The sequence below is a fragment of the Halobacillus kuroshimensis DSM 18393 genome, from assembly GCF_000425705.1.
GTDB classification, from domain to species: Bacteria; Bacillota; Bacilli; order Bacillales; family Halobacillaceae; genus Halobacillus; species Halobacillus kuroshimensis.
This window is the reverse complement of record NZ_AUDY01000009.1, coordinates 115,344-230,686: the sequence shown is the minus strand read 5'-3', so window position 1 is coordinate 230,686 and position 115,343 is coordinate 115,344. Positions and strand designations below refer to the sequence as shown.

Genomic DNA, 115,343 nt, shown 5'->3' with positions numbered 1-115,343 from the left:
CAACCACTTCTTCTTCGGTGATTTAGGTTTCTTCTGCTTGGCTAATGTTAACTTGGATTTCTTTTGTTTTTTCTCCCCTTGCTGCTCAGGGAAGTGATCCTTCGGTTTTAAGTTATCGCTCATATCAGCCACACACTTTCTTCTCTATTGGTTTTCGTAAAATTCATCCAATACTTTCTGAACTTCCTCGTCTGCGTTTTCCAGCGCTTCCTCTACACTCGTTTCATTAAGAAAGGCTCGGTTGATGTTGTCACCGAACTTCTTCACCCATTCCGACCAAACCGCATTGACGTCCAACGTACCCGCATGCTCAAAGCTGTCCAGGAATGCCTGCTTATTGGCTGGTTTGTCCCCGGATCCTAAGAACAGGTCAGAGTTCGCGACAGATTTCTTCACAGGCACCGCTTCACCTAAAGCCGCCCATTCTTTTTGCACTTCATCTTCCTGGACCCAATACTTCACCCATTCCCATGCCGCTTTCGCTTTTTCATCGGACGCACTATCACTGATAACCCATGAGTTAGCGATGGTCGGTGAGAACCTCTCTCCATCAGGACCCTTCGGAAGCACCGTTACATCATAATTCACACCTGTTTCATTAGCGGCGAGCGTCCTTGCATAAATCCCGATCCGCATCGCTGCTGTTTCACTAGGGAATGGAGACATCGGACTTTGAAATGCCTGAAGGTCGGAAGGGTCTGTGAAAATTCCACGTTCCATTCCATCGACGATATAGTTGACCGCTTCCTTGTTCTCTTCCGAATCAACAATCGAGTTCCGTAAATCTTCCCCGAGTACGCCTCCACCATAAGACTTCATCACAGGCATCCAGCCTTCTGTAATATTGAAGAACGTTAAACCATACTGCTTCACACTATCCGGTTTGAACGAAGCATCATCTGCTTTTTTACCCTCCGTATCCATCGTCAACTTGGCACCGGCTTCTTTCAGGTCTTCCCACGTCCAGTTTTCGTCTGGATAATCAACACCCGCTTGATCGAACATGTCTTTGTTGTAGAAAAGGGCACCGATCTGTATTCCTTGAGGGACGCCCCAATACTTTCCATCTGAGTCTTTATTGAAATCCAAACCATAGTATTCATCTTTGTTTAAATCTTCATTGATCCACTCCGTCAGGTCCTTCGCTGCTCCACGTTCTGCATATTTCTGTACGAACACCCCGTCAGACAACCAGACATCAGGTGCGGTTCCTCCTGCAATTTGAGTATCCAGCTTTTGAAAGAACTGTTGATACGGAGCATTCTGCGTGTTGACCTTGATGTCGGGGTGTTCCGCCTCAAACTTCTCGATTAGTTCATTCATTTTCTCATCCGCACTGCCTGAGGAATAAAATCCTAACGTGATTTCCGTTTGATCAGAATTCGCACCGGCTTCACCACCTGATTCATCCGAGCATCCTGTTAGAATGAACACAAAAGCCATAATAAGGACAGAAATCTTCAACCACTTGCCTGCCATCTTGTTTCCCCCTTTACTCTTGTTATCGCTTACAACCACTATTCTAAAGCGATTGATAAAAAATAAAAATGTCATTCCATTTGAAAGTTTGTGTTTTTTTCAATAAAATTATAAATATTCAGAATATTAACCAGGAGGAGGTGAAGCATGAATTTTTCACTGTTGAAAAAGAACTCGATTCACACGAAGCTTTTTATGATCATTCTTGTGTTTGTATGTATTCCCCTGCTGATCCTCGGTTTCTTCTGGTATGGAAAATCAACGAAAACGATTGAAAATAACGCGGTCCAAAACAGCCAGCACCTTCTGGCTCAAACGAATGAATACTTGGACTTTTACTTGAATGACTTAGAACAGTCCACCGCACCAATCGTTTCCATGTCACCAATTCAAAGATACTTGGATTTATCCCCCGGTTCCACCAGCCGTTATGAACGGTTTACATTGGATAAGGACATTAAAGAAGAGGCCTTTTCCAGTATTTTAGAAGGAAGGTCGGATATTTTTGGTATTTCCCTCATCAACAAATTCGGAATGCAGATCAACAATTACAGCCAAGTCAATCACTTCCTGAATATGGACCGGATCCGAAATAGAAATCAGGAACTTCTGGAACAAACCGAACAGTTGGACGCTTATCAGATCATGAATATCGACTTCATCCATGATACACCTGTATTAACCGTCGTCCGCAAAGTCTACGATGTTCAAACCTTCGAGACTTCCGGTTTACTCATCATCAATCTGCGCCTCAATCAAATCGATAACATTATCAATGAAGTCACCGAAAGCCACTTCAACCGTGTCTGGATTGTCAATGAAAATCATAAAATCATTTTCCATCCTGATCAGACAGAACTTAACCAAACCTTTGATTATGAAGAGAATCAGACGGAAAGCCAGAATTTCCTGATCAACCAAATCGAAGACAAACGGACCCTCATGGTCATGAATCGATCCGATCAGTCCAACTGGACGATGATTGCCAATGTCCCGATGCAGGCTGTCATGACCAATTTGATGAGTTTCAGGAACCTTACCATATGGATCGGCCTTGCGCTCATCGGTGTAGCCTTACTGTTTGTCGGAGGCTTCTCCTTCTCTTTGACCTATTCATTGATCAACCTGCAGAAGCTTATGAAAAAAGCGCAATCCGGGCGATTGAAATTTAATAAAATCAAACCTCTCCGTTTTTATCGTAATGACGAAGTCAGTGACCTGTATGACAGCTTTTACAACATGACAGACGAGCTTAATCGACTGATTGAAGAGGTCCACCACTCGAAGTTGAAGGAAAAGGAACTGGAAATCAAAAACAGGGAATCGGAGCTGAGAGCGATGCAATCACAGATCAACCCGCACTTTCTTTACAACACACTTGAACTCATCAACTCCCATGCCATTATTGAAAATCAGTGGATGATCAGTCGGATGACGACCTCTTTAGCAGACATGTTCAGATATAATGTCAGCAATTCCAAGAAAGTCGTCACCCTGAAGGAGGAAATCCAGCAGATTCAGTCGTATCTTGATATTCAACAAGAGCGCTTCGAAGACTTAAACGTCGTGTATGATTTCAAAGAGGAGGACATGAAAGAGGTCCTGGCTGCACGCATCACTTTACAGCCAATTGTGGAGAATGCTTTCATCCATGGGTATGAAGATCACGGATCAGCTCCCTCTTTCATTGGCATTTACGGGAAAAGAAATGAACACGGTTACTCCTTGTATATTGTAGATCATGGGAGTGGAATGGACCGGTCAACGAAAGACACCTACAATCAGGCTTTCCTTACCAATGAAACCTTGGATGAGAAGAAGACGACGAAGAGAATCGGTATGAATAATGTCCACAGACGTCTGCACGCGACGTTTGGACAACCGTATGGTTTAACTATTGAGCGATCCAATGAGAAAGGGACGGTTATCGTCATCACCCTGCCCTATCTGACTCATGAAACGAAGAAGGAGGCTTGACCATGTATCAAGCGATTACTGTAGATGATGAGAAGTTGATTAAAAGAAGCATCGCTGCGTTGATCCGTGCGAATGACACAGGATTTGAAATCGTTGGAGAAGCGAAGGATGGGTGCGAAGCGCTGCAATTGCAGGAGGAAGCCAATCCAGACCTGGTTATTACGGATATTCGTATGCCGAAGATGAATGGGTTGAATTTTATCAAAAAGGTGAAGGAAAGAAACCCGCATACGAAATTCATCATCATCTCCGGATATGACGAATTCGAATATGCGCAGACAGCGATTCGTTATGGGGTGGTCGATTTCCTGCTTAAACCGATCAAGCCGGATCAATTTTTATCTTCGTTAAGGAAGGTTTACCGGCAGCTGGAAAATGATCACACGTCTTCCAAACAGCGAAGCGAATGCTTGCTTATGATCAAATCGTACGCAGAAAGTCTTGGTGAACACCTTTGGTTGCTGGAGGAGGATCAAGTCTTCCAGGCAACAGAGGAGCTATCAGAGAAGTTGAATCACTTACAGGTCCATCCAGACGTGATGCGGGGGATGTACTCAGATTTAACGGTGTACTTACAGGGGGAACTGGAGGTTCATCATTCACCTTTTCATTCTCATCCGTTGTTCACTGATGTCGATTTTTCACGGGAAAGGATAGAAATGACGGCCGAACTGAATCGTTTGTGCCACGCTGTTCTAGAGGAAATCAAATCCTTCCGGAACATCGGCCATCGAAACAGCATTCGGACGGCTGTTCGATATATTGAAGCGAATTTCACAGAAAAGAACCTCACGTTAAGTGAAGTGGCGGATACGATCCATATGTCTTCCTCGTATTTCAGTATGGAATTCAAATCAGAAGTCGGTGTGAGCTTCAAGCAGTACCTGACGAATTTAAAAATAGAGAAAGCAAAAGAACTGCTCAATAATCCTTTATATAAAACCTATGAAATCGCTGAAGATCTAGGTTATAGCGACTATCCTCACTTCACGAAGACTTTCAAAAAACAGTTGGGAATGACACCGACCCAATACAGAAAAAGAAAAGGAATCAGTTGAAAATCCTGTTTCGCAGCGGGAAAATCCAAGCTTTTCAAACCGTTCAGCTACCCCTCAAGCGGTCCGGAAATGAAACGCCTCCTGTGGTAAAGATGTAGATGATCTGCAAGTTCCTGAAAGTTTACACGAAACCCTGCAGGAGGCGAAAGGATTCCTTTTTATAAGAACGTAAAGAAGAGAAGTTTTCTAGACTTTAACGATCAATTGATCCTCGGCATCACTACTGCGCTTAACCAAGAGCACATCTCCAGTCATTTGTGTACCGGCAAATTGAAAGCTCTTCGGCCCATCATGGGAGAATAACAGGACCTCGCTTTCTTCTCCCCTTTTTACTTCAAAGGCTGTCACCTCATCCTTCGACATCTTCTCTGAACGAGTGTTATAAACGTCCAATTCAAGGATCTCCATGTCTGGGTTTTCCTCATCACGATAGGGGTTCAGGATGGCTGCGAACGTCGTCTGTCCGCTCCCTTTCTGCCGATTCACCATTTTCATAGACTTCGATTTTTGGTTGTAGTCTCTGGAAATCCAGCAGTCTTCTTGAGTCATCGAGACACCCTGAAGATAGGTCATGTCCAAATGCCCTCCCTCTCCCCCATGGATTTGAATCCTACGTTTGGAAGAGTCATAGTGAAGGCTGGTATGTTCAGCGAAATGGAAGTGCTGTGCAAATTCATGGACATGCTTGGACTTGAACGTATCGACCAGCACCCAATAATGAGGCTTGACGAACAGTATCTGCCGCTTGACCTGAACAGGGTCTTCGAGCCTCAAATATCCATTGTGACCACTCTGGACGTAATCGAATTCCTTATTCCCTCTCCAAAAGCTGTCCACAGGCTGGGCGACATCTTCCCAGTGCCATGAATCTAGATAAGTGGAAATCGAGCGTCCATCCACACTGCACGTGTTGTGCTGGAAAGACTCCTTGAAATACTGCCGATATTCATCCTCCTTGTACGTGTACCGCCCTGGATCAATGATCATATCCAATCCATGAACAATTAAATCGAAATGGAGAAAATCATCGTGGCCGTGGGCTCTGATAATGTCCATATGACCACCATCAAAAAGGAGGTAATGGTTGTCCGGAGACCATCCGCTCCGCATGATACTGTATCCACTTTGCTCCAGATGGGTCGACTGGAAATCGGGTTCAGCTGCTTCCAGTCTCTCATACACATCAAAGCCTTTTTTCCCGTAATACCAAATGCCTTCATAATCCAGGACATCATACCCCTGATGCTTTAAATCCACCCTTTCATACAACAGGGAACCGCGGCTCAAAACATCTCTGATGTCCGTATGATCACTGTCACTCGTCATCGGCTGATAACCACTCGGCTTCACAAAAGAAAGCGAAGCTGTGAACATTCGGTTCAACGCATCCTCCATGATGTCCGGAATGGACCGTTGATTCTTTCCGGCCAACAGGACCGTTTCAAATAAACAGTGCAGGACTTCATGATGATACATCGGACTTTGTTCATTGTGCATCCCATCTTCAAAAACTTGAAGATGACACATCGCAGCCATTCTCTCCACAGCCAGCTGCATCCATTGATCTGAACCTTCTAGCTGTGGAAATAACAAAGCGATTTGAAACAAGCCATTCGTCTCTAAAAATCCCCAGTTGCTCTGTTGATCATGAGCCGTATAGGCGATACTCAAATATTTCCCATGAAGAGCAAGCGCCTCCTCAAACAGCTTTTCTTGCGCTCCCCCCCACTCCTCAGACTCCCTGACACAGAAATACCCTTTGATCCAGTTACAGATCCGGATGCCGCTATCGAGCTTCCTCCAAGTATCCTTGACATTATAATGACGGGGCCGACTTTCGAGTATTTCTTCTTCTGTCAATGGGTTCTGACGGATCCAGTCTTTCATCAGCCGGATGTAATGACTCGCAAAGCCCTCCTCTCCGGTTAACCAGTAGGCCTGCCCGAGTTCTGCCATGAAGCGCGCGCGGTTCAAGTTCACCGTCCACTCAAAATCATCCTGAAACTGGAACGTCCAATCGATTTCATTCGGGAAAGTGACCGGTGTTTCACAGCGCTCCATGTCCCAACGGTGAGTAAATACAAACGTGTTTTCACTGGCAAGACGAGCCCGTTCGATTACTTCATCTGCTTCTCCTTTCCAGTATTGGAGAGTCAGATCCCTGATTTCATTGCGGTCTTCACGCGAATAAAAAAATCGTCGTACATCTGTGGATGGATGGTTTCGTTTTTCATCTGTCGGCATTATAAAACCCCTGATTGAATGTGATTTCTTACAAATGCATCATCATGTAAATGTGGGTAGTTTTCATAAATCCGATCAATTTCTTTTTCCTGCCCCGGACTGAGCTGCTCGTGTTCCATCAGACAAATGCGTTCCCGCAATAAGCCTTGACGCCTCAAAATTTCATTGATCCCTGCGATACTTCCTTTGAAGCCATTCGCCGCATCAAAAATAGCTGCATTCGCATCCGTCAGTTCCACACCTGCCGTTAACAACTCAGCAGGAACGAGCCCTTGCTGTTTCGCTTCTTTTGCTTGCTCAAGCAGCGTGACCGCTTTAGAGGTCCACACCGCCCACTGCCCAAGCAGCCCGCCGACAATCGATTTTGCTACCACTTTTCCATCGACTGAAAATCGAAAAGTCGTCAGAAGATCATCCACAATATGGTCATCATTCCCTGTGTACAAAGCAATGTCATCCCTTCTTTTCGAATGGCACACGGCCCTTACTACATCAATGGTTTGATATCGGTCAAAGGGAGCAAGTTTAATGGCACACACCCCCGGAATATCGGCAAAAGCACACCAGAATTTATAAGAGAAGACACGTCCACCGACGGCGGGCTGCAGGTAAAAACCAAAGACCGGCATGATTTCTGCAACGGCCTTGACTCTTTCTAAATGCTCTTCTTCATTTAAATGGGAAAGCCCTCCCATGCTTACAAGCGCAAGGTCATACCCCAAACCTTTAGCTGTTTCCGCTTCCTCCCGTGCTTGTTCCACCTCTCCTACAACGCCTGCCACTTTAATGAACGAGCGGGACAAATTTGCTTGGTCGATTTCTTCAACGGCCAACCGCAGCACCGTTTCGTACAAATCAATGCTTTCGTCCCTGATTTCGAATTGAGTCGTATGAACACCGACCGCGACTCCACCTGCCCCGCATGAGATATAATAATTCGTCAAAGCCCGCTGTCTTTCTTCGTCCAGCGTACGATCCTTGCGCAAAGCAAGCGGGTGGGCCGGGATGACCGTCCCTTCATGCAGCAACGTACGAATGGAGGATGATAAGGTCTGCTCCATTAGTATTGCCCCTTTCGTTCTTGAAAGTGAGTCGGTTTATCCAGCATCTGCCCCTGTCCTTTCACCCAATCTGCTGTCCAATCCAGCATTTGACGGATGCCGATGTTCGGGTATCCGAAAATCTCATGAGCTCGAGAAGCATTGCTCAACAGGGCCGTTTCCTGCTCCTCTCCAACAAAAACCGGGTGTCTGTGGAGCTTCTCACCAAGTCTCTCCGCGAGCCAACGGACAGATAGTGTCTCCGGCCCCGTAAGATTCAAGGTGACGGGAGGAGAATCACAATGTAAAAGGGAACGAATAGCTGCCTCGTTCGCATCCCCCTGCCAAATGACATTCACATGGCCCATATTTAAATCGATTGGAGTGCCTTCATTCACCGCCTTTGCGACTTCCAATAAAACACCGTAACGCAGATCAATGGCATAATTCAGACGCAGGTGTAACAAAGGTGTTCCATATTTATGGGAAAAATGAGTGAACACACGCTCCCGTCCCAGAGCGGATTGGCCATACTCGCCGACCGGTCCCGCAGCATGCTCCTCCGACGCCCCGCCATGACCGACCGAAGTCTGAGGGTACACATTCCCCGTAGAAAAAGACACGATCCTGGAATTCTTGAACTTTTCCGCCACTCTCCCAGGTAAATAAGCATTCATCGCCCACGTGAAATGTTCATTCCCAGTGGTCCCGAATTTGTTCCCTGCCATATATATGACATTTTCTGTCTCAGGTAAGGCCTGAAGTTCTTCCTCTTTCAATAAATCCGCAGCGATGGTCTCAATCCCATGTTCATGCAGCTCTGCTTGCAATGTTTCATTAGAAAACCTGGAAACTCCTATCACCTTTTTCTGCACTTGGGCCTGGTCCATTGCATTTTTAGCAAGTTTCGCTAACGTCGGTCCCATTTTTCCGCCTACCCCTAAAATCAACACATCTCCCTCAATTTTCGTTATATCTCCCACTAACGCTTCTGATGGCGTACACAGGACTGATTCGAGTTCTTCTATCGTTTCCACATTGAAACCTCCTCATAATAGTTACTCCTCTTATAAGAAAGTTTAGATAACCGCATGTGTTAAAACAACGACTTAAATATGTCCCTTTTTATTCAATGAAGAAGCCCTGGGGCGTCATAAAAATCCCCCTCATTCAAAATGAGGGGGATTACTTCATTACTTAACCGTTATCTTTTTTTCATAGTATTTAACATACCAATCAGCGAATCGCTGCAAGCCAGCTTGGATGGTAGTCTCTGGCTTAAAACCTACAGCTTTTTGGAGTTGTTCGGTTGATGCGTAGGTCGCTGGGACATCACCTGGTTTTATAGGTTCATATTCTTTAATAAACTCTATCTTTTGACCAAGTGCATTACTTAAAGCAGTTTCCAAAGAGTGGATGAACGTCATTAACTTTTCAGGGCTGTTGTTACCAATGTTGAAGACTTTATGTGGAGCTCCCTCTTCCTTACCAGGTTCATTGCTTAATAGACGCTCAATACCAATAACGATATCGTCAATATAGGTGAAGTCACGATATAAATCATTTTCAAAGTCGCCATTGTTGAAAATCTTAATTGGTTCTCCGGCGAAGAATTTATCCGTAAAGCCGAAATAAGCCATGTCCGGTCGTCCCATAGGGCCGTAAACGGTAAAGAAACGAAGACCTGTTGCAGGTATATCATACAAATGGCTGTATGTATGAGCCATTAGTTCATTAGACTTTTTCGTTGATGCATATAGAGATACAGGATTATCAACAAAATCTGATTCTTCAAAAGGCACTTTCTTATTGGCACCATACACAGAACTCGAAGATGCATACACTAAGTGATCGACCGGATAATGACGGCAGGCTTCTAAGATATTGTAGAAACCAATCATATTACTTTGGATATAAGCATCTGGATTTTCAATAGAATACCGTACCCCTGCTTGGGCTGCTAAGTTCACTACAATCTGCGGTTTGTGCTCTATGAAAATATTCTCTAATGCGTCTTTATTAGAAATATCCTCTTTAATGAACGTAAACTTTTCAAAAGGGTCTAATGACTCAAGACGAGTGTGTTTAAGGTTAACATCATAGTAATCGTTAATGTTATCCACGCCAATTACTCTACAGCCTTGCTCCAGCAATTGCTTAGAAAGGTAATAGCCAACGAATCCCGCTGCACCGGTAACTAAATAGGTTTTATTCGTATCAAGTGGTTTGTAGCTCATGATTACGCTCCTTTGCAGACAACTCTCTTTGCCCTGGTTCACGTCCGATGGAGTGATACTCTACTCCAGCACCCTTCATTTCTTTCACATCATAGACGTTACGTCCATCATATACTAAAGAAGTTCTCATTAGATTCTTATATTGTTCTGGAGTTAACGCTTTTACGTCTCCCCACTCTGTAAAGACAAAGCAAACATTCGCATCCTTCAGAGCTTCCTCCACGTTTTCTACATAAGTGATTGTACCTTTTCCGTTTTTACCTTCTGGGAACACTTTTGCAAAGTTTTCTGCTCCTACTGGGTCGAAAGCAAAAATGTCGGCTCCTTGTTCCAATAGAAGAGGAACATTTTCAAGTGAAGGTGCTTCGCGCAAATCATCCGTGCCTGGTTTGAAGGTCAATCCCAGCACCGCAACTTTCAATCCATTAAATGTAATAAGGCGATTGCTCGCTTTCTTGTAAAGCACCGTTTTTTGTTCTTTATTAATATCAATAGCAGCTTTTACCGTTTTGAGCTCATAACCATTCTGTTGAGCCAAATAGTCAAGGGCTTGTGTATCTTTAGGGAAACAGGAACCTCCAAAACCAATTCCAGCGTTTAAGAACTTAGAACCTATACGTTCATCATAGCTCATCCCTTTTGCTACATCTTGAATGTCTGCTCCCACTAGTTCACAAAGGTTAGCTATATCATTCATATAAGAGATTTTCAAAGCTAAGAAATCATTCGATGCATACTTGATCATCTCTGCCGATCTTCGATTAACAGATACAATTGGAAGATTGAAAGGCTTATAGATTTCTTTAAGAACGTTCTCAGCCCATTCTGTTTCCGTGCCTAGGATAATTCTCTCTGCATGAAGTGTATCATGAACAGCAGAGCCTTGAGCTAGGAATTCAGGGTTGGATGCAACCTCTACATTTACATCGTTAACCAGAAAATCTTGAATGAATTGTTCAACTTTGTCGTTCGTTCCTACCGGTACCGTGGATTTAACAACAACCAAGCAATCTTTTTCTACGGATTCAGCGACTTGTCTAGCGACTGTAGCTATGTATGATAAATCTGCAGATCCATCAGGCTTTTCTGGTGTCCCTACTCCAAGAAAGACTGCATCTGCATCTTTGTATGCAGATTTATAATCGGTCGTATACTGGATGCGACCTTCCGCATAATTTTTTTGCATTAGTTCTTGCAATCCTTCTTCATAGATCGGAGACACTCCAGACTCCATTAATTTCACTTTATCTTTGTCAATGTCTACACATGTTACCTGATGACCCATTTCTGCGAAACAAACTCCTGCGACTAAACCAACGTACCCTGTTCCTGCTACTGCTATCTTATGCATTTTACTGCCTCCTAAATTTTCCTATTTACATATATACCACTTATAACCAATGGTGTGAACGGTAAGCAACTAAAGATTTCAATACTTATACGTGTGAAGCGTAACACTACAAATATCTTATAAATGTAAAAAGACAACATTAGTTTATTAATTGAATTTTGTATTAGAAAATCTATTATGGAACATTTAACCCATTGCCCAATATTCAATTAGAAATTTTCAATACTGAAATCGTTGAATTTTCCTAAAACCTTTTTATAGCTGAGTCTAATATTTTTTGAGCTAATAAATATTGAGTAAAGTATACTAGAGACATCGATGCACTATATAAACCAATTGCCCAATAAGGGTTTAAAGCCATATATTTTGTTATTCCGAAAACAATTAAAACACTAACTAGTCTAAATATATTTAATAAAAGCGCTATTCTTTGCTTTTCAAAAACATCAAAGATGTTACTAATTGGTTTAAATACTAATCTTGAAAAAACTGAAAGTGATAATAAACTTGCGTAAACTCCTGCCTCACTCCATTGGTTTCCAAATACAAAAGAAAATAGATAGGGGCCAAAAAGAACGAGCAAAATTAGTGGAATTATTCCGATGAAAATTAGATTTCTCAATAGCTTGTGTGAAAGTTTTTTTAGTTTAGCTGGGTTAGTTCCCCTTAACTTTGCAGACTCTGCATAATACACATCACTAACAGAGGCCCCAATTAAAGTCATCGGTATTTGAACCACACTATTTGCCAAACCAAATAGACCAACTTCTTCTGATCCATATATAGAAGTAATAAATAATACAGGGAGTACAATTGTTATATCTCCCAGATATCTTCTAGGTGTTGTATATAGGGGGAATTTATTATAACGCTTAGCAGCCCATAATAAATACCTTTTTTTAATTTTATTAAATAACTCTTTTTCTCTTCTTAATAATGGACTCATTAAGGTGGATATACCTGAACTTTGTCCAACCATTTTTCCTAATAAAAGGCCAATCCCTCCTACGCCAAGGGTTCCTAACCCTATTGTAGTAATATTTTGTAATATAGCCTGAATATATTTGGTTTTTGTAATTCCTTTAAATGCTTTTCTTCTAATAGCCCATTGTTTTAAAATATTATATACTCCTAGTAAAAAAAATCCTATTGGTATTAGGAGTTTATAATCTATAAGAGTTTCGTTATTTAACATTATTAAGATAGGATCACCAACAAAAATAACCAATACAACTAATAAAACAAAGGATATAGATAAAATAATTAAACTTAATCCCAGTACATTTATAGCTTTTTTTTCATTCTCTGCTATAGGAATTGCTAATTCGTAGTTCATTGAACCCAATATACTTATTAAACCCAAAACTGAAACGTAAACAGCGAGTATTCCATATTCTTCAGGGGAGTAAATTCTTGTTATTATTGGTATTAGAAGAAAACTCAAAACTTGTGCAAAGGCTGTACCGCCTGCAAGCATGAAAATATTTTTTCCAAATTCACCTAACTTCATTTCGTTATTAATCCACCCATAATTATATTTTTAACTCGAAATATTCTTTTATCTAACTGAATTCTAATCTATTCAGTCTTTCTAAATTTATCCCTTAATCTTATTATTGTTATTGTCAATCATGAGTAACTTATAAATTATATTCAAACTCCGTTTTTACAATATGCTTTAAACTTTCAAGATAATTATTAAACCCGCAGTTATCTTGAATGTGTTTAATGGCATTCCCCCCATAAAATCTTATTGATTCAGGGTTGTTCACTAAATATGTCAATTTATTCGCAAGGTCTTGAGCACTATTATTATCAAAAGTTAGACCTGCATTTCCCTCTGACACATAAAATGCTGTTCCGTTATTGTCTGTGCTAATAGTGCATAGACCATTCGCCATGGCCTCAAGAACAGATATACTAGCAACTTCTTTTTTACTCGGTAGAACAAAAATATCATGTTCTTTGTATAATGGTACCATTTGTCGATATGGTATATTTTTCAATAGTGTAAAAGTATCTTGTAAATTCTTATCTTTAATCATACTAGCAAGGTTATCGAAATAATCTTGTTCATCCTTATTTGATACTTGCCCAATAATAGTTACGTGAAAGTTCTCTTTTTCTTTCATTAAAGAAACTGCCTCTACTAAAATTTTATGATTTTTATAATTACGATATTTTCCCACATCTAAAACACGAATAATTCCACCTGTACCATATTGTTTCTCTCCTTCTAAAACATTTGCTTCTTGTACAAATGGCGCGAAATATGCGTGGTGATTCTCATGAGATGGATATGATTGGGTTGAGTCGCTCAGTAAATTAATATATTTTACTGGAGAATATCTGACTTGAGGAAATGCAAATTTAGATAACAGTTCCTTAAACCTTTTCCCCTTCCATTCGTAAACATTTATTGGTTTTTGGTTATATAAAATCACTTTATTTATCCCCAATAATTTACAACACATATACACAATTCTTGATTGCCTAGACCTTTCACGAATTATCACAATATCCGGCTTGAGGTTTATCAAATATCTTAAAACTTGAATATATCCTGGCTTATAATTACGAAGCATCCAATTTTCAGCATATACCTTCCCCTTGCGTTTGAGAATCATATAATATAAAGCTTTAATCTTAAAAGTGGGTTTTAATATATCAGGTTTTAATGCTTCATAATTTTCAGTTACTCCTTTATACATAACAAGAAAACGAACATAATATCCATTATTTATTAATCCTTCTGCAATTGGGATTTGATTAGTGTGATATCTTGGGGCAACATATAAAATTCTCAACATGGATTCCTCCTATACTCAATTGGTATTTGCATTGACTTTTCAGAAGTTCTAACACTCTGTACATATATCAAAATCAAGACCCACACCATCATAAATTTTCTAGTATAGTAAGTTACTTGCCAATATTCTAATACGATCATGACTATTGTTAATAATAGTAAAATATTAATCCGATTTTTAGCTTGATTGTCTGCATATCTTCGGCAAAACCATAGAGAGAACATTACATATAGATATTTCATATAATAAATAACAAAACCAATCCATCCACCGCTAACAAGGATTTCAAAAAAGTTACTATGTGAATAATATCCACCACTGTTAAAAATATAACGGAAATTATCTAGTCCCCATCCAGCAAATGGTCTTTCTGACAAAGCAAACTTTGCTGTTTCAATTAAAGATAACCTTGTTAGCATTGAAGCGTCATCAATATTACCTTTATCACTAGTTATATATATCACAACACTCTCAAAACGATAACCCACAATTGAATATAGAGTTGGATTACTAATAGTTATGTAGTAGCCGATAATACATAATATTGTTACAATAATTATATAAGAGAATAATTTTAAAATATTTTTAGAACGTTTATTAAAATAAAACCAACCTAACATGGCTATTGGAACAAATAGAAAAGCTTTTCTAGTACCAGCCGATAAAAGCGCAAGTAACAACAAAACAAATACTAGCCAAAACTTTTTTTTATCTTTCTTATATACAATAGTTGCCAACACCATACAAATACCTGCCATCCATCCAACGCTGATTGGTGTAACTCCTCCTATTTGGACTCCACCTATTTCTATTCCGGTACCACTCCTACTTTCAAACAGAGTTCCTGCATCAATAATCAAATTAATAACAATTGCCCCAAAATAAGACAAGAAAAATAGTTTTAACATATGTTTAAAATTGTTTTTTAAAATCGCATAATTATATAACATAATGTATACTAATGTACATATAGATAGCGTATAAATCATATCTATGGAGGCACTTTGATCTACTGATATATCACTTAGAACCTGAAATATGCAATACCCAATAAAAATTATTTCTAACACAAAATAAAAAGGAAGTTTGGCTATGCTACCTCTTAAAACGATTAAGAATAAACATATACCGATAAATAAAAACATCGTAGAGCGTCCAAGGATTGAACGTTCTGAAAGAAAAGACATCACCAAAAACAGACAAAATAATACATCCGCTATGTTTTCTACACTTATTTTGTTACCTAGAGATCTCATAAGTTATCGATCCTTATTATTTTAAAATTTGAAAAATGTTATCAATTTGGATCCATTATTTGAACTTACCTGTCACTTGTTTAATTTCACACCTTATTTGACTTCACAAACTTGATATATTCTATCCACTTCTCTGAAACAACATTTGTGTCCAAGCGATCTCTAATTTTCAGAGCATTCAATCCTAAATTTCTAGCTAAACTCTTGGATTTTGCTATTTTACTCATAGCTTGTGTCATAGAATCTAAATCTCCTACGGGTACTAATAAACCGTTTACACCATCATCTATTAACTCTGCAGGTCCTCCAGTTGGACAATCTGTAGAAATGACCGGTATTCCCATAGCCATTGCCTCTATTACTACATTAGGCATTCCTTCATAATCCGAGCTAAGAACAAACATAGAGCCACCACTAATATGCTCTAATAAATCTGCTTTTCTCCCCGGAAATTGAAAGGAATCTTGTGGTAGTAGCGACGAAGCAAGGTCCTCTAGCTCATTTTTCAGTGCACCATCTCCATAAATTGTTAGCACATAATCGTTATTATTTTTATAAAATTTTGCAAAAGCCCTAATTAATAGTGGAAAGTTTTTTTGCTTATCTAACCTCCCAGCCCCAATTATTTCTTTTCTTTTTTCTTGGTTAATAGAAGGAATTTGTTTTAAGTCTAATGGGTTTGGTAAGATTATACTTTTTTCTTTAATCTTATCAGGAAAGTAGTTAGCCGCATCTTTTGTTTGAAATATGAAACCATTAGCAAACGGGTAAAATAATTTTCTTAAGAAACGGGTTTCTTTTTTCCAAGGCATAACCCAAGGGTTATTTCGTTCAGATATTATAACAGGTACATTAATACCTAATAGAGAAGGGATGACATATATACCTATATCTTCCGGAAGAGCCAACACTACATCCGGCTTTGAATCTTTAACAAGCTTTCTAACTTTCTTATACCTGAGAAATTTGTCTAGTAATTTATTCTTTGTGACCTCTCCTATAGGATATATTTTTGCTTCCTTAGGAATATCATACAATATATTCTCATCATCAATAGTCAATATTTCACATTTTATCTTCATTTTAGTGAAGTGTTTAACCAGCTCTGCAATTACACGCTCTGCTCCACCAGCCCACATACTCCTAGTAACAAATAAAACTTTCAATAAATTTACCTACCTTCTTGCAAAAATAAAAGTATAAGATTTACCTACCTTTAATTGTGTTTATTAGCTTAGTTACATCTAAGTATCTTGACTTACCGAATGGTTCTTGAGAGGCTCGTACAAACTTTTGTTTTTTTGCAGCTTCTATAAATATCATTGACTTTAAACTAGGATAATCATTAGAAATAAAACAAACTTTATTCTTATATGTAAGGTTGTCGAATTTTTCTAAATGTTCCTTTGTGCACTCATTTTGATCATTAAACTTGACTAATAGCTTATCCCAATTAATTCGGTTACATCTTTTATTCCACTTTTCATAAGCTTCTTCCTCACTAGTATAATGAAGAAAAATGATTTCAATATCCTTTAATAAACCAATAGGGTACTCTCCAAAATTTTCACTATTCTTAAGAGTCTTTAGATGACGCGATTCATTCGGATTAATAAAAGTCAACTCTGAATTTATATAATCTCTCAAATTTGATATAAATTTAATATAATCTTCTGCCATAAAGTACAATCCAATCGTTGGAGAATTGTATGCTAGTCCATAGCTTTGATAGATAAACCCTCCCCAGCAATTATTTGAAATGATCGTAAAGTCAGCACTAGTCAAAAATTTTTTTCGTATATTTGCAGTTTTTTTCATATATTTTCTTCTAAACCTTAATTTGATACCCTCAAAACTCACCACACTTTCACTCCTTTAATTGATTAGTCAGAAAGAGGTTATATAAATTTTGTAGATCCTGTGCATTTTCTTTAATGTTATATCCTGCTTCGGTAATTTCGTATAAGCTTTTATCATTTGTTAATCTACTGTTCATTATCTCAGTATCATTAATAATTTTTGCCCATGTATCAGCTTTCTTTTCCAATGGAATAAATTTAATTAAATCAGTTACCCCTATTTCTTGTGTTATAACATCAGAGACAAAACACGGTAGGCTTGCTGATTGAGCTTCTATTAAACTTAATGGTAATCCTTCATATCGAGATGGCATTACTATTGCATCCATCACTTGTAAAAGTTGGGGTACTTCTCTAGATTTCCCAGCAAAAATAACAGCATTATTTAATCCTAAACTATCTACCTTTTTTTCAATCTCTGTTCGAAGCCCACCATCACCAATCAATAAGAGTCTATATGATTTATCTAACTTGTATAACTCGAAGAAGACATCAGTTAGAAACTCATGATTTTTTTGATAATTGAATGCACCAACATTTCCAATCACCTTACATCCGACTAACCCATATTTTTTTCTATAATTCTTACGATCCTCTTCATTAAACTTAAATCTATTAACATCAATACCATTATTAATAACCGTAAAAGGTTTTCCTTTATATAACCATTCCCCTGCTTTGACACCACAAGCAAACCCATTTGTATAGTTTTTATCAAAAGTCCTTCTCAAGAGCTTGTGGACCACTCTATGGTTTGTTGTTGTATTATGACTATGAGGGATACGAACTTTTGAACCACCTCTTTTTGCTGCAACCATCTCCATAGCTAATGTACTACTATTACCATGAGCGTGTACTATATCGTAATTATTTCTTTTTATTAAATTTGTCAACTTTCTCATATATGATAAGGGATTTTTGTTACGCCCCTGAATTATAAAGATATTACTTCCTTGATTTTCAATTTCTTTCCTTAACTCAATTTTTAATATGTTGGGGACTGCAAAATCAAATTGCATATCACTTTTATCCATTGCCCTATAGTAATTTAAAATTACATTAGTGATTCCGTCTAGTTCAAATTTCGTTGTAGCAATTATTAAAACCTTTCTTTTATCTGTTTGCACTATTAACACCTACTAATCAGGTAATTTAATCCATTGGCCCATCTTTTCATTAAATGATTTTGGTGATATGTTACCAAACCCAGCATCACTCATAAACGTTATCTCACCAAAGTATAACCTCTCATTCATTATATAAAAATCAACTCTAGCATGTGGAAATGGTTCGGATAGTATTTTTGCATAATTCAGCATCTCTTCGTATTGATCTGGCTTTTTAAATTCCTTTTCTTCATCAAGTGGAAAGTTAATTCTAATATTACGTAATTCCTGCCAAGTATCATCATATACTTTTCTTTTATGTGTGGTGAATCGGTCAGTGTCAATAACAGTAACTGGCGCCCCATTTATACCCTCTACACTATTAAAACAAAACACTTTATAATCAACAGGTATATTTAAATGATCATCTGATATAAATTCCTCAACAATGATCCGTGGTTTGATAATTCCATAAAACCATTCCCCATAGCACGGTAAGTACTTTTGTTTGAGCCATTGGTTTAATCTTTTTATAGTTCTATTTTTATCTAATTCATTTTTATTTTTACATATTATATTATTTCCTGAACCATGTGTAACTTTTATAACGAATTTTTGAGGTAGGTTCTCAAAAGGAATATCTTCGGCGTTAAACCCTTCCCATAATAGTTTAGTTAAAATTTCGCCACATCCTTTTTCTTTTACATACTGCCTAACAGTATATTTATCAGCGCAGAGTGGCATTAATTCATTTCTATAGTTTATCTTCATCCAATTTAGCTTTTCATTATATGTTTTAGGATTGTCTATATTTAATTTTGAGAAATATTTCATAAAATATAATGTTTTTAACCCGATTTTAGGATTAATTTTGTACAGAAAATTCATAGGTGTTAATACTATATTCTTAAGAGTTTTATCCATATAAATGTCCCCCCCTTTTTAATTACCAAATTAATCCTGTAGAGCTTTTAAGTTTTCAACTTCAGTATCCATTGTTTCATTTTCATAGATTTTTGTATCGACCAGGAACCTATACCAATAACACTCAAAGTAATGATAAATGTACCCTTCTCTTCCATCTAAGAATCCTAATCTTAGATAATAATTATATATAAACCATAACTTTGCTCTTAAAAATCTAGGTGCTTTATAATAGATACCAAACTTCTTTTTCCTAGTATTTTCAATTTTTTTATCAGATTTAATATTTTCTGTGCTACCGTTCTTAAAGGCTAAATAATCATGCATCTCTCTGGTAGCATACCAGTTATATTTATTAATGAAACTTTTAATATCCTTAAAATCATAGTGTAAAAACCTTTCATTTACGGATATTGATTCACCTTTATCAAGTACAGTATGAGCGTCTCTTTTCCGATCCTCAATCCTTCCAATACCTCTTTTAAAAATCATTAGTTTTCTTTTTTTACTAGCTCCATATTTTAAACGTTTTCCTAAAAAGTATAACCATGCTTCCATTGTAATACCGTTAACGTTATCCTCAGCATGTTTAACCATGATTCTCTCACAAACTTTACAAAGTTCAGGAGTAAATCTCTCGTCAGCATCCAGACGAAGTATCCACTTAGATTCAATATTCGTATTATTAATTCCCCAATTAAATTGTTGTGCATAATATTGAAATTCATTAGTAAAAACTTCTGCCCCTTTAGATTTGGCTAGTTCTACAGTATTATCTGTACTACCACTATCAACAACAACAATTCTATGAGCAAAACCTTTTATTGAATCTAAACAAGCTTCTATATTCTTACTTTCGTTTTTTGTTAATATAATTGCAGTTAAATCGGCCATTTTTTCACAGTCCTTACTTAATGAGTTTAAGTGTTCTCAGTTAACTTTAGAGATTCCTTGAAATTCCTAATTCTATATTCGGAAGAGTAAAAGCTCATATTCTTATCATATACTAAATCCCCAAACAATTTATTGCATAATTTACTTTTATTACATGAGAACCTTATTAAAGGATTAAATAGTTTAGTTAAATGAACCTTTCTCCCATGAAGCTTTGAAATTTCCAAAACTAATTCACTAGTATTAACATATTCACTGTTTTGAGGGAAATATAGCCCCTCTTCTTTATTTTCTATAATTAATCTTATAAACTCACAAAGGCTATCAATATGAAGCATACTACGTTGATTATTTATATTAGGAAAAATGGGGGTTTTTTTAGCTAATCTTGCTAGTCTTGGATAATTACCTTTTGAACCTCTTCCATAAATCATAGGAGGCCTTATAACGGCTATATTAAAAGCGCTATTACTTAAAGTAACAATACTTTTTTCTGCTTGTAGCTTACTATCTCCGTAATAATCACTGGGATTTGGCACAGTATCCCTGTCAATAACAGTATTCCTCTGAACATCACCATAAACAATAATACTACTCATAAAGATAAATTGGCTAACACCTTCATCCTTAGCTTTCTTAGCAACTTCAATAGTTAAATCACGGTTTATCTGATAATACTTTTCTTTCATTCTAGGATCGGCAGATACATGGGCTATACCTGCTAGGTGGAGGACCACATCATATTTGGAAAAATCCCTTCTCTTCCAGTAATCATCTCTTACACTAATTGTTTGTGTAACATATTCTCCTTGACTATCTTCTAACCATTTCACTACATTTTCGCCTATGTAACTAGTAGACCCAGTTATAAGTATTTTTTTCATTTAGATATATTCCTCTTAGTATTATTTGTGTCAGTTTCTTCGTTGGTATCTTTCTTACCTTCTATTACACCCTTACTTCTTAAAACAGTAAGTATAGTCCCAAAGAAACATTTAATATCAAACCAAAAATTTAATTTTCGAACATAATCACCATCTAATTTAGCTTTTTCTTCAATAGAAAGTTCATCTCTACCTTTAATTTGCGCCCATCCAGTAAGCCCTGGTGGCACCTCGTTTGCGCCATACTTCTCTCGTTCAGAAATCAAATCATATTGATTCCATAACGCCGGACGAGGACCGATTACACTCATATCGCCTATAAAAATATTCCAAATCTGGGGTAGTTCATCAAGAGAGGTCTTTCTCAAAAACTTCCCTACTTTTGTAATGTAATTTTCTGGATTTTTCAGTAAGTGCGTCGGAGTATTATTAGGGGTATCTACTCTCATTGTACGAAATTTTAATATATAGAAATACCTGCAGTTGATTCCAACTCTTTTTTGCTTGAACAATACCGGTCCTGGTGAGTCAACTTTAATAGCAATAAATAGAATCAAGAAAAACGGAAAAAGAAAAGCAAGACCTATAATGGATAGCGTAATATCAATTAACCTCTTAACAGCTAGATACAATCCTAAGACACTCCTTGAAAGTTTTTAGTGAACTAGAACTTAGTTGGCAATTATTAACCTTCCACTTAACTCCTAATTCACTAAACATCATTATGATAAAAAAATTCACTTTTATAAATGGTCACTTTATTCTCGTATGAATATTTATATTATTCATTTAAACAATGTCTTTAAAGTTTGCCACCGATAAAGGGCCAAAACTTTATCGGATGGCAAAGTTTAGTACATGTTTTTACTCAATCAACTAAAAAATGCATAAAGATAGCTTTTTAATTTTTCACTACTGAATTCTCTAATAAATCTTTCATAAACGTTAATACATCATCTTTAAGTTCATCCCTTGAAATAGCTAATTCCAACGTTGTTTTTACAAAGCCAAGTTTCTCTCCTACATCATACCTTTGACCTTCAAAATCATAAGCAAATACTCGTTGAATTTCATTTAATTTTTGGATTGCATCTGTTAATTGCACTTCTCCACCAGCACCTTTTTCTTGCTTATCTAAAAACATGAAAATTTCTGGATTCAAAACATAGCGACCCATTATAGCCAAATTTGATGGTGAAGTGCCTTGCTTAGGCTTTTCCACAAAAGTATTTACTTGATAACGGCGACCTTCTTGTTCTTGAGGATCAATAATACCATAGCGATGTGTTTCTTCATCCATAACTGTTTGAACACCAATTACAGAAGAAAGTGTATTCTCATACTCATTTATCAACTGACGTAGACAGGGTTTTTCTGAACGTACTATATCATCTCCAAGAAGAACTGCAAAAGGTTCATTCCCAATAAACTTCCGAGCGCACCAAACAGCATGACCAAGGCCTTTAGGCTCTTTTTGACGAATAAAATGAATTTCCACGTTAGAAGTAGCATTAACTTTTTCTAAAAGATCATATTTCTCTTTTTGCATCAAATTATCTTCAAGTTCAAAATTTTTATCAAAATGGTCTTCAATTGCACGCTTCCCTTTTCCTGTGACAATAATAATATCTTCAATACCAGATTCTATTGCTTCTTCGACTATATACTGTATTGTAGGTTTATCTACTATCGGAAGCATCTCCTTTGGCATCGCTTTAGTCGCTGGTAAAAATCGTGTCCCAAGACCCGCCGCTGGAATTATTGCTTTTTTTACTGTTTTCATAACATATTCCCCCTTAAAATATTATAAGACCTGCTCAAAACTTTCTTTTTTTACTGGATTCTTGTTATTTGCTAAATCAATTGCGTATTTTTTCAAACTTTCACTACTACTTTTACTATGATTATTCACTAGATACTCTACTAATTGATAATCAAACTCCACTGTCTTCCCAATAAAAATTTTCGGAAACACCGGCTTCTTATTTACTTCCTCATCACTTAGAAGCTCTTCATACATCTTCTCTCCAGGGCGAATCCCATTAAACTGTATGGGGATCTGATCCTCAGTGAAACCGGAGAGATGAATTAAATTTTTTGCAAGGTCAACAATTTTCACAGGTTCACCCATATCAAGTACAAACACTTCTCCACCGCGAGCAAGAGCGCCTGCTTGCAGAACTAATCTAGACGCTTCTGGAATAGTCATAAAATATCTGGTCATATCAGGGTGAGTGACAGTGACGGGTCCCCCAGTAGCAATTTGCTTTTTAAAGAGAGGAATAACACTTCCACGACTTCCAAGCACATTCCCAAAACGTACAGCAACAAATTTTGTCTGACTATATCGACCAAGATTCTGCACTACCATTTCTGCAATACGTTTTGTTGAACCCATCACGTTAGGCGGGTTGACTGCTTTATCTGTAGAAACGAGTACAAAAGCTTTCACCCCTGTATGGTGAGCAGCTTCAGCAACGTTTTTCGTACCAATGACATTGTTTTTCACCGCTTCTTTAGGATTCGCTTCCATTAATGGAACGTGCTTGTGAGCAGCTGCATGATAAATATAGGATGGCGCATAATCTTGTACAACTTGAAAAATACGTTCCCGATCCTGCACATCGGCAATGACGGTCACAAGTTCCGTTTCAATATCGTACTGTTTTAACTCCATATGAATCGTATAAATACTGTTTTCGCCGTGACCAAGTAAAATGAGGCGTTCCGGTCCGAACTTGACAAGCTGACGGCAGATTTCAGACCCTATACTTCCTCCAGCACCTGTTACCAAGACGGTCTGCCCCTTGATTTCTGATTCGATGGAATTGATATCCAGTTCAACAGGCTCACGACCTAGAAGGTCTTCGATCTGTACGTCTCGAATTTGATTAACAGACACATTCCCCATAGCGATATCTTCAATCATTGGCAAAGTCTGCACATTATTCACTACTTGTTTGGACTCCGTAATGATTTCCTTAATTCTTTCATTATCAACAGAAGGCATAGCAAGGACAATGTGATTCACATGATAATCACTTGCGATTGCTTTGATTTCGTTCGTACTCCCTAATACAGGAAGAGCAGCAACTGTTAAGTGGTGCATCGTGAAGTCATCGTCGACAAACCCTACAAGTTCATTTTCCACTTCATTGGAATTCATCATCTGCCTGGCAAGCATTCTTCCCGCAGAGCCTGCTCCAATAATTAAAGTTCGCTGATGGTTAGGGTCCTTTTTTATAATTCTGGCCTTTTTAAATTTAGGATTGATTGTAAACCCATAGGTCTTATAATACTGCCACGCGAACCGGACTCCACCAATAAGTAAAATATGTAACATCCAAGTAACAACAAGGGCCCTCTCATATATAGCACCGAAAGAAATCAACTGAATGAGAGCAGCAGCAATAATTGATAAAGTGACAACAGATATGATTCCTAACAGTTCCTCTGTGCTTGCGTAACGCCACTTCTTCTTATACATCCCAAAAAGACTTGAAAACAAATGATGACTGACTAACAGCGATAATGATAAAACCAGCATAATTCCATCGAAAACAGCAACATATGGGTTAAGGAAAAAATGGGACATATAGATGGAGAAGGAAACAATAAGTGAATCTATCAGTATTAATAATAGAAGCCTTCTTCTATATGCAGTGGTCAATGAACTTCCTCCTTTTTTAAATATTTAAATCTGGGCATTTTCTATTACTCTATGTTTGGTGATTAACTTTTCTTCTAGAGATTCGTATTTAATATGTCTAGGGTTTCTGATAACTAATTATGGAAGTTTTTAAAATTGCCACCTTTCTTATAATTGTGATATAACCCTGATAATTCCCACAAATGTAACTCTTTTGTAACAAATATGATTGTACCATTTTCCCCCAACCAATAGAAGACTTACTATGTAGATTTTTACATAACTCTTATATAAAATGTAAAAGTTTGTTATGAATACGCTTACTTATATAACAAAAAGAAGAAAAAGGACACAGGTGAGATAGTTCAATGTGCCCTTTTCGCATTAGATCATCGGTTAAATACACCTAAAAATTTAGACTTCTTAATATGTTTGGGAGGCTCGGCTGCCAACACTTTACCATCCAGCACATCTTCTGCATTTTCCATCAATAAATAAACCATATCGTTCCCAAACTTCTTACGAATCCCTTCATACGCCTCATTCATACAGAACCCGCGAGTCTTTGTATTATGAGCATCAGAGGCAATTAAGTGAGCCAGGTTCGCTTCCAATAGCTGCTCGGAGAACTTCTTGATTTTCTTCCCAAAATGCCCACAGAGACTGCCGGCGGTGACCTGAGTGTGGGCTCCCTTTTTAACGAAGGAATATAAAAGGTCGGGATTTTCTATGATCTGTTTATTACGCTCCGGATGCACGATGACAGGGCTGTACCCGGCTACCTGCAGGTCAAAGAAGAGCTGTTCGGCATAACGTGGAACGGAACTGGATGGAAATTCCACCAGGACGTACTTTGTCTTATCATCTATTGCTAGGATTTCATTAGCTTCAATTCCTTGAACCATTTCGCCGTAGATACGGTTTTCCTGCCCGGGAAGTACTTCTAAATCTATTCCACGCTCCTGAAAGGTCCGATTCAGTTCAGCCACTTGAATCAAAATGTCATGTTTATAATTATCATACACACCATTTTTATGGTGCGGCGTCGCTACAATCGTTGTAATCCCATCGGCGACCGCTGCTTTGGCCATCTGTATACTTTCTTCTATCGTTTGAGCACCATCATCTACACCAGGCAGAATATGACTGTGAATATCAATCATGGTAAACTCCCCTTTCTTATTCCAACCTATCAAACTAGTTTTATAAACTAACGCCGATTATATCAAGAATAAGCATGGATATGAAGAATAAGACAATGACATTTGTTATAATTTTGTAGATTATGTGACTGAAGTTTTATCTGGTGAGACTAATAAAAAAAGAAGGTCTTAGACCCTCCCTTTTTTATTGCCCATAATAATAGTAGTAGTTGCTCGACTTAATATCCTGGTCGTTCAATACAACACCGAGGATATTGGCCTGGGACTGTTCCAATTGTTCTTTTGCCTTCACCGCAGAATCTTTCTCTGTCTGTTTACTGCGTACAACGAGAAGGACTCCATCAACAAAGTTTCCAAGCACCTGGGAATCGGTTACGGCATGAACCGGTGGTGTATCAAAAATGATCATGTCATACGTATGTTTGGCTTCTTCAATGAATTCCTTCATTTTGTTGGAACCAAGCAGTTCAGATGGGTTTGGTGGAATCGGGCCGCATGTAATGACATCAAGCTTATTTAAGTCTGTATGACTCGCAATTTCAGATACTTTCTGAGCACCAATCAAATAGTTGCTCAAACCAATCGTATTCGGTACACGGAACGTATAGTGAATGGTAGGTTTTCGTAAATCTGCATCTACCAATAGCACCCTTTTCCCCTGCTGGGCAAAGACAACAGCCACGTTGGCTGTTGTGACTGACTTCCCTTCTGAAGGGTTGGCTGATGTGACAACAATCGTTTCCAAGTCTTTATCGACAGAAGTGAACTGAAGGTTCGTTCGGATTGTCCGGAACTGTTCGGCAATTGGAGATTTCGGATTGTTCTTTGTAACTAGATTCTTCGCTCTTGTATTTGTCGCTGTTGCTGCTTTCTTCTTACGTGCCAACAGATTCACCCCTCATTTCAGATACGCGGTTCTTTGACTTCCGTGCTTTCCCTAAATCCACCGTATCATCGGATGTGATCGTGGATACGACACCCATAACTGGAAGGCCGAGAGCGTCTTCGATATCCGTTTCAGACTTGATCGAGTTATCGAGGTACTCAAGTAGGAAAGCAAGACCGACACCAAGCATTAATCCAACCACTAAAGCGATCGCAATGTTCAAAGCCGTATTCGGGCTTACCGGCGTTGGATTCGGTTCCACATCAGCTGTAGACAGGACATTAATATTATCGACTCCGTTCATCAACTGTGGAATCTCCTGTTTGAATACTTCCACCGTCGTATTGGCAATATCAGCGGCCAGCATAGCATTTTCGTCTGTTGCAGTAACGTTCACAACCTGGGACTGTTCCGCATTTGAAACAGAAATCTTGTTAGATAGAGTTGATGCTGTCATATCAAGGTTTAATTCATCCGCCACCTGATCTAAAATCTTAGGACTTTGTATAATAACGTTGTATGTATTGATAAGTTCAACGTTCGTTCGTATTTCATCATAATTATACTGTGCACTCTGTTCTTGATTGTTGGACTGGTTCACAATAAACTGGGACGATGATTCATACGTTGGTGTCAGAACAAACAATGTAATTAAGGCACTAATGACCGCTGCTCCAGCTGCTAAGCCGACAATCAGCCACACTCTTTTTTTGATCACCTCGAAAATTTCTTTCAAGGAAATGGTCTCTTCCATTAATAAACCTCCAATATTTGTCGAATTTACAGATAGGAACATTATAGCACACTCTTATTCTTTCAAAGAGGGAGGATTGCGTATTTTTTCAAAATGTTAACAAACCTCTTGTACTACATCTTGTTAAAGTATCGGCATGACGCTATCCATTATTTAGAATTTTGTCGAAATTAGTTCAAATCGCTTAATTTGATTGTTTATCATTCTACTTCATTAGACAAATTAACGGGACATTTACCAAATCTTTCATCTATTCCTGTATAATGAAGAGACATTTAACCTATGTGTGAAGGAAAGGCGGGGAACCATTTGAACAAGAAAGTGCTCATCATTGCTGTCATCGCAGTGCTCGCTGTTGGTGCGGGTATCTTTTTTACTATGAACGGCGTTGGCGCAAACTCTGTGGACAGTACATATGAGAAAGCCCAGGCGGCATTGGAAGAGGAAAACTATGAAGAAGCCATTGACTTATATCAATCTGTATTAGAGAAAGATCCAGCATTTGTAGATGCAAGGCTGGGTCTTGCGGATGCTTTTGTCGCTGTAAAAGAATCTTCAAAAGCCGTAAAAACTTTGTCGGACGGGATCTATGAAACACCGGAAGAAGGAAAGTTGTATACAAAATCCTCCGACATCCAGCTGCAGCTGCAGGATGTAGAAAAAGCATACAGCGCTTTAGAGAAAGGCATCAAATACAGTGAAAACGATGCTGATGCTGTAAAACAGGCCATGGAAACATTGGAATCTCAGATTTCCATACAATCGGAACGACCCCGTGTGCAGAAAGGCTATGAACGTGATCTGCAGTTAGCGTGGGAGAGTGAAGAAGGAAAGTTCATTCCTCTTGAGGCGAAGTGGACGAAGGAAGAGGACAGCCTTGGTGAACTGGTCACTGTTGAAGGCGTCACAGGGACGACTTTTTCTGCAGAGGAAGTCGGTAAAGTGGTGGTTACTGCTGAATGGGAATCCTACACAGAAGATATGGAAGTGGAAGTCGTAGATCAGCTGCTGGACCAGATTGAAGTGACACCAGAAGAAATCGAACCGCTTGCGGTTGGAGAAACCCTCGACTTATCAGTGACCGGGTATGATGCGGACGGAGAAGAAATGAGCATCCAACCCGAATGGTCGATTGAAAAGCAGCTGTTTGAACTGGATGTGAACCAGGACCAGACAGCCACGTTGACCGCAGTAGAAGAAGGTCAGGATGTACTGAACGTCCGCTTCGAAGATTTTGAAGAACAAATCGACATTTTCGTTGAAGGGTCATCTAAAATCATTCAAACAAAATCCCAGGGGCAGGGAACCGTTACGGTCTATCCTGATCAGGATAGCTATAGTGTCGGTGAAGAAGTTACGATAGAGGCTCACCCGGCGCTGGGATATGAATTCGTCCGCTGGGAAAATGATCTGGATGGTGCCGTGAATCCAGTGAACCTGACAGTGGAAGATCATATGAATGTGACGGCTGTCTTTGAGCCTGTCAAACACACCTTGACGCTGGCTAAGACCGGGGAAGGCGAAGTCGTCCGGGACACGTTGGAAACAGACTTTGAACACCTCGCTAAAGTGCCGCTTCGTGCCCGTGCCGCTGACGGCTGGGAATTCGATCACTGGGAAGGATCACTCACTTCAGAAACCTCCGATATCGTAGTATCGATGAATGAAGACAAAACGCTTCGTGCTGTTTTTACACAAGTGGATGAAGAAACGGACGAAGAGGAACCCGAGGAAGATGAAGAAGAACAGACAGAAGCTGTAGAAACCTATTCCTTGAACGTGGCGATTAATGGCCAAGGGCGAATCCAGAAAAGTGCGTCTGGCAGCCAGTTCAACGACGGAACGAACGTAAGCTTATCTGCAATTCCTGCAGATGGCTGGCGTTTTACCGGATGGAGCGGGGATGCCAGTTCCTCCTCATCATCCATCACGTTGAAGATGAACCGCAACAAGGTTGTGGCTGCGAACTTTGAAAGAAAAGCCGCGCCTCAGCCCGAACCTGAGCCAGAACCAACACCTGAACCTAAGCCGAAGCCAAAACCGGAACCTGAGCCAGAGAGATATTCTTTGACAATGTCGGTCATCGGTGAAGGAACGATACAGGCGTCCAATAAAACGGTGAAGGCGGGACAGTCCATTTCTGTCACGGCCGTACCAGATGAAGGCTACACCTTCGTCCGCTGGGAAGGGGACGTCTCAGGATCGAGTGCCAGCACGTCCGTAACGATGACACGGAACAAACAGGTCAGTGCCGTGTTCGCGAAAAAAGCAGAAGAACCTGAAAGTACAGAATCGCAATAACAAGGAGACGGCGTGACGCCGTCTCCTCTTTTTATTTTCAGATGTACGAGCTTTCAACCGCCTGACCTGCACTTGATGTTTCCGGTTCACGATGCGTCACATACGTGCCACCGATGAGGTCGTGGATGGCGCGCTTGTCTTCGCGCATTCCAACCATGAACGCACTGACAATGGCTCCAATGCCGAGAGTCACGGCGTAGACAATTCCACCGACAACCTCTCTCAAAATCATCCGTCCAAATCCTACATCTGTGCCATCCTTTTTCACAATCCGTACCCCAACGGCCTTTTTGCCTACAGTGTATCCGGCCCATAGCGCAGGCAGAACGACGTAGTAGACGGTTGCAATGGAGTTAAAAGCAGAATTGTCCTGACTGAAGCCTTGGAAAATGATAAAGGTCAGGGCAACGATAAAAATACCTATTAAAAGTCCATCAATGGCCCTTGCTCCCAACCTCACCCAGAACCCTGCCGGCATCTTTTCATTCATATTCTCATCTCCCATCGTTTGTATAGTTCTTCTATACCACAAAATGGAATTTTTACACTTTCTATATAAAAAACCCAGGCGCATGGCCTGGGTTTTCGTCTATTAAATATTCATCCAATCCGTATGGAACGTTCCTTCTTTGTCAACACGCTTGTACGTGTGGGCACCGAAGTAGTCACGCTGCGCCTGAAGCAGGTTCGCAGGAAGCTTCTCTGTGCGGTAGCTGTCGTAGTAGGCAAGCGCACTGGAGAACGCTGGAACTGGAACACCGTTCTGGATCGCAATCGCAATCGTTTCGCGAAGCTCTTTTTGATACGTTGTTGCGATGTCTGTGAAGTACGGGTCCAACAGCAGGTTGGACAGGTGGTCTTCACGGTCATACGCTTCTTTGATCTTCTGCAGGAACTGCGCGCGGATGATGCAGCCGCCGCGGAAGTTCATGGCGATATCGCCGTACTGAAGATCCCAGCCTTTTTCTTCACTCATGGACTGCATCTGAGCGAATCCTTGCGCATAGGAGCAGATTTTACTCATGTACAACGCTTTACGGATCGATTCGATCGCTTCTTCCTTGTTGCCGGTGAAGTTCACTTCAGGACCGGTCAAGTACTTGCTTGCCTTCGCACGCTCTTCCTTCATCGCAGAGATGAAACGGGCGAATACGGACTCGGTAATGATCGGAAGTGGGACACCTAAATCAAGGGCACTCTTACTCGTCCATTTTCCGGTTCCTTTTTGGCCGGCTGTATCAAGGATCACTTCAACCAACGGCTTGCCTGTTTCTTCGTCCACTTTCGTGAAGATGTCGGCCGTGATTTCGATCAGGTAGCTGTCCAGCTCGCCTTCGTTCCACTCCTTGAATACTTCGTGAAGCTCCTGAGCAGACAGGCCGAGGACGTTTTTCATAATGAAGTACGCTTCACAGATCAGTTGCATATCGCCGTACTCGATACCGTTGTGGACCATTTTCACGTAGTGACCGGCACCGCCGAGTCCCATGTAGGCCGCACATGCTGTACCTTCAACATTCGCCGCGATCGCATCAAAGATCGGCTGCACTTCTTTGTACGCTTCGATTGGCCCACCAGGCATAATGGAAGGACCACGGCGCGCGCCTTCCTCCCCGCCGGAGAAGCCGGTACCGATGAAGTGGATGCCTTTTTCTTCTAAGTAGGCGGCACGGCGCTCGGTATCTTCGTAATACGTGTTTCCGCCGTCGATCAGCATGTCGCCTTGATCAAGGTGAGGGACAAGGCTTTCGATCACTTTGTCCGTCGTTTCGCCGGCTTTGACCATCATAAGGATTTTGCGTGGGGATTCCAAAGAAGCCACGAATTCCTCGGCACTGTAGGCACCGCTGACGTTGCCGGTGTTTTCTTTGTTTTGGACGAGCTCATCCACACGGTCTGTCCAGTAGTCGTACACAGATACTTTATATCCGTTATCTTGAATGTTCAGGGCCAGGTTCGCACCCATGACTCCTAAACCAATGACACCGATGTTCTGTTTCTCCATGTTTCAATCAGTCCCCTTCTCTATCCGTAATTTATACTTCCCACCAGGTGAAGCCGTCTTCGTTCAGCAGCTTCTCCGCTGCTTCGGGTCCCTGGGATCCTGCATGATACGTGTGAAGCGGAAGCTCGTCGGCTTCGAAGGCCTCAAGAATCGGCTGAATCCACTGCCAGGAAAGCTCAACTTCGTTCCAGTGCGCAAAGTACGTGGCGTTTCCTGCCATGGCGTCATTCAACAGGTTCTCATACGCTTCCGGCTGCTCATCCAGATTTTTCGTGAAATTGACGTAAGCCGGTTCGAATTTCTCGTTGCCGTCATCCTTCAGGTTGACCCGCAGACCGATGCTTTCGTTCGGGTTGATTTCAATAAGAAGCAGGTTGGATGTAGCGCCTTCGGAATCCGGCTCATCCTCTACTTCGTTTTTGAATTCAATGATGATGCGCGTCGATTTCTGGGCAAGACGTTTTCCGGTACGAATGTAGAACGGAATGCCTTTCCAGTATTCGTTATCGATGTACAGACGGGCAGCGAAATACGTATCGTTGTTGGATCCTTCTTCGACACCGTCTTCTTCCTGATAGCCGACAACGGACTGAGCGTCCACTTCTCCTGCTTCATACTGACCGCGGACGACATCCTGCTGGATATTCCCCTCATCGACCGGGCGCAGTGCCTCCATGATGGCCGATTTTTTCTCTTCGATCTGCTTGGCGGACAGCTTTTCCGGGTGGTGAAGTGCGGTCATCATGACCAATTGTAACAAATGGTTCTGCACCATATCGCGGATCGCTCCGGATTTATCGTAATAACCGGCACGTGTACCGACACCGACCGTTTCACTGGCAGTAATCTGTACGTTGGCAATCTGGTCATGGTTCCACAAGGATTTCAAAATCGGGTTCGGACGGATCAACGATTCCAGATTCTGCACCATCGGCTTGCCTAAATAGTGGTCGATGCGGAAGATTTCTTCTTCATCGAACGCTTTTCTCAATTCAGCGTTCAGGTGACGGGCGGTATGCAGGTCACTGCCGAACGGCTTCTCCACGATCAGCTTTTTCCAGCCGTCGGTTTCTGTGATGCCGCTCTTCTGAAGCGATGCCGTAATCGGCTCGACGAGACTCGGCGCCACAGATAAGTAGAAGAGACGGTTTTGTGGAATGGATTTCTCTGTTTCACGCTCTTCTATGAAGGCCTTCAAGTCGGCGTACGACTGCGGCTCCATCGCGTCAAAAATGAAGTAGCGGAAGCTTTCCAAAAACTCTTCCATATGGGATGGGTCTGCTTCTCTACGGGAGAACGTAGACAGCGACTCCTTGATGATTTCACGGAAGTCCTCCTGGGAATACGGCCGGCGGCCTAAGCCTACGACAGATAGAGAGGACGGCATTTTTCCTTCGACATATAAATTGTATAAAGCCGGATAGATTTTACGTTTCGCAAGATCGCCGCTGGCTCCGAATAATACGAAAGTCATATCATCCATAAGCTGAGCGGAATCGATTCCAAGCTGACTTTGGTTGCTTTGTTCGTCCATTTTCCTGTTACCTCCTGTTTCTCTGTACGATTCATTTACACCGCCTTTAGTATAAAACATGTCAGAGGATTATGTAAGTAATCCACCTTAAACGAGGTGGAGGAAAAGGGAAGCAGTTCCCCGCTTCCCTTCCTTATGGTTCATCTAAAACGGCAGGCTATGCACGGTTGTAAAGATCAATGATTTCATTCAGCAGCCGCTCCGTATCGCTTTCCTCGGCTGCCTGTTCACCGTTCTCGATCAGCCGCTTACGTAAGAGCTCATCCTCCATCACCCGCTGCAGACCGGTCTGCAAGGAAGACACACTCTTCGGCTCGACGAGCACGCCGTGGTCATCCGCAAGCAGATAGGAAAGACCACCGACATCCGAACCGACCACAGGGGTGTGGCATGACATCGCCTCAAGGGCGACAAGACCGAAGCCTTCGATGTAAGACGGCAGAGTGAACACATCAGCGGCAGCCATCCATGTGGCGACCGTCTTCTGGTCTTTCGGTCCGTGAAAATGAACGAGGGTGCTGTTCTCCTGTTGGACGCTTTCTTTTAATTCCTGGAGGTATCCTTCGTCTTTGACGCTTCCAAGAAGATGGAGCTCGACGTTTCTATGGTTTTTCTGGATGTTCTTTACTGCTTCCAGAAGCTCGGTGAGCCCTTTCGCCTTGATATGGTTGCCGACGAACAGGATGTGAAAATGATCAGGATTCAGCCCGAGTTCTTTTTTCGCATCGGTACTGTCGACCGGCTGGAAGACGCGGCGGTCGACCCCCATATTAATGACAGATACCTTGTTTTCCGCGACTCCAAACCCGTCAATCACTTCCGATTTCAAAGCCTCGCCGACAACGATGACGTGATCGGCTTCATGAAGGATCTTTTTCGTCAGCTTCTTGATCAGTCCGCTCTTTTTTGCCATCTGATCAAGATCTCCGCCGTGAGAGGTGACGATCAGCTTCGTTTTGAACAGCTTTTTGAATAACAGCCCGGGCAGGCCGCTCGGGAAGATATAGTGCGCATGCACAACATCATACGACCGCCCCTTCGTGATGAAGCGGGCAAGGATTTTCAAGATCCAGATCATATACTTGCGGATCAGGTTGCCTTTCCCGCCGCGGTTATCACGGTTGACGGCGGTATCAACGGAGACCCCTTTTTCCTTCAGGGCCTCCACTTGATTTTTGACAAAAATGCCGTACGTCGGTGTGCGGTGGCTCGGATACATGTTGCTGATGACGAGTACACGTTTACTCATAAGCGCCCTCCTCTATTAGAGGTCATATTCATGCTCCGGCCGCATATTCAAGAGATAGCCGAGCATGGCGAAGTAGAAGATCGTGAACGAATCGCCTTCCCAAATGTTGTACACCATCCCGGCGGCATAGGCCGCAAGCAGAACAGCGAGGAGCACCGGTCCGAGCAGCGTTTCGTTCCGCTTTTTCCAAATGTGGTACAGCATGTTCAGCAGGAAGATGGCGAATAGAATGACACCGACCGCCCCTGTCTGGGTGATGATCTGGATGTACTGGTTGTCGGAGAAGAATTCACGCTCAATGCCGTAGTCATCGTAAATCGGTGAATCATAGCTCAATGTCGCTCCGTCACCGAATGTTGCAAAGCCGGTCCCGATGATCGGGTGATCGAGATAAATTTCAAAGCCTTTGCTGACAATCCAGATACGGCCGGACTGGCTTGACTGCTCACGGGTCTCTTTATCGATCGTTGAGCCGAGTCTGTCCTTGAAGCTTCCTTCACTGTCGTCATACTGCGACTGCTTCTCTTTCTTCTCTTTTCCGAAGTCGGTATTCTCGACGATCGACGTACCGATACTGACCGGGACAGCGATGAGAACCACACCGGCGGCGAGAGAAATGAGCAGCGGCTTCAGGAAATTCCACTTTCTTGCTACAACAACGTAAATCGCAAGCGCGAGAGCAAACGCAATCCATGTTCCACGGGAATACGTGAGACTCCAGACGCCAAACAGACAGGCAAGGGAAATGTACGTCAACCACAGCCATTTGCCTGTAAAACGGTTGCGGAAGTACATAATGATGATGATGGAGAAGGACAGGTAATACGCCAGGACGTTCGGGTTTCCTGTCATTCCGTAAATACGAATCCGGTTGGTTGCAGACAGCGGCATATCCTGCCAGCTCTGCGGCAGAAAGACGCCTCGTAGGGACAGCTTTTCAACCATGCCGTGGATACAGATCAAGAAGGTCATGATCAGCGTCGTGAGAATAAACTTGTTGATGTCTTCCTTCGTAATGTGTAGCCTTCTTGCTATGTAGAACACGAGGTAAAACAGCAGGAAGCCGCGGATTTGGAAGATGATCGCTGTCAGGGATACACCAGTCAAGTACGCCGATACCGCTCCGACAATAAGGAAGCCGAAAAAGGCGTATTCAAACCAGTAGAACTGGAACAGCTTTTTTAAATCCTTGCGGTACATGAGTAAGACACGGAATAAAAGCGCAAAGATGATGATGTCGCCGATCCCTTTTAATGCCGGGTTGAATTCCAGCAGAAACGGGCGGATCGGGAAATACGTGAATAATATCAGCAGCGAGTTCTTCGGCTTGGCGATGGCATAGCCGGCGAAGAACAGCATGATCAATAGGTCGATCACCGTGTTATCGAGAGCTGCGCCGATGAAGAAAAGCGCAAGCGCGACGAACACGAAGTATAGTTTTCTCCATGGGATAGGCATGGGGGACACCTCTTTTCTATGATGATTAGTTGATGGTTTTGCGGTACAAATCCTTCTTCATGGCGTAGTTTTTGAAAATCGCCCACAGCAGTGTATCGGTACGGTTGACCTGCTTGAACTTCTCCGGGAACTTATAGCCCATCTGATCAAGCACATCAACGTGTTTCACGAAGTTGGATTTGTCCCATTCGATGAACGCCTCCGCAGTTTCTACAGGATCAGAAGCGAGTTTTCCTTTGTAACGATTCAACTCCAGGAAGCCGTCAAAAGCGATGGCCTGGGAATCGAACACTTCGGTCGCCTCCACTTTCCTCTCATGCTGCTCGGTCGTGTCGACGAGGCAGTTGATCGAATCCGGCGGGAAGGCACAGTTGATTTCATACATGCGGATTTTACAACGCACGTTATCCATCCGCTTCAGCGTATCGCTGAGCAGTTTGGCGGTGGCGCTGTGATCGGTATGCGCATCAATGAACGGCGTCGTGTAGATGATGTCGGGGCTCAGGGTTTCGATCCTTTCCTTCAAGTATTGAATCGCATCCGGGGTGCTTGATACACCACCGTCCGGCAGATTGAGGTAGGCGACGTCCGTCAGTCCGAGGATGTCTTTGACCTTGTCAATCTCCTGGCGGCGCTTGGCATTCAGCTCCTCCGCACTCATCTCAGAAACACTGCTCGCTCCATCGGTGATGAACACACAGTGGACCTCTGCTCCCTGATCGGCGTGCTGGCGGAGGGTGCCGCCCGGACCGATCGTTTCGTCGTCCATATGGGGCGCGAGGACGAGCACCTTCTGGACCGGTTCATTTTTCAGCGCCATCAGGTCTGCGTTATAGTGACGGCCGAGGATGAATTTCGTCATCGGTGCGTTGACCGGACGCACCGCGTTCATGAACAATTCTTTACGACTCATGACGTTGCTCCTTTCTTTTTCCGTTTCGTAACATTATGGAGTAGAAACATAAAGGCGTCTGACTTCATAACAAAAGCGGCTCCGACATATACAACCGCGCCGATGATAGCGACGATGATGATAATGAACAAGTTCGGCAGTCCTGAAATCAGCGGTTTGACAGCCAGGACGGCTCCGCTCATAAGCGCGGCGGCTGCGGTGATTTTCGCGTAGTCGACGATGATGGACTTGAAGTTGAGTCCCCCGACAAGCTTTGTGAAAACGATGAGGCATGCCCCTGTATAGAAGAGCGCCATCACAGATGCCGCAAACGGGATGCCGAGGTAGCCGAGCCATTCGGCAAACACGAAATTGAAGACGACATTCAATAAGATGGAACCAATACTGATCATGAGGATCAGGTGGCCCTTTTTCATGGTATAAAAACCTTTGTTGATGATGTTGTTGAGACTGAAGAACAGGACGGAACCGAAGTAGAAATACGCGACCTGGGTCGTTGCTTCTGTCGCCTTGTTATCAAAGGCTCCGCCTTCATACAACAGCTCGATCAAGTTCGGCATCAAGAGCATCATGCCGATGATCGACGGCATCAATACGAGGTACATCGTTGTGAGTCCTTTTTCGATACCCTTTTTAAACTGCCCGGTATCGTTCGTTGTAATCGCTTTAGATAATAACGGGAAGATAATCGTCGCAATCGTCACCCCGAAAATCGCCTGCGGCATGTGCACGAAGTTCTTCGCCGTATTGATGTACATGACCGCGCCCTCTCCCTGGTAGCTGGCAAAGACCGAACCGACAAGCAGGTTGACCTGACCGACCATAACCGTCAGACCTACAGGCAGGAAGATCCAGTAAAACTGGCGCACTTCCGGCCAGTCGAACTTCTCCTTCAGCGTCAACGATTTCTGCGGGACGACGATGAACGCCTTGAAAATCAGGGATAGTACCGTACCCACTGCATAACCGATCGCCAGCGAGTAGGCCCCGATCTGGTTGGCGAAAAGGAATGCACCGGCAATCGAGCTTAGAATGACGATGATTTGAGAAACAATCGACAGAGAGAACTTGTTTTCCGCGTCAAAGAACGCTTCCAAAACCGAGTTCATGCCGACGAACGATATACACGCAAAGAAGATGACCGTCACCCAGATGGCGATCTGACTCGCTTCCGGACTGAAATCCGGATACAAGAGCGGAATCAGCACTGGTGCAATGGCCATTCCGATAATCGAAAGAATAAGAGCAAGTCCGGCGGTTCCTTTGAAGACCTGTCCCAAATACGAGCGGCCGCGTTTTTCCTCCGCCGCCTGTATGTAACTCGGAACGAGCGCATTCTTCATCCCGTTCTGCATGAATAAAATCAGCATATTCGGAATAATGAAGGCAGCCAGGTAGGCATCCGCCACGTAGCTTGCCCCGAAGTAGTAGGCGATGACCATGTCCCGGATCAGTCCGGAAACCTTCAGGATCAGGGTGGCGCCGATAAACAGTATGCTCGCTAAACCTAATTTAGATTTCACACAAATACCTCTTTCACGTTTGCTAAAATCAAACAAATTTCGCTATGTAACACTATAATCCATACTTTTTGATTTTACCATAACCTTAAACGAATCGTAATCGTCTAGTCATATCTTTTCCATATATGGGCAGAAGCTCATGCGACCTGAGGGGGTGGTGGGATTGAGGTGGGTGGGTCGGGCGGGATGAGGGTTTGTTGATCTATCGTGGAATTCGTTGATATATGAGTGGAATCATTGATATACGCGGAGAATCATTGATATATGCGCAGAATAATTGATATATGCGGATTTTCGTTGATATGTGCTCTGGGAGGGGGAGCGGTTGACCGATATATTTCCGTTTCGACCGATATAATGCGGGTTTGACTGATATATCTGCGATTCGACTGATATTCCCGCAAAAAGACTGATAAAACAACCGCTCCGACCGATATCCGGCCGCAGACCTGACCGTCAACGCAAAAAACCGGCTGCTCCTCAAGGGAACAGCCGGTTTTCTTCTATTATATTAGCGGCGGATACTTTCCAGCTCCACCTCGGCCTCTTCGGAAATGGCAGCATTCCCGCCCAGGTAGTAGTTCTCCGGGCTGATCGGCAGATGGTTCAAGTAGTTTTTCACTGTTGATGGTACGTTGTCTTTTCTCGTCAAAAGAATCGGTGCTTCGTAGGAAGCGGCCAGCGGTGAGCCGGCAAGAGCATCGACGACTTCCTCACCTTGGGCGAAGAACACCTCTTCCAGGCGGTGGTCGTTGAAGTACTTCTCGGCAATCTGCACGCTTGTGCTGTAGCGGTCAGGGCCGCTGACACGCTCGACCGTGTCGACGATACCTTTCAGCTGGTTCTCAACGGTCTGGTGGACAGCCCCTGTTCCGCCGACAATCGTCGCTTTTTCCACGCCGTTTTCACGGATGAAGTTGATGACGTTGTCTTCAAGCTTGTACGGCAGTGTCAATAGGATCGGTGTATTCTCATCGCCGGCATAAGGGGCGATGGAAAGGGCGTCCGTTGATGTTTCATCAGAGGTTGTGATGAAGATTTCATCGACGTTCACTTCATCGGCGACTTCGTCGGCCACTTCATAAGCGGTTTCGAAGCGGTTGGCTCCGGACAAGCGCTCGACATTCGAAGAGCCGTATTCCTGCTTCAGCTGGCTTTCGACAGAAGCGGATACCGCTCCTTCACTGCCAAGCAGATAAATCTTCGCCGGGTCCATACGCTCCAATTCTTTTTCCACGGTTGCCGGAAGCTGGTCCGTCTGTGTCAAAAGAAGCGGAGAGTTGTGATAAGCGGCCAGTACACTTCCAGTCAGGGAGTCGATCGGCAGATCCCCGCGTCCGATGACAGCGACATTCGGTTCATTCCAGTGCCAGCCGTAGTTGGACAGGGCCGTACTTGTTTCATAACGGTTGATTCCGGAAAGACGGTAGCTGTCCGGCTCCTGTGTGGCAGACAGGTAGCTGGAGGCGACATAGCCGGTTTTCCCACTTGTCGTTTTCACCGGGTACCATGCCCAGTGCTGGGTGTTGCTGTTATAGCCGATCGGGGCGCCGGTCACTGTGACCTGCTCGCCGCGTTTCAGGCTTGTGACAACTGTACTGTTTGGTGCTTTGCGCACATTCAGACTTCCTGCGGTTACGTATACTTTTTCACCCGTACCAAAATCATGTTTTGTCGTATGAAGAGGTCCGGTCGTTTCTACGTTGCTTTCTTTAAAACGCATGATGCCGTCTTGATAAGGGTTCAGCTTGTGCGTCGGGAATGGGGTTACGTTAAATAATCCATAATTACGCATGCGGTCATAAATCTTTTCCTGGTAAGCAATATACCCGTTCGTGATCGGGTTGTTACGCTCGGAAATTCCGTTATAAGCTAAAATAGCGAAATACCAGTTTTCAATCACATCACGGTCGCCGTCATTGACCGTAGGAATAAGATCGTAGTTGGCATAGTTCCACTTGGACTCAAGAATCTTCAGGCCTTCACGAATGTTGTAGCGGATATCAGTGGAAAGCTTGTACACTTCTTCTTTTCTTTCCTGTTCGTTCTCAATGAATCGGTAGTCAGACACCTGCATGATGCCGATTCCGATACAGTCATAACCAAGCTTCAGGTTCGTTCCGTCCCAGGCGATTCCTCGTGTTTTTGAAGGCGTACAGGAATTTTGATAATGGGTGACAGGCGTGCGGCCTGGATCCCAGTATTGCTGCCAGCCACTTTCCTGATAGGCAATCGCTTTGACTATTTCCGGGGGAATATCGAAATTCTCGGCTTCTTCGGTCAAGATGCGGTTGATTTCGGCATAGCTCGGGTTCTTATATTTCTCATTGACCGCAGCTTGAGATGTGACCGTGTTCTGCAGAGACATTTTTTCCTCTGTTTTCCCTTTCATCACGTCACCGCCGGCAATCGTGAACGCATCTTCCGCCAGGGCTTCCGGCTCTGTATCGATGCTGTCTTCATCAAGGATTGGATATTGTATAATAAGTTCTTTGCCGGACAGTTCGAAGGTCGAACGGTCATAGGCTTCGGATTCGAACACTTTCTTTCCATTAGACAAGTCGTACGCATCAAAGTACAAACTTTGAGCTGACCCGTCAGCACGATAAACGACAACGAGCGTTTCTTCAACAAGGATAAGATCCGTGATTGTGCTGAGCTGTGTCGTTTCTTCAAGCAGTTCTTTTCCCTCTTTTGTTACAGAAAGACTCGTTTCAAGTTCTTTGTTTTCAACTTCAGCGGTAACAGAGTCATTGATTTCATAGGAAGCTTTACTTTCCTCGACGACCCATGTGTTGGAATCTTCTGCACTAACAAAGGCTGGGGCGGTCAGGCAGGCCAATAGAAAAGCAGAAATGCAAGTTAATAGTCTTTTCACACTCATCCGTCCTTTTATGTTTTTTATTCCTGAATCTCAGTCAGTTCTGATGTCATCGTATAGCCGTTGTCCCCTTTGTCCTCGACCTTTTCACGGATCAGACCGTAATCAGGGGCATAGTGGTACATCGATGTCACCTTGGAACCGGACGTTCGTTGAACAACGAATACATTCTCAAATTCTCCATAAGGCGTAGCGGTCGTCTGAGCTTCATCAAGAATCTGGAAGTTCTCAGAGCCACCGGTGGCATCAACAAGGACATCAATCGTTTCATGCGCTTCAAATGATTCAAGCTGACTGGACGTATCTTCCGGGTTGGACTCCTGGTAGACAACAGCGATTCTGCCTTCTGTGAATTCAAGAATCTGTAGGGTCACCATGTCTCCGAACGTCACAATCTGCTGGACGAAGCGGTCGTTCACATCCACTACTTCATGTTTCACTTTGTAATCTTCGTTCTGCGTGAACGTCTTCGTCATCGGTCCTTTCGGCATATACGCCTTCAAACCGGCGGATGAGCCTGCTTTCTCGGTCTCTTCAGAGTCATCGGATGCGGAAGAAACAGTATCTTCTTCTTCATCCTTCGTTTCTTCCGACTGTTCTTCTTCTGTTGGTTCCTCTGCAGCCGCTTCTTGTGATTGATCCTCTTCTTCAACTTCAGGTTCCTCTTCAGTTGGCGCTTCTTCCTTTGAAGGCTCTTCTTCTACAGGAGCTTCTTCCGTCTGTTCCTCTTCGGAAGGTTCTGCTTCTTCCTCCGTATCTTCTGAAGGAGTTTCTTCTGACGGAGTCTCTTCTTCCGTTGTTTCTGTTTCACTGTTCTCTGGTTCTTCCAGCTGATCAGCCTGGTCGACATCGGTGCCGGAGCAGGCTGAAAGCAGAAGAACAAAGAACAGGGCGATAAAGCTGAGTTTCTTCATCCAATCCCTCTCCTTTGTTCAAAAAAGTACTGATTGATTTAGTTTAAGTGGTCAGCGATTTGTTTCTGGCTGTCCTCATCCACGACAGCTCCGATCACTTGAAGCTGTTCGACGACGTTTTCCCCGCCGTATAGATCGAGCTGTTTTTCAAGCTCAGGATTCAGCTTGTCCCCAACGAGCACAAGAGGGGCGGACGTTCTTGCGGACAGTGCCGAAGCTGTTAACGCATCCGGGTAGTTCTTCCCTGTCGCCGCAAGGACGGTATCGGAATTCATGTCATCCTGGAAGTACTTGAGGGTAGCCGCAACGGTTTCATAACGGGTCGCACCGGACAGACGCTCCACACGATCCGCTCCGTTCGCCTCAACAAGCTGTTTTTCAACATCTTCAGAAACTACAGCGGTTCCTCCGAGAATCACGACCTCTTTCCCGGTCAAGTAATTCAAGCTGTCGCTGCTGATTTCATCTTCTCCTGTCAAAACGATGGACCAGCCGTTGGCTGCTGCGACAGAGGAGGCTTCCAGTGCATCCGGGAAGCTTGTGCTTGATGCAACAAACACTCCTTCTGCGCCTTTCAGATTTTCATTGATTTCAAGATTCGTTTCGATACGCGTGGATCCTGAGATGCGGTCAACGTTATAGCTCTGCTTCAGCTCTTTTTCGATGCCTTCAGAGATAGCATTCGTCCCGCCCAGAATAACGACGTTTTTCGTATTCAGCCGCTGCAGTTCCTGTTTTACATCGCCACTGAGCTCATCGTCACGGTTCAACAGAATCGGAGCGTTGTCATACTGTGCAGCAAGTGGACCGGCAGACAGGGCATCGGCGAACTCAAACGCTGTCGCAAGGACAACCGTTTTTTCTCCGTCCAGTCCATTCGGATATAGCTGCTTGGACACTTCAATCGCTGTCTTCATCCGGTCTTTACCGGCAAGGACGTTCGTTTCAAATGAATAGTTGTGACTGTCATCCATATTGGACCAGACCACATCCCCGTCGTTCATCACCTTCGTGTTTTTCCACTGCTCCGCATAGGCGACCGCTTCCTGTTCGCGGTAGAAGGATTTCAGTTCACCTTTGTCGGAGTGGGTAACAATGAAGTCTTTATCCAGATAATTGCTCCAGACAACCTCTTCTTGCGCTTGATCCACCACAGATGTGTTTTTCCACTTCACTGCATAGGCGACAGCATCGTCGAGGTTGTAGGATTTGTACAAGGCCCCTTTGTTGGAATGCTCGACGACATAGTTTTTGTCTAAGTAGTTGCTCCAGACGACTTCGCCTTCTTCGTTATCAACAACGCGCATATTCTTCCAGTCATCCGCATAATCGATGGCGTCTTCTTTTTTCACGAACAGCTTCGTTACAGAAGACTGGTTGGAGTGATATGCGCCATACCGTTTTTTCGTATTGTCGTAGATTTTCTCCTGTGTATACTTATCAAAAACATAGACGTTGGCTTCGTCTTTGGCGTAATCAATGGCGTCCTGCTGATCATCAAACACCTTCAAGCGCTCACCTTCCATGTCATACACTTCAAAGACCTGGAAATAGGCGTTCACCCCGTCAACGACGGCATCTGCGGCTTTCTGCTGGAAGGACGATGTTTTAATCAGGGCTTCCTCATCCGGATTGGACATGTAACCGAACTCTAAAAGAGCTGCCGGCATGTGGGCGTTCCGTGTGACATATAAGTCGGATGGAACAAGGCCTCGCCCTTCTTTCAACGGGGCACCATCAAGGATGTTTTCATGGACGGTGTACGCCAGCCGCTTACTTTCCGGCGAATATTCGATCTGCTCCTTGGATGGCGGGTAAGTCTTGTTAATCCCTTCATCAATATCGAAGAAATAAGTTTCATACCCTCTCATATAAGGGTTTGAAGGAAGCGCGTTCGAGTGAACAGATAAGAAAATCGAGTTATCATTGTTGCCACTCACCGCATCGTGGGCGATATCCAGACGCGCCTGCAGGTCGTCGTGGAGATTCCAGGCAAAGTGGCTGTCATTTGTGCGTGTCATATGTACGTCGTAGCCTGCAGCCTCCAGCTCTTCCTTAATTTCGTTGGACATTTCCAAGTTGAAATGTTTCTCATAATAACCCGTGGATACGCCGGAATAACCAGTCGTTCCAGAGAATCTTCCTCCATGACCCGGGTCAAGAATAACCGTCTTTTCAGCCTGAGCCTGAGCCGGAAAAATGACAAAAAGTGCGAACAGCAAAAAGAAGCCGCCGATATGTATTTTTTTCATATGAACCTCCTGCATAATAAAAATCATAGATAGCTAGAATCTAAAGCGGACAGACAGCGATAGGTTGTTCCATGCAGCGATATTGGCGGAGCAGCCCCCTCCTTTTGATTTGGCTCTGATTCCATAGAAAGTGTGTTTGAATCGTATACGATGGCATGTTTGTTGGTTTGTTTGGTCGGGTATATAGTGAATAGGGCAGTAGTGTATCTTATTGAGCAAACTTTCATGGTCATCCTATTCAATGGATGAATACGTGCCGGTAGTATGTATATCGGCTTATTTGTCGAAAGGGTTGAATATTTGGGGAGAAATCCCGAAAATTTTCTACATGTTTCTTTATATTTTTCCAAAATAAGCCTCTATGAGGATAATATGTTCATTATATAAGAGGATTCGACGGCAAACAACATACCTCAGCGTATCTTTGCACAATTTTAACTTTTTAAGTTCAAAAGTAACAGAAACCTTATAGAAGTATCGGACTACTTGAGACCCCAGCTTTTTTTCCAACGATGACAAAAGCCCTCTCTGTAAGATGCCGGAGCTGGATGGGGGAAGAACAAACGTCCCCCTGCTTCCATCTGCACAAAATCAGTCCACATAAAAAAGCAGCGGTGCACAAGCACCGCTGCTTTTTCTCTTACTTATCTCTCCATACCTTCAGCAGAAACAATGGAAGGCGGATCTGGCGTTTAATCCGCCACGGCTCAGAAATCAGCCGGTACAGCCATTCCACACCGAAACGCTGGAAAAGCGCCGGGGCGCGCTTGACGCGGCCGGAAATGACATCGAAGGAGCCGCCGACCCCTTGGAAGATGCTGACATTGAGCTCTTTCATATGATCGACGATCCAATACTCCTGACGGGGACTTCCGAGAGCTACAAATAAAATATCCGCCCCGGACTCATTGATCGTCTGGATGACCTTCTGTTCATCTTTTTCATAGCCGTCCAGTACACCAGCAACGTGGAGATTCGGATACTGCTCGATGAGCTTATCCTTCGCTTCTTCTGCAACGCCGGGCTTTGCGCCGTAAAGAAAGACGGACTTCCCGTTGTCTGCGGCCTGTTCGCAAAGGGTGAGCAGCATATCAATTCCTGTCACACGTTCCTTAATGCCGCCTTTGTTCAGCTTGGAAGCCAGAAGAACGCCGACACCGTCGGGAATCTGATACGTCGCTTTATTCAAAAGTGCCTTTAAATCCTGATCTTCCTGGGCTTTCAATATCTTTTCGGGGTTGATCGCCACAATGAAAGACTGGCGCTTTTCATTGATATCATCCAATACATTCTGCTTCAGCCGCTCGTAGGAGTGGCTGCTGACGTCTACACCTAAAAACTGTTCCTTCATGATTTCACCTGATCTTTTATCCGTTTTTGGAGTCACCCAGACGCTTGGCGATAAAACCGGCTTCTGTCCAGTTATCGAGGTTCAGGGCGTTCTTCGTATCGTAAACGACGCGGTTGTTCATCTTACTCTTGATATATTCAGGATCGAGCTGCTTGAACTCATCATGATCCGTCAGAATCACAAGGATATCGGCACCATCAAGCGCTTCATCCATATCCTGTGTCTGGTTGGAGGCGACGTTTTCTTTAATATGCGGATCGAACGTCTTGAAGCTGATTCCTTTTTCAACGAGCTCAAGAATTACTTTCAAGGACGGACTTTCACGCTGGTCATCGATGTTCGCTTTAAAGGACAAGCCGAACAAGGCCACTTTCGGATCCTGAATAAACTGGTCCTTCATCAGCTTCTCGATCTGGTTGGCTGTGTACACCGGCATGTTATCGTTCGTATTACGGGACAGCTGGATCATTTGGGAAAGATCCGGCTGGATTTCAGCAAGGAACCAAGGATCCACAGCTATACAGTGACCGCCGACACCCGGGCCGGGTGTATGGATGTTCACACGCGGGTGATAGTTGGCAAGTTTGATCGCTTCCCATGCGTTGACACCGATCTGGTCGCTGATCAAGGCGAGCTCATTGGCGAACGCAATGTTCACGTCGCGGTACGTATTTTCAATGACCTTGGCCATTTCCGCTGTTGTAGCATCCGTCAAATGGATATTCGCTTTAACGAAAGAGCGGTAAAGATCCTTCGTCATTTCGGAGGATTTTTCATTGATTCCACCGACAATCCTGTCGTTCTCGACCAGCTCCTGGAAGACCTTCCCTGGAATGACGCGCTCCGGAGAGTGGGAAACGAACAATTCGGTTCCGATTTCAAGACCGGTGTCCTTAAGAACCGGAAGCATGACGTCCTCCACCGTACGAGGAGGAACCGTGGATTCTAAAATCACAAGGTTGCCTTCGCGTACGTAAGGGACAATCGCCTCTGTCGCTTTACGCACATAGTCGAGGTTGGCGGTTTTATCTTCGCGGATCGGGGAAGGGACGGCGATGATGAAAACATCGGCCTCTTCCGGCTCCACCGCTGCTTTGAAGTTACCGGCATCTACCGCTTCCTCCAGACGTTCCTGCAGACCGTTCTCTTCTATATGAAGCTGCTTGGCATTAATCATGTCGACAGCTTTTTGATTCACATCAACTCCATGCACTTTGTGCCCGTGAATGGCGAACATGACGGACGTAGGAAGACCAATATATCCTAATCCGACTACACATAGTGACTTCTTCATACAACAATACTCCCTTTCTCTGGCCCATCCATTATCTAGATGCGGTTCCTTAGATCTATTGTTTTATCATGTATTTTTTTGAATGATTCAGCAGCCCTTCTCCTTATATCATTCGACAACTTCCTATCTTTATGACGTCTGCCGATGATGGGGAGGGGTGAGAACCTGCATATGCAATGCTTTCGACATCATCTAATACCCGTCAGCCGTACGCGGTCAAACGTTCCATGACATTACCTTCCATTATAGCTGATTTTCTGACAGAGTTCTATCTTGAGATAAAAATGTCGCTTGAATGCCATCGGGATTTAATGAAACGTCACGAACTTGTAACAGAGACCTTCTGCCATCCGTGTGCGTTCTTTGTTATACTTTGGGAAGTATTTTTTTATACGGAAAGGAAAGAAGCATTATGGCAGTCCGCCGTTATCAACCAGACGATGAATCACAAATTCAGACCCTTTTCCAAAAGACCTTCCACCAGGAGCGTCCTCTTGACGCCTGGGAATGGAAATTCAAACAGAACCCTAAACATAAAGAACCCTTCATCCTCGTTTTCGAGGAAAACGGAAAGATTCTCGGCCACATCAGCTTATGGCTGATGAGTGCCTATATCAAAGGATGCGTCGAAACGGTCGGTGTCCGTGTTGACACGATGGTGGATCCCGATGCCCGCGGCAAGGGGATCTACAAGCACTTGAATGACGCCTTGATCGAAGAAGGGCGCAAAGCCGGCATCACATACCTTTATGGTTTTCCTGCCCCGAAAGCGAAGGAATTATTCCTGCGCTACACCGGCGCGAGCCATCTGACAGATATGCCACGCTGGATGTATGTGCAGAAGCCTGTCAGCCTGCTCGCTTCCAAGCTTTCCCCACTGAAAGTCCTCAAGCCGCTGGATCGTGTGTACGGAAAGATCCGGCAGTCGAAAAAAACACCGCACGGCTATGAAGTGAAACGCATCACCCGGTGTGATGAAGCGTTCGATAAGCTGGCTGAAAAGACGAAACATACGGCGGACGGCCTCGTCGTCCGTGATGCCGCGTACTTGAACTGGCGCTTTTTCGACCATCCCGTCCACCATTATAAGATGACTGCCCTCTATAAGCAGGGACAGCTGCAAGGATATGTCATCACGCATGAAAAAGAAGGACGCTTCCGTAACGGGATGATCGTCGACTGGCTGGCCGTCGATGACGACGCCTGGCGGGCTCTCCTTGAAGAAGCGCTCAGCGTCCTGAGGGAAGCCGATATCGTCCAGTCATGGGCCCTGCCGTCGATGATGCCGGCTCATCTGATGAAGAAGAATGGATTCGTCCATAAAGACAGTCCGATGCCGCTCGTCGGAAAAGAAATCGAATCGGACAATACCGACATGAATGACCCGGATAAATGGTTCATCACACCCGGAGATGTCGATTCCTATTAAAGAAAGCAAGGGAAGCCGCGGCTTCCCTTGCTTTTTCTTATGCTTTCTCTTTGTCTTTGTTTTTTTCGCGTTCCGTCTTTGAAAACAAACCGATGATCGGCCGCTTGCCACGGTAGACGACGCCTGTCATTTCTGCAAAAAGGTGAAGCAGGAACAACAGGACGAACGTGATGATCAGGGATATCCCGAAGGATGTCAGCGAAAATAAGAGCGCCAGCAGGCCGAACAAGGCACTGAAAGCATAAATGATCAGGACCGTTGCTCTGTGGCTGAATCCGGCCGCAAGAATTTGATAATGGATGTGTTTGTTATCCGGCATCATAATCTTCTGCTTATTGATCATTCTCCGTAAAATCGAGAACAACGTATCAAACACCGGCACAGCAAGGACGATAATCGGAATGACAAAACTGAACAGCGTCACATTCTTGAACAGGCCGACCATGGAAATGACGGCCATGGAGTAACCTAGAAACAGGGATCCTGTATCCCCCATGTAGATCGAGGCAGGATTGAAGTTGTGGAACAAAAACCCGATGTTGCTTCCGATCAGAACAATACATAAGTACACAATCGAAATCTGCGGTTCAATGGCAAGAGCCATCACCGCAATGCTGATCAGGGATATAGTCGACACACCAGCCGCTAGCCCGTCCAGACCGTCAATCAGGTTAATGGCGTTGGTGATACCGATGATCCATAGAAACGTAAAGATGATGCTGATCGGATCACTCAGAGAGACCATTCCGATGAACGGAATACTAAGCACGTCCACCTTCAGACCAGAAAAGATTAAAACAGCCGCAGCAGCCACCTGGCCGCCAAGCTTGAAGATCGGGCGGATCTGATAGCGGTCGTCCAATAATCCGGTCAAGACGATGATGAACGCTCCGATAATGATCGGTCCTATATACGGCATATCCGGGCGGATAAACAGCATTCCGGCGGCTGCTCCTCCAAAGATTGCCAGCCCGCCCATGCGCGGGGTAATTTCTTTATGGATCTTCCGTAATTCTGGATAATCCATCATTTTCCATTTAACAGCTAACTTCATAACAGGGAATACAAGCGCATAGCTGACCGCCATCGACAGCAGCAGCGCCACGATAATTTCAACAGTAATGTTCATAGAAATCCTCGCTTACTTGGTAAGTTTACTCTTGTCGGTATTAGTATATCACAGGCACGCGAAGATTCCGTTATCTTTCCCGTGAGCCTTTTTTCTCAGCTTATGTAGAACCCGGAACATGGAAAAACACCGCCATAGTCCCCAGCGATGCTCCACACGATCTATTCCTGCAGCTGCTGAATCAGCTGATTGATAACTTCCTGAGATGACAACAGTTCTGAATTCTCCGTGCGCTGGATGATATTTTCCAGCACTTCTTTAAGATTCTCCATACGACCCACCTTTTCATTCATGATGTTCCTATATATTTCTATTTACTTAACGATTCGGTATCAAACGCCTTTTTCCGACGGTCATTATGTAAGGGCCCAGTCTGTTGGATGAGGACTAAAAACAGAGAGTCCCCGCATTTTCTACGTTTCTCGTAATGATCTGTCAATAAAATTCAAAATACTTTGTTACATCATAATCTATTTTTGTCAGAATGAAAAGAAGAAAATGGTAGAAAAGGCCGTTGATCTTTCGACAGCACACACAAAAAAACCGGCCCCCTTTATATAGGCCGGTTAAGAAATGGCTGCCCACTTACGCGTCAGCGTCTTCAGCTCATAGCTTCCATGAGCGAAACGGTGGACATGTTTTCGTATGACCGCACCACCTTCACGATGGTACGTAAAAAAAACGACAGCCGGATGAAAAAGAGAATCATAGAAGAACAGTGGATTAAAGCTGCGGAGCTGCTTTCCAAACGGCCAAGCACCGAACAGGTCGAGAGTACGGGCATACCCATCGTCGAGGACGGCCTGTGAAATGACTCCGGATGCCTCGTTCGTATATTCCAGCAGATGATGATAACAGAGCGACGCCTGCAGGTAGGAAAGCGGGGACTCATCGCCGGTCACAGCCTTCATGAACCCTTCTTCCCACACAGAAGTTTCCTTCTGCTTCCTCCCCCATACCCGGTCGTTGACAACGAGGATATCCCATCCCGGCTTGATAAGCAGCTGGGAATACTGATCCACTATAGAAGAGAGAGCGCAGGCCCTGTGTTTGTCCATGACCCGAGGGGAAACCGCTGTGACATTGCGCCATCCTGCTTCTCTCGTAAAGACGGTTTTACCCTTCATATCCTCCCGTCCCCTCGCTTAGAAGCTCCGGCACCCGGGGGATGTCCAGGAAATCCCTGACCTCCTCCGGACTCAGACCGAGCTGTCTGGCTTCTTTCATCAGAGCCATCCATTCTCTGTATTCCTCCTGTTTCACCATATGATCGTCCCCTTTCGTCCGCTATCGGCTCTGTCCATTCCCCGTTTCTTCGGCATACTTATGCGTTAATAGCTCTTCCAGCGGTACCTCCAGCGTCCGGGCGAGTTTTCCCATCACGATTAAGGAAGGGTTCTTCTGTACCCCTCTTTCAATGTTGCTGATATACGATTTGGATACACCAGAACGTTTGGCAAACTCGTTGACAGATAATCCTCTGCCGGTGCGCAGGACACGGATTTTTTCACCAATCGGCGTCACTTCCACCTACCTCACCTTCCATCGTCAGATGACTCCTGACATAATTAACCTATCTTTTTGTTCGTTATTAAGAATATTATAAACGCTCACCCATTGGAAATAAACAACCATTTTTCATTATAAAGAACATATATCCCATACATTCCTGCATATATCTTCTATTTACTTACAAATAGTCCGTTTTTGAGAACATTCCCTCATAAAAAATCAGCTGAGCCTTTATCAGCTGATTACTTTTCCTTTATTCGGTATTTCTGCCTGAATTCCTTCGGGCCGATTCCCTCTACACTCTTGAAAACCCTTGTAAAATAGCTCTGGCTGTTATAGCCGAGCAGCATGCTGATATCCATAAGCGAATGCTCTGTGATGCATAAGAGCTCTTTCGCTTCGGTAATCCGCTGCTGATTAATGAACTGGGTGATCGATACGCCGGTTTCTTTTGTAAACACACCGGATAAATAATTCGGATTGACGTTCAATGTTTCCGCAATTTCCTTTAACGTTAAATCTTTCGTCAGGTTTTGGAAAATATATTTCTGTGCGCGCTCCACCAACGGAGAAAAGGACTGCCTGCCCACCCCCTGGATTCTTTCCAGGAACGAACGAAGAATGATCGATTCCAGCCCTTCCAGTTCTTCGACGGTCTCTTTCGTCTCCAGGAAGCTGATATGGAAATCACTTAATGACCCCGTTTCATCCGGCTGGGCCCCTTTTTCTATACAAAGGAGGCTCAATTCCGTAACCAGACGGATCAGATGGTTTTTAAAAGAACGCACATGATTTTTTATATGCGGGAGGTTATTGTCCATCAGTGAATAGTACGCTTCCACCGCCTGTTTTTCCCCACGTTTGAAACGTTCCATGAATTCCTGTTTCGATGCCACCGTATCCGGATAGGATTCAAGCGATGCCGCATATTCTTCATAATGATGCAGGAGATCAGGCTCTGTTGGGTTTTTCTTCTCCTTTTCCTTTTTCCCTGGCAGCACATGCTGCAAGACACGCTGGATGGATGCCAGTTCCTTCGGCGTCCTTACCGGCAGATGATCCAGGTATCCGGCAAACTCCTCTGCGAGAGAAGAGGAAAGATCATTCATAATTAAACTCAGCTGGACCTCTTTATAGTCCGATATTTCATGCAGGAATGGGCCGAGCAGTGCGACCACGGTTTCCTTCTGTGGATTTTCATACGCATAAAATAAAGCATACTGGTTAAAAGGATCCTTCAGCAGGTGCAGGGTTCCGGGCATTTTCCTTGCTTCCTGAAGATAAGGATGGCGGGTTTCCAGAATTTCTTCCGGTGGTTTAAGAAAAGTGTCAGGATATTGAAAGATGGCTGTATTCTTTCGGTCGATTAAATGGACTGGTATATTGAATGCGATGGCACAGTCTTTGAGCAGATTGATCATTTCAAAGTTTTTCATGCCGACCCTCCTTCCAACTACTACTATATACTCATTATAAAGGGAGGCATAAAAAAAGACACCCTTAAAGATAAAGGGTGTTATACTAGTTTATACAGTTCCGTTCCGCCGCGCAGGAAATTTTCTACTTCTTCCTTACTCAGGCCTAAAGCTTTCGCTTCCTGTATCAAGTCGATCCACTCGTCATCCAGCAGACGGTCTTTAGGCATCTCTCTCATCTTGTTAACCTCCCCGTATCCCGGTTCTTTTTTTCCTAATCCTGTAAGTATAAGCCTATTATAATGGATTATGCGCCACCACATTTGAAAAAAATTCATATATTTTTAACATTTATCACTTATATTCCAGTTTTTTTAGGAAATTCGTTGTGGTTTTATGTAGAATAGTATACCAGATAAAAAGAACCGGGCCAAAATAATCAGCCCGGCACCTATGAATGCATCGCTTTCCATTTCTCGGTCAGTACTTGGAAAGCTTCCTGATCGTCCTCATCAATGGCCTTATCAATCAGGCGCCGGAGGTTTTCTTTTTCCAATTCACGGATAATGGCTCTCACTTCTTTTGATGATTGCTGGCTGATGTCAATCCCCTCTTCATAATACGGCGACACAATCGAATGAAGGTGTGTCAGAAATTCCGGCAGCTGCAGCAAATCCGCCACCGATACATACACCATATTTTTACCGCGCTGAAACACGAAAATATCGAATACATTGTGCACCTTCTGACGATTGCGGTCGATGATTATTTCTCTTGCTTCCATTGGAATAAACTGATAAAGTTCGTCGTCAATAAACAAAGAAAAGTACTGGTAGGCTAAGACGATGCGTATAAAACGTTTATCTTCTTTAACATAATATGGCTTCAACATCTTTATGTTCAACATGGGCCCACCCCTTTTTATGTTATATCTGAATTTTCAGTATTTTATTCTATTATCGCTCATTTGTCAATCAATTGAAAGCCTTTTCTAAACGCATCAGCAAAGATAGGCGGAACAAATCCGGTCCCTTGATTAAGGAGAACAAGTTTTCAGTATGCAGGCATAACCGATATCCTCTAGTACCTCCAGGAGCGCAGACCATTCCCTTTCCGCGGACGAACGTCCAAGTCTCCTCGGGGAGACCGCCCTGTGGGGCCTCGGCCGCCCGTTTTTCCGCAGGAGTTGAATGGTCTGCGCTCCTTTCGGAATTGAAAAGGACTCTCCTTCACTCATCCACCTTCGTGGGTGGCTCCCGGCAAGGAGGTCTGGATTTGCACGAACAATGATGTAACCATTTCGGAAAGTATCCTATGAACCAAGAGATATGATGAAGATAAAATTCTTCCCCAAATGATTTTGCAGTATAAAGGGAACGATTTTTCGATCATTACTGAGTAAGGTCTCGTAGAGCGTTCGGTGGTGACGCCTGCGGGAACAGCACGAGCCGAAGATCCACTTGGACAGGTGGTCTTCCTGTCCAAGTTAGCTGAGGCTGTGCCCGCGGCAAGCATCCACCGATAAGCGGAACGTGACCATGCCCAAACAAATGGGGGAGCTCTACGAGAGGGCAAAGAAAAAAATCCGCCCCGGAATAAGGGGCGGATTTTTTCGATTAGATGATCGCGTGCAGACGCTCGTCCACCGTGGCTTTCACGGCTGCAAGCAGTTCTTCACTTTCACGGCGTGTAGTGGACTTCACTCCGTAATAGAATTTGATTTTAGGCTCTGTTCCGGATGGACGCAGGCAGAACCAGCAGTCATCCTCAAGAATGAACTTCACGACATTGGACGTCGGAAGATCGATTTCCTCTGTGGTTCCTTCCTGTACCAGCTGGCGGACCGTTGTGGAGTAATCCTCCACCGCCATGACTTTCTTTCCGCCGGCTTCCTGAATGTCCGCCTCACGGAAATCGTTCATGATTTTTTCGATCGTATCCGCTCCGGATTTCCCTTCCAATGTGACTGACTTCAAGTCTTCAAGGAAATAGCCGTGCTTCTGATACAGCGTATCCAGCGCTTCCACCAGTGTTTTTCCCTGACTCTTCCAGTAAGCCGCTGCCTCTACAGCAAGCACAGCTGCCTGGACGGCGTCTTTATCACGGGCGAAATCCTTCACTAAATAGCCGTAGCTTTCCTCGTAGCCGAAAAGGAACTTGTACTCGCCGGACTGTTCGTACTCGCGAATCTTCTCTCCGATAAATTTGAAGCCTGTCAATGTATCCAGAGAGGAAATCCCGTAGGAATCGGCGATTACCCGGCCGAATTCAGACGTTACGATCGTTTTTACAAGCAGGCCGTTTTCCGGAATGGAGGCGCTCTGTCCGAGAATGTAATCCAGAAGCAGGGCACCTGTCTGGTTTCCAGTCAGCACTTTGTACTCCCCGTTCTCATCCGGGACGGCAACGCCGAGACGGTCTGCATCCGGATCTGTAGCCATCAGGATGTCCGCTCCCACTGCTTTCCCCTGATCGATCGCCATTTCAAAGGCCTGGTGTTCTTCCGGGTTCGGTGAAGCCACCGTTGAAAATTCCGGATCCGGCGTGGCCTGCTCTTCTACGATGTGCACGGAATTGAAGCCGTTCTGCTTCAAGCCCTGCTCAACAAGGTGGCGTGCTGTTCCGTGCAGCGGTGTGAACACGACCGAAAGATCTTTCGGCAGGTCGTCGCGGACACTTACGGTTTTTAAAGCTTCCATATAAGCAGTATCGACGTCCTCGTCCACCCAGCGGAGCAGACCGTCCTGTTCCAGCTGCTTTTGGTCCGCCGCTTCTACGTTCAGCTCATTTTCGACCTTGTTGACGAAGTCGATCATCACTTCCGCCTGAGCCGGAGGCAGCTGCCCGCCGTCTTCATTGTAAGCTTTGAAGCCATTGTATTCCGGAGGATTGTGACTGGCGGTGACGACAACGCCTGCCGCCGCCTTCAAGTGACGGACAGCGAAAGACAGCTCCGGTGTCGGTCGCAAGGATGTAAATACATAGGAAGGAATGCCGTGACGTCCAAGGACCTTTGCTGTTTCAACAGCGAATTCCTTCGACATATATCGGGAATCGTACGCAATGGCAACGCCGCGCTTGGACATCCCCTGGTCATTAACATAGGAAGCCAGACCTTCAGCGGCTTTACGAACGGTATAAATATTCATCCGGTTCGTACCGGGACCGATTTTCCCGCGCATACCGCCTGTACCGAATTCAAGGTTCTTGTAGAAAGCATCCTCTAAAGATGCCTCGTCTTTTACGATCTTTTCCAATTCGACGGACAGATTCTCATCAAGATCAGAAAAGTCTTTCCAGCGTTTGTATTCGTCTTTCCACATGTCCAACACTCCTTTGTCTTTTAGCAGATCGGCTGGGCCGCTCCGCGCTGTTATGTAGAGTTCCGGCTCACTGGTCAAGCCTTAAACGTTTCATTCGTCATGAACGGGAAAAGTTCCTGTCAAGACGACAAAAATTGTGTATGTATCCGGATAAAGAAATAAATCAGTTCCTTGATTTCCCAGTGATTCTATCTGTATTGTATCATAAGTCCTGCAGACAGAACGGGAAGCGGACAAGGTTTTTAATGGAAATTATCCGCTTCCGAATCCCCGCCTTTTTTCTATGTGACTTTCCCATTTTCCCTGCCTGATCCTTCTATTGTTGAGGTGATTGTATGCGTGAGGCCTTTAAAATGAGGGGGCAATCCTTTCAATGGATGCGTTGTTAAACGGGGGTGCTTCCATTTCCGCCATAGATGTCGACCAGCCGTTTCCTCAGCGCCGAGTAAAACAGCGCGCACTTCTCCTGATCGCTCGCTGCCGTCTCAAGTTTCCTCTGAATATCCTGAACCACTTCCTGAGCATCTTGAACGAATTCATGTTCCTTGCCGCTTAACCCAAGATCGAGCAGCAGAATTTTGTAGTACTTTTCATACTTAATCATAAGTCCAGAGAAAAACAGACCTCCGCGATACATAGTTCTCACCTCCTGGTTCTTTTTTCATACTTAGTTATAATCCACCTTCTGGAAAACGTCAACTCTCCCATTATGCATTCCAGATTTGTGTTTTTTCTCTTTTCTTTCTGAAAAACCTGCTTTTCTACTATATTAATAAGCCTTTTGAAAAAAGCGGGTTTCCAAGGCGGTCAAAAGGGCTTTTTCGCTCTATTGTTAATTTCCTGTAAATCCTGCAGCCCGCCCTCTGTAATCGTCGGATAATTCACTCTTGTACTTCAATTTCCTTTCCGTTACAATGTCCTTTATACAAAGAATTCTGTGTATATATAGGAGACAGAGAGAAGGAGTGTGAAGAATGAACAAATCCATTACGGTAGGACTGCTCGGTCTGGGAACAGTCGGATCAGGTGTCATTGAAATTCTGCGCGATCATAAAGAACGCATTGAACATAAAACGGGGTGCGATGTCACGATTAAATCGGTGCTTGTCAGTGACATCGCGAAAGAACGTGAGCTTCCGGCTGAAACGGAACTGACGGACCGCTACGAGGACATTACGAGAGATCCGGACATTGATGTCATCGTGGAAGTGATGGGTGGGATCGATCACACCTTGACGATCATGCTGGAAGCCATTGAGCACGGCAAACATATCGTAACGGCGAACAAGGACCTTGTCGCCCAGCACGGCGAGCAGCTATTCGAAGCCTGCCAGAAGCACAACTGCGATCTATATTATGAAGCCAGTGTGGCCGGCGGTATCCCGATCATCCGCTCGATCATGGACGGCCTTTCTTCCGACCGCATCACGAAAATGATGGGAATTGTCAACGGAACGACCAACTACATCATGACGAAGATGGCTCAGGACGGCGTCGATTTTGACAGCGTCTTAAAGGAGGCCCAGGACCTCGGTTTTGCGGAAGCCGATCCGACTGCTGACGTAGATGGCCTTGATGCGGCTCGTAAAATGACGATTTTATCTATTCTCGGCTTCTCCATGCCGTACAGACTGGAGGATGTCGATGTAAAAGGCATCCGCGGCATTTCCTCTGACGACATTACGTATGCGGAAGAACTCGGGTACCGCATCAAACTGATCGGGATTGCAGAGAACGATGCCAACGGGGTATCCGTCAGTGTCGAACCGACGCTGCTGCCGGTTGAGCATCCGCTGTCTTCCGTCAATGATGAATTCAATGCGGTGTATGTGTACGGCGATGCAGTCGGTGAAACGATGTTCTACGGCCCGGGGGCAGGAAAACTGCCGACAGCCACAGCCGTTGTTTCTGATTTGATTGCCGTCTTGAAGAATATACGTCTCGGCACGACGGGAACCGCTTACGTCCAGCCACAGTTTCCGAAACAGGTGCGCGCACAGAGCGAGAAACTGACGAAAAAGTACATCCGTCTTCATGTGGATGATAAATCCGGCATGCTGAAGGAATTGACGAATATTTTTGCTGATTATTCGATTTCCTTCGATCAATTCACCCAGAAAGCGACCGATCAGGAAGGCGAGCGTGAATTGATGATGGTGACGCATAAAGTCAGTGAAGAAGACTTCGAAAAAGCGGTTCAAGAAATGAAAACCTTGGATTCCGTTAGAAAAATCGACAGCGTCTTCCGTGTCGAAGGAGGAGAATGATCATGTGGAGAGGTTTAATCCATGAATATGCGGAGTTTCTTCCCATCAATGAACGCACACCAAAGCTGACGCTTCATGAAGGAAACACCCCGTTGCTTCCGATTCCGGCGATTTCCCAGGACCTAGGAATCGAAGGCTATGTAAAATTCGAAGGGGCCAATCCGACCGGTTCCTTTAAGGACCGCGGCATGGTGATGGCTATGGCCAAAGCGATTGAAGAAGGTTCCGAAGCGGTCATCTGTGCTTCCACAGGGAATACATCCGCCGCAGCTGCCGCCTTTGCCGCACGCGCAGGCATCCGCTGTATCGTTGTCATCCCGGACGGAAAAATCGCAGAAGGCAAGCTTGCTCAGGCCGTCATGTACGGCGCTGAAATTTTTGCCATCAAAGGGAACTTCGATGATGCCTTGAAGATGGTCCGTAAAATGGCAGAAACCGAACCGGTAACCTTGGTGAACTCGGTGAACCCTTACCGGATTGAAGGCCAGAAAACGGCCGCATTTGAAGTAGTGGACGCGCTCGGTTCCGCCCCGGACATCCTCAGCATCCCTGTCGGAAATGCCGGGAACATCACCGCCTACTGGAAAGGATTCAAGGAATACCATGAACGCTTCCAGTCCGGGCTCCCGAAAATGATGGGCTTTGAAGCCAGCGGTTCTGCGGCGATAGTTCGCAATCAAGTTATCGAGGATCCGGAAACACTGGCGACAGCGATACGGATTGGAAACCCCGCGAGTTGGGATAAAGCCATCCAAGCCCGCGACGAGTCCAAAGGGTTGATTGATGAAGTGACCGATGAAGAAATCGTCGAAGCTTATCAGCTGCTGGCTCAAAAGGAAGGCATCTTCGCCGAGCCTGCTTCCTGCGCATCGCTTGCCGGCATGATTAAAAAAGTGAAGGAAGGAACGATTCCTCAAGGCTCCAAAGTCGTCCACGTTCTGACTGGTAACGGCTTGAAAGATCCGACGACAGCAATTGAAACGAGCCCTGTCAAACCGGCACGGATTGAAAACGACTATGAAATGTTCGCTTCCGCCGTCACCGGAGTACAATCATGAGCCGGTTCCAAATCCGGGTGCCTGCAACATCCGCCAATTTAGGACCGGGTTTTGATTCAGTGGGCATTGCGCTTTCTAAATACGTGACGCTGGATTGTGAACCGGCAGAGGAGTGGCATTTTTCTGTTCCGGCAGAAGATCGTGAGCATATTCCTTCAGATAAGCGCAACTTGATTTATAAAACAGCGCTCGCCGCCGCTCAAACGCGCGGCTTTGATTCGCTGCCTCCCACCCATGTGACGTTGACGAATGATGTTCCGGTCGCCCGCGGGCTGGGGAGCTCCTCAACGGCGGTCGTCGGTGGCATTGAACTTGCCGATCAGCTGCTGGATCTAGAGCTGACACGCTACGAGAAGTTCAAGATCGCCTGTGATATCGAAGGACACCCCGACAATGTCGGACCTGCCGTCTATGGAGGAATCATGGTCTCCAACTATGACGGCGAGCACCTTGACTATGTCCATTTCACAGAGGATCTGGATACATTGACGTGGCTTTCGGTCGTTCCTGATTATCATTTGGAAACCGAAAAGGCCCGGAGCATTCTTCCATTGGAGATCGATTATAAGGAGGGTGTCCGCAGCAGTTCGAGAGCGAATGTCCTCGTTGCTGCTCTTGCATCTAAAGACTGGGCGCTCGCCGGAAAAATGATGAAGAACGACCAGTGGCATCAGCCGTACCGGAAAATGCTGATCCCAGGATTCGATGCTGTCACGGAGGTCCTTGAAGGTGAGCAGTCGCTCGGCTATTACATCAGCGGTGCCGGACCGACGATGGTAGCCGTTTTTGACGAATGGACGAAGGAAAAGGAACGCCGGCTTCAAAATAAGCTTTCCTCCTACACGGTCGAAGCGCTTGCTGTCGAACTGGATGGAGTCACAACGATCCAGAAAAACGAAGTTCCAGCTGCCGAATCCTGAATAACGAAGAACCAGCGGGCCCATTCCCGCTGGTTCTTTTATTTTCTTCTTCTGTTTCCTGCAAAAATAAGGGCCAGGCCGATCAGGGCCCCCACACTGTCGAGTCCGACATCCCCGATGTACGGCGTGCGGTCCGGCGTCAGGGATTGATGGTATTCATCCATACATGCGTATAGCACCGTTACGGCCAGAGCGCTGATGGCTGCCGTCCTTTTTTTCCAGCGGGTGTTCACAAGGAAAGCTCCATACGCGGTGATCATTAATAAGAAAAAGATGCTGATATGAGCGCCCTTCCGAATGAAAAATTCCACCAGTCCTTCGATGCCGTGGCTGGCCAGACTGACCTCTTCCCCGTGGTAGGTAAAGGAAACCGGCGCCAGAAGCGGACGGAGCAGGTCGAGCGGAAGATACATCGATAACGATGGACGCATATCCTGTTCGCCATAAGGCTGGGAGGAAAAGTAAAAAATCAGGCCCATAACTGCAATTGGGAGGATAGTAAAGATTAACCTTTTATACAAATCATTCACACTTTCTATGTAAAATAGCTGAAAGACATATGAATAGTCTACTATAAATATCAGGAATTAAAAAAAATTTCATAAATTCATAGGACCTACTATTAAAATATTGTAATCTTGTATACAATTGCTTATGGAAAGAAAAAAGGGGGATTCGAGAGTGGCAAAGAAAAGTAAGCAGTACGATTACGATCTTGGCGAAGTGAAGCGCCTGATCGGTGAGACTGATAAAAATTATCGCGAAATCGCGGCCGAAACGGGATGCCCTTATGCTAGTGTCGTTTATCATGGTCGTAAAATCCGCGGACGCGTCAATCGTATGCGTCAGGAAGAAATCCAGGCGGAACAGCAGCAGCCCCAGTCCCTGCTGGCCTTGGCCCAGGAGACTCCGGAAGAACCAACCGTGTTGTCTGGCGGGACAACGTTGAGTATATCCAGGAACGAAATCCATATCCAGAATGCCGAACAGGAAGCAGCGAAGATGATCAAGGCTGCCCGGGCTATGGGACTGACGAAAATTAACATAACCATCGATCGATGAGGAACATCCGGCGCTTTTCTGGAAGGCGCCGGACTTTTTTATGAGGATGTAGAAGTGAGGGTTAAAGAAGATGTCTGCAGGACTTCAGTTTATTTCTGGCATGGCGTCCCCAGTTTTTCACAGCATCCTGGGTCACGCCTTCGATCCGGGCCGTTTCCGCAACAGAACGGCCCTGCTTCACACGGTGGGATACCCATTTCCACTGGTTGGGTGTCAGCAGGTTTTTGACCTGGTCCCAGAAGTATGTATCAACCGGCTCGTCCTCCCATATGTAATCCTCGCTGTGGATGAGTTCCTCTACAAACCGGTTTTCCCTTTCCTGACGGTTGTTTTCGCGGCGGATTTGGTCAATGAGCGCGTTGCGGATTTTCCAGTGGGCATAGGTGGAAAATTCTCCAGCCTCGGGATTGTACGTGCGGTGGGCCTGCCATAAAGCAAACAATCCTTCGGCATAAAAATCACCGTTCGCATCGATGATGTGCAGCTTACGGATGTGGTAATGGATGCTCCGTTCCCACTCGGCCAGCAGCTGTTCAAAATCCTGTTCCGTTTCCATGACTTCACTCCTTCTCATTTTCTGCCTTCACTCTATAATCGAAGAAAATGGAAGTTTTCGTGTCATCTTTTTTCAAAAAATATATTTTGCACCAGGAAAAATGGAATTTCCGCTGGGAAGCTGCCGGCAAATGTAGGACAATAGAAAAGTAGAAAGGAGTGAGTCATGTCAAAGATTCAGGAATTTCATGAATTGGAAGAACTCATTTACAAAGTGATGCACAACCTGCACCTCCCGCCCCCGCACGACGATTATTTCCAGGAAAGCTACCTCGTCTATCACGCTGCCAAAGCACGCTATGATCCCGGGAAAAGCCGGTTCTCCACGTACTTCCACACCAAACTCCGATATCACTATCAAACCCTTGTCTCCAACGATCTGAAAAGGACAGCTGCCCACCGGCGCCTGTATACGCTCTCTTCCTTTACAAATCCTCTCCCATCGACAGATCCTGCTCTTCTCTCCACTCTATCTCCTTTTGAAAAGCGCTTCCTCTCCGACCTCCTTAACGGTTATAAAAATGTGGAGATTGCGGACCGGATGAACATCAGCTCCTCGACCTTTTACCGGAGGCGCAGGATCTTGAGAATGAAGCTCGCGCGTTTATACATGTAAAATACAGGGAAAACATCTGTCATATCAACTAAACGGAGGAATGGCCTTGGAAGAGACATCCCGCTCCCTGACCCCCCTTGCCAGCATCTGGCTCGACGAGGCACCAACGACCTTCACCCACGCCTTTGTGGAACGGCTCGCCTATGAATGGATGATTGAAATCGTGAACCCCTTCCCTATTCCAATTATGGAAAATAAGGAATACGTTCTTTCTATATCGATTGAGCAGATTGACGGTACGTTTTACGAAGAAATCCCGATCGAATCCTACAGCATCGAGATGGGGGAGGAATTCACCGTCTACCGCTTCCATATGTATCCCCCCGCATAACCTTTCCAGGAATGTTATACTAACGATGGACGTTTGACTTGGAAAGGAAGAGATTATGCTTTATCTTGCATTTGCCGGATTTTTTCTCATTTATGTGCTGCTCGGATGGTTCACCGACACGGTGGAAATGTCAGCAGTCGGCGGCGTTTTGAGTGTCGCTTTTTTCTTTGGGAATCTATATTTGTTCTGGCGTGAAAAACGCAATGCTTCGAAAAATGAATAAAGAAATCATCATGCAGATGGTCACGTTCCGCTTATCGGTGGATGCTTGCCGCGGGCACGGCTTCAGCTAACTTGGACAGGATAAACCACCTGCCCAAGTGGATCTTCAGCCCGTGCTGTTCCCGCAGGCGTCACCACCGAACGCTCCTCGTGACCTCAGCGGAGGATGAATAGAAAAAGAGGAGGATCCCAATATAAATAGGAGATCCTCCTTTTTTCCATGAGACAATCCCAGAGCCGTTTAAGAAGAAATGATGAAATGGATATCTATACAAACGAAAGTCCGCCGGAGAACGGCGGACTTATTCTACGTCAATAGATTCAAGAGAACCGGAAGCGTAACAACACTCAGAATGGTTGTCACCAGCGTGATGCTCGAAACGAGATCAGGCTTGGCATCGAATTGGACAGCATACATCGTCGTCGTTGCAGCGGACGGCATCGCCGCGGCTACAATAAGGACCGAAGCCATCAGGTCGTTCATCGGAAGAACGGTGGTCAGCCCCCAGGCGATCAGAGGAGAAGCGACCAGACGGATGGATGCCGCGAAGGAAATCTTGCTCCAGTCGAGGTTTTTAATGGTAATGTTCGCCAGCTGCATACCGAGCAGAATCATGATGCTTGGAACAGTCGCATTGCCGACGAGTTCAAGACTGGCATACAGATTATCCGGGATGTTCACTTCGGCCGCTTTAAACAACAGGGCAATCCAGACGGCGTGGGTCGGCGGCATTTTCAAAATCGTGCGGACAGCCATGCTGAACCCGGCTGTGCCTTTGGCGGCATAATAGACACCGAAAAAGTTCATGACGATCTGCTGAAGCACCATGAATGTCACCGCGTAGACGAACCCCTGCTCCCCGAAGGCAAACAGCACGATCGGAGTTCCGTAATTGCCGGCATTCATAAAAGCGGTGGACAAGATCAGGCCGCTTTCCGTCGGTGTCCCGTAGCGGAACAGGCGGGCACCGATTTTATTCAAAATCAGAATACTTATTAAAAGCGTCAGGGAAAAGAGGATCATCATATAGTAATCCCGGTTGAAATCCGCTTCATAGAAGGTTTTGAACACAAGGCAGGGCAGCATCAAATACAACGTAACCGTAGACAGTGATTTAATTTCCAGATGCAGACTTTTCTGCAGAACATATCCGGCCACGAAGACGAGGATGACCGGAAGAACGACTTGGAAGAATATCGCCATACTCCCCCTCCTTTATCGAGCATATCTGTTAACTTCAATAGTCTATCAGAAATGTGGGAGCGTTGTCCTGCTTCTGCTCTAAAACGGCTGTCAGCGGGAGCTCATCATTGCCCTCGACGGGCTTTTTTGAAATAATAGCAAAAGAATATGAAGGACAGGAGCTAGACGTATGAATAAAACGCTGCGACGCTTTCTCATCGGTGCCGGGATTTTTGCTGCCGTCGGCCTGCTCGCTGTACTGGTTGTTTTCATCGCCATCAGCGGCAATAATGAGGATGCGGTAAAAGAAGACGCCGAAGTCTATACAGAGGACCGCTTTCGTGGGCAGACCGAGGTGTACGGTGTGATGTATGATTCGATGGGCAATCAGCCGTTCAGGGCCGCCGCCCAGGTCAGGCATGAGGAGGACGGGATTGAATTTCTCGTCTATCGGAATGAGGATAACCAGCTGGTGGATACGTACGTGTCCTCCAAATGGGAGGAAGAAGTCAAACAGACGTCCATGACGTATCTGGACGAAGAGATGGCAGGCGTCGAAAACCTCGATATCCAGTTTGAAAAATCAACGAGCAGTCAGCACCGCTACACGCCGGAGGATGCGCCAAGTGTCCGTGAGGTGGAGGCCGCTCCATCGATATATCTCGATCTGAACCGGGAGCCGGAGGATGGAGATGAAGAGATTTTCGAAGCCTTTGCCGATTTTCTTCAAGACGAATTTTCATTTTCAGACGGCCGGATCACCGTCCAGTACTTTGAAGGGGACACGAAAATCAAAGGCGGATGGACCCGGGAATTTTCATAACCGAAACATGCCCCTCTCCTATGGGGAAAAGAAAAGCCTGCGGCAGTGGATCCTCTCCATACCGCAGGCTTTTTTATGTCTGTGCTCCGTTTTTCCACCAGGTTTCTTTACTGGGCATCCTTCTTATAATATTCGCCGTTCTTATATTGAATCTGCTCCGGATAGCGCAGGTCGGTGACTTCATCCTGTGTCTGTTTACTCGGCGGAGCCGTCAGAAGTGAAACGGTGATATTGGCGATAATCGCGGCAGCGGCTCCGAAGACGCCTGCCCCTGTGTCGATGATTCCAAGGATTGTAAACCCTCCGTATTTGGCTGCGAAAATATAACCGAGCGTAACCGAGAGTCCTGTGATCATCCCGGCAATGACACCTGGACCGTTGGCTCGGCGCCACCAGACCCCAAGGAGCAGAGCCGGAAAGAAGGAACCAGAAGCGAGCGCAAAGGCCCAGGCGACAATCTGAGTGATCGCACCAGGGGGATTCAAGGCGATCAGACCGGCCACCACTGTGGCGAGGACGATGGACCAGCGGCCGACAGACAGCCGTTTCTTCTCACTGGCGTTCGGGTTGATAGACCGGTAGTAAATATCATGAGAGAGAGCAGCGGAAATGGCAATCATCAGACCGCCGGCTGTCGATAAGGCGGCGGCCATCGCACCAGCGGCCATCAAACCGATGACGAAAATCCCGAGGTTGGCGATTTCCGGTGTGGCCATGACGACGATATCATTGCTGATGGCAAGCTCTGTCCACTGGAGCACGCCGTCACTGTTGCCATCTGCAAGGGACAGCTTGCCTGTATCGACCCACGGCTGCGTCCACGCCGGCAGGTTCCCAAGCGAGGAACCGGCCACTTCCGTCATTAAAATGAACCGGGAGAAAGCAGCATAGGCGGGAGCAGATAAATACAGCAGGCCGATGAACAATAGAGCCCATGCCCCGCTCCAACGGGCGGCTTTCATCGTTTTCACGGTATAAAAGCGGACAATCACATGCGGCAGACCGGCGGTTCCGGCCATGAGCGTAAACATAAGTGCCATGAACTGCCATTTGGAGGCTTCTGTGAACGGAACGATGTATTCCGATATCCCGAGCTCCTGATCGATGGAACGCATTTCCGAAATGACTTCCCCGTAGGAGAGCCATGGAACAGGGTTCTGTGTGAGCTGCATGGACATGAAGATCACAGGTATTAAATAAGCAACAATTAAGACGAGGTACTGCGCCACCTGTGTCCACGTAATGCCCTTCATTCCTCCCATCGCCGAATAAAAAGCGATCAGGACGACTCCGATCAGTGTCCCAATCATCGTATCCACTTCAAGCAGACGGCCGATGACAACTCCGGAACCTGACAGCTGTCCGACAGAGTATGTAAAGCTGATGATGATCGTCGCCACGGCGGCAATCAGCCGGGCGGTGTTGCTGCGATAGCGGTCACCGATAAATTCAGGGACCGTGTAACGCCCGTATTTCCGGAGCTGCGGAGCAAGCAGGAATGTAAGCAGCAGATAACCACCCGTCCATCCCATAATGTACGCAAGCCCATCATAGCCTAAAATCATGACGGTTCCGGCAAGACCGATAAAGGAAGCGGCACTCATCCAGTCAGCACCGATTGCCATGCCGTTGAACACCGGAGGCACCCCTCGGCCGGCGACGTAGAAGTCCGACGTCTCTTTCGCCTTATTGTAGATCGCGATGCCGATATAGAGCGCAAACGTCACAACAATTAATCCTAACGATACGAGAAACTGAGCATCCATACTTTTCCCCCTGACTTATTGATTGGCGGCCTGGTCGGTTTCCTTTGTGCTGTCCTTTGGAACGAGGCCGAACTTTTCATCCACATAATCACTGATGACCGCATTAAAAAAAAGAAGAACGATAAACGTTAGAATAGCCCCCTGAGATCCCATGTAATAGGGAAGTGGAATCCCCATCACGGTAAAGGACGAAAGACTTTCGGCAAACAAAACGATACCAAAGGACACCAGCACGCCAATGCCGAGGTAGATCATAATCAGTGTCGTTCTTAACCGGAAATAGGCTTTGGCCTGCTTTGGATCCATCTTTTTCATGTTTTCTCCTCCCTATCCTTTTAAGTTGAAAATAAAGACGACCGTCTCCCAGAACGGCATCGGCACCATGATCACCTTGATCAGTGCGGCGGCACATAAAGCGGCCAGTGGGACGGCAAACAACACCGGCTTCTTCTTTTTCACTGCAGCCACAACAGAAACGATGGTTATGAGAGCAAGAAGCAGCGGAATGAACATGTGGATGTTACCTCCTTTTGTAAGCGTTACCACATTAATGTAAAAATTTTTAATAGTTAGAAAAAACTGAATATTACACCCTGTATTATTCTAAAAATATCAAATAATGTCAACCGGTCAAAAAGAACTATAACAAAAAAGCACCCGCAATGGGTGCTTCACCTGCCAAACAGTGACCGCCATGTCTTCGGACCTACAATTCCATCGACCTCAAGGCGGCGGGAGTCCTGGTAAGCGCAGACAGCAGCCTCTGTCCGGCTTCCGAAAATCCCATCCGTTTCTGTGCCTGTCTTTTTCTGAACAGCCTTCACTTTCTCCCCGCGTGACCCTTTTCTCAGCGGTGTACCTGGGTACGTCCGGATATCCAGCCGCTGCAGCGTTTCCGGTCCGGCGCTCCCGTCGACCTGGATACCTTCTTTTTTCTGAAAGGTGAAGACCGCCTCCTCTGTCAGCGGGCCGAAGCTTCCGTCTATATCCCCTGAGTAATAGCCGAGCTTCCGGAGCTTCTCCTGGACGCCATTCACAAGGCTCCCCTGGCTGCCGCGCCGGACGTAATGGACGATCGGCAGCTCAAGGTGGGCATAATCCTTGAAGCTCGACCAATCGCCTCCCCAGGAAAAGCCCATTTCCTTCGCCCGTTCCGCCACCCAGCGCCAGTTATGATCAACGGTCCAAAGCGCCGTCCGCCCATCCGGGGTTACCAAAAAGAAATCGACGGCGCGTCCGCTGTGATGATTGCTCTCCCCTGGTTCGGCATACGTCACAATCGTCCCGCTTCTGCCATACGTTTTCCCTTTATACGTGTAGCCGGGACGCCCCTTTCCATATAAAGACGCCTGCTCCTCATACGTCCGGAAGCCGGAGGAAATCTGGACGAACAGCCCTCGCTCGTAGGCTTCGGTTAACAGCTTGTCCACTTTCTTCTCCACTTCTGGATGGACGTTCCCCATATTATTCCTGCTCCGCGATTTCAACGTTTCCAATGCAATCATAAAAAATCCCTCCCTGCTTTTATAATCGAAGCAGAAAGGGATTCGGTGTCTATCGGCTTATTATGCGGTCAAACTGTCCGGCTGACTTGTGTAATTCTTCTTCAGCTGGTGGTCCAGAATGAAGTTCCCGAATGGAATAAAAGCGACCACAAACGCCCCTGCGGCCCATTTAATCGGCCAGCGGACGGTGAAGGTCACATAGGCGACGGCAGCCATATAGATGACGAACAACCCGCCGTGGATGGCGCCGTTGACAGAAACGGCCTCTGGGTAATCAAACATATACTTCAGCGGCATTGAAATGAATAACAGAATCAAGAAGGACATCCCCTCAAGGAATCCCATCACTCGCAATTTACCAATGGGTGTTTTAAGCATGCGCTGTCTCCTTTTTCACAAAAAATCAGCGGCGCCGCCCTGGGATGGCGCTTTCACTAGTTCTATCTTAATGGTTCTGGAAAAGAGATGCAATCACCCGCGGCGGCTTTCACTTTTTGTTCACAGATGGATGTGCCGGGCTGCTGGCTTGGGGGTGGAGGGGCGATATCAATTATTTTCCACGTATATCGATTTTTTTGCGGATATATCGATTATTTTCTCGATATATCGGTTATTTCTCAGATATATCAACGAAATTCCGAATATATCAACCAAACGCCTGACAAACAGAATAATGGCATTCGTTCTCCAACACTCGTACAATGGAAAGAGAAATTACTAGTAGAGGTGATCCTTGTGAAAATAGAAGTATGGTCCGATTTCGTCTGTCCTTTCTGCTACATCGGAAAGGCACGTCTGGAGGAAGCGTTGAAGCAGTTCCCCAACGAAACGGTAGAAGTCGAATATAAGAGCTTTGAGCTTGATCCGAATGCTGGACGCAACACAGAACCAGTCATGCATGAGCACCTGGCTCATAAATACGGCCGCTCTTTGGAAGAGGCCCGCGGCATGACAGCCAATATGACAGAGCAGGCGAAGAGCGTCGGTCTTGATTTCCATTTTGATACGATGATTCCAACGAATACGTTCGCCGCCCACCGTGTGGCTCAGCTGGCTAACGAAAAAGGACTCGGCAAGGAAACAGCAGAACGCTTCTTCAAAGCCGTGCTGACGGATTCTGAGGATATCGGTGATCATGAAACGATCACGCGCCTCGCTGTTGACGCTGGTCTTGAGCGAAGCGAAGTGGAAGATGTCCTGAACAGTGACGCTTACACAGAAGCGGTACGCATGGAAGAACGGGAAGCGCATGAAATCGGTGTGCAGGGCGTTCCTTTCTTCGTCATCAACCGTAAGTATGCTGTATCCGGCGCGCAGCCGACGGAAGTATTCGTCAACGGTCTTCAGAAAGCCTTTGATGAAGAAAACAAACCAGCGTTTGAAAATCTTTCTACAGACGATGGAGCCGCATGCACCGAAGACGGTTGTGAAGTTCCTTCCGGAAAAGAATAACGAAAAAGGAAAGCTGCAGGACATGATCCTGCAGCTTTTTTTATGTCGTACGGCTTTAATCGTGTGAAACAAGCAGAAGACCGATATATCCGCTTTTTGACTGATAAAACGTTATTTTGACCGATATATCAGCATTTCGACCGATATCCAAGCGGAAAGACTGATATACATTCCGCTTTGACCGATAAACAGCCCGTAAACGCCTCTATAAGACAGCCAGGTGCGGCTTTTATATTAGATGATCCCCTGGAAGCGTAGAATCACTTCGGCAATCAACGCCGAACCGATATACGTTCCGAGCATGACACACATCGCAACGACGATGCTTCGCCAGCCGAGCTTGACGAAATCCGCCCATGAGCGGCCGATGGCGATACCGGCATAGGCAAGAATCGGTGTCGTCAACGCAAGCAGATTCACTTCACTCGTCGTCTCTACGATAAAGGAAGAGCCTGGAATCCACGGCATCGATACGAGCACGCCGACAAGTGCGACATACGCGACACTTGGGATACTGCCCGGGAGCACTTTTCCTAAGATCAAACCGACGAGACAGATGCCGATGAGCACGAGCATGCCCGGAACCGCCTCCCAGACGATCACATCATAGCCGATCCAGTTCCCCAAAAGGGCGGTCACTCCGAAAATCGCAAGCATGAGCAGCCATTCCTGTATATTTTTCAGCATCACTTATGCCCCCTTTTCTACGCGAGAGCTGGTGCTCTTTCTGCGTGTCATGATATCATACAGCTTCTCTGTGAGCGGCAGACCGATGAAGATACTCATATAAAGGCCTGTCGATAAGGAGAGCAGGTTGCTTGCCCCGGCGAAAGCGAGGATGTCATTTTCCATCTGTGGAAAAGCGGCGACGAGCGAGCCGCTGGCGGCGGCCATCATGCTTCCACTACCGATGCCCGAAGCCATGGCAAAGGACAGTGGATTGAGCGGCGTCAACGTGGCCAAAAAGCCGGAAATCAAGCCCATGAATACCGCACCGAATACCGTACCGAATATGTAGATGGCCATGACGCCGCGTCCTTCCGGTGAATTGAACCCGTACTTGTCCATAATGAGACCGACGTTCGGCTCACGGGCGACCGAGTGGGTCATGCCGATACTCTCCCGCTTCAGTCCGAGCATGATCGCGACAGGCAGGGCGATGAAGATTGTCCCAAGGTTCCCGAATTCCTGCAGCAGCAGTGCCGGACCGGCTTCAATAATCTGAGGAAGCGATGGACCGATGATCACGCCGATTTTGGCAATCAGCAGCGTGACACCAAGAACGATGAGCGGCTCGGCGTTTTTCGACTGTTTTTCCTTGATGAGCGGTGTAAAAAATAATCCAAGACCAATAATGATGGCGTAAAGCATCGGCAGCAGCAGAACTACGCCGGGACCGACCGTAAAGGAATGCGTACCAATCGTTTCTGTCAGGAGTACGATGGCCAGCACAATCGTATGTAATCGCCAGTCTTTCCATAAATTTGTCAGCTCTTGTTTCATACCTCTCCCCCTTAATGAACATAAATATACCAATCATTATAATGTTCTGAATATTAAAATCAAAGTTATTTTCTGGGAGAAAAGGCATAGGAATCGCTTTGTTCGACAAAAACCCCCGTGGTGACAGGGGTTTTCCTAACGATTTTTCTTTTTCATCAAGTAGTACTCATAGGTTTGGATTCGTTTGTTCAATTGATAGATCAAGAGGAGCGATAGGGCAAGAATGCCGGCCCCATATCCATAGAAAGCCGCTTCGAAGAGAATCGAATACCCGCTGAACAAAAGGTTGCCCGACCCGTAAAGAAGAGCGATCAGCAGGCAGGACCAGCCGGCTTTTTTCAAAAAGGAAGACTTCCTGCCGGCAAGGATGTGCATGTGGATGATGAAGGCGGCCGAACAGGACAGCACCGCGATCAACACGCTGAAAACATAATCGACCGGGCCGGAGAGCAGTGGACGACCGGACCACAGGAGAACCACTCCCCGGATCAACACGCCGATGAGGACCGACAGCAGAATCGCTTCCGTATAATATTTTTTCATCGCTGATCACCTCATTCCTAGAAACGCTTTGAAAGATTTCACGTAGTTTTTGGACACTTCCACTTCCTTTTTCGATCCTTCAAACGTCAAGAGCAGACGACGGTTGAACCACGGAATAATTTTTTCCACTGTGTTGATATGCACGATAAACGAGCGGCTCACTTTGATGAATTGTTCTCCCGGCAGTCGTTCCTCAAGCCGGAACAGCTTCTCCTTCATCCGGTAGACGTCGTTTTTCGTATGACAGAAAACAACGGCGTCCTGAGCTTCGAAATATAAGATGTCGGCATGCGGCAGGACGTGGAATTCCTCCTGTTTCATACCAACGATTTTCGTGGAGGATGCTTTGGAGGAGACGGTCTGCAGAAGCAGCGTCAAGTCCTCCAGATGATCCGGATGGAAAACGATGCACGGCAGAAATCCGTCCTGCAGGCCTTCCTGGACAACATAGACATCGGCCTGTCGGTAGATTTCGATACCGAGAGCTTCGAATTTTCCCAAAATCCGCTCTCTGTGGTCATTCCCACAGATCAATCCGAGTTTCACAGCAGCCCCTCACTTTCTTTGTTTTCTAATAAACACGACGTACAGAAGTAGAATCACAGCTATTATAATACATACAGGAAAATATTGCCCCGCCGCCGTATAAAAGGTCCCCTTCCCCTCCACCGGTACATGACCGTGCATCGTCCAGTCGTCTGTCGTAAAATGATCCATTTCCGCAAGCGTACGTCCATCGGCATCCGTGATCATCGACATCCCGTTCACCGTCTGGGTGATGACAGCCGCTCCGTTTTCCAACCCGCGGAACGTACCGGCAATGGTATGGTACGGTGAAATCTCCTTCCAGTCAGCGGATGGAACAAAGAGAAGATCGATGTCCTTTTCCCCGACTTGATTCATGACAGCTGGGAAATCCTTATCCCAGCAGATGACTCCGGCAATCCGACCGTAAGGAGTGTCCACATAAGGGATATCCCCGTCTCCCTCCACCGTCTGTTCGACAAAGCTCCCGCCGTACTTATAATGCTCCGCGGCAATCTCTCCGTTCTGGTCAATGATGTACAGAACATTTTCGTTGGGTTCCTCTGAGGGAGTATAGATGTACGGGACGGTGATGATGTAGACGCCGGCCTTTACGGCGACCTCCCGCAGTCTGTCAAGATACTCCGTCTTCTGGGATTCATCAATAATGACCGAGCCTTCGGCGTGATGGATGATTTCTGCTCCGTGCTCTGCTTCTTTTTCAGTAGCTTTGATCAATTCATCCATCCGCTCTCCGGCTTTTTCCAAAAATAAGGAAGGATCGCTTTCCTGAAGCTGAAAAATTTCCGTCGTCTCCTCGTTGGTCCGGTCAAAGATGTGCAGACCGGCAACGTGGACGGTTTCTTTTTCTCCTCCTGAGATCGTCCGCAGTCCGCCAAGGGTCAGAGCGGCTGCGAGCACTCCGGCCATCACAAGAGCCGTCCGGCGTTTCTTCAACGTCGCCTCTCCATGCATCAGCCAGAAGACGACAGCGGCCGTCCAAGTAAGGAGAAACGTGAGACCTGTAATGCCGAGGATGGATGCCATCTGCATGACCGGAAGAAGCTGATGCTGCGAATAACCGAGATGACCGAAGCTGCCGTATGGATTGAGGGACATATGAAGCGTATCCAGCAGCGTATAAGCCGATGGAAAAAGCAGCGTAACGATAAAGGAATCACTCCTTTGGTACGCATGCTTCTGTAGAAGATAGGGGATGGCATAAAGAGCTCCAGCTAATCCAGGAAGGTACTCAAAAAAAGGAAGGTCAAGACTCGGCAGCAGATGATGAAAACTGATCTGATTAGCCGTCCCTGTGGCCAGAGGAAGTAGCACCCATGCTTTTCTGAAGGACATTTCCTTCACAGCCATCATAAAAAGAACCGGAAAAATCCAAGCCGCCACACTGATTAAATATTTTCCGTTGCTCCAAGCCATAAAAGTCATCCCAGCGGCCATCATGAGGATCACCCGCATCCATTTCATTTCTCGCACTCCCTTTCTTTTGCTGCCTCTATCGTAAACCGCCGGAGAATAAACCGCCCCCGATTTTCCGTGGAAAGGACGAAATGGATGGTGAAAAGGACATCTTTCCTTATCACTGCCGTTCTCTTCAAAAGGAAAAAACAGCGGAGAGAAAGCAGATGGTTCGTTGGAGGAGAAGACCTTTAAGCGATGCAGAGGAGGCCGGCATAACAGACGCTGATGACGGCTGGCTGCCGAAATATGAAAAAGACTCTCCTCCATCCAGCAAAGGTGAGCTGGGTGAAGGAGAGTCTTTTTCGATTTTAAAGAACACCCAAGGAGCGGTGCCCCTTCCACTCCTGCGGAAGAACGAGTGAGCCCAGATCGCCGAGCGTTGGTTTTGCGAGGAAGCTCGGGCGCTCGTCCGCGGAACGGGAAGGGGCTTTCGCTCCTGGCGGTAAGAAAGAAAAAAGCTTGTAAAGAAACAGGGGTTTCTCTACAAGCTTAAGGCCCTTCCTAATAAGGAAGGGCCTTAAACACGTGTTATTCCTGGATTAAACGGCTTTCAAATGGTGCCAGCGACTCTCCATGGAACCACTGCTCTTCACTGGTATGGTTCATCACAAACAAGTAGGAGTCCTCCCCGCTTCTGCGGCGGTACACTTCGACTCCGCGGTCGGAAGAAATCGTTTCAATCTGATGGTGTTCTGTAATTTCCCCACCAATCCGATCGAGGGCTTCTTCATTGAGTCCGCCGCCGATGTAGTACACATGCCCCTGCCCGAAGCTGTTTTTCGTAACAGCCGCATAGCTGTCATAAAAAGCATCGGTATACTGGTACAGAGCTTCCGCTGTTTCCGGTACGAGCAGGTCACGCCAGATGCTGACGGTGCCGGGAACTTCTGAGAAGCGTCCTTCCCCCTGCAGCTTCAGACGGTGATCTTTGGTGAGCGATTCGATTTCCTCAATCCGGGCGCCGACGAGATCGCGGACGAGCCCCGGCTGAACTTCACCAAGACGCAGGTTATTGTCTTTGCCTTTCAACCCTGTACGGTAGGAGAAGAGAACGGTCCCTCCGTTCTGCACAAACGTTCTCATCCGCTCGGCAAGCGTCTCATCCATCACGTGCATCACCGGTACGACAACCACCTTATAGCTGGACAACTCTCGGTCCGCCGGGATCACATCGATTGCTGCATTCTGGTTGTAAAAAGGACGATAGAGGCGGACAAGCTCGTCGGTAAAATCAAAGTCGCGGCTCTGAATCTGGGAACGCCACGCCCATATGTTGTCATAATCATAGAGAACGGCTATATCCGCCTGGATTGGTGCATCAAGCAGCTCGCCATAATCTTTGATTTCGCTGAACAACGATTGGACTTCCTTATACTTGCGGCCGTACACATTGTCGTGATCGACGACGCCGTAGCAGAACTGCTCCGCCCCTTTCGTCATCCCGTGCCAACGGAAATAGAGCAGGTTGGAACAGCCGTGAGCGAAGGCCTGGTAGGACCACATTTTCGCCTGGTTCGGACGCGGCAGGTACCCGATGACATCATGGCCCTGCGCCCCCATCAGCTCCTCCACGATCCAATAGTTCTTATCCAAGAGCCCTCGGTTGAAGTCATGCATCATCGCAATCGCTTCCGGTGCAATCGGTTCTTCCAGCCCGCCCCAGACCGGATAGTTGTCATAGGAGACAAAGTCCATCGGGCGGAGGTTTTCTGCGTGATCGAACCATTTCGAGAAAAACCCGCCGGAAACGTTCGTCGTGACCTGCTGGTGCGCACCTTTTGTTTCCTTTACAATCTCCGTCATTTCATGAGCAAACCCGTTCAAGGAATCAGAACGGAAGCGCGCCCACTCGAGCTTCAAACTCGGGTTATGCGTCGTAATCGTCGGCTTCGGTACCGGAATTTCTGAGAAGTCGTTGTACGTCTGGCCCCAGAAAATCGTTCCCCACTCCTCGTTCAGCTGGTCGATGCTGTCATACTTCTCAGTCAGATAGGTCTGGAATTTCTTTTCACACGACCCACACCAGCACATATCGCTGCCTTCATGTCCGAACTCGTTATCAATCTGCCAAGCGATAATGGCCGGCTCGTCCTTATAATGCTCGACGACCTTCCTTGTAATCGCTGCGGCATACGAACGATAGATGTCGGAGTTGAAGCAGTACTGCCGGCGTCCTCCGAAAACGCGCGGATGGCCGTATTCATCGGCGGACAAAATCTCAGGATGTTGATCCGCCAGCCACGCCGGGAACGTTGCCGTCGGCGTGCCGAACATGATATGGAAATCCTCCTGCTTCAGCTTTTCAATGACTTGATCGAAGTAGGAAAAATCAAACCTTCCTTCCTCGGGCTCCATCAGATGCCAGGCGAATTCACCGATTCGTACGATGTTAGCCCCCAGCTGTTTGATGCCTTCAATATCTTCGTCGATCTTTTCCTCCGGCCAGTGCTCCGGGTAATAATCTACACCTAAGTACGTCATAGCTGTCCTCCTGGTTTTATTCTATATCGTCTGAAGAAAACGGCGGAATGCCTGCTGCCCTTCTTCCGTGCGCTTGAACACACCGGCGTGCTCCAGCACGACTGAAAAACGGCGCCCGATTTCTTCCTGCAGCTGCGGCCATACATCGTCCTTTTCCCAGCGGATGGATTCCGCCCACGGGACATGCTTGGCTGTTTGTTCATCCTCAAGGGCCTTCCCTTGAAGCTCCTCTTGTTGGATGTAGCCGGTCAGCGACTCCATTTCGTCAATGAGACGTCCCGGCAGGACAGCCAGTCCCATCACTTCGATGAGGCCGATGTTTTCTTTCTTTATGTGATGCACTTCCTCATGTGGATGAAAAATTCCCATCGGATGCTCGTCACTTGTACGGTTGTTACGGAAAACGAGATCCATTTCAAAAGCCCCGTTCCGATAACGGGCAATGGGAGTAATCGTGTTATGCGGCTCTCCGTTTGTTTCGGCATAAATATCCGCCGACGCATCACTATACGTGCGCCACTTCGTCAAAATCCGGTCGGAAAGCTCAGCCAGACGTGTGCGGTCGGTGCTCTTCAGACGCAGCACAGACATCGGCCAGCGTACGATTCCGGCTTCCACGTCCTGATACCCCGGAATATGGATGGTTTCTTCGACAAGCGCTTTCGCCATCGGGAATTCATGATGGCCGCCCTGAAAATGATCGTGACTCAAAATCGAGCCGCCGACAATCGGCAGATCCGCATTGGAGCCGACAAAATAGTGGGGCAGCTGATCGACGAAGTCAAGCAGCCGGTCGAACCCTTCTCTAGAGATGCTCATTGGTCGGTGTTCCCTTGATAAAACGATGGCATGTTCGTTGTAGTACACATATGGGGAATACTGCAGGAACCAATGCTCGCCTTCCAAATCGACAGGAATTACCCGGTGGTTGTCCCTTGCCGGATGGTCGAGACGTCCGGCATAGCCGACATTCTCCTTACAGAGCAGACAGTCCGGATAGCTGTCGGCTTTTTTGTTTTTCGCCGCGGCAATCGCCTTCGGATCTTTTTCCGGCTTGGACAGGTTGATCGTTATTTCAAGGTCGCCGTATTCCGTTTTGCTGTACCAGTGTTTGTTTTTGGCGATCCGGTCGGTACGGATGTAATGCGCCTCCTTGGAAAGCTGGTAGAAGTTTCGGGTCGCTGCTTCCGGCCCCTGCTTTTCAAAGGTGTGATAAAAATCGCGGATCACTTCCGACGGGCGTGGAACGAGACAGTCCATAATCTTCGGATCAAACAAGTCCCGTTCTGTCGTTGTGTTATCCTCCATCAGCCCCTGCTCTGCTGCATAGTCGAGCATCGGTTCCAAAATGCTTGCAGGAGTGCCCGGCACCGGCTCTTTTGGCGCTTCCTCTGGATGTTGCCCTTCCAATTGAAACAGATGGAACAGGCGGTTGCGGGTATAATCGACATCCCACACAGCTATCATCTTTTTGGATAATCCGTACTGAAGAAGTTGTTCAATGTTGCGATAAATGGACACGTCTCTCACCAGCCCTTCAATTTATTGGTTGTAACCGTCGGGATGGTTTTGGAACCAGTCCCATGCCGTTTGAATCATCGTTTCCAGTTCAGCATACTGCGGCGTCCAGCCAAGCTCCTCCATCGCTTTTCCGGAGGATGCGACAAGTTGAGCCGGGTCACCGGCGCGCCGTGGAGCCACTTCGGCAGGAATATCCCGGCCGGTTACACGGCGGGCGGTATCGATGACTTCTTTGACACTGAAGCCCTGGCCGTTCCCAAGGTTATAAATGCCGCTTTCTTCTGTACGTTTCAGCTTGTCGATCGCCAGCAGGTGGGCATCCACAAGATCCGTCACATGGATGTAGTCACGGATGCAGGTGCCATCTGCGGTCGGATAGTCATCGCCGAAGATCATGATCTTTTCCCGTTTCTCCTGCGCTACCTGCAGCACGATTGGGATGAGATGCGTCTCTGGACGGTGATCTTCTCCGATGCGGCCGTCCGGATCAGCGCCGGCTACGTTAAAGTAGCGGAGCACCACGTGCTTGATGCCATGCGCCTGTTCAGCCCATTTAAGCATCTTCTCAATCGCAAGCTTCGTTTCTCCATATGGGTTGGTCGGGAACGTGCGGTCATCCTCCTGGATGGGCACCTGGTCCGGTTCCCCGTACACAGCAGCCGTGGAAGAAAAGACGATCCGTTTCACGTGATGCGCAGCCATCGCCTTCAACAGGCAGACCGCTCCGTATACGTTATTGTCGTAATATTTCAGCGGGTCCTCGACGCTTTCCCCTACAAGGGAATCCGCTGCAAAATGAATGACCGAATCAATATCATTCTCCTCGAACACCCGGTTCATGAAGTCTTCATCCCGCAAGTCCCCGTTATATAAAACAGCCCCCTCCAAAACGGCCTGTTCATGGCCTTTCTGCAGGTTGTCTGCAATGATTACCTTTTCTCCGCGGTCCAGCAGCTGGGCCACGGCGTGGCTGCCGATATATCCGGCGCCTCCACATACTAATACAGTCATCACTCTTCCTCCTCCAACCGTTTCGCCCCGTCGCCGATTTCCACCACGTAGAAGTCCGCTTCAAGACCGGTTTGCTTATAATACTGTTCTCCTACGTTTTCCTTAAAGGTTTCAATATCCGCTTTAGGTACAATGCTGATGGTACAGCCTCCGAAGCCGGCACCGGTCATCCGTGAGCCCACCGCTCCTTCTTCCCAGGCCGCTTCCACTAAAGCATCCAATTCATGTCCCGTTACTTCATAATCATCCCGCAGTGAACGGTGTGATTCATTCATCAGCCGGCCGAAACCGCTGATATCCCCGGCATTCAGTTTTTGCACCGCTTCAATTGTACGTGCATTTTCGTAAATGACGTGTTTGGCGCGTTTTCGTGTGACCGGATCGTCAATCACGTGTTTATACGCCTCGAAATCTTCTACAGAAATGTCGCCAAGATAGACGGCTTCCAGTTCGGTCTTTAACTGCTCCAAGGCTTCTTCACATTCCCGGCGGCGTTCGTTGTATTTAGAATCCGCCAGTCCTCTGCGCTTGTTTGTATTGGCGATGACGAGCGTTTCCTCTTCCAGGTGGATCGGTGTTTTCTGATACTCCAGCGTCTGGCAGTTCAACAGCAGAGCATGATCCTTCTCTCCCTTGCCTATCGCAAACTGATCCATGATTCCGCAGTTGACTCCGACAAACTCATTCTCCGCCGCTTGAGCAAGCTTCACAAGCTCCACCCGGTCGATGTCCAGTCCGGCAAAGGCATCCAGCACGACGCCGGTGACGAGTTCAATGGAGGCTGAAGAAGACAAACCAGCGCCGTTTGGAATATTTCCGTAATAGGCGATATCCGCTCCTTCAGAAAGAGGATAGCCTGCCTCCCTGATTTTAGCTGCGACACCTTTGGGATAATTGGCCCACTCCTGCTCTTGTTCATAAACGAGCGCAGACAGGTCCGCTTCTATCATACCAAGTTCAGGAAAATTCATCGAATACAGTCTCAATTTCGCATCGCTGCGCTTTCTGGCGGCCGCATACGTGCCGACGCTCAGCGCACAAGGAAACACGTGCCCCCCGTTATAATCGGTGTGCTCGCCGATCAGGTTTACCCTCCCCGGCGCAAAAAACGATTGAATGTCTCCCCCGCTTCCAAATTGTTCATAAAATGCCTCGATCATCTGCTTCATTTTTCCACCTCATCCATTGTTGTAGAATTCGTGACGGCTGTCAGGACGAACAACTGGGAAGTAAAGTCGCCGGACTCCTCCAGCCCCCCTGTCTGCGAACCATCGTATCCGCTCTCCAGCGGCAGGCCGGCATGCATCAGTTCATCTCCATAATACGTGCGTTCCAAGCCTTCGATCTTATACTCCGTCTCCGGATTCAGCCCGGTCAGCTGGATCCGGCGGAAGCCCGGATTGGGGCGGGCCAGCACTTGATAACTGGCAGCGACCGCCCGCTGCCCGTCCTCGGATACGACCATCCATGCCGTTTCATTCCCACCCTTTTCAAACGGACTCGTCAGCCGGTAAAAGGTACCAAACTGGAACAAAGTACGGTGCTGTTTATAAAACGTGATCTGTTCACTCATCCGTTCTTTTTCTTCCTCGTTCATTTTCGTTACATCCAGTTCATAACCGAACGCTCCGAAGAAGGCGACATCGCCGCGCGTTTTCAAGCTCGTCACCCGTTTCACCTGATGATTGGGAACGGCGGAAATATGGGCGCCCATGCTGCTCAATGGATAGACCATAGAGGTGCCGTATTGAATCGCCAGCCGCTCGACGGCATCGGTATCATCACTCGTCCATCCTTGAGGTGCGTAATACAGCATACCCGGATCGAATCTGGCCCCTCCGCTTGCACACGACTCAAAAAGAATGTGTGGAAACTCTGTGGTTAGACGCTCATACAAATGATAAACCCCGAGCATATACCGGTGTGGCACTTCCATCTGCTGATCAGAAGCCAGACGTGCCGATCCGATTTCTGTCATATACCGGTTCATATCCCATTTCACATATTCGATGTTGGCCTCTGACAAAATGGTTTTCATCCGGTCGTAGATGTAGTCCACGACTTCCGGGTTGGAAAAATCGAGCACCAGCTGATGCCTGCCTGTAGACGGATGTCTCCCCGCCACCTGGATAATCCAGTCGGGATGCGCTTCATAAAGCTCACTTTGCTTGGATACCATCTCCGGTTCAAACCAAAGGCCGAACGCCATCCCTGTCTCATTCACTTTTTCAACGAGCGGCTTCAACCCGTTCGGCAGTTTCGCTTCATCTACAAACCAATCGCCCAGCGACGTCGTATCGTCATTCCGTCGGCCGAACCAGCCGTCATCGAGGACAAAAAGCTCGACACCCAGACGGCTGGACTGTTCGGCAATCGATTGAAGCTTCCGTTCATCAAAATCGAAATAGGTGGCCTCCCAGTTGTTGATGAGCACCGGACGTTCCTGATCCCGCCAACGCCCGCGGGCAAGCCGCTTCTGATACAAATCATGATACAAATGGCTTAAACCGTTGCGTCCATGCGATGAAAAAGCAGATACGAGTTCCGGCGTCTGGAACGATCCGCCCGGCTCCAGCTTCCAGCTGAAGTCGAATGGATTGATTCCCATACTGACCCGTGCCCGCTCATATTGATCGACTTCAATCTGCCCTGAAAAGTTGCCGCTGTACACGAGACTGAATCCGTAAACGTCCCCATAATGCTCTGTCGTTCCCGGCCGCTGGACAGCGATGAACGGATTGTGCTGAGCACTGCTTGTGCCCCGGGTGCTCTGGATCTTCTGGATGCCCGGATGAAGCGGCTGTGTATGCACGTGACGTTCCCTTGACCATCCGCCGGATAGCTGGACCCACTCAAAATTGCTGTCCGGAAAGTCCATGGAAGCACTCAACGCTCTGTCCAGCTGGTACGATACCGATCCTTCATTTGTAAATCGCGCCGAGCGAACGATAACATCTTTGTCATGATAGACGGTATATAATAAATCAAGCTTCATGCCGGTATGGTCGTCCATAAGAGTGATGGTCAGCGTTACCGCCTCTGATTCTTCCTCCACATAGGTCGCCGGAAGCCCGTCAAGCGAAGGCTTTCCCGGAGTGACACGATGGGAGGAGTAAGCGAAGTTCGATATCCTCGATCCGTCCGGCTGCCGGATATGAAAAGCCGGCTCCCGGTAATCCGATGTCCCATACCCAGGGTAGTCCTGGGGAATCATATCCAGAGAAAATGCTGGATCGTCTTCATAGACATAGGAAGAGGTGACGCGGAATTCCTCCTTGGACAAATGACTGAAATCGTCCCTGTCCCTTACTTTCTTTCCATAATAAAGATGGCCGATCTGGCCGTTTTTAAGAACATGTATGATGTAGCTGATATTTTTTCCCTGTAAGTGAAACTGCCGGCTGTCTTCCGTGATGTGAATCGCCAAGATGTTCCCTCCTCCAATCTTTTCCGCAAACGCTTCCAAGTAGTTGTTAGCTTTATTGTAAAAATGAACCCTTTTTCAATCAATGGTAAATAAAAAGACGCATTCTGCACATTTTTGCTTATCAATATTCCACCAGATCAGGTTAGCTGTTATGATATGGAGGGAAATTAGAAAATCAACCATTATGAAATCCTGCTTATATTTGCTTTTCCAGGAAAGGAGAATTGCTTTGACACCTTCTTCTTTGACACACGGCTCCTACGGCTACCGGTTTTCCGACCCGGAATTGCAGCAGCTTGCCCAAATCTGGTCGCTCGGCTGGGACGAACAGACAACAACGCTGTATGACTGGGATGGAACGAACCGGCGCGACCGCGGGAAGTATATCTTCCAGTACACGACCGCAGGAAAAGGAGCCATCGATATTGAAGGAACAACCTATGAGCTGACGCCGGGACAGGCGTTCATCGTAAACATCCCCGGGGACTACCGGTATTATCTCCCCGATCACAGTGATAAATGGGAATTCATGTTTTTGACGCTGTATGGAAATGTGGTGGAGTCCTACTGGAACCAGATTCAGGAGAATGTCGGGGCGATCCTCCACATGCCGCCTGATGCGCCGCCCGTTTCCTACGTCCACCAGCTGCTCGAATCAGCGGCCAATAAAGAAATCGCCAACGCCCACCAGGCCTCCGGCTACGCCTATCAATTCACGATGGAGCTGTTTCATTACTGTTCCACCTTGGAAAAAGGACTCGTCCAGTGGCCGGATGCCATCATCGCCGCAAGCATGTATGCCAAAAACCACTACACCGAGGAAATCAGCCCGGATGATATGGCGGAAGCCTCCGGCATGTCGCGCTATCATTTCACGAGGCAGTTCAAAGCCGCCACCGGTCAGACGCCGATTCAGTACTTAACGTCCATCCGGATCAACAAATCGAAGGAACTGCTGGCGAATACGAAATACTCGGCTGAGGAAATCGCCGTCCTTGCCGGCTATAAAAATGCCAACTATTTTACGAAGGTTTTTAAAAAGCAGGCCGGCATCACTCCCGGCAGATTCCGCGAATCTCATAAACATTTGTAACAGTAGAATCAGACATAAGAAAGGACTGTCCCGGTCAGGGCAGTCCTTTCTTATGTTTATAGCAGCTCTATGTTTAACCAGCGCCTCCAGAAGCTCCGACCATCCCCTTTCCGCGGACGAACGTCCAAGCCTCCTCGGGGAGAACGCCCTGCGGGGTCTCGGCCGCCCGTTTTTCCGCAGGAGTGGAATGGTCGGAACATCTTTCTTGAGGTCACGCTCCGCTTATCGGTGGATGCTTGCCGCGGGCACGGCCTCAGCTAACTTGGACAGGAAAACCACCTGTCCAAGTGGATCTTCGGCTCGCGCTGTTCCCGCAGGCGTCACCACCGAACGCTCCTCGTGACCTCACCAAAAGGTGATTTTAAAAGACTTAAAGGTAGCTGAGTTAAGGAAGAGCCACTAAAGCAGAAGCATTCCGGCCCTGAAAAGTAACAACCTGTCACTTCTTTTTTTGCAAGTTCCAAAGAAAAATAGACATTTGTGGGTGAAGGAAATGGCAGGGAACCCTGAACACATAAAAAGAGCTTGTCGAGGAACACGGAGTTTCTCGACAAGCTCTTTTTCAGCGTTTTGGTACTTCAATGGTGACCGAACGTTTATCGTAGTTGATGGTCATGCTCTTGCCATCGTCGACGAAGTTTTCGAGGACATCCTTGGCCAGCTGCAGCGCAAATTCTGTCCGCTCCAGCTTTTCGTCATCCACTGGATCTCCACCGGACTCTTCTCGTTGAAGCTCCTGCGCTTCTTCATGGAACGCATCCAGGTTTTCGTACACTTTATGATAAAAAGACTCAATCGGCTGACTGGCTTTTCCCATTCTTTTTCCCGCCTTTCACTCCTTTTGACAATACTCTCATTATATCAAAAAGAAGGCGGGAACATCAGTCAGGATAGGATGCCGATTGGGGAGAGCAGCAGGTAGATGACGACCATTGCGGCTGTTGCGGCCAGACCGACAGGATAGACGAGCTTCCACGGCGTCATATCCACTTTCGCTTTTTCTTCCAGTACAAAGTCGGTATCCCTCGGACGAAGCTTCCCGATCAGAAGCATCAATCCAGTACAAAGAACAAACAAGATTCCGAGAATGTGCAGGAAGTGAAGTCCTGTATCCCAGACCAGCTGGGTCGTTGCGTAGATGGAAATAAAGACGAACAATGAAATCTTCGCTGCAATGGACGGCACCCGTTTCGTTAAATACCCGACAATGAGAATGGTAAAGATCGGTACGTTATAAAACCCGTTGACGATCTGCAGGTATTGGAAAAATCCCTGTGGCACTTTATCGATAAGCGGGGCGATACACATCGCAAATACAGCAAGAATGATACCGACAAATTTCCCTTTTCTTACGACTACCTTATCCGGGGCATCCGGGTTGAAATACGGCTTGTAAATGTTCAAGGCAATCAAGGTGACCGAAGAGTTCAGGGCGGAGTTGAAGGAGGATAGAATCGCTCCGAACAAAACTGCCGCAAAGAAGCCCACAAGTGGTGCCGGAAGCACTTCCGCGACGAGGCGGGGGTAGGCATCGGTCGGTTCAAGACCCGGACCGAACATATTGAAGGCGATAATTCCGGGTACGATCAGGAAAACCGGCCCGAGCAGTTTCAGAAATGCAGCGATTAAAACACCCTTCTGGCCCTCTTTTAAGTTTTTGGCAGCAATCGCCCGCTGCATGATGTGCTGGGCCGTACCCCAATAGAACAGGTTCACAAGCAGCATCCCTGTAAACATCGTCCCAAATGGTACCGGGCTGTCCGGTCCGCCGACTGAATTCAATTTTTCCGGAGAATCTTGAACAATCGTCTGGATACCATTTGTCATTGACCCATCCCCAAGAGCGAAAAGACCTAAAATAGGAATCATCAAACCACCGATCAACAGACCGACACCATTGATCGTGTCGGATACGGCGACCGCTTTCAACCCTCCGAAAACCGCGTAGATCGAACCGACAATTCCAATAGCAAAGACGGTGATCCATATTCCGACCGTACGGCTTACACCGAGAGCCCCTGGAATATCAAACAAACCATTGATCGCTACAGCTCCGGAATAAAGAATGGGAGGCAGAAGGTTGAATACATATCCGAACAAGAAAAGAATCGTCACAATCTGTTTTGTATTAAAATCATAACGATCCTCCAGAAAATCGGGAATCGTCGTGATGCCGCCTTTCATATAGCGAGGCAGCAGGAAGAAAGCTACAATGACCAGTGAAATGGCCGATCCGACTTCCCAGCCCATGACGGCAATGGTATCAGAATAGCCCTGCGCGTTCAGGCCGACCAGCTGCTCGGTTGATAGGTTCGTGAGCATCAGGGAACCAGCAATGACCCAGGCGCTCAAATTACGCCCGCCAAGGAAATAGCCGTCCTGTGTATCGAGTTTTTCCTTTCTAGTAAACCACCAGGCTACGAGAGCAACGAAACCTGTAAAAAATAAGAATGATACGACTGTAAATGCATTCATAGATGCCTCTCCTTTGTGTAAGCGGAACCAAATGTATGTATGCGCTTTTTTATGTAATTCCTATATTAGCGGTCTTCCTGAAAGCGTTTCAATGGTAAAAATTCTGCCGTTTTCTGTCTTTTTTTGCTTACAATAGGAGAAGCTTTATAACAGTTTCGAGCTGGGAGAAGCCTTGACCTTACTATCCCGCCACCATGAATTTCCAAAAAACCTCATAATTCTGCACTTTTTTGCTGTTTTATCTTTTACACAAAAAAAAGTCCGATGAATGGTCGGAGTCTCAACAAATTATAAAACCTCCTGCTTTCCAGCCCCCTCCAGAAGTTCCGACCATTCTTTTATCTGTTGGATAAGGGGAGAAGGATTCAGGACATGGACAGCACCCGAGCAGACAATCGAATATGAGTTGTACGTCTTTTGGTTTCGTCATACAGATTGATAAAGAGAAGGCACATGCTTTTTTCTATGATTTGGACATAAAAAAGGAAGATCTTCTGTTAAACAGAAAATCTTCCTTTTATAGAGCATCATCAGGGAAGGTCACGAGGAGCGTTCGGTGGTGACGCCTGCGGGAACAGCACGAGCCGAAGATCCACTTGGACAGGTGGTTTTCCTGCCCAAGTTAGCTGAGGCCGTGCCCGCGGCAAGCATCCACCGATAAGCGGAACGTGACCAGAGACCACATGCTGGCTCCCATTCATTCCTGACATTCCAGGATTGTAATGATTCGTAGGTTTCTCATCTTTGTTAAAAACTGCTGCCTGTTTCCATCTTAAACTTCCATGTGTAGGAGCCGTTTGCGGGAATGTAGGATGCCCGGCCGATTTTGTCCGCTACATACACATCATCATATACACCGGTGCACGGTTCAAGGGCGATGTTATGCTCGCCTCTATAGCCCCCGCGGGTTTTCCATACGCCAAGGTAAGGGACTTTTTCTTCAGGGAAATGGTAAGTCAATTTTCTTCCAAGGTCCGGCTGTACAAGGGCGCACCAACCTTCACTGAGAGGCTTTGTAAAATAAAACTTTTCAGCCGTGCCTTCCTCCAATGGCTCAAGCTTAGCCAGGTCGAGCCGCTCCCCGGTAGAAACGGATGAGGTTTCCGGATAGGTGTGCGTTGTGCCCCAGCCACCTAAATGGGTGGAGGAAGCTTCTACACTCATCACTTCCTTCATCGCTTCCGGTACTTGGATTTCCGTCTGGTCGTTATAGTTCAAAAGCGCATGCGGTGTCCATATAAAAGGAAATGGAACCGATCCCTTATTGACTGCCTTGTAGGTGATTTCCACATCGTTCTTTCCAAGCTTGACACGTTTCATCAATCGATACGGAAAACGATCACTTTCCACCGTCAATTCCATTCCATCACAGGTGGCCTTCCACGTCCAAGGCATGGCCCATACTTCCCCGTGGTCGGGAATTTCGTCCATCGTTACAGGATGCGGCCCCTGATCGATACCGGGGAACATTTCATCAAACCCACTGGAATCATACGCCGAAAAATCCGCGCCGTACGGCGGTATCCGGAGGGACTCTTCCTTGGCCTGATACAGCCACTCATATTGAATGGTCTTGTCATAAAAACTGACCATCTTTCCTCCGTAGTCAGGAAGGATGACAGAGCGTACATACTCATTCTCCAGTACAACCGCTTTCAGCCCTTTAAATGTCGTCTTTTGACAGGTCGATACATCGATCATGATTCATCCTCCTCCATCACTGTCTCCTGATTTTCCAGAAGTTCATTTCTGGTCCACCTTCAATGGTAACGCTTCCAATTATCTATTATGTATAAGGTAGCATATCCATGGATAACACGGAAGAGGTTTTTCTAAATTTGGAAAAAACAGAAAAATAAAAGAGACTTTTCTAAGTCTCTGTCTGCTTATGGGTTGGAAAGCTGTAAGATCATACCTTCCAGTACATGTATATTGCGGGCGTTAAAGCGGATGCCTTTATAATCGAAAACAAGGATCTGCCCGTCTTTGACTCCCAGTAGTTCTTCATAATCCTTATCAGCCTTGATCTTCCTGTAGCTGATGGAAGCAGGTATATTTTTTCTTGCCAGAAACACTTTCATCCCTGTCAGCTGAGCCTCCAGCTTTTCTGTGGGGCGTTCCTGTTCATAAAAGTAAACGATATGAAGTTCATGTTCCATCGTGGATGTCAGTTCCTGGATGGCCCGCTGCGAAGATCCTGCGCCGCATCCAGCTACGATTAGGAAAACAAAGAGGGTTCCCAGCCACTTTCTCACGTTTCCATTCCTCCATTATAAAGCTTATACCACTATATGCAGCACCATGGAAAATATCTCCCGTTTCTATGGCCGACATTCAAATTTTCACAGGAACCGCTCATCAACTTCACACGCGTATATTTTTGCAAATTTATGTATGACAAACTATGAACATTGAAACCCCTTACATAACCGTCATTAAACGGCTATACTCATAACATAAGATGATCATCCCAATCAAAACGTACAATCTTGCAGGAATATTCCTGGAAATACAAAGGAGGGACCCTCCATGGTTTTAGATAAAAGGCGTGCACACCTGATATCTATTCTGAATCAGTCGACAACTCCTGTCGCTGTTCAAGATCTGGCTTTCCAAATGAATGTCTCTCCACGCACCGTTTACTATGATGTCGAGCAGATCAACGACTGGCTGGCCGGCCAGCAGCTGGATCTGTTGGAGACGCGACACGGTGAAGGACTCTGCTTGCCTGAATCATCCAGACATCACCTGGAAGGGGCTTCTCTTCATTTTGACGGCTGGCACTACCAGCTTTCAAGAAAAGAACGCACCCTGTTGATCAAAGCAAACATTCTTTTACAGCCACATGCATCGATGAATACCTTTATGGACCTCACCCATATGAGCAGAGGGACGGTTGCCAAAGCCATTGCAGCACTCAAACAGGAATTTGACCAGACTGGGTTGACGCTCCATTACCAAAAAGGAGCAGGCTATCAGGTTGATGGACCGGAGGATTTACAGAGGCTGATGCTCTTGAACCTGGTCGTTGATGCCTATTCCCATCCCGAGTGGGTGACGGTTCAAAACAACCTTCAACACATGGCCCTGCCCTCTTTCCTCCCGCCCGGTGAAAACAGCCGGGTCATCAAACGTCTCCTGTTTGCTGTCGAGGAACAGCTCGGGGCTACATTTACAGACGAAATGGCTGATCTGCTGGCCCTTCAGATGCTGATGATGGTCAAACGGATCGACATGAACCAATTCGTCCACGTACAGCCGGAAGAGAAGGAAGTTTTAAAACAGACAGATGCCTACATTTCCGCTTCCGTTCTTTCGCAGGAACTGGAAAAAGTCTGGCCCTTGGTTTTTCCGGAAGATGAAATCTGCTTTATGACGATGAACCTGCTTAGTTCCAAAGTGCAGCACGACGACATCAGCCGGTATTCAGAAAGGGAAAGTGAAGGGCTGCGACAAGTGATCCATCAGATGATCGAGGATTTTCAAATATACTCATTCGTCGTTTTTGATGACAGAAAAGGACTGGCAGAGAATCTGCTGTCCCATATCAAACCCGCCTATTACCGGATTAAATATGGTGTCAAAGTCACCAACGAGCTGTCTCAAAACATTCAGGAAACCTATGCCGACCTTTATCATCTGACCAAACGCGTCATGAAGCACCTGGAGTTGTTCATCGGCAGGCCCGTGCCTGAGGAGGAAACGGCTTATATCACTCTTCATTTCGGGGGATGGTTGAACAAAGAAAAAAAAGCCGTCGAAACGAAGTACAGAGGCATTATCGTCTGTGAAAACGGCATCGGTACGTCCAACATGCTTCGTTCCCAGCTGGAAGAGTTGATTGCCGGACTGCGGATCACTGCCATTCTTTCCAAACGGGAGTACCAGAAAAACAAGCATGACACCGATGTGGTATTCTCCACCAATTATGTGAAGTCGGACGAGGTGCCGGTGATCCACGTCCCGGCCATCTTGAACAATTTTGAAAAAGAACGAGTCATCCAAATCATGAATCAACAATTTGAAACAGAACCCGCAGACAGAAGCCTGCCTGCCGCATTGATGGAAACGATTCAAAAGTATGCGACCATCCATCAGCAGGAACGGCTTCAAAAAGAGATTACTATCCTGTTGGACAGTCTTCATACCGATAGAAAGGAGCTGAGAAAGCCGATGCTTAACGAATTATTGACGAAGGATACGATTCAGCTTCAAGAACAGGCTCCGGATTGGGAAGAAGCGATTCGCACCGCTGCCCAGCCGTTAATCGACAAAGCTTCCATCCACCCTGATTACGTTGAAGCTATGATTACAAATGTAAAAGAGCTGGGCCCTTACATCGTGATTGCCCCGAGGATCGCCATCCCTCACGCCCGTCCGGAAAGTGGCGTGGAGCAGCTCGGGATGAGTCTTTTAAAGCTTAATGAACCGGTCAGTTTTTCTGATAAGGAAAAGCATAAAGCGCAATTGATCATTATTCTCGCAGCCATTGATAATCAGACCCATTTAAAAGCGCTGGCCCAGCTGACGGAACTGCTTTCGGACGAAAAGGCCGTTGATCGAATGATTGAAGCGTCATCTAATGAAGAGATTCTTCATCTGATCAACCAAACTATAGAAGTGTAAAATTATGAGGAGGAATTCAAATGAAAAAAGTATTAGTTGTATGTGGAAATGGACTTGGAAGCAGTATGATAGTTGAAATGAATGTGAAATCAGCCCTTCAGGATATGGGGAAGGAAGCAGAAGTCTCCCACACCGATTTGACGACGGCCAAAACTGAGCAGGCCGACCTCTTCCTCGGATCTGAGGATATTGTAGAAAGTCTGGAAGATGGGCAGAAGAACGTCGTAAAACTGCGGAACCTGATGGACAAGAACGAGTTGAGAAGCGCGTTGGAACAAAACCTGTAACCTAACCCAATCCATCAAACAAAGGAGCGACTTATATGGTTGATTTGATCATGAAAGATATTTTGGGAACCCCCGCCATCCTCGTTGGATTATTCGCTCTTATCGGGCTCCTTGTACAAAAGAAAAATTCCGGGGATGTTGTCTCCGGTACGCTGAAGACCGTGATGGGATTTGTCATCCTGGGAGCAGGGGCGAACGTACTCGTCCAGTCTCTCGGGAACTTCAGCAGCATGTTTGATGAAGCCTTTGCTGTCGAAGGGGTCATCCCAAACAACGAAGCGATCGTTGCGCTGGCCCAGGAAAGCTTCGGTACGGAAACGGCTATGATTATGCTGTTCGGGATGGTCGTCAACATTATCCTGGCCCGCATCAGTCCTTTTAAATATATCTTCTTAACCGGGCACCATACTATGTTCATGGCCTGTCTCATCTCTGTCATTTTGACGACCGGGGGCTTTTCCGGTGCAGGCATGATCCTTCTCGGTTCCATCATCCTCGGGGCGATCATGGTGTTATTCCCAGCAATGCTTCAGCCCTATACGCGGAAGGTCACGGGATCTGATGATTTTGCTGTCGGACATTTCGGTTCGATCGGCTACCTTGTCGCTGGTTCGATTGGGAAAGTGGTCGGTAAGGGATCAAGGTCTACAGAAGAAATCAAAGTACCCAAATCGCTCAGCTTCCTAAGAGATACTTCTGTCTCTGTCTCTCTGACGATGGTTATCCTCTTTTTCGTCGTCGCTGGAGCGGCGGGTCCCGGCTTTGTTGAATCCGAGCTGAGCGGTGGTCAGAACTTCCTTGTATTCTCCTTCATGCAGGGACTGACATTCGCGGCCGGCGTCTATATCATTCTTGCTGGTGTGCGTATGCTGCTTGGAGAAATCGTCCCGGCGTTCAAAGGTATCGCAGACAAGATTGTGCCGAATGCTAAACCAGCGCTGGATTGTCCCGCTATTTTCCCGTTCGCGGGAAATGCTGTCATCATCGGTTTTCTCTTCAGCTTTGCCGCCGGATTGATCAGTATGCTGTTCCTTCCCCTTCTTGGGTTGAAAGTTATTGTCCCCGGCCTCGTTCCCCACTTCTTTACAGGAGCAGCCGCCGGCGTGTTCGGGAATGCGACAGGCGGACGAAAAGGTGCTATCTTCGGATCGATGGCCAACGGTGTCATGATCAGCTTCCTCCCTGCACTGCTCCTCCCAGTTCTCGGAACCTTAGGCTTCCAGGGAACAACATTTGGTGACGGGGACTTCGGTGTCGTCGGGATCGTCCTCGGCAACTTGATCAACCTCGTAGAGTCCAACGTGGTCGTGGTTGGTATCATTCTTGCCCTGCTGGCCCTTCCGTTTGCACTGGCCATAAAAAAACGAGGCGGTGAAAAACAGAAAGACACAAGCGCCGCATAAACGAAATGCCCAAACCTTCCAGAAGGTTTGGGCACTTTTTTTCAGTCGGATTTTGTACGGTTCAGACAATCTTCCATTCGTCGGCTTCCCGTGCTTCCAATCCGTCCCAGAACAATTCAAATATTGTAAGAAGCGTTCCTTCGTAATCAGGGAAATTTGCATTCACATGCTTTAAGGAAGCCCCTTCAATCAGGCAGTAGAACGAATGAGCCAGTGTCAGGGACGAATGAGGCGTCTCGATTTCACCAGCAGCTTTTCCAGCCTCGAACATCTCTTCGAAATAAGCGAGTAAAAAGTTTCTGGATGCTGAGATTTTTTCGGTCACTACCTGCTCCAGTGACCGTGGCGGAGAAATCTGTGCCATCTGCCAGAAAGCGATCAGCGCGGGTTCTTTGACGGCTGTCTGGATCGAAAAGATAAAGCTGTCCTTCAACCTTTTTTCGTTCGACGCCGATTTCAGACGTTGTTTTTTCTTTATCCAGTACTCTTTGTGAAACGCAATCAAATGATCAAGTACAGCTATGTACAGGTCTTCCTTGTTTTTGAAATAACTGTAAATCCCCGCTTTTGTAATCTGTGTCTCCCGGGCAATCAATGACATCGATGCCCCATCATACCCATAGGAAGCAAAAAACTGCAGGGCATTTTCAAGAATGGTTTGTTTCGTATTCATCTAGTTTCCCTTTCGGAGGATGAACAGCTGTCATCCACATGTTTTTACAAGATAAAGGATGGTAACTAAACGTTCGGTAACTACTGCTCACGTGTAACTAAAGTCAAATGCTCGTTTCTTTGTCTGGCATTCTTCTCTTCGTGGGCACGTCCGGCCTTCAGGATTTTCTGTTCATTCAGGTAACGGCGGAATTCCTCTTTGGAACGCGGTCCATCCATCGCTTTTCCAACGAGATCCAGCCATTTGTGATCTAAGTTCTCTCTCATAAGTCTGCCTCCTCCATCGAATGATCCCTTGTATATTATTTACCATAATTCTACACGGATTTCATATAGGTGTATAGACCTATTTAACGTGGATACCCCTCTCCACAAAGGAATATCATGGTAATATGAGAGGTAAGATTACCATTTATTATTCGACGTAATGCGACTAAACGAACATTCATATATTTTTGTACAGCTGGGAGTTGATGTTCCATGGTATCCGATTTTTTTGTCAATATCTGCATCCTGACCGCCTTATTTTTCTCCTACCTCCAATTAAGATGGCACTCCCTTGAAAAACACCTGCCGCTAAAGGCCATCTGCTTGATTGACGGAGTCGCGGCGGGCATTATGGGAAACTTGATGATGTATTATTCCATCCAGGTGACTGATTTGACGATTGTGGATCTGCGGCATGTCCCCGTCCTTATGATTCTGTTAATCAGCGGTGTCCGGCCGGCCGTTATCGGTACTATCCTCATTATTGCCGGTCGTTTCCTATACGGATTCAATCTTTCATCCGTGGCGGCCATTATTTTTATGATCGTGACCCTTGCCGGTATCATCGTGATTAATCGAATGAGAAAAAGTCATCAGCCCCGCTATATTTCAGGGTTTTACATGATTTTTTATTCCAATCTCGTCTTTTCTGTTGTGCTATCTGTGATCGTAAGGGATTGGAGTCTTCTCGAAACCCTGCTCCCTGTCTATTGGGTGATCAGCTGTCTCGGCGGTGTGGGGATCATTTATCTCATTCAATACCTCGACCGGTCCCACTCTCTTTTTAAGAGCTACGAGCAAAAAGCTTCCATCGACCATCTGACAGGGTTGAACAATGTGAGGCAGTTCGATTTCCACTGGAACCAGCAGCTTGAAGAAAGCGAGAAGAAAAAGAAGGAGTTGTCTCTTCTCATCATTGATGTGGATCACTTCAAGCATGTGAATGATACGTATGGTCATCCGGCTGGAGATCAGGTACTCAAACAGCTCGGGAGGCTTCTTCAGGAACATACAAGAGGTACGGATATCGTCTCCCGGAACGGTGGGGAAGAGTTTTCCGTCATTCTGCCGGACTGCTCCAATTCCTGTGCCTGTGCCATTGCGGAACGGATCCGGAGCGAAGTGATGTCCCATACCTTCTGGATCAACGCCACATCACATATTCCGATAACGGTTTCCATCGGGGCGAGCACGTATCCATCTACAACGGAAGACCGGCAGGAGATCATCGATTTGACCGATCAGTCGTTATATCAGGCGAAACAGCTGGGGCGGAATCGTGTCGTCTCCTTCACTGCCGGCGGATTCGTCCAGGCCGATCACCGGACTTACTCGATTTAGATCAACAAACGGCTCTCTGCCTTTCCGGCAGAGAGCCGTTTGTTGAGAACCCCTGTGTTTTTGTAGTGCCTCCAGAAGCTCCGATCATTCCCTTTCCGCGGACGAACGTCCAAGCCTCCTCGGGGAAACCACCCTGCGGGGTCTCGGCCGTCCGTTTTTCCGCAGGAGTGGAAAGGTCTGCGCTCCTTCCTGGACCAAAATGGGCTCTCGTCCAACCGTTTCGTATCAAGGTTGGGTTATTCTTATTCTGAAGGCTCTGTTATTGCTTGGTGTTGTTATTTAACATGTGAGCTCAGATCACCCCTTTCTGTCATGGGATTTGTATGAGGCGGCCTTGGGAATGACTCCCTTTCCGTGGGGTACCGTGAGCCTCCTCAGGCTGCGCCTTCCGGGGTCTCACGATGTACCTTCATCCCACAGGAGTCTCGCCATTCCCAAGGCCGCCTCTTCAAAGAAGGGTAGTTAGAAATGATATAACCGAAGTCCGTTCCACTACTACGAAAGGGATGGCAGGGAAAACAGGTAGACTCCTGCGGGAAAAAGGAACAAGGTGAGACCCCGGAGAACGAAGTTCGAGGAGGCTCATCGTTCCCCGCGGAAAGCGGACGGTTTTCCCTGCCATCCCATGCTCTGAGTAAACAACGAACCGGACCCCTAATTCCAGACGGAGACGATTTAGTAATCGTTTAAAATATCAACAACAGACTTTAACAGAGCTATTCTAAAAAGCAGATGTCGCCAGTATCAATCTACAGACGTTTTTTAGAATTTTTAAAGCATAAAGAGGGATCTTCCATTTAACAGAAGATCCCTCTCTCCAATTATCCTTAGGCGGGGTCACGTGAAGTGTTCGGTGATGACGCCTGCGGGAACAGCGCGAGCCGAAGATCCACTTGGGCAGGTGTTCTTCCTGACCAAGTTAGCTGAGGCCGTGCCCGCGGCAAGCATTCACCGATAAACGGAACGTGACCGTCCACAACATACGTGAAAGCTTCACTAAAGGAACAGTAACCCGAGCGAAATTATGATACCGCTTACAAAAAGAATGATAAGACAGAAGCCCATAATGTCCTTCGCCTTCAAGCCGGCAATCGCCAGTGCCGGCAATCGCCAGTGCCGGCAGGGCCCAGAAGGGTTGAATCATATTGGTCCATGCGTCTCCCCAGGCGACTGCCATCGCTGTTTTTGGTATTGATACTCCGAGGTGTTGGGCCGCATCCAGCATAATCGGTGCCTGTACAGCCCACTGCCCTCCACCGGACGGGACGAAAAAGTTGACGATCCCTGCGCTTAAAAAGGCGAAGAAGGGAAACGTAAAGGGGGTGGAGATGGACACAAACGCTTCCGACATAAGCGCAGCCAGACCGGAGGCGACCATCATCCCCATAATTCCTGCATAAAAGGGAAATTGGATGATAATGCCTCCCGCCCCTTTCACCGCATCGCTCACAGCGTCTAAAAAGTGTCTTGGCGTGCCGTGGAAAAGAATCCCCATAAATAGGAAAGCAAAATTGACGATGTTCAGATTCAATTGAAAACCGGTCGTAACAAAATAGTACACAAGAAATCCAACGCCCAGTCCTCCGATGATCATGGATAGAACCCGGCTGTTTTCCATGCGGACGGCCGGTGTCATGACTTCAGCCTCCAGACCGGCTGCCTCCTGATGACGAGGCTGCTCAAGCAGGGAGCGGTCGATGACAAACCTTTCTTCCTCTGCTGGTGTCATTCTCCTGTTCAAAAGTGGTACAGCAATGAATAAAGCTGCAGTAATCGCAAGGTTGAATCCGGCAAATATCGTTTCCGAAGCGGGAATGATGCCGATGGAATCTGCTGTGAAATGATCAGGTGTGGCGATCGTCAGTGGTATAGAACCGGCCAGTCCTCCGTGCCAGACAAGAAATCCAGAGTAAGCGCTTGCAATTAAAAGCCGGTAATCCACCCGTTCCACCCTTTTGGCAAGCTCTCTTGCAAATAAGGCTCCTATGACAAGTCCGAAGCCCCAGTTTATCCAGCTGGCTGCCAGTGAAACAACCGTCACAATGACAACAGCCTGTCCCGGTGTTCGGGCTGTGGATGCCAGTCGCCCGAGCGCCTTTTTAAACACCGGACTGCTCGCCAGAACAAAGCCGGTGACAAGTACGAGCACCATCTGCATGGAGAACGATAAAAGGTTCCAAAATCCTTCTCCCCAGTACTGCACCATCTGGACAGGAGTGCTTGGTGTAAAGATCAATCCAAACCCGAAGACCACCATCGTTAATAGAATGACGAAAAGAAAGGGGTCGGGAAGGTACCGCTGCATGAGTGTATTGGATACATGAATGGCTCGTTTTAACATCAAATCCTCCTTTGGTTGGTAGATAAAGACCCACGGTACCATTTCGTTATGCGACAGCATTTTCCTTCTATACAAATGAATTTCCAATTTCTACGACTGATCAGAATGACTTTTTTCCCAAGACAATATGCAGGATTATTTTTACAAGGTTCTACAAAAATCGTATAATAGAAGTAGTTTGAATGAAAGAGGTGGGGGTATGGAAGAGCGCAGACGTTCCAAGAAGAAAAAGCGCAGAAAGAAAAAACGCTGGAGAATCCTCCTGGCTGCACTGGCATTGATCCTTGTCGCAGGAGGAGTTTATGCATATATGATCCTGCAGGATGTCCGCACAACAGTGAATGAAGATTTACACGAGAGTGTGGCTTCCATTGATAATGAAGAAACAAAAGCAAAAGTAGATAATAAGGACCCGATCAACATCCTTCTGCTCGGCGTCGACGAACGCGAAAATGATGTCGGCCGTTCCGATACGATGATTGTGATGACGCTTGATCCGAACAATGACCAGATGCAGATGGTCAGCATCCCCCGTGATACACGGGCGGAAATTGCCAATGACGGCCGCGTGACGAGGATCAACCACGCCTACGCCTATGGCGGAAGTGACATGGCAGTCAATACGGTGGAAAATTTCCTTGATATCGACCTGGACTATTATATTCGTGTGAACATGGAAGGCCTATCCCAGGTTGTGGATGCGGTCAACGGAGTAACGGTGCAGAACGATATGACCTTTACGTCCGGCAATTACACCTTTGAAGAAGGCGAGCTTGAGCTTGATGGACAGGAAGCTCTTTCTTATGTCCGGATGCGGAAAAACGATCCAAATGGAGACCTCGGCCGTAACGAGCGGCAGCGCGAGGTTATCACCGGAATTATTGATAAAGGAGCAAGCCTTGATGCGGTGAACAAGGTCGGTAATGTGATGGATGTGCTTGGAGATAATGTGAGTACCAACATGCAGTTCTCTGATATGAGGCGTCTGGCGACGAACTACAGCAGCGCCCGTAAAAACACGTCCACTTACCAAATGTCCGGAGACGGGCAGATGGTGAACGGCATGTACCTGATTTTCATGTCTGATGCAGAAATCCAGAAAACCCATGATATGATTGTGAACTTCGGTTCCTGATCAACTATAAGAAAGCCCCGTCTTCACGAAGACGGGGCTTTTGATGTGTTAAAACAAGATAGATTTCACCTGATTCGACTTCAAGGGTAGAGAGACTCTTCCCTGATGGTGCAGCACCGTTTCCTGAGGCACTTCGTTCAATTTCGCCTCCTGGATGTTCTCCGGTTTGGAGGAAAGATAAAATTCCGCTTCCTGTTCCTCTTCTTTCGGATTGAAAAAGCGCAGCAGCAGACGTTCTTCCTCTTCTGCTTTTTTGAGCGTACTTAAAACGGCTCCTTCATTCCCTTCCTTCAGCACTGAATAGGAGCCCGGGGTTTCGAGGCCGGATTCATTCAGCTTCATGGCATTGTAAGGAATTCTATTATAAATCTCCACAGGAGTTGTATACTCTTTCGCGATTCTCCCTGCTCCAGCATCTGAAAGTGATCCTTCATGAAGCACAAGCGCAAAATCGAGCTGCAGGCGGCCGATCATCTGGGAATCCGGTGTTGGAAGTTTAATTCCTGATGGACGTCCCGGACGCCTCACCAGTTCCTCTTTTCCTAAAACACCCACACTTCTGAACAGCGTGACTGCGATGGTATCAAATGACTCGCCGATGATTTCATATTCACGAACACTGTTCGTAAGTAAGGTGACTCCACGTTGATCATCGGTCAAACCGACGTAGGAGAGCATCGGATAAATGGAATCCGGGCGTTCATCCCAGTCTTCCTCTTCCCAATAATCCATCGCGCCGTCGACGACATCGCGCTTGATCATGCCGAACTGATTATCCGACCACGAGAAGGCTGAGGCAATCTGTGTTGGAATGAGGGCGCGGAGACGGTGATCACCGGCCTGGTTATTGATATCTGCCTTCACCTCAATGACAGGCTTATGCTTCGCAATGTTAATGTTCCATTGAACAGATACGAAGCTGTCGATCTTTCCGGCTTTCCTGCTTTCCAAGTTGGCGGGTACAGGTAATTCTAAGGCGATTTCCAGCTTGGCGCTGTAATCATTTTCATATACTTGAATGTCCGCTTCCATAGAACGACTATGGATCAACGTCTCATCCTCAAGCGGGGAGTAGTCATATTCATCTCCATCATCACCGCCGTTTTCCAAAAGCAGGACATCTTGGATTTCGACGTTGTTCATTTTGTCATAAATCGTGAGTGTACCATTGCTGTTCACTTGAATCCGGTAATAATCGGTATCGACCTCCGTTTTTCCGGATTTCTTCAGACCATCGGCAGCAAGCGTCCCTTCTTCCGGTTTCACTTCATACGTTTTATACCCCATGGGTGGGAGCGTGTCCTTCCATTGGATAGTGTATTCATAAAACGGATCATAGTTGCCGTAGTGAACAATCTGACGGTCAATGAGACCTGGGTCAAGAACGTTTTTCTCCAGGACTTCAAAAGGAACTTCCCGGCCGTCGTGACCTTCCATGACGAAGGATTCCAGTTTTGTCACGACTTTATCTGTAATGACTTCCTCGCGCTCATAAGGAAGGAAGTTGAAGGCGGATACGACATCATGCTCCGCTTGGACAGCATCCGTAATTTTACGCTTATAGAATTCAATCAGCTGATCCGTTTTCTCCTCTGCAAGGAACAGACGGTTAACGATTTCCCTGTGCACCTTATCGGAGCAGCAGCAGCCGATACTGTCATGGGCATGGTTTTTCATCATTTCCTTCCAAATCAGTTCAATCAGCCCGTGATGATATTCAAACCCGAGCGAATACGCTATGGACGCCAGCGGCTCCAGCACGTTGGTCAGCTTATTTTCCACCCGTGTATTCGCTGCTTTAATATCATTTCTTGTGGAGTAGATGCTGCGGTGTACACGCATATACTTTCCATCAAGAAACTCTCCGGATAACAACGGCAGGTCGTCATTCTTCTCCAACTCCTCAAACACGTGCTCAAAACGGCTTAAGAAAAATTCACGGTCAGGATAAAGTCGCTGCAGTTTTTCGATGATGGTATGAATGTTTTCCTGGATCGGCATCTGGTCATGTCCGTTCGGAAGGAGTATGTGATCGGTCGTCGCCCCGCGGTCCAGAACACTGAAATACTTATCGATCCGCTTCTGGAGTGCTTCTTCCTCCTCCGGCAGGTATTTCCCGATGGCATATCCGAGCGGAAAAAGCTGGACGAGGACGCTTGATCCGTCTTCACTTTCCCAGTGGAATTCTGTTTTATCAGTTCCGTGACGCTCGGATGTGCCGCGCCAGAAAATCGAATATTGAATGTCAAAACCGTTGAAAATCTGCGGCATCTGGGCCGACTGACCGAACGAATCCGGCAGGTAACCGATTTTCATCGGGGCACCGAATGCTTCTGAATCCTTATGGCCATACAACAGGTTGCGGACAATGGATTCAGCTCCGACCACCATTTCATCGGTCTGCGTATACCACGGCCCGATGATCAGCTTCCCTTCCTGGACGAGCTTGCGGACCCGCTCCTTATTTTCCGGCTTCACAGCAAAGTAATCTTCCAAAATGGACGTCTGTCCATCGAGCACATAATACGGATAGTCGGAATCGTTCTCAAGCTTCTCCATAATTTCTTCCATATTGTTCACCAAGAGGATACGGGACTCCTCTGTTGTAAAATACCATTCTCTGTCCCAGTGCATATGCGGTACAATGTGGGTCTGCTTCATTTCGACATCCTCCTTAATCATTCGCACTTCTTTATTAGGCGGCAGCAGCCGCTTCTTTCGTAATCTTTCTTTTTCTTGTCAAAATCAACAGCACCATAGAGATCAGCGCTCCGAGCAGAGCCGCGCCAAACCAGAGAGAAGCGGCCAATAGAATCGGCTGTCCCTGAAGTAGAGCGAGGGAGAAGATGCCGGCGCCCGGTACATTCAATCCAAGGTCGAAGTAGGCGACGATGGCTCCTGTAACCGCAGATCCGGCCACAAGGGATGGAATGACACGGAGCGGGTCGTTGATCATAAATGGAATCGCTCCCTCCGTAATGCCGGCAAGGCCGAGGAGCCACGTCTGTTTTCCGATTTCCTGTTCCTGCAGGGAGAAATATTTCTTCCCTAAAATCGTAGCTCCAGTGACAGCAAAAGCGGATACCATCTTGACCGAAGCAAAGGCCGCATACGGAATAAAGTTACCGCTCGCCATCGCTCCGATACAGAACGTGTAGGCGGCTTTGTTGACTGGTCCGCCGAGATCAAAGGAAACCATGGCTCCAAGGATCGCTCCAAGAATCAGCGCGTTGGCTCCCGACAAGCTTCCAAGCCAGTTGATCAGCCCGTTATTGAGCCAGGCCAGTGGTTCACCGATGACAAACAGCATAATGGATCCGACGACAAGCGTTCCAAGTACGGGATAGACCCAGAAGCTGATGAACCCGGCAAACGTACCTTTCGGCTTGATTTTGCTTTTCAAGAATTTCAGGAAGAAACCGGCCAGGAAACCACCGAGCATCCCGCCGAGAAACCCGGAGCCGATCAAGTTCGCAGCTACACCAGCAGCAAAACCAGGTCCAAGCGCCGGTTTATCCGCAATCGAGTAGGCCATATAGGCGGCCAGAATCGGCACCATCAGTTGTCCAAGCAGGCCACCACCGAGCTGACGGAGCATCCAGAGCCATGAACCTTCCGTATCATAGAGCGTCTGCAGATCAAAAGCCTGAGAGATTAAAACAGCCGCCGCAAGTGTCATACCGCCGGCAACGATAATCGGAATAATGTAGGAAATCCCGGTAAGGATGGAATCCTTGATTTCCGCTTTAAATCCTTTTCCGTCCTGTTCCTCATCCGTATCGTCAGCCGCCGCAGCTTCGGACTGCTGTTCATCCTTCACATAACCGGCGGCTTTTGCTTCCGCCTTTTCCAAAATTCCACGGGCATCCCTAAGCGGTGCGGCTACCGACGTTTTCACTTTCGGAAGATGCGTGAAGCGCTCTTCGTCTTTGACAGCTACATCGTTGGCAAAAATGACCGCATCTGCTTTTCTTAAGTTCTCCTTCGTGTGGCGGTCTTCAATTCCGTTGGCTCCCTGCTTTTCTACAAGGACTTTAAATCCCAGCTCTTTCCCTGCCTTCATCAAGGCTTCCGCTGCCATATACGTATGGGCAATCCCGGCCGGACAGGCTGTAACGGCAAGAATCAAGCGGCTTTCCGCAGGGTGTTCTGCCCTTTCCTCTTCCTCTTCCCCGAAGGCATCGAGGCGTTCGAAAAGCTCTTCGCTTGAAGAAGCGTGCAAAAGGCCCTGTTTATACGCATCGTCTGATAAACGGGTAACAAATTCAGATAATAAGGATAAGTGCGTGGATCCTGCTTCCTGGTCAGGAATGGCTAACAGGATAACAAGCTCCACCTGATTGGAAGGGTCGATGCTTTCCCAGTCCGTCAGCGGTTTTTCAATTGTCGCAACGGCGAAAGCCGCTTCCTTAACAGCCGTCGACTTCCCGTGTGGAATCGCAAGGCCTCCTTCAAATCCGGTCGGTGACAATTCCTCTCTGTCCTGAACCGCTTTCAAAAACTCGTCTTTGGAATGAAGCTTTCCCTCTTCGTCCAGCTGTTTGACTAAATACTCAATGGCTTCCTGCTTTGAAGCAAGATGTATTTTCGTACTTATCAAATGGGGTGAGGTCAATTTCCTTAATTCCATTCTGTTCCACCTCCGCTTTGTAAGTGTTTTCATCACTTGGCTTTATCTTAGCAAAAAAAAAATAAGAAGACGGATTCTTCTTATTTTTACACACCATTTCATAGATAAAGCGTTTTCTTGTGTATGCGGAAACAACTTCAGTAATATTTCCAAAAATACTGGGATAATGTTTCTAAAACAACCATGACCGGCGTCCGCCCTGTTATGTTGTAGCCGTTTTTCGTTTTTTTCGGTGCATAACAATAGAGGTTGATGGACGCCATCGCCTGCAGCGGGTTCTTCGTAAAATGAGTCAAGGAGATAATAGGAATGTTCTTTTCCACAGCTTTTTCTGCCGCTTCCAGCACAAGCGGGGTTTCGCCGGAAAGACTGATTAAGAAAAGGATGCTCTGCTGATTGGACTGATCCAGACTGTGGAGGATTTCATGCCGGTGAATGTGATGGCTCGTCGGCTTGCCGACCACCCGGAGGTTCCTGGCCATCATTTCGCAAAGATCCGAAGAGTCCCCCAGCCCGAAGAGGAGCACCTGTTTCGACTCCGCCAGCTGGCGGGCCGCTTCCATCATCCGATCCTTATCAAGGATCTCAAAGGTTTTCTGGATTAAGGAGTAGGAATCATCATCCGGCACTTCATAGGGTTCCTCAAGCTCTACTTTCAGACTGTTCTTCATGTGGGAGAATCCGTCGTAGCCGAGTTTTTTCGAAAGTCTTGTAATAGTGTTCGGCACGGTATAGGCCTGTGACGCGAGCACCTGGATGGATTGGCCGGTCATATCTTCTTTATATTGAAGGATGTAGTCGATGATCTGATCATCGGTATCATTCAGCTTATATTCATATTTATGGACACGTTCTTCAAATCTCATGTCAGCTCACCTCGTTTTTGATGCATCTATTATAGCAGACATAAACGGCGGTTTTTCACTATATCTAGTTGGAGGGAAATGTATGAATATTTTAGTAGCCTTGGATTCATTTAAAGGGAGCCTGTCCTCGAGGCAAGCGAATGCAGCGGTCAAAAAGGGACTATTGAACGCATCAGACTCATTCCGTGTCGCTACCATCCCTGTCGCAGATGGAGGAGAAGGGACTATTGATGCCCTTGTGTCTGCCTTGGGGGGAAGAGTGGTTTATAAAACCGTCTGTGGCCCTCTCAGACGCCCGGTCAAAGCAGCTTATGGTATCATCCATCAGGACACCACTGCTGTCATTGAAGTGGCAGAAGCATGTGGACTTCCGCTGGTCAATGAAGAAGACAGAAATGCCTTATCCGCCACCTCCTATGGCGTCGGAGAGCTGATAGTTGATGCTCTTGAAAAGGGATGCCGGGACATGATCATCGGACTGGGGGGAAGTGCCGTAACCGATGGGGGCACAGGGATGCTCCGCGCCCTCGGTTTTCAGTTTCTGGACGCGGATGGCCGGAGTATCGGTGACGGGGGTGGTCAATTATCACGACTGGCTCACATCGATACAACCCATGTCCATCCACGGTTGAATGATGCGGTGATCCAGACGATGTGCGATGTCTCAAATCCGCTCTATGGACCGAACGGGTCCGCTCACATTTTTGCTCCGCAGAAAGGGGCATCCCCAGAGGAGGTCTCTCTCCTTGATGAAGGACTGCAGCATTTCGCTGCGGTCGTACAAAAACAGCTGGGCTTGGATCTCCAGGACATCGCAGGAAGTGGTGCGGCGGGTGGGCTTGGTGCCGCCTTTTCAGGATTTCTCCAATCTTCCCTGCAGTCTGGTGTCCAGTTCATTTTGGACGAGGTAAAGGTGGATGAGCGCATAGCCGAAGCCGATCTCATCATTACCGGAGAAGGTAAACTCGATGCTCAGAGTTCCATGGGGAAAGCTCCATCCGGCATAGCGGAACGTGCTAAACAGCAGGGCAGAGCCGTCATCGCCCTTGCCGGGGACATTACAGCGGTTGAAAAAACACTTCATGGTGCAGGAATCGATGCCTGCTTTTCGATTATGAGAGGACCGTCCTCCTTACAGGACGCTTTAACCCCGGATACGGCCAGGGACAATCTAGCGGAGACATCTGAACAGATCGGCCGGCTCTTGACCGTGAAAACAGGTTTATGGGCTTGAGGTGACGGATACAAAAAGAGGAATGGATGTTCATCCATTCCTCTTTTCCATTTCCTGATACGATTCCCTGTGGGAAAGGACCTTCTCCATATTCTCCGTCCCCCACTCCCGCATCATGACGACGATCGACTTCAAGGAGAATCCAAAATCCGTCAAGGAATATTCTACTTTCGGAGGAACAACCGGGTACACTTCTCTGTGCACAATCCCGTCTGCCTCCAGTTCTCTCAACTGCAGCGTCAGCATCCGCTGAGTAATGCCGCTGTTCAGCCTTTTCAGTTCATTGAACCGCTTCGTTCCATCCAGCAGATGAAAAATGATGACACTTTTCCATTTCCCGCCGATAACGTCAACCGTTCCTTCTACGGGACAGGAATATTGGTTCAAGAAAGGTTTCACAACCGTCTGATCTTTATTTTCTGCACTCATAGAGATCCCTCCCCTGTTCTATAGGAAACATTTCGTTTGTAACCCTTTTTTAGATACTGTCACTATACCATAATTTCATGTGTGAGGAGCTTCTAATGCACTCCCCTCCTGGTACCATATTTGATTCTTTTCTTATCAATGAAAAAAACTCGTTGAATGAGCGACTATACTGTCCGATTAGGTCTACGAAGCTGTGCTCAACGTTCTCATTTATCATAGGAACCACCTATTTTCCGCTCCTATATATTCCAACGTCGGCATGAGGAGCGTTCGGTAGTGACAGCTGCGGGATCAGCACGGGCCGAAGATCCACTTAGACGGGTGATCTTTCTGCCCAAGTGAGCGGAGGGCGGCCCCGCGGCAAGCACCCACAGACTAGCGGAACGCGCCCCCATTACCACTTACGGTCAATTCTATCCGGGTAACACGGACTTTTTCCAATAGATAATTTTCCCAGCATTAAAATAGGCGTTCTGGAAAACCTTATAGGTAAAACACCCGGAATGCCGAAAGAGGGGAATTCATTATGGATCACGTTTTATGGGAAGAAATAACATCCACACGCGAGCAGTTACGTGACCAGTATTGGGACTACTGGGTCAGCGAAAATGTCTTCTCTTATCAATGGTGGATCCTGATTGCTGTTAACGTCGGATGTATAGTGTTGTGGCGGTTTTACATAGACCGGTCGAGACTTTTTGAAGTCCTGACCGCAGGTTTTCTTGTTGTTGTGATAACGACCGTTCTGGATACGGTGTTGATTCAATATGTCGTCACTTCTTATCCCATCAGTCCAACTCCCCTGTCTCCATCCTTTTTCGTTTCCACCTATCTTGTTCTACCCGTCATATATATGTGGATCTATCAGCGGTTTTCAACGTGGAAACGATACTTGACGGCTTTACTCGCAGCTTCCTTCGTTTCTGCTTATATCGGAGAGGGGATCCTCCGGGTCCTTCATATTTATGATTACATCCATTGGAAATCTTTTTATTCTCTCCTCGTATTCACAGCCATTGGCGTAATCGTTAAACTTACGATGATTGGATGGCGTGCGTTTGAAAAAAGTTAAGTGCATGTTCATTCAATCTCTCCATTATGTTCCTATATGAAAAATGGATGTTTATGCTCCAAAAGGAGGGGTATACCTTTTATGGAGATCCCCCTTTTATACCTATGCCATTACATATCATCACTATCTCAACACCGGTCTCCCGTGGACGTTCGTTCACGGGATTTTCATTTTCGCCCTTAATATTTGTCTGCACGCAGGATTCATTTATTATTTTTATATAATTTATAGGAAAATCCTGCATAAGAAGCGGATCCAAAGGGTATTTCATAGTGTACAAACCCAACCTACAAACAGGAGATGACCATATATGAGTGAACATCAGCGATCACTTGGGATTGTCACACCGCCTGGTTATCCCAAGGAGCTCAGTAAAACAATCAGCGAGCAGCTTCCTGACATGCTCAAATATTACGTGAAGGACGACTGTGAATGGCAGGTCGAAGCCCTAATCGATCCTTTGACCGGCGTCACGGAAGACCCGGAGGAAGTATTCAAGGCCGGCTTAAAAAAGAAAGAAGAAGAAGACTGGGATTATATCGTCTGTCTGACCGATCTTCCTTTCTTTCATGATCGGAAGCCGATTATGGCTGAAGCATCAACCAATGACAAAATCGCCATCATTACACTCCCCGGGCTCGGATCCACGCCTCTATTAAAACGGGTCCGGCAGTCCATTCTGCAGCTCGTCAATGAAATGTACTATGGAAGCGATGAAGAAGACAGAGAAAAGGCGCAGGAGAGGCTGCAGTCAAAAGAGGATGGCGACCATGAAAATTTAAAGAAAAAAGGCTCACGCCGGCTTGTGGAGAAACGTGGAATAGACCGATTTTCCCCCATTAAACGGGTAACACCGGATGAAGAGGATACGTATATGGACGTTCGGTTCATCGTCCAGTCCCGGATCAGTGGTGCGTTAAGGGTATTGACCGGCATGGTGCGGGCCAACCGCCCATGGGCGATTTTCCCCGCCTTTATGAAGGTCATTATCTTCGCCTTTGCCACCGGTTCCTACGCCCTTGTGTTCCCAACGTTATGGCGGTTGAGTAATAATTACAGCTCATGGCGGATGCTTCTGCTTACCATCCTGTCCATTTCGTTAATGGTCGGCTGGATCATCCTTGCTCACAATTTATGGGAAAAACCACGGAAAGATCGGGCCCCCTACCTCCGGAAACTGTACAATATGACCACGCTGCTGACGCTTGGGGTAACCGTCGTCATATATTACTCCATCCTTTTTGTAATGTTTTCGGTTGCCGTTGTCGTCTTCATCCCAATGGGGTTGTTGGAGTCGGAAGTTTCCGGCGCCGTTGGTTACGATAATTATTTCTACATTGCCTGGACAGCTACCAGCATATCCATCATTATCGGCGCGCTCGGTTCAGCCCTTGAAAATGAAGAAGTCGTTCTGTCCTCCACCTACGGATACCGACAGCAGCAGCGCTATAAAAATGCCGATACAGATCAAGAAAAGGAAACGGAAACAGCCAGGAAACAAGAAACGAAGAAACAGAGAGAGAAGAATGATAAGCAGGAAGTTTCGCCGGAAAAGAAACGTCCTTCCGGTGAGGATCAGGAAAAAGCGGCGCAGTAAAAAGGCCGTGTTATCCAGTTAAAGAAAGTCGTAGATCGTGTTGAAGGGCACGTTCCGCTTAACGGTGGATGCTTGCGGCGGGCACACCCTCCACTCATTTGGGCAGGAAGATCACCAGCCCAAGTGGATCCCGCAGGCTTCACCACCGAACACTCCTCGTGCCGATGTTGGAATATGTAGATACCAAAATAAATGCCCCTCTTATAAAAGAGAACGTTGAACGCAGATTTAAAAAAAGACAAGAAAAAAAGCTTGCGGAGAAAGGGGTTTCTCAACAAGCTGACCGTTCTAATTAACTAGAGCGGTTTCTTTAATGCTGGAGGGCGTGCAGCTTGGCAAAGAGGCCGGCTTCCCGCCCGAGAAGCTCTTCGTGACTTCCTTCTTCAGCCACTCCCTCTTCCGTAATCACGAGAATACGGTCGGCTTTTTTAATTGTCCCGAGGCGGTGGGCGATGATCAACGTCGTCCGGTCTTTGGAAAGCTCGGTGAGCGCCTTTTGGATCTGCGTTTCGGTTTCGGTATCCAGAGCGGATGTTGCCTCATCCAAAATGAGAATGGAAGGGTTTTTCAAGAACATCCGTGCGATGGCAAGCCGCTGCTTCTGACCGCCGGAAAGCTTCAATCCCCGCTCTCCAATCTGTGTATCATATCCATCGGCCAGGTTTTCAATCATCTCTTTCAGATGGGCCTTCTCCACAGCGTCTTCAATTTCTTCCTGGCTGGCATCCAGTCGTCCGTACGCAATGTTTTCCCTTATCGTTCCGGTAAACAAAAAGACATCCTGCTGCACAATGCCGATCTGGGAACGGAGCGATTCTTTCGTCATGTCACGAACGTCGATGCCGTCAATGGTAACCGCGCCATCCTTGACATCATAAAAACGAGGAATCAACGAGCAGATCGTCGATTTTCCCGCTCCGGAAGGTCCGACAAAAGCAATCGTCTCGCCGGACTTTACGGACAAGCTCAAGTCCTTCAGAATCTCCCGGTTTTCGTCATAGCCAAACGTGACCTTCTGAAAACGGATGTCACCATGAAGATGAGGAACGTCAACGGCTTCCCTCCGGTTTTGGATGTCGGGAATGGTATCCATCAACTGGGTAAAGCGCTTGAAGCCGGCCATCCCTTTTGGATACAACTCCAGCAGCGCACTGATTTTTTCAATCGGTTTAAATAAAATATTCAAGTACAAAATGAACGCCACAAGCTCTCCGTAGCTTAAGGCACCGGAAAAACTAAGCCAGGCGCCGTAAACGAGAATGGTGATAGTCATCAGTCTCGTTGTCAGGTAAATGCCCGTCAAATTCAGACTCATCACCTTGTAGGCGGTCAGCTTCGCTTTTCGGAACAATTGGTTGTTCGTGTTGAAGCGTTTGATTTCATACGCTTCATTTGTAAATGACTGTACGACACGGGCACCGGATACACTATCTTCGACCCGCGCATTCACTTCTGCAATATTGCCGAACATTTTCGTCCAGGCTGCATTCATCTTGATGTTGGAAAAATAGATGAGCCAGATGAGGAACGGAACGATAATGATGGCGACAAGCGCGAGCTTTACATTGATGGTCAGCATAATCCAGAACGCACCGACAAAGGTCATGATCGCTATGAAAAAGTCCTCTGGACCATGATGGGCAAGCTCCCCGATGTCCATGAGATCGTTGGTGATCCGGCTCATAATATTTCCGGTCTTCGTATTATCAAAGAAACCGAAGGACTGCCGCTGCACGTGCAGAAACAAGTCCCTGCGAAGGTCTGTCTCGATATTGATTCCAAGCTTATGCCCCCAATAGTTGACGACAAACTGCATGCTTGAGCTCAGCATATATAAAAGCAGCAGACCAGTACTGACCGCCACAATCGTTCCCCAGTTCCCCTCAGGAAGCAGATCATCAATAAACCAGGAAACAGCGATCGGAAACCCCAATTCAAGCAGTCCAACAAAGACCGCACAGAAAAAGTCGATGAAAAACAGTTTTCTATGCGGACGATAATAACTGAAAAAGCGTTTCAGCATCTTCCTCCCACTCCATCCTAACGACGCTGCTGCAGCGTTTTAATCTAGTAAAAAAAACCGCACGCTCAAGCGGCGGTTTCATCTTCTTTATTCTTCCTGTACCGCTGGATTCCCTTGGTAATCAAGCGGAAAATCATGTAGAGGCTGCAAAAGAAAAAGAAGCCGAGCACACTGACGAGTGCGTCCGCAAATTCCATGTTGCCACGGCCTGTGATCTTCTGCTGGATTTCCACCGCAAAAACGAAGACAAGCACCATAGCAAATGTGAAAAGAAAGGAAATAACCGTAATACTCCATTTCGCAAGAGCGTGAAACAGGACATCTACAAAAATAAGACCGATGATTCCTAGAATTCCAATCACCCAGAAATGCAGATCCTTATCTGAGAGTTCCCACCCCATCATTCCGGAGAATTTTGCGATCACGTCATGCCAGAGGTTGACGACTTCCGCTAACAAGAGAATGATTTCTTTCATTGCATATGTTTCTCCTATCTTATAAAAATCAATGGTTCAGTTCTTTCTCACTATATCACACCCGCCGTTTTCCAGTAAGTCCCTTCTGATTCCAGTATTGCTTCCGCCACGGTTCCGCTATAAAATCCTTTATAAGACCATTGTTTAAAGGAAGCAGAAAGGGATGACACGATGAACCAGACTCGATTCAACCGATTTTTCAACCACCTTTCCCCCTTTCAGATCATCGTTTTCTTCTATTTTTCCGCAGCCCTCATCTCTACGCTGCTGATCAGTCTGCCTTTTCTTCATAAGGAAGGCGTAAACGTAAGCTTGATCGACAGCTTATTTACTGCCGTCAGCGCCGTGAGTGTGACAGGACTGGGTGTCGTTTCCACACCGGACACCTTCAACACAGCGGGATACATTGTGCTGATGTTCGTCCTCCAGTTCGGCGGCATCGGCGTAATGACGCTCGGCACATTCATCTGGATTCTGCTCGGTCAGAAGATCGGGTTAAAGCGCCGCCAGTTGATCAAAACCGATCAAAACCGTTCCACATTCGCCGGAATGGTCCGGTTGATCCGGCAGATCCTCCTGATCATCCTGCTTATTGAAGGGATTGGAGCCATCGTTCTCGGGATCTATTATACCCGTTATTTCCCGAGCTGGGAGGAGGCTTTCATCCAAGGAGCCTTCGCTTCCGTGAGCGCAACGACGAATGCCGGGTTCGATATCACCGGGTCTTCCCTCGTCATGTTCCAGGACGACTATTTCGTCCAAGTCGTCACAATGCTGCTGCTGACTCTCGGAGCCATCGGTTTTCCTGTTTTGATTGAAATCAAAGATTATGTAACCAATCGAAGGAAAGAATTGTTTCACTTTTCCTTGTTTACGAAATTGACATCTGTCACGTTCGGACTTCTCGTTCTTACTGGTACTCTGCTTATCTATTGGTTTGATCGAAACCACTTCTTTGCAGGGAAAAGCTGGCATGAATCCCTCTTTTATGCCCTTTTCCAATCCGTTACGACGCGGAACGGGGGACTGGCAACGATGGATGTGGCTGATTTTTCCACACCTACTTTGCTGGTGATCTGCCTGTTGATGTTCATCGGTGCTTCTCCGAGCAGTGTAGGTGGAGGGATCCGGACGACCACCTTTGCCATTATGGTGCTGACCATCTTTTCCTATGCCCGTGGGAAAAATCATGTGCGTGTGTTCCGCAGGGAAATTCACGAGGACGATGTTTTCCGCTCTTTTATCGTGATTTCAACCGCCATCGCCATTACTGGTGCTGCGATTGTGCTTTTGAATTACTACGAACCACAGTTTACGTTGATGGAAGTGATTTTTGAAGCCTGCTCCGCGTTCGGAACGACCGGCTTGTCCATGGGCATCACCCCGGAGCTTGGGACAGCCGGCAAGCTGATCATCATCGGGCTGATGTTCATCGGACGCATCGGCATCTTCTCCTTCCTGTTCATCCTGAGACGCCGGAACATTCAAGATACGTACCGCTATCCAAAAGAACAAATGATTATCGGTTAACAATCAAAGACAAGGGCTCCACGCAATCGTCCGTATTTCATCAGAAGTGGGACGAGCGGCTCTTTTAAAACCGGCCCCCTCCTGCACTCATTCTCCAAGCTGAGTATGGGAGGGGATTTTCCTATTTCGGTACGTACACATTTGAGGTCCTCTGTCTTACACCCTCCTTGTTCCCAACTCGTCATTTGGCAGGTCACGAGGAGCGTTCGTTGGTGACGCCTTCGGGAACAACGCGAGCTGAAGATCCACATGGGCAGGCGGTCTTCCTGCCCATGTTAGCTGAAGCCGTACCCGCGGCAAGCATCCACCGAAAAGCGGAACGTGACCCTTTCCCTGAACTATGGACAGCTCAAAAGCAGGACCTGGGTAGGTCCTGCTTTTGGATTATCCTCTTTTATTGATACATGTACCGCATCATGACATGAGCGGCAAGGCGGCTTGTCATATCCCGGACGTCCTTGGACGGATCGATCTCGACGATATCCATGGCTTTAACGATGGGATCGCCGGAAGCTTCCTGTACACTCACCAGCAGTTCCCGTGACGTTAACCCACCAGGACCGATCGCTGGACAGCCGGGCGCATAAGCCTGATCCACGACATCCATATCGACGGATAAATAGATCAGGTCCACCTTCTCCTTCAATCGCTGGATCTCTTTCTTCACGATGGATGCAATGCCTTCTGCATCTACATCCGCCATCGTGTAGACAGCCACACCATGGCGTGCACAATATTCCGCATAGGCTTGAGCATTGGAATAGTCCCGGATGCCGATCTGGACCAAATCCTCCCCCCTTACAACACCCGATTCGAGCAGGCTGCGAAAAGGGGTTCCGTTCGTCCGGCCGCCGTCCTCTGTGTTCCTTACGTCATGATGGGCGTCCCATTGAAGCACGCCGACACGGCCCCACCGCTCATGAAAAGCAGTGATGGAAGGAAAACTGACCCCGTGATCTCCCCCGAGGAGGACGTAACGGGAGCAGGACTCTTCCTCAAGCATTTCCTTCACACTCTTCTTCAATAGATCGTTCGTTTTTTCCGTATCTGTCGGATGGGCGGGAGCGTCTCCGAAGTCAAGCATCGTCACATCCGTATAGTCCTTTTCTTTTTCATGGGAATACGTCGTATAAAACCCTAGAGCCCGTCGGATGCTCTGCGGGGCTTCCGACGCCTGGGAGGCAGAGATGGATGATTTCGAGTAAGGCAGACCGAGCAGGCCGATTTTTCCGGATTTTCCTTCTTCATACCACTGCTTCGTTTCATCCACTTTCGTCGTGAACCTGTCTTTGAACCCCCGTGCCGGCCCGGGGTTAAGATATTGGAAAGACATCCGCCTCCCTCCTTTCCCAGATTAACCGCCCCCGCTTCCATACCGCACGGGCATGATTCACGCCGTAATGATAAGGAAGATACTTGTAATTCGGAATGTCCCAGAAAACAAGGTCGGCCTGCCCGCCCACTGTGATTCTTCCAGCCACTTTCTCCATGCCGATCGCATGGGCTGCATTGACCGTCACAGCGTTCCAGATTTCTTCCGGCGTCATTTTCATTTTCAAAGCAGCCAGTGCCATGATCATCTGCAGATTATGGGTAACACAGCTGCCCGGGTTGAAATCCGTCGCCAGGGCTACGGCCGCACCTTCCTGTATCATCTTTCCCGCATCCGCATAGGTGTCTTTGCCTAAATAAAAGGTCGTACCCGGAAGGAGGACAGCAATCGTTTCGGAGGCTGCCAGTTGTTTGATGCTTTCGGCAGATGCCGCCACCAGGTGGTCGGCCGACACCGCACCGTATTGAACAGCCAGTTCCGTGCCGCCGAGCGGGTCGATTTCATCCGCGTGGATTTTCAACTGGAATCCGTGCCTAAGCGATGCTTCCATGAATCGGGCTCCCTGTTCGGTCGTAAACACCCCCGTCTCACAGAATATATCCGTGAAAACCGCCGATGTTTTTTGTTTAATGACTGGAAGCAGGTCAATCATCTGGTCAAGAAAAGCGTCTTCCCGCCCTTTATACTCTGGAGGTATGGCATGTGGGCCGAGAAAGGTGGCTGCGATATCAAGCAGCCCCTCGTCGTTCAGCCTGTCAATGACAGCCAGCTGCTTCAACTCTGTTTCTTCATCCAATCCGTAGCCGCTTTTCGCTTCCAGCGATGTCACCCCATAAGCCGCCATACCGCTGGCGAACCTACGGGCTTTCCCATACAAAGAACTTTCATCCGCCTGCCGCGTTGCGCGTACCGTCGAAAGTATGCCTCCACCGCTTTTCAAAATATCCAGATACGTTGTACCTGCTTGTTTAAGAGCTAGTTCTTCTTCTCTTGATCCTCCAAAAACGAGGTGGGTGTGTGGGTCCACCAACCCCGGTGATACGACTTTGCCTTCAGCATTGAAACGATGACGGGCCTGCCGTGCACAGGCCTCTTCTGAAGAACCAATCCAGACGACTTTCTCACCCTTTATGGCTATGGCCGCCTGATGTCGGACAGGCAGCTCCTTCATCGCCTCTCCCTTCAATGGTCCGGCGCCTGGAAGGAGGAGGGTACCGATGTTTTCAATGATTTGATCATCCATCATGCTTATCCCTCCCCAGCATCGGAATATCCAGATTGTGCCTTCGTGCTTCTTGTTCCGCTTTTTCGTAGCCGGCATCCGCATGGCGCATAATGCCCATGCCGGGGTCCGTCGTCAATACCCGTTTCAGACGCTCCTCTGCGAGATCCGTCCCATCGGCCACAGCAACCATACCAGCGTGAAGCGAATAGCCCATACCGACCCCGCCGCCGTGATGGAAGGAAACCCACGAACCTCCGGCGGCCGTGTTGATCAGCGCGTTCAATACCGCCCAGTCTCCGACAGCATCACTGCCGTCCTTCATCGCTTCCGTCTCACGGTTGGGAGAGGCTACCGAACCACAGTCCAGATGATCACGACCGATGACGACCGGTGCTTTCAATTCTCCCTTTCGTACCAGTTCATTGATGCCAAGCCCCATCTTCACCCGTTCCCCGTAACCGAGCCAGCAGATTCTTGAAGGAAGCCCTTGAAATTTAATTTTTTTCTGAGCCTTGTCAATCCAGCGGAGGAGTGGATCCTGATCCGGGAATAGATCGCGTACGAGCTGATCGGTGCGGTAAATATCTTCCGGATCCCCCGATAACGCAGCCCAGCGGAACGGTCCTTTTCCTTCGCAGAATAACGGCCGGATATACGCGGGAACAAATCCCGGGTAGTCAAACGCTTCGTTGACGCCGGCATCATAAGCCACCTGGCGCAGGTTGTTGCCATAGTCAAAGACAATGCTTCCATGCTTCTGAAACTCCAGCATGGTCCGGACATGCTCCGCCATGGAATAGGAAGCCTTTTCCACATATAATTCCGGGTTCTGTTTTCTCAGTTCATCTGCACCGGATATGGAGAGGTCAGTCGGAATGTACCCATTCAGCGGATCATGGGCGGATGTTTGGTCGGTCACAATATCAATCGGAAATCCTTGAGCAATGATCTGTTTATGAATGTCTTCCGCATGACCGAGACAGG

The 115,343-nt window shown here is 46.7% G+C and carries 100 protein-coding genes and 1 pseudogene (2 of these 101 cut by a window edge); 24 read left to right on the top strand and 77 right to left on the bottom strand.

What is annotated here, in order from left to right:
* Positions 1–123: the beginning of a carbohydrate ABC transporter permease gene (locus H615_RS21120; protein WP_211225368.1), read on the bottom strand. Its footprint begins 891 nt before the window's first position; only the first 123 of its 1,014 coding nucleotides appear in the window; it begins with the start codon at positions 121–123; the stop codon falls past the left edge of the window.
* Between the two features lie 21 nt (positions 124–144).
* Positions 145–1,479, bottom strand: a complete 1,335-nt coding sequence (locus H615_RS0109150) for an ABC transporter substrate-binding protein (protein ID WP_027954869.1) — start codon at positions 1,477–1,479, stop codon at positions 145–147.
* A 147-nt stretch (positions 1,480–1,626) separates the two neighbouring features.
* Here H615_RS0109150 and H615_RS0109145 point away from each other — a divergent pair, with 147 nt between their 5' ends.
* Together H615_RS0109145 and H615_RS0109140 are read left to right on the top strand one after the other, a co-directional pair.
* Positions 1,627–3,456 (top strand): cache domain-containing sensor histidine kinase, encoded by a 1,830-nt coding sequence (locus H615_RS0109145; RefSeq protein WP_027954868.1) that lies wholly within the window; start codon positions 1,627–1,629, stop codon positions 3,454–3,456.
* A 2-nt stretch (positions 3,457–3,458) separates the two neighbouring features.
* Positions 3,459–4,514 (top strand): response regulator transcription factor, encoded by a 1,056-nt coding sequence (locus H615_RS0109140; protein WP_027954867.1) that lies wholly within the window; start codon positions 3,459–3,461, stop codon positions 4,512–4,514.
* Between the two features lie 186 nt (positions 4,515–4,700).
* Here H615_RS0109140 and H615_RS21115 read toward each other — a convergent pair whose 3' ends face one another.
* The 20 genes from H615_RS21115 to H615_RS0109040 form a co-directional block, all read right to left on the bottom strand.
* Positions 4,701–6,758, bottom strand: a complete 2,058-nt coding sequence (locus H615_RS21115; protein WP_051254645.1) for an alginate lyase family protein — start codon at positions 6,756–6,758, stop codon at positions 4,701–4,703.
* Complete coding sequence (locus H615_RS0109130) at positions 6,758–7,819, bottom strand: dihydrodipicolinate synthase family protein (protein WP_027954866.1); 1,062 nt, start codon at positions 7,817–7,819, stop codon at positions 6,758–6,760. The genes H615_RS21115 and H615_RS0109130 overlap by 1 nt, the downstream gene beginning before the upstream one ends.
* Entirely contained in the window at positions 7,819–8,835 is a 1,017-nt protein-coding gene (locus tag H615_RS0109125; RefSeq protein WP_027954865.1) for an NAD-dependent epimerase/dehydratase family protein, read from the bottom strand. The genes H615_RS0109130 and H615_RS0109125 overlap by 1 nt, the downstream gene beginning before the upstream one ends.
* Positions 8,836–8,991: 156 nt before the next feature.
* A complete protein-coding gene (locus H615_RS0109120) occupies positions 8,992–10,035 on the bottom strand; it encodes a GDP-mannose 4,6-dehydratase (protein ID WP_027954864.1) in 1,044 nt (347 codons plus the stop codon).
* On the bottom strand, positions 10,016–11,386 hold the full coding sequence (locus H615_RS0109115) for a UDP-glucose dehydrogenase family protein (RefSeq protein ID WP_027954863.1): 1,371 nt from the start codon (positions 11,384–11,386) through the stop codon (positions 10,016–10,018). Before H615_RS0109115 ends, H615_RS0109120 begins: the two co-directional genes overlap by 20 nt.
* A gap of 244 nt (positions 11,387–11,630) precedes the next feature.
* On the bottom strand, positions 11,631–12,896 hold the full coding sequence (locus H615_RS0109110; protein WP_035531768.1) for a lipopolysaccharide biosynthesis protein: 1,266 nt from the start codon (positions 12,894–12,896) through the stop codon (positions 11,631–11,633).
* Between the two features lie 130 nt (positions 12,897–13,026).
* On the bottom strand, positions 13,027–14,196 hold the full coding sequence (locus H615_RS0109105) for a glycosyltransferase family 4 protein (RefSeq protein ID WP_027954861.1): 1,170 nt from the start codon (positions 14,194–14,196) through the stop codon (positions 13,027–13,029).
* Complete coding sequence (locus tag H615_RS0109100) at positions 14,190–15,452, bottom strand: O-antigen ligase family protein (protein ID WP_027954860.1); 1,263 nt, start codon at positions 15,450–15,452, stop codon at positions 14,190–14,192. Before H615_RS0109100 ends, H615_RS0109105 begins: the two co-directional genes overlap by 7 nt.
* 86 nt (positions 15,453–15,538) lie before the next feature.
* Positions 15,539–16,618, bottom strand: coding sequence for a glycosyltransferase family 4 protein (locus tag H615_RS0109095; RefSeq protein WP_156896467.1), 1,080 nt, complete (start codon positions 16,616–16,618; stop codon positions 15,539–15,541).
* Between the two features lie 40 nt (positions 16,619–16,658).
* The gene (locus tag H615_RS21110; RefSeq protein WP_027954858.1) at positions 16,659–17,315 is read right to left on the bottom strand and encodes a DUF1919 domain-containing protein; all 657 of its coding nucleotides are present in this window, start codon (positions 17,313–17,315) and stop codon (positions 16,659–16,661) included.
* Between the two features lie 4 nt (positions 17,316–17,319).
* A complete protein-coding gene (locus H615_RS0109085) occupies positions 17,320–18,438 on the bottom strand; it encodes a glycosyltransferase family 1 protein (protein ID WP_035531764.1) in 1,119 nt (372 codons plus the stop codon).
* Positions 18,439–18,450: 12 nt separating this feature from the next.
* Positions 18,451–19,341, bottom strand: a complete 891-nt coding sequence (locus H615_RS21105) for an ATP-grasp fold amidoligase family protein (RefSeq protein ID WP_051254644.1) — start codon at positions 19,339–19,341, stop codon at positions 18,451–18,453.
* Between the two features lie 30 nt (positions 19,342–19,371).
* On the bottom strand, positions 19,372–20,235 hold the full coding sequence (locus H615_RS0109075; RefSeq protein WP_027954856.1) for a glycosyltransferase family 2 protein: 864 nt from the start codon (positions 20,233–20,235) through the stop codon (positions 19,372–19,374).
* A gap of 26 nt (positions 20,236–20,261) precedes the next feature.
* A complete protein-coding gene (locus H615_RS0109070; protein WP_027954855.1) occupies positions 20,262–21,119 on the bottom strand; it encodes an NAD-dependent epimerase/dehydratase family protein in 858 nt (285 codons plus the stop codon).
* The gene (locus H615_RS0109065) at positions 21,116–21,751 is read right to left on the bottom strand and encodes a sugar transferase (RefSeq protein WP_027954854.1); all 636 of its coding nucleotides are present in this window, start codon (positions 21,749–21,751) and stop codon (positions 21,116–21,118) included. Before H615_RS0109065 ends, H615_RS0109070 begins: the two co-directional genes overlap by 4 nt.
* Before the next feature lie 269 nt (positions 21,752–22,020).
* Positions 22,021–22,902: a UTP--glucose-1-phosphate uridylyltransferase GalU gene (gene galU, locus H615_RS0109060; protein ID WP_027954853.1), complete on the bottom strand. Its 882-nt coding sequence runs from the start codon at positions 22,900–22,902 to the stop codon at positions 22,021–22,023.
* A 21-nt stretch (positions 22,903–22,923) separates the two neighbouring features.
* The gene (locus H615_RS0109055) at positions 22,924–24,789 is read right to left on the bottom strand and encodes a polysaccharide biosynthesis protein (RefSeq protein WP_027954852.1); all 1,866 of its coding nucleotides are present in this window, start codon (positions 24,787–24,789) and stop codon (positions 22,924–22,926) included.
* A gap of 368 nt (positions 24,790–25,157) precedes the next feature.
* On the bottom strand, positions 25,158–25,931 hold the full coding sequence (locus H615_RS0109050; RefSeq protein WP_027954851.1) for a tyrosine-protein phosphatase: 774 nt from the start codon (positions 25,929–25,931) through the stop codon (positions 25,158–25,160).
* Positions 25,932–26,115: 184 nt separating this feature from the next.
* On the bottom strand, positions 26,116–26,817 hold the full coding sequence (locus tag H615_RS0109045) for a CpsD/CapB family tyrosine-protein kinase (RefSeq protein WP_027954850.1): 702 nt from the start codon (positions 26,815–26,817) through the stop codon (positions 26,116–26,118).
* Positions 26,807–27,571, bottom strand: coding sequence for a YveK family protein (locus H615_RS0109040; protein ID WP_027954849.1), 765 nt, complete (start codon positions 27,569–27,571; stop codon positions 26,807–26,809). Before H615_RS0109040 ends, H615_RS0109045 begins: the two co-directional genes overlap by 11 nt.
* Positions 27,572–27,880: 309 nt before the next feature.
* On the opposite strand from H615_RS0109040, the gene H615_RS21100 reads away from it, so the two are divergent.
* The gene (locus H615_RS21100) at positions 27,881–29,872 is read left to right on the top strand and encodes an InlB B-repeat-containing protein (RefSeq protein ID WP_169516192.1); all 1,992 of its coding nucleotides are present in this window, start codon (positions 27,881–27,883) and stop codon (positions 29,870–29,872) included.
* A gap of 37 nt (positions 29,873–29,909) precedes the next feature.
* Here the strand turns inward: H615_RS21100 and H615_RS0109030 are convergent, their stop codons facing one another.
* The 12 genes from H615_RS0109030 to H615_RS0108975 form a co-directional block, all read right to left on the bottom strand.
* Positions 29,910–30,362, bottom strand: coding sequence for an RDD family protein (locus tag H615_RS0109030; protein ID WP_027954848.1), 453 nt, complete (start codon positions 30,360–30,362; stop codon positions 29,910–29,912).
* Between the two features lie 102 nt (positions 30,363–30,464).
* Entirely contained in the window at positions 30,465–31,877 is a 1,413-nt protein-coding gene (gndA, locus tag H615_RS0109025) for an NADP-dependent phosphogluconate dehydrogenase (RefSeq protein ID WP_027954847.1), read from the bottom strand.
* A gap of 31 nt (positions 31,878–31,908) precedes the next feature.
* The gene (gene zwf, locus H615_RS0109020) at positions 31,909–33,360 is read right to left on the bottom strand and encodes a glucose-6-phosphate dehydrogenase (RefSeq protein ID WP_027954846.1); all 1,452 of its coding nucleotides are present in this window, start codon (positions 33,358–33,360) and stop codon (positions 31,909–31,911) included.
* 208 nt (positions 33,361–33,568) lie between these two features.
* Positions 33,569–34,660 carry a glycosyltransferase gene (locus tag H615_RS0109015; protein ID WP_027954845.1) on the bottom strand — a complete coding sequence of 364 codons (1,092 nt, stop codon included), beginning with the start codon at positions 34,658–34,660 and terminating at the stop codon, positions 33,569–33,571.
* Positions 34,661–34,675: 15 nt separating this feature from the next.
* Positions 34,676–36,118 (bottom strand): O-antigen ligase family protein, encoded by a 1,443-nt coding sequence (locus H615_RS21095; protein ID WP_035531756.1) that lies wholly within the window; start codon positions 36,116–36,118, stop codon positions 34,676–34,678.
* 25 nt (positions 36,119–36,143) lie between these two features.
* Positions 36,144–37,031, bottom strand: a complete 888-nt coding sequence (locus tag H615_RS0109005) for a PIG-L deacetylase family protein (RefSeq protein ID WP_027954844.1) — start codon at positions 37,029–37,031, stop codon at positions 36,144–36,146.
* Positions 37,028–38,554, bottom strand: coding sequence for a murein biosynthesis integral membrane protein MurJ (murJ, locus tag H615_RS0109000; RefSeq protein ID WP_027954843.1), 1,527 nt, complete (start codon positions 38,552–38,554; stop codon positions 37,028–37,030). The genes H615_RS0109005 and murJ overlap by 4 nt, the downstream gene beginning before the upstream one ends.
* A gap of 511 nt (positions 38,555–39,065) precedes the next feature.
* Complete coding sequence (locus tag H615_RS0108995; protein WP_027954842.1) at positions 39,066–41,432, bottom strand: cell wall-binding repeat-containing protein; 2,367 nt, start codon at positions 41,430–41,432, stop codon at positions 39,066–39,068.
* 23 nt (positions 41,433–41,455) lie between these two features.
* A complete protein-coding gene (locus H615_RS21810; RefSeq protein WP_051254643.1) occupies positions 41,456–42,349 on the bottom strand; it encodes a hypothetical protein in 894 nt (297 codons plus the stop codon).
* 38 nt (positions 42,350–42,387) lie between these two features.
* Positions 42,388–44,601, bottom strand: a complete 2,214-nt coding sequence (locus H615_RS21085; RefSeq protein ID WP_051254642.1) for a cell wall-binding repeat-containing protein — start codon at positions 44,599–44,601, stop codon at positions 42,388–42,390.
* Positions 44,602–45,241: 640 nt separating this feature from the next.
* Positions 45,242–45,952, bottom strand: a complete 711-nt coding sequence (locus tag H615_RS0108980; protein WP_027954841.1) for a WecB/TagA/CpsF family glycosyltransferase — start codon at positions 45,950–45,952, stop codon at positions 45,242–45,244.
* A gap of 16 nt (positions 45,953–45,968) precedes the next feature.
* Entirely contained in the window at positions 45,969–47,246 is a 1,278-nt protein-coding gene (locus tag H615_RS0108975) for a nucleotide sugar dehydrogenase (protein ID WP_027954840.1), read from the bottom strand.
* A 412-nt stretch (positions 47,247–47,658) separates the two neighbouring features.
* Between H615_RS0108975 and H615_RS0108970 the strand changes: the two genes are divergently transcribed.
* Positions 47,659–48,675, top strand: a complete 1,017-nt coding sequence (locus H615_RS0108970) for a GNAT family N-acetyltransferase (RefSeq protein WP_035531752.1) — start codon at positions 47,659–47,661, stop codon at positions 48,673–48,675.
* Positions 48,676–48,712: 37 nt separating this feature from the next.
* On the opposite strand, the gene H615_RS0108965 is transcribed toward H615_RS0108970, so the two are convergent.
* From H615_RS0108965 to H615_RS0108920, 9 genes are all read right to left on the bottom strand, one after another.
* On the bottom strand, positions 48,713–49,804 hold the full coding sequence (locus H615_RS0108965) for a glycosyltransferase family 4 protein (protein WP_027954838.1): 1,092 nt from the start codon (positions 49,802–49,804) through the stop codon (positions 48,713–48,715).
* A gap of 566 nt (positions 49,805–50,370) precedes the next feature.
* On the bottom strand, positions 50,371–50,931 hold the full coding sequence (locus H615_RS0108955; protein WP_027954837.1) for a hypothetical protein: 561 nt from the start codon (positions 50,929–50,931) through the stop codon (positions 50,371–50,373).
* Positions 50,921–51,070 carry an anti-repressor SinI family protein gene (locus tag H615_RS22055; protein WP_084163078.1) on the bottom strand — a complete coding sequence of 50 codons (150 nt, stop codon included), beginning with the start codon at positions 51,068–51,070 and terminating at the stop codon, positions 50,921–50,923. The genes H615_RS0108955 and H615_RS22055 overlap by 11 nt, the downstream gene beginning before the upstream one ends.
* 21 nt (positions 51,071–51,091) lie before the next feature.
* Positions 51,092–51,334, bottom strand: a complete 243-nt coding sequence (locus H615_RS0108945; protein WP_244877736.1) for a helix-turn-helix domain-containing protein — start codon at positions 51,332–51,334, stop codon at positions 51,092–51,094.
* Between the two features lie 224 nt (positions 51,335–51,558).
* Positions 51,559–52,752: a helix-turn-helix transcriptional regulator gene (locus tag H615_RS0108940; protein WP_027954835.1), complete on the bottom strand. Its 1,194-nt coding sequence runs from the start codon at positions 52,750–52,752 to the stop codon at positions 51,559–51,561.
* 80 nt (positions 52,753–52,832) lie between these two features.
* Positions 52,833–52,970, bottom strand: a complete 138-nt coding sequence (locus H615_RS22315; protein WP_156896466.1) for an anti-repressor SinI family protein — start codon at positions 52,968–52,970, stop codon at positions 52,833–52,835.
* A 212-nt stretch (positions 52,971–53,182) separates the two neighbouring features.
* Positions 53,183–53,638 (bottom strand): IDEAL domain-containing protein, encoded by a 456-nt coding sequence (locus H615_RS0108930; RefSeq protein ID WP_027954834.1) that lies wholly within the window; start codon positions 53,636–53,638, stop codon positions 53,183–53,185.
* A gap of 709 nt (positions 53,639–54,347) precedes the next feature.
* A complete protein-coding gene (locus H615_RS0108925; RefSeq protein WP_027954833.1) occupies positions 54,348–56,054 on the bottom strand; it encodes a phospho-sugar mutase in 1,707 nt (568 codons plus the stop codon).
* Between the two features lie 385 nt (positions 56,055–56,439).
* Positions 56,440–56,691 (bottom strand): hypothetical protein, encoded by a 252-nt coding sequence (locus tag H615_RS0108920; RefSeq protein ID WP_027954832.1) that lies wholly within the window; start codon positions 56,689–56,691, stop codon positions 56,440–56,442.
* A gap of 337 nt (positions 56,692–57,028) precedes the next feature.
* Between H615_RS0108920 and H615_RS0108915 the strand changes: the two genes are divergently transcribed.
* The 3 genes from H615_RS0108915 to thrB are packed head-to-tail and all read left to right on the top strand — an operon-like array spanning position 57,029 to position 60,299.
* Complete coding sequence (locus tag H615_RS0108915; RefSeq protein ID WP_027954831.1) at positions 57,029–58,321, top strand: homoserine dehydrogenase; 1,293 nt, start codon at positions 57,029–57,031, stop codon at positions 58,319–58,321.
* Positions 58,322–58,323: 2 nt separating this feature from the next.
* Positions 58,324–59,379, top strand: a complete 1,056-nt coding sequence (gene thrC / locus H615_RS0108910) for a threonine synthase (RefSeq protein WP_027954830.1) — start codon at positions 58,324–58,326, stop codon at positions 59,377–59,379.
* Positions 59,376–60,299, top strand: coding sequence for a homoserine kinase (thrB, locus tag H615_RS0108905; protein WP_027954829.1), 924 nt, complete (start codon positions 59,376–59,378; stop codon positions 60,297–60,299). Before thrC ends, thrB begins: the two co-directional genes overlap by 4 nt.
* 38 nt (positions 60,300–60,337) lie before the next feature.
* Here the strand turns inward: thrB and H615_RS0108900 are convergent, their stop codons facing one another.
* Entirely contained in the window at positions 60,338–60,820 is a 483-nt protein-coding gene (locus tag H615_RS0108900) for a VanZ family protein (RefSeq protein ID WP_035531748.1), read from the bottom strand.
* Between the two features lie 160 nt (positions 60,821–60,980).
* Here H615_RS0108900 and H615_RS0108895 point away from each other — a divergent pair, with 160 nt between their 5' ends.
* A complete protein-coding gene (locus H615_RS0108895; protein ID WP_027954827.1) occupies positions 60,981–61,361 on the top strand; it encodes a hypothetical protein in 381 nt (126 codons plus the stop codon).
* Positions 61,362–61,422: 61 nt separating this feature from the next.
* Here H615_RS0108895 and H615_RS0108890 read toward each other — a convergent pair whose 3' ends face one another.
* Positions 61,423–61,917 (bottom strand): sigma-70 family RNA polymerase sigma factor, encoded by a 495-nt coding sequence (locus tag H615_RS0108890; protein ID WP_027954826.1) that lies wholly within the window; start codon positions 61,915–61,917, stop codon positions 61,423–61,425.
* Positions 61,918–62,082: 165 nt separating this feature from the next.
* On the opposite strand from H615_RS0108890, the gene H615_RS0108885 reads away from it, so the two are divergent.
* Genes H615_RS0108885 through H615_RS22550 form a run of 3 tightly spaced genes read left to right on the top strand, consistent with a single transcriptional unit; the run spans position 62,083 to position 63,086 of the window.
* Positions 62,083–62,532, top strand: a complete 450-nt coding sequence (locus H615_RS0108885; RefSeq protein ID WP_027954825.1) for an RNA polymerase sigma factor — start codon at positions 62,083–62,085, stop codon at positions 62,530–62,532.
* Positions 62,533–62,578: 46 nt separating this feature from the next.
* Entirely contained in the window at positions 62,579–62,863 is a 285-nt protein-coding gene (locus H615_RS0108880; protein WP_027954824.1) for a hypothetical protein, read from the top strand.
* A 55-nt stretch (positions 62,864–62,918) separates the two neighbouring features.
* Entirely contained in the window at positions 62,919–63,086 is a 168-nt protein-coding gene (locus H615_RS22550; RefSeq protein ID WP_169516191.1) for a hypothetical protein, read from the top strand.
* A gap of 306 nt (positions 63,087–63,392) precedes the next feature.
* On the opposite strand, the gene H615_RS0108870 is transcribed toward H615_RS22550, so the two are convergent.
* Positions 63,393–64,289, bottom strand: coding sequence for an AEC family transporter (locus H615_RS0108870; protein ID WP_027954823.1), 897 nt, complete (start codon positions 64,287–64,289; stop codon positions 63,393–63,395).
* A gap of 169 nt (positions 64,290–64,458) precedes the next feature.
* Between H615_RS0108870 and H615_RS0108865 the strand changes: the two genes are divergently transcribed.
* Positions 64,459–65,091 carry a hypothetical protein gene (locus tag H615_RS0108865; RefSeq protein WP_027954822.1) on the top strand — a complete coding sequence of 211 codons (633 nt, stop codon included), beginning with the start codon at positions 64,459–64,461 and terminating at the stop codon, positions 65,089–65,091.
* Positions 65,092–65,198: 107 nt separating this feature from the next.
* On the opposite strand, the gene H615_RS0108860 is transcribed toward H615_RS0108865, so the two are convergent.
* The 5 genes from H615_RS0108860 to H615_RS0108840 all read right to left on the bottom strand — a co-directional run bounded on the left by H615_RS0108860 (position 65,199) and on the right by H615_RS0108840 (position 68,740).
* On the bottom strand, positions 65,199–66,857 hold the full coding sequence (locus tag H615_RS0108860; RefSeq protein ID WP_027954821.1) for a sodium:solute symporter family protein: 1,659 nt from the start codon (positions 66,855–66,857) through the stop codon (positions 65,199–65,201).
* A 15-nt stretch (positions 66,858–66,872) separates the two neighbouring features.
* The gene (locus H615_RS0108855) at positions 66,873–67,172 is read right to left on the bottom strand and encodes a DUF4212 domain-containing protein (RefSeq protein WP_027954820.1); all 300 of its coding nucleotides are present in this window, start codon (positions 67,170–67,172) and stop codon (positions 66,873–66,875) included.
* A 12-nt stretch (positions 67,173–67,184) separates the two neighbouring features.
* Positions 67,185–67,370 carry a hypothetical protein gene (locus H615_RS0108850; protein WP_027954819.1) on the bottom strand — a complete coding sequence of 62 codons (186 nt, stop codon included), beginning with the start codon at positions 67,368–67,370 and terminating at the stop codon, positions 67,185–67,187.
* Between the two features lie 158 nt (positions 67,371–67,528).
* On the bottom strand, positions 67,529–68,362 hold the full coding sequence (locus H615_RS0108845) for a peptidoglycan-binding protein (RefSeq protein WP_027954818.1): 834 nt from the start codon (positions 68,360–68,362) through the stop codon (positions 67,529–67,531).
* A 60-nt stretch (positions 68,363–68,422) separates the two neighbouring features.
* Entirely contained in the window at positions 68,423–68,740 is a 318-nt protein-coding gene (locus H615_RS0108840) for a DUF3817 domain-containing protein (RefSeq protein ID WP_027954817.1), read from the bottom strand.
* A gap of 357 nt (positions 68,741–69,097) precedes the next feature.
* On the opposite strand from H615_RS0108840, the gene H615_RS0108835 reads away from it, so the two are divergent.
* Positions 69,098–69,814 carry a DsbA family oxidoreductase gene (locus tag H615_RS0108835; protein WP_027954816.1) on the top strand — a complete coding sequence of 239 codons (717 nt, stop codon included), beginning with the start codon at positions 69,098–69,100 and terminating at the stop codon, positions 69,812–69,814.
* A gap of 234 nt (positions 69,815–70,048) precedes the next feature.
* On the opposite strand, the gene H615_RS0108830 is transcribed toward H615_RS0108835, so the two are convergent.
* From H615_RS0108830 to H615_RS0108810, 5 genes are all read right to left on the bottom strand, one after another.
* Complete coding sequence (locus tag H615_RS0108830) at positions 70,049–70,501, bottom strand: hypothetical protein (protein ID WP_027954815.1); 453 nt, start codon at positions 70,499–70,501, stop codon at positions 70,049–70,051.
* Between the two features lie 3 nt (positions 70,502–70,504).
* Positions 70,505–71,317, bottom strand: a complete 813-nt coding sequence (locus H615_RS0108825; RefSeq protein WP_027954814.1) for a DUF3100 domain-containing protein — start codon at positions 71,315–71,317, stop codon at positions 70,505–70,507.
* 135 nt (positions 71,318–71,452) lie between these two features.
* Complete coding sequence (locus H615_RS0108820; protein WP_027954813.1) at positions 71,453–71,860, bottom strand: hypothetical protein; 408 nt, start codon at positions 71,858–71,860, stop codon at positions 71,453–71,455.
* 6 nt (positions 71,861–71,866) lie between these two features.
* On the bottom strand, positions 71,867–72,406 hold the full coding sequence (locus H615_RS21805; protein ID WP_051254640.1) for a LytTR family DNA-binding domain-containing protein: 540 nt from the start codon (positions 72,404–72,406) through the stop codon (positions 71,867–71,869).
* A 9-nt stretch (positions 72,407–72,415) separates the two neighbouring features.
* Positions 72,416–73,870: a nitrilase-related carbon-nitrogen hydrolase gene (locus H615_RS0108810; protein WP_027954812.1), complete on the bottom strand. Its 1,455-nt coding sequence runs from the start codon at positions 73,868–73,870 to the stop codon at positions 72,416–72,418.
* Between the two features lie 83 nt (positions 73,871–73,953).
* On the opposite strand from H615_RS0108810, the gene H615_RS22545 reads away from it, so the two are divergent.
* A complete protein-coding gene (locus tag H615_RS22545; protein WP_027954811.1) occupies positions 73,954–74,226 on the top strand; it encodes a hypothetical protein in 273 nt (90 codons plus the stop codon).
* 166 nt (positions 74,227–74,392) lie between these two features.
* On the opposite strand, the gene H615_RS0108800 is transcribed toward H615_RS22545, so the two are convergent.
* The 5 genes from H615_RS0108800 to H615_RS0108780 are packed head-to-tail and all read right to left on the bottom strand — an operon-like array spanning position 74,393 to position 82,304.
* Positions 74,393–76,345, bottom strand: coding sequence for a beta-galactosidase (locus H615_RS0108800; RefSeq protein ID WP_027954810.1), 1,953 nt, complete (start codon positions 76,343–76,345; stop codon positions 74,393–74,395).
* Between the two features lie 21 nt (positions 76,346–76,366).
* Positions 76,367–77,866 carry a UDP-glucose--hexose-1-phosphate uridylyltransferase gene (gene galT, locus H615_RS0108795; RefSeq protein WP_027954809.1) on the bottom strand — a complete coding sequence of 500 codons (1,500 nt, stop codon included), beginning with the start codon at positions 77,864–77,866 and terminating at the stop codon, positions 76,367–76,369.
* 21 nt (positions 77,867–77,887) lie between these two features.
* Positions 77,888–78,877, bottom strand: coding sequence for a UDP-glucose 4-epimerase GalE (gene galE / locus H615_RS0108790; RefSeq protein WP_027954808.1), 990 nt, complete (start codon positions 78,875–78,877; stop codon positions 77,888–77,890).
* Positions 78,877–80,046 carry a galactokinase gene (locus tag H615_RS0108785; RefSeq protein ID WP_027954807.1) on the bottom strand — a complete coding sequence of 390 codons (1,170 nt, stop codon included), beginning with the start codon at positions 80,044–80,046 and terminating at the stop codon, positions 78,877–78,879. The genes galE and H615_RS0108785 overlap by 1 nt, the downstream gene beginning before the upstream one ends.
* A complete protein-coding gene (locus tag H615_RS0108780) occupies positions 80,043–82,304 on the bottom strand; it encodes an alpha-galactosidase (protein WP_027954806.1) in 2,262 nt (753 codons plus the stop codon). The genes H615_RS0108785 and H615_RS0108780 overlap by 4 nt, the downstream gene beginning before the upstream one ends.
* Before the next feature lie 229 nt (positions 82,305–82,533).
* Here H615_RS0108780 and H615_RS0108775 point away from each other — a divergent pair, with 229 nt between their 5' ends.
* Positions 82,534–83,397 carry an AraC family transcriptional regulator gene (locus H615_RS0108775; protein ID WP_027954805.1) on the top strand — a complete coding sequence of 288 codons (864 nt, stop codon included), beginning with the start codon at positions 82,534–82,536 and terminating at the stop codon, positions 83,395–83,397.
* A 562-nt stretch (positions 83,398–83,959) separates the two neighbouring features.
* Here H615_RS0108775 and H615_RS0108770 read toward each other — a convergent pair.
* The 4 genes from H615_RS0108770 to H615_RS0108755 all read right to left on the bottom strand — a co-directional run bounded on the left by H615_RS0108770 (position 83,960) and on the right by H615_RS0108755 (position 88,127).
* A complete protein-coding gene (locus H615_RS0108770; protein WP_027954804.1) occupies positions 83,960–84,214 on the bottom strand; it encodes a hypothetical protein in 255 nt (84 codons plus the stop codon).
* A 68-nt stretch (positions 84,215–84,282) separates the two neighbouring features.
* Positions 84,283–85,872, bottom strand: a complete 1,590-nt coding sequence (locus H615_RS0108765; protein ID WP_027954803.1) for a solute:sodium symporter family transporter — start codon at positions 85,870–85,872, stop codon at positions 84,283–84,285.
* A 747-nt stretch (positions 85,873–86,619) separates the two neighbouring features.
* Entirely contained in the window at positions 86,620–87,573 is a 954-nt protein-coding gene (locus tag H615_RS0108760; protein WP_027954802.1) for an aldose epimerase family protein, read from the bottom strand.
* A 185-nt stretch (positions 87,574–87,758) separates the two neighbouring features.
* Positions 87,759–88,127 (bottom strand): hypothetical protein, encoded by a 369-nt coding sequence (locus H615_RS0108755; protein ID WP_027954801.1) that lies wholly within the window; start codon positions 88,125–88,127, stop codon positions 87,759–87,761.
* Positions 88,128–88,401: 274 nt separating this feature from the next.
* Between H615_RS0108755 and H615_RS0108750 the strand changes: the two genes are divergently transcribed.
* From H615_RS0108750 to H615_RS0108740, 3 genes are read left to right on the top strand one after another with little or no spacing between them, the layout of a single operon-like run.
* A complete protein-coding gene (locus H615_RS0108750) occupies positions 88,402–90,498 on the top strand; it encodes a BglG family transcription antiterminator (protein WP_027954800.1) in 2,097 nt (698 codons plus the stop codon).
* A gap of 20 nt (positions 90,499–90,518) precedes the next feature.
* Complete coding sequence (locus tag H615_RS0108745) at positions 90,519–90,785, top strand: PTS sugar transporter subunit IIB (RefSeq protein WP_027954799.1); 267 nt, start codon at positions 90,519–90,521, stop codon at positions 90,783–90,785.
* A 35-nt stretch (positions 90,786–90,820) separates the two neighbouring features.
* The gene (locus H615_RS0108740) at positions 90,821–92,188 is read left to right on the top strand and encodes a PTS ascorbate transporter subunit IIC (protein ID WP_027954798.1); all 1,368 of its coding nucleotides are present in this window, start codon (positions 90,821–90,823) and stop codon (positions 92,186–92,188) included.
* Between the two features lie 61 nt (positions 92,189–92,249).
* On the opposite strand, the gene H615_RS21800 is transcribed toward H615_RS0108740, so the two are convergent.
* Together H615_RS21800 and H615_RS0108730 are read right to left on the bottom strand one after the other, a co-directional pair.
* Positions 92,250–92,861, bottom strand: a complete 612-nt coding sequence (locus tag H615_RS21800; RefSeq protein ID WP_027954797.1) for a TetR/AcrR family transcriptional regulator — start codon at positions 92,859–92,861, stop codon at positions 92,250–92,252.
* Positions 92,862–92,941: 80 nt separating this feature from the next.
* Positions 92,942–93,127, bottom strand: a complete 186-nt coding sequence (locus tag H615_RS0108730) for a hypothetical protein (protein ID WP_027954796.1) — start codon at positions 93,125–93,127, stop codon at positions 92,942–92,944.
* A 213-nt stretch (positions 93,128–93,340) separates the two neighbouring features.
* Here H615_RS0108730 and H615_RS0108725 point away from each other — a divergent pair, with 213 nt between their 5' ends.
* Positions 93,341–94,468 (top strand): GGDEF domain-containing protein, encoded by a 1,128-nt coding sequence (locus H615_RS0108725; protein ID WP_027954795.1) that lies wholly within the window; start codon positions 93,341–93,343, stop codon positions 94,466–94,468.
* A gap of 996 nt (positions 94,469–95,464) precedes the next feature.
* Here H615_RS0108725 and H615_RS21070 read toward each other — a convergent pair.
* Positions 95,465–96,809 (bottom strand): annotated as a pseudogene (locus tag H615_RS21070) (short-chain fatty acid transporter).
* Positions 96,810–97,008: 199 nt separating this feature from the next.
* Between H615_RS21070 and H615_RS0108715 the strand changes: the two are divergent.
* Positions 97,009–97,944, top strand: a complete 936-nt coding sequence (locus H615_RS0108715) for an LCP family glycopolymer transferase (RefSeq protein ID WP_027954794.1) — start codon at positions 97,009–97,011, stop codon at positions 97,942–97,944.
* Positions 97,945–97,992: 48 nt separating this feature from the next.
* Here the strand turns inward: H615_RS0108715 and mngB are convergent, their stop codons facing one another.
* The 3 genes from mngB to H615_RS0108700 all read right to left on the bottom strand — a co-directional run bounded on the left by mngB (position 97,993) and on the right by H615_RS0108700 (position 103,440).
* Positions 97,993–100,605: a mannosylglycerate hydrolase gene (gene mngB / locus H615_RS0108710; protein WP_027954793.1), complete on the bottom strand. Its 2,613-nt coding sequence runs from the start codon at positions 100,603–100,605 to the stop codon at positions 97,993–97,995.
* Positions 100,606–100,639: 34 nt separating this feature from the next.
* Positions 100,640–102,574 (bottom strand): PTS 2-O-a-mannosyl-D-glycerate transporter subunit IIABC, encoded by a 1,935-nt coding sequence (gene mngA, locus H615_RS0108705; protein ID WP_027954792.1) that lies wholly within the window; start codon positions 102,572–102,574, stop codon positions 100,640–100,642.
* Positions 102,575–102,711: 137 nt separating this feature from the next.
* Entirely contained in the window at positions 102,712–103,440 is a 729-nt protein-coding gene (locus tag H615_RS0108700) for a MurR/RpiR family transcriptional regulator (RefSeq protein ID WP_027954791.1), read from the bottom strand.
* A gap of 82 nt (positions 103,441–103,522) precedes the next feature.
* Here H615_RS0108700 and H615_RS0108695 point away from each other — a divergent pair, with 82 nt between their 5' ends.
* Entirely contained in the window at positions 103,523–104,674 is a 1,152-nt protein-coding gene (locus H615_RS0108695; RefSeq protein WP_027954790.1) for a glycerate kinase family protein, read from the top strand.
* 30 nt (positions 104,675–104,704) lie between these two features.
* Here the strand turns inward: H615_RS0108695 and H615_RS0108690 are convergent, their stop codons facing one another.
* On the bottom strand, positions 104,705–105,103 hold the full coding sequence (locus tag H615_RS0108690) for a winged helix-turn-helix transcriptional regulator (RefSeq protein ID WP_027954789.1): 399 nt from the start codon (positions 105,101–105,103) through the stop codon (positions 104,705–104,707).
* 526 nt (positions 105,104–105,629) lie between these two features.
* On the opposite strand from H615_RS0108690, the gene H615_RS0108685 reads away from it, so the two are divergent.
* Complete coding sequence (locus H615_RS0108685; protein WP_027954788.1) at positions 105,630–106,175, top strand: CBO0543 family protein; 546 nt, start codon at positions 105,630–105,632, stop codon at positions 106,173–106,175.
* A 310-nt stretch (positions 106,176–106,485) separates the two neighbouring features.
* Positions 106,486–107,772 carry a hypothetical protein gene (locus H615_RS0108675; protein ID WP_027954786.1) on the top strand — a complete coding sequence of 429 codons (1,287 nt, stop codon included), beginning with the start codon at positions 106,486–106,488 and terminating at the stop codon, positions 107,770–107,772.
* A 310-nt stretch (positions 107,773–108,082) separates the two neighbouring features.
* Here H615_RS0108675 and H615_RS0108670 read toward each other — a convergent pair whose 3' ends face one another.
* Positions 108,083–109,795: an ABC transporter ATP-binding protein gene (locus tag H615_RS0108670; RefSeq protein ID WP_027954785.1), complete on the bottom strand. Its 1,713-nt coding sequence runs from the start codon at positions 109,793–109,795 to the stop codon at positions 108,083–108,085.
* 65 nt (positions 109,796–109,860) lie between these two features.
* Complete coding sequence (locus H615_RS0108665; protein ID WP_027954784.1) at positions 109,861–110,271, bottom strand: hypothetical protein; 411 nt, start codon at positions 110,269–110,271, stop codon at positions 109,861–109,863.
* Between the two features lie 171 nt (positions 110,272–110,442).
* Here H615_RS0108665 and H615_RS0108660 point away from each other — a divergent pair, with 171 nt between their 5' ends.
* Positions 110,443–111,801 (top strand): TrkH family potassium uptake protein, encoded by a 1,359-nt coding sequence (locus H615_RS0108660; RefSeq protein WP_027954783.1) that lies wholly within the window; start codon positions 110,443–110,445, stop codon positions 111,799–111,801.
* Positions 111,802–112,195: 394 nt separating this feature from the next.
* Here H615_RS0108660 and hutG read toward each other — a convergent pair whose 3' ends face one another.
* The 3 genes in view from hutG to hutU are tightly spaced (each overlapping or abutting the next) and all read right to left on the bottom strand, a layout consistent with a single transcriptional unit that may run on beyond the window.
* On the bottom strand, positions 112,196–113,134 hold the full coding sequence (hutG, locus tag H615_RS0108650; protein ID WP_027954781.1) for a formimidoylglutamase: 939 nt from the start codon (positions 113,132–113,134) through the stop codon (positions 112,196–112,198).
* Positions 113,115–114,377: an imidazolonepropionase gene (gene hutI, locus H615_RS0108645; protein WP_027954780.1), complete on the bottom strand. Its 1,263-nt coding sequence runs from the start codon at positions 114,375–114,377 to the stop codon at positions 113,115–113,117. Before hutI ends, hutG begins: the two co-directional genes overlap by 20 nt.
* Positions 114,370–115,343, bottom strand: partial view of a urocanate hydratase gene (gene hutU / locus H615_RS0108640; protein WP_035531740.1) — the 3' portion only. Its footprint extends 700 nt past the window's final position; 974 of the gene's 1,674 nt are visible here — the last part of the coding sequence; the start codon falls outside the window, past its right edge — the gene reads right to left on this strand; the stop codon is at positions 114,370–114,372. The genes hutI and hutU overlap by 8 nt, the downstream gene beginning before the upstream one ends.

What these genes read in the sequence shown, in the direction of transcription:
- H615_RS0108845 (WP_027954818.1), bottom strand. Translation starts at nt 68,362, where the DNA reads ATGATTGCATTGGAAACGTTGAAATCGCGGAGCAGGAATAATATGGGG.
- H615_RS22055 (WP_084163078.1), bottom strand. Translation starts at nt 51,070, where the DNA reads ATGGTGAAACAGGAGGAATACAGAGAATGGATGGCTCTGATGAAAGAA.
- H615_RS22545 (WP_027954811.1), top strand. Translation starts at nt 73,954, where the DNA reads ATGGATGGTGAAAAGGACATCTTTCCTTATCACTGCCGTTCTCTTCAA.
- H615_RS0108695 (WP_027954790.1), top strand. Translation starts at nt 103,523, where the DNA reads ATGAATATTTTAGTAGCCTTGGATTCATTTAAAGGGAGCCTGTCCTCG.
- H615_RS0109015 (WP_027954845.1), bottom strand. Translation starts at nt 34,660, where the DNA reads ATGAGTAAACGTGTACTCGTCATCAGCAACATGTATCCGAGCCACCGC.
- H615_RS21810 (WP_051254643.1), bottom strand. Translation starts at nt 42,349, where the DNA reads ATGAAGAAACTCAGCTTTATCGCCCTGTTCTTTGTTCTTCTGCTTTCA.
- H615_RS0108810 (WP_027954812.1), bottom strand. Translation starts at nt 73,870, where the DNA reads ATGAAATGGATGCGGGTGATCCTCATGATGGCCGCTGGGATGACTTTT.
- H615_RS0108890 (WP_027954826.1), bottom strand. Translation starts at nt 61,917, where the DNA reads ATGGAAACGGAACAGGATTTTGAACAGCTGCTGGCCGAGTGGGAACGG.
- H615_RS0108840 (WP_027954817.1), bottom strand. Translation starts at nt 68,740, where the DNA reads ATGCTTAAAACACCCATTGGTAAATTGCGAGTGATGGGATTCCTTGAG.
- H615_RS0108885 (WP_027954825.1), top strand. Translation starts at nt 62,083, where the DNA reads ATGTCAAAGATTCAGGAATTTCATGAATTGGAAGAACTCATTTACAAA.
- H615_RS0108770 (WP_027954804.1), bottom strand. Translation starts at nt 84,214, where the DNA reads ATGGGAAAAGCCAGTCAGCCGATTGAGTCTTTTTATCATAAAGTGTAC.
- H615_RS0108800 (WP_027954810.1), bottom strand. Translation starts at nt 76,345, where the DNA reads ATGACGTACTTAGGTGTAGATTATTACCCGGAGCACTGGCCGGAGGAA.
- H615_RS0108660 (WP_027954783.1), top strand. Translation starts at nt 110,443, where the DNA reads ATGAACCAGACTCGATTCAACCGATTTTTCAACCACCTTTCCCCCTTT.
- H615_RS21085 (WP_051254642.1), bottom strand. Translation starts at nt 44,601, where the DNA reads ATGAAAAAAATACATATCGGCGGCTTCTTTTTGCTGTTCGCACTTTTT.
- H615_RS0108745 (WP_027954799.1), top strand. Translation starts at nt 90,519, where the DNA reads ATGAAAAAAGTATTAGTTGTATGTGGAAATGGACTTGGAAGCAGTATG.
- H615_RS0109005 (WP_027954844.1), bottom strand. Translation starts at nt 37,031, where the DNA reads ATGAGTCGTAAAGAATTGTTCATGAACGCGGTGCGTCCGGTCAACGCA.
- H615_RS0108870 (WP_027954823.1), bottom strand. Translation starts at nt 64,289, where the DNA reads ATGGCGATATTCTTCCAAGTCGTTCTTCCGGTCATCCTCGTCTTCGTG.
- H615_RS0108850 (WP_027954819.1), bottom strand. Translation starts at nt 67,370, where the DNA reads ATGTTCATTCCGCTGCTTCTTGCTCTCATAACCATCGTTTCTGTTGTG.
- H615_RS0108975 (WP_027954840.1), bottom strand. Translation starts at nt 47,246, where the DNA reads ATGAAGAAGTCACTATGTGTAGTCGGATTAGGATATATTGGTCTTCCT.
- H615_RS0108665 (WP_027954784.1), bottom strand. Translation starts at nt 110,271, where the DNA reads ATGAAAGAAATCATTCTCTTGTTAGCGGAAGTCGTCAACCTCTGGCAT.
- H615_RS0109150 (WP_027954869.1), bottom strand. Translation starts at nt 1,479, where the DNA reads ATGGCAGGCAAGTGGTTGAAGATTTCTGTCCTTATTATGGCTTTTGTG.
- H615_RS22550 (WP_169516191.1), top strand. Translation starts at nt 62,919, where the DNA reads ATGCTTTATCTTGCATTTGCCGGATTTTTTCTCATTTATGTGCTGCTC.
- H615_RS0109120 (WP_027954864.1), bottom strand. Translation starts at nt 10,035, where the DNA reads ATGAGCTACAAACCACTTGATACGAATAAAACCTATTTAGTTACCGGT.
- H615_RS21115 (WP_051254645.1), bottom strand. Translation starts at nt 6,758, where the DNA reads ATGCCGACAGATGAAAAACGAAACCATCCATCCACAGATGTACGACGA.
- H615_RS0108765 (WP_027954803.1), bottom strand. Translation starts at nt 85,872, where the DNA reads ATGAATGCATTTACAGTCGTATCATTCTTATTTTTTACAGGTTTCGTT.
- H615_RS0108940 (WP_027954835.1), bottom strand. Translation starts at nt 52,752, where the DNA reads ATGAAAAACTTTGAAATGATCAATCTGCTCAAAGACTGTGCCATCGCA.
- H615_RS0109115 (WP_027954863.1), bottom strand. Translation starts at nt 11,386, where the DNA reads ATGCATAAGATAGCAGTAGCAGGAACAGGGTACGTTGGTTTAGTCGCA.
- H615_RS0108785 (WP_027954807.1), bottom strand. Translation starts at nt 80,046, where the DNA reads ATGAAGCAGATGATCGAGGCATTTTATGAACAATTTGGAAGCGGGGGA.
- galE (WP_027954808.1), bottom strand. Translation starts at nt 78,877, where the DNA reads ATGACTGTATTAGTATGTGGAGGCGCCGGATATATCGGCAGCCACGCC.
- H615_RS0109050 (WP_027954851.1), bottom strand. Translation starts at nt 25,931, where the DNA reads ATGATTGATATTCACAGTCATATTCTGCCTGGTGTAGATGATGGTGCT.
- H615_RS0109030 (WP_027954848.1), bottom strand. Translation starts at nt 30,362, where the DNA reads ATGAATGAAAAGATGCCGGCAGGGTTCTGGGTGAGGTTGGGAGCAAGG.
- H615_RS21800 (WP_027954797.1), bottom strand. Translation starts at nt 92,861, where the DNA reads ATGAATACGAAACAAACCATTCTTGAAAATGCCCTGCAGTTTTTTGCT.
- thrC (WP_027954830.1), top strand. Translation starts at nt 58,324, where the DNA reads ATGTGGAGAGGTTTAATCCATGAATATGCGGAGTTTCTTCCCATCAAT.
- H615_RS0109100 (WP_027954860.1), bottom strand. Translation starts at nt 15,452, where the DNA reads ATGAGATCTCTAGGTAACAAAATAAGTGTAGAAAACATAGCGGATGTA.
- H615_RS0108970 (WP_035531752.1), top strand. Translation starts at nt 47,659, where the DNA reads ATGGCAGTCCGCCGTTATCAACCAGACGATGAATCACAAATTCAGACC.
- H615_RS0108915 (WP_027954831.1), top strand. Translation starts at nt 57,029, where the DNA reads ATGAACAAATCCATTACGGTAGGACTGCTCGGTCTGGGAACAGTCGGA.
- H615_RS0109110 (WP_035531768.1), bottom strand. Translation starts at nt 12,896, where the DNA reads ATGAAGTTAGGTGAATTTGGAAAAAATATTTTCATGCTTGCAGGCGGT.
- gndA (WP_027954847.1), bottom strand. Translation starts at nt 31,877, where the DNA reads ATGGAGAAACAGAACATCGGTGTCATTGGTTTAGGAGTCATGGGTGCG.
- H615_RS0108715 (WP_027954794.1), top strand. Translation starts at nt 97,009, where the DNA reads ATGGAAGAGCGCAGACGTTCCAAGAAGAAAAAGCGCAGAAAGAAAAAA.
- H615_RS0109145 (WP_027954868.1), top strand. Translation starts at nt 1,627, where the DNA reads ATGAATTTTTCACTGTTGAAAAAGAACTCGATTCACACGAAGCTTTTT.
- H615_RS0109105 (WP_027954861.1), bottom strand. Translation starts at nt 14,196, where the DNA reads ATGTTGAGAATTTTATATGTTGCCCCAAGATATCACACTAATCAAATC.
- H615_RS21095 (WP_035531756.1), bottom strand. Translation starts at nt 36,118, where the DNA reads ATGCCTATCCCATGGAGAAAACTATACTTCGTGTTCGTCGCGCTTGCG.
- H615_RS0109040 (WP_027954849.1), bottom strand. Translation starts at nt 27,571, where the DNA reads ATGGAAGAGACCATTTCCTTGAAAGAAATTTTCGAGGTGATCAAAAAA.
- H615_RS0109070 (WP_027954855.1), bottom strand. Translation starts at nt 21,119, where the DNA reads ATGAAAAAAATACTTATAACTGGGTCTACTAGTTACATAGGCGAAAAT.
- H615_RS0108920 (WP_027954832.1), bottom strand. Translation starts at nt 56,691, where the DNA reads ATGTATCGCGGAGGTCTGTTTTTCTCTGGACTTATGATTAAGTATGAA.
- H615_RS0108690 (WP_027954789.1), bottom strand. Translation starts at nt 105,103, where the DNA reads ATGAGTGCAGAAAATAAAGATCAGACGGTTGTGAAACCTTTCTTGAAC.
- hutI (WP_027954780.1), bottom strand. Translation starts at nt 114,377, where the DNA reads ATGGATGATCAAATCATTGAAAACATCGGTACCCTCCTCCTTCCAGGC.
- zwf (WP_027954846.1), bottom strand. Translation starts at nt 33,360, where the DNA reads ATGGATGATATGACTTTCGTATTATTCGGAGCCAGCGGCGATCTTGCG.
- H615_RS0108930 (WP_027954834.1), bottom strand. Translation starts at nt 53,638, where the DNA reads ATGTTGAACATAAAGATGTTGAAGCCATATTATGTTAAAGAAGATAAA.
- H615_RS0108685 (WP_027954788.1), top strand. Translation starts at nt 105,630, where the DNA reads ATGGATCACGTTTTATGGGAAGAAATAACATCCACACGCGAGCAGTTA.
- thrB (WP_027954829.1), top strand. Translation starts at nt 59,376, where the DNA reads ATGAGCCGGTTCCAAATCCGGGTGCCTGCAACATCCGCCAATTTAGGA.
- galU (WP_027954853.1), bottom strand. Translation starts at nt 22,902, where the DNA reads ATGAAAACAGTAAAAAAAGCAATAATTCCAGCGGCGGGTCTTGGGACA.
- H615_RS0109140 (WP_027954867.1), top strand. Translation starts at nt 3,459, where the DNA reads ATGTATCAAGCGATTACTGTAGATGATGAGAAGTTGATTAAAAGAAGC.
- H615_RS0108820 (WP_027954813.1), bottom strand. Translation starts at nt 71,860, where the DNA reads ATGAAAAAATATTATACGGAAGCGATTCTGCTGTCGGTCCTCATCGGC.
- H615_RS0108825 (WP_027954814.1), bottom strand. Translation starts at nt 71,317, where the DNA reads ATGAAACAAGAGCTGACAAATTTATGGAAAGACTGGCGATTACATACG.
- H615_RS0108980 (WP_027954841.1), bottom strand. Translation starts at nt 45,952, where the DNA reads ATGAAGGAACAGTTTTTAGGTGTAGACGTCAGCAGCCACTCCTACGAG.
- H615_RS0108965 (WP_027954838.1), bottom strand. Translation starts at nt 49,804, where the DNA reads ATGAACATTACTGTTGAAATTATCGTGGCGCTGCTGCTGTCGATGGCG.
- H615_RS0108760 (WP_027954802.1), bottom strand. Translation starts at nt 87,573, where the DNA reads ATGATCGATGTATCGACCTGTCAAAAGACGACATTTAAAGGGCTGAAA.
- hutG (WP_027954781.1), bottom strand. Translation starts at nt 113,134, where the DNA reads ATGTCTTTCCAATATCTTAACCCCGGGCCGGCACGGGGGTTCAAAGAC.
- H615_RS0108670 (WP_027954785.1), bottom strand. Translation starts at nt 109,795, where the DNA reads ATGCTGAAACGCTTTTTCAGTTATTATCGTCCGCATAGAAAACTGTTT.
- H615_RS0109130 (WP_027954866.1), bottom strand. Translation starts at nt 7,819, where the DNA reads ATGGAGCAGACCTTATCATCCTCCATTCGTACGTTGCTGCATGAAGGG.
- H615_RS0108830 (WP_027954815.1), bottom strand. Translation starts at nt 70,501, where the DNA reads ATGCTGAAAAATATACAGGAATGGCTGCTCATGCTTGCGATTTTCGGA.
- H615_RS0108730 (WP_027954796.1), bottom strand. Translation starts at nt 93,127, where the DNA reads ATGAGAGAGAACTTAGATCACAAATGGCTGGATCTCGTTGGAAAAGCG.
- H615_RS0108725 (WP_027954795.1), top strand. Translation starts at nt 93,341, where the DNA reads ATGGTATCCGATTTTTTTGTCAATATCTGCATCCTGACCGCCTTATTT.
- H615_RS0108750 (WP_027954800.1), top strand. Translation starts at nt 88,402, where the DNA reads ATGGTTTTAGATAAAAGGCGTGCACACCTGATATCTATTCTGAATCAG.
- mngA (WP_027954792.1), bottom strand. Translation starts at nt 102,574, where the DNA reads ATGGAATTAAGGAAATTGACCTCACCCCATTTGATAAGTACGAAAATA.
- H615_RS22315 (WP_156896466.1), bottom strand. Translation starts at nt 52,970, where the DNA reads ATGAGAGAGATGCCTAAAGACCGTCTGCTGGATGACGAGTGGATCGAC.
- mngB (WP_027954793.1), bottom strand. Translation starts at nt 100,605, where the DNA reads ATGAAGCAGACCCACATTGTACCGCATATGCACTGGGACAGAGAATGG.
- H615_RS0108675 (WP_027954786.1), top strand. Translation starts at nt 106,486, where the DNA reads ATGAGTGAACATCAGCGATCACTTGGGATTGTCACACCGCCTGGTTAT.
- H615_RS0108740 (WP_027954798.1), top strand. Translation starts at nt 90,821, where the DNA reads ATGGTTGATTTGATCATGAAAGATATTTTGGGAACCCCCGCCATCCTC.
- H615_RS0109075 (WP_027954856.1), bottom strand. Translation starts at nt 20,235, where the DNA reads ATGGCCGATTTAACTGCAATTATATTAACAAAAAACGAAAGTAAGAAT.
- H615_RS0108865 (WP_027954822.1), top strand. Translation starts at nt 64,459, where the DNA reads ATGAATAAAACGCTGCGACGCTTTCTCATCGGTGCCGGGATTTTTGCT.
- H615_RS0108955 (WP_027954837.1), bottom strand. Translation starts at nt 50,931, where the DNA reads ATGAAGGGTAAAACCGTCTTTACGAGAGAAGCAGGATGGCGCAATGTC.
- H615_RS0108855 (WP_027954820.1), bottom strand. Translation starts at nt 67,172, where the DNA reads ATGAAAAAGATGGATCCAAAGCAGGCCAAAGCCTATTTCCGGTTAAGA.
- H615_RS21105 (WP_051254644.1), bottom strand. Translation starts at nt 19,341, where the DNA reads ATGGATAAAACTCTTAAGAATATAGTATTAACACCTATGAATTTTCTG.
- H615_RS0108700 (WP_027954791.1), bottom strand. Translation starts at nt 103,440, where the DNA reads ATGAGATTTGAAGAACGTGTCCATAAATATGAATATAAGCTGAATGAT.
- H615_RS0108925 (WP_027954833.1), bottom strand. Translation starts at nt 56,054, where the DNA reads ATGTGGAAAGACGAATACAAACGCTGGAAAGACTTTTCTGATCTTGAT.
- H615_RS0108860 (WP_027954821.1), bottom strand. Translation starts at nt 66,857, where the DNA reads ATGGATGCTCAGTTTCTCGTATCGTTAGGATTAATTGTTGTGACGTTT.